The sequence below is a fragment of the Mycobacterium sp. NGS45 genome (assembly GCF_059812645.1).
The window spans coordinates 112,007-195,965 of sequence record NZ_JCALDB010000009.1 but is presented as its reverse complement, the minus strand read 5'-3'; the positions used below and the strand labels follow the sequence as shown (position 1 = coordinate 195,965).

Sequence of the window (83,959 nt, the reverse complement as noted above, 5' to 3'; positions counted from 1 at the left end):
CCGCACGTTCAGTCAGAATCCTGGTAGGCGTCTGGGCCCAGATCGGCTACCTCAGCGCTATCTGAACGCGAGTTGGCTGTGCTCGGCGCAGGACGGAAATCCGCACTGGCGCTGTGCAATTCGTGCTCATGCAGGCAGGCGCCCAACCATCGGTAGATCCATTCCTGGGCCAGTGCCCGGGTTTCGGTGAACACGATGGGCACCGCCGGGAAGCGGGCCTGGGCCTCGGCGAGCGCCTCGGCTACCACCGACGCGTTGACGTGTTCGAGCTTGAACACCCGCGAGTAGCCGGCCTCCACGACCACCGCGGCCCGCGGCAGCGCTGCCAACTCGGCCAACTGGTAGGTGAGTTTGCCGCTCAGCAGTCCGGCGGACAGATCTTCGATGCTCTTGCGCTCGGCCGAGGCGACCAAAACGTCGTCGCTGTAGACCCCGTAGTCGCCGGCCGGCAGCGCGGCCCGCACCGTCGTCGCCTGCTGGTCGCTGAACTTGTAGCCGTAGCGTTCATGGCTGTCCACCACGATCTCCAACGCACGGCCGTGCGCGCGGGCCGTCGGCAGCGTGACGTTGGGTCGGGCCTGTTTGGCGGTGCGCCGCGACTGCCAGAACACCATCTCGCGGCCGCGCGCGCGGGTCAGCACGAACTGCGAACGGTTCTCCCGCCCACGTTCGAGCACCAGATCGATGGCCGCGCCGCGCTTGCTGATCGAGCGGACGGCCAACCGCTCCAGCACCTCGGCGTCGGCCGGCCATTCCTCGACCCGATGGCAGTACACCTTCGCGGTGCGCGGCCAGGTCTCCCGCGTCTTGAGCACGATGCCGTCCGGGCCCAACGGCAACCGGATCAGGTACGGCAGCGACGTACCCTCCTCCGGGTTGCGGGCGATCAGCAGGTCCTCGGGCATCGCGGCGACAGCTCAGCTCGTCATGATCTCGGCCAGCGCCCGGCGGTCCATCCAGCGCTGCTCGATCGGCCGCTGCGCGTGCTCCTCGATCAGCCTGGGATACGACGTCAGATCGGTGAATTGCAGTCGGCCGGACTGGAATCCGACCATCGCGCTGGCCCGCGTACCGGATTCGAGTTGTTCGGCCAGGAATTCGATGCAGCGTGCGGTCAGGCTGGTGGCATGGATCCGGTCGAACGGTGACGGGTCACCGCCCTCTTGCAGGTGGCCCAGGATGGACTGCCGGGCGTCGAACAGCTCCAGCGCACCGCCCTCCTTCTCGAACAGTGAGGTGATGAAACCCGTGGTGTACACCGGATCTGCGCCCTCGCCCCGGATGATCAAACCGAGCCGTTTGCCTGAGCGGAAGCACTCGGTCAGGGTGCGCAGGTCGGTGGTCAGGTCGTCGAGGGTGATGCCCTCCTCGGGCAGATAGATCCGCTCGGCCCCGGACGCCACCCCGCTGACCAGGGGCAGATACCCGCAGTCGTGGCCCATCACCTCCACCACGAACACCCGCCGGGTCGCCACCGCGGACTGCCGGATCTTGTCGACGTCGCCGACGATGCTGTTCAGCGCGGTGTCCGAACCGATGCTGAGTTCACTGCCGGGCAGGTCGTTGTTGATCGTCATCGGCAGGCACACGATCGGAATGTCCAAAGCCGGGTACTGGCCCCGGTGTTCGTGCAGCACATGCGCTGCCTGATACCCGGTCCAGCCGCCGGCCATCAGCACCGCGTCGACGCGGTGCGCGGCCAGTTGTTCGGCGATCTGCTCGATGTCGGAGCCGCGCGGCACATAGCGATTCGTGCCGATCTCGGCGCCGCCGTCGGCCACCCAGCCGCTGACGTCCATCCAGCCCATCTCGGTGATCTCACCCTTGCGCAAACCGCGGAAACCATTGCGCACCGCCAACACCGAGTAGCCGCGATCCAATCCCAGTCGGACCGCGGCCCGCACCGCCGCGTTCATCCCCGGGGCGGGTCCGCCGCCGTGCAGCACCGCGATCCGGAACCGGCGGCCCTGGCTGCTGGGTTTGGCCGCGGCCTGCTGGATGGTCCGCAGAATCCGGTGCGACTCCCGGAAGCTGCCGCCGCGCAACGCCATTGCGCCCTCGTAGTCCCCGGCGGCGATCCGTTCGGCCACCGCCTGGGTGCGGCTGACGCATTCCATCAGCGGCGCCGCCGCCACCCGGTTGCCGCGCAGCCCGATCAACTGCGGTTCGGCGTCGGGTCCCTCGGCCAGCAGCTGCTCGACGGCGGCGTGGCCGAGTTGGGTGGCCAGATAGCGATCGAAGGCACTGGGCGCACCGCCACGCTGGACGTGCCCCAGGATGGTGATCCGGGCATCCACGTCCAACTCGGTCTCGAGCAGGCTGCGGATGTCCTCGACGGTGATCGGGTTGCCGTCCTGATCGTGCGCGCCTTCGGCGACGATCACCACGCTCTGCCGGCGGCCGATGTCCCTGCCTGCCTTGAGGTCTCGGCATATCCGCGAGCGCCAGTCGGCGTCCGGCGGCTGCTCGGGCAGGAACACCCAGTTGGCCGCGGTGGCCAGGCCGGACATCAACGCCAGATAGCCGCAGTGCCGGCCCATCACCTCGACGATGAAGGTGCGCTGGTGGCTGGCCGCCGTACTGCGCAGCGCGTCGACCGCCTCGATGATGCGGTGCAGTGCAGTGTCGGCGCCGATCGTCATGTCGGTGCCGGACATGTCGTTGTCGATCGAACCGACCAAACCGACCAGCCGCAGATACGGGTGCGCGGCCGCGGCGTGCTCGGAAACCTCACCGGCGCTCACCAGTTCGGCCAGCAGGTCCGGCCATTCGCTGCGGAAGACGTTGGCGCCGGTGAGTGTCCCGTCGCCGCCGATCGCGACCAGCGCGTCGATGTCGTGTTCGATCAGATTGCGCACCGCGGCACGCCGGCCCTCGCGGGTCCGGAACTCCGCCGAGCGCGCGGTACCGATCACGGTGCCGCCCCGATGCAGGATGCCGCCGGTGTCCACCGGGGTCATCCGCCGGATCAGATCACCGCCGAGCACCAGGCCCTGCAGACCTTCGTGCACGGCGTAGCCGTCGATGCCGTGATGGGCCGCGGTGCGGATCACCGCACGCACTGCGGCGTTCATGCCCGGCGCGTCACCGCCACTGGTCAGAACCGCGATGCTGGACGGTCGGGTGGGATCGTCGGCCATGGGGACATTCCACCAGAACTCCCGGTGATCGGCACGGACGCGGTGTCTTCCTAGAACACGTTCTAGTAACCTCGGGCGGGCAGGACACCCGGTTCGGCGAAAGGACGCAGCGAATGGGATCCCTGGACGGCCGGGTGGCCTTCATCACCGGAGCCGCACGCGGCCAGGGCCGCGCGCATGCTGTGCGGCTGGCCGGCGAGGGCGCCGACATCATCGCGATCGACGTGTGCGCGCCGGTCTCGGAAACCATCACCTACCCGATGCCCACCGCCGACGACCTGGCCGAGACCGCGGCCCTGGTCGAGCAGGCCGGCCGCAAGGTGCTGGCCCGCCAGGTCGACATCCGCGACCTGAGCGGCCAGCAGCAGGTGGTGGCCGACGGCGTCGCGCAGTTCGGCCGGCTCGACGTCGTGGTCGCCAACGCCGGCGTGCTGAGCTGGGGCCGGATCTTCGAGATGTCCGCCGAGCAGTGGGACACCGTCGTCGACGTCAACCTCAACGGCACCTGGCGCACCGTGCGCGCCGCGGTGCCGGCCATGATCGAGGCCGGCAACGGTGGCTCGATCGTGATCGTCAGCTCGTCGGCGGGCCTGAAGGCCACCCCGGGCAACGCGCACTATTCGGCGTCCAAGTTCGGTCTGGTCGCACTCACCAACGCACTGGCCCTGGAGGTGGGGGAGTACGGCATCCGGGTCAACTCGATCCACCCGTATTCGATCCAGACCCCGATGATCGAACCCGAGGCGATGGCCGAGGTGTTCGCCAAGTACCCGACCTACCTGCACAGTTTCGCTCCGATGCCGCTCAAACCCGTTGCCCGCGAGGGCAAGCCGGGTCTGCAGGAGTTCATGTCACCCGATGAGGTGGCCGACGTGGTGGCCTGGTTGGCCGGCGACGCCTCGATGACCATCTCCGGTTCGCAGATCGCCGTCGACCGCGGCGTAATGAAGTACTGATCAGCCGGGCAGCACCAGCACCGGCACCGGACTGTGCCGGATGATCTTGGCGCCGTGCGAACCCAGGAACACGCTCTTGAGGCTGCGCCGCGCATTGCTGCCCACCGCCAACAGGTCACCATCTTCCCAGTCGGTGGCATCCAGCGCCTGATCCCAGCCGCCGCCGGCGACCACCTCGCACTCGACGTCGGCGCCGATCACACCGTCGTCGCGCAACTGCTGTTGCAGTCCCCGCAGCTGGGTCACCCAGGTGGCCAGCAGCGAATCCTCGGCGTGCAGACCGGTTTCCGGCGGGAACATGGTGCGCCCGCGGATAGCGAAGCTGACGATGCGCAGTCGCACCTGCAAGTCCCGGGTCAGCGCCACCACGCGCGCCACCGCCCGGGCCGACTCCGGGGTTCCGGCGTAGGCACAGGTGATCCGGGTCAGCCCGGTCTTGGACCGGCGATGACCACGCGGCGGGATCGCCACCGGGATCGGCGAGGCGTGCAGCAGCCAGTCGGTGGTGGAACCCAGCACCACCCGACCCAGCGCCCCGTCCGCCGAGGACCCCACGACCAGCACGTCGGCGCCGGTCTGCTCGACCGCCTCCAGCAGGCCGTCTCCTGCGGTGCGGTGGCTGATCTGCAGGAAGCTGACGTCCATATCCGCGGTCAACGCCGCCAGGTAGCCGCGCGCCTCGCGTTCCGAGTCGGCTCCGAGTTTTCGTGCGTAGGCGGCGAATTCGTCGTCCACCCGGGCCGGGGACGGGACCATCCACGGGCGCGGTACCACCGCGACGACCACCAGCGACGTGTTCAGCACCCGGGCCGCCTCGACCGCGAGGTTCAGCGGTGCGTGCCCACACTTGCCGGCCAGATAGCCGACCAGGACCGTCATTTCGACTCCTCGGTCAGGCCCGGTGCGGACACCACGCCGCCGCTCGCACCGGGGTTGAGCGCGCTGTTGTGTCGACCCCAGAGCAGGTAGTAGCCGATCACCACCGACACCCAGACCCCGAAGGCCAGCCAGGTGGTCCAGTGCAGGCTGGCCAGGATGTAGCCGCACGCCAGGATCGAGAGGATCGGTGTTACCGGGTAGCCGGGCACCCGGAATCCGCGCGGCAGGTCGGGTTCGCGCCGGCGCAGGATGATGACGCCGACCGACACCACGATGAACGCGGTCAGGGTGCCGATCGAGACCATGTCGGCCAGCGCATCCAGTGGGATGAAGCCGGCCAGCAGTGCCACGATCACGGCGACGACGACGGTGTTGAACACCGGGGTCATCGACCGCGGGTTGACCTTGGCGAACCGGGCCGGCAGCAGGCCGTCGCGGCCCATCGCGAACAGGATGCGGGTCTGGCCGTACATGGTCACCAACGTGACCGAGAAGATCGAGATCACCGCACCGGCGGCCAGAACCAGTCCGGGCCAGGTGGATCCGGTGACCTGGTCCAGGATGGTGGCTAGCCCGGCCTGCTCCTGCTCCTCGAACTCGGTCCACGGTTGGGTGCCCAGCGCCGAGACGGCCACCAACAGGTACACCGCGGTGACGATCAGCAGCGCGGCGATGATCGCCTTGGGCATGGTGCGCTGCGGGTCCTTGACCTCGTCGCCCGCGGTCGAGACGGCATCCAGGCCGATGTAGGAGAAGAAGATGGTGCCGGCCGCCGCGCCGATGCCGGCCGCGCCGAACGGGGCGAAGTCGCTGAACTGGCTGGCGTCGAAGGCGGTGAACGCCACCGCCGCGAACAGCACCAGCACGCCGAGCTTGATGAGCACCATGACGCTGTTGACCAGGGCCGACTCGCTGGCACCGCGGATCAATAGGAATGCGCACATCAGCACCAGGAGCACGGCCGGCAGGTTGATCACCGCCCACGGTGCACCGTCGGTGTGCGGCCACGGCGCCATCGAGATGGCGTCCGGGAGCCGGAAGCCGACCACATAGTCGAGCAGTTGATTGAGGTAGCCACTCCAGCCGACCGCGACCGCGGCCGTCGCGATCCCGTATTCCAAGAGCAGGCAGGCTGCCACGCCCATCGCGACCAGCTCGCCCAGCGTGGTGTACGCATAGGAATAGGTGGAGCCGGAAACCGGCACGGCCGAGGCAAGTTCGGCGTAGCAGATGGCCGCCAGGCCCGCGGCGAACCCGGCCACCAGGAAGGCGATCACCACCGAGGGGCCGGCCTCGGGCACCGCGAGTGCCAGCACGAAGAAGATCCCGGTGCCCACCGTGGCACCGACCCCGAACATGGTCAGCTGGAACACCCCGATGGAGCGTTTCAGCCCTTCGTCCGCACCGTGCGCGACGGGCGCACCGAGCACCGGCCGGCGCCGCACCATCTGTTGGGTCAGGCTCACCGGTGAGCTCATCACACCCCCTGCACTCGGCAACGACGTCAATAGTGCGCACTGGCGCGTCCCGGCGGGCAGTTTTCGGCGCGAAATCCCCACCCGCCGGACCGGGGTGCTCAAGGGTGGTAGACCGTCGGCGAGACGCATCGTGTAAGAAATGGGCTCGTGGGTGAAAAAAAGGTAGTGATCGTCGGAGGCGGTCTGGCTGCGGCCAGGACCGCCGAGCAGCTGCGCCGCTCGGAGTTCACCGGAGAGGTGATCATCGTCAGCGACGAGGTGCACCTGCCCTATGACCGGCCGCCGCTGTCCAAGGACGTCCTGCACAAGGACGACCACGACTTCACCCAGGTGACGCTCAAACCGCGCGAGTTCTACGACGAGAACAACATCACGCTCGAGCTCGACTCGGCGGTCACCGGCCTGGACACCGACGCCGCGACCATCACGCTGGCCGACGGCCGCACCATCGGCTACGACGAGTTGGTGATCGCCACCGGTCTGGTGCCCAGGCGGATCCCGTCCTTCCCGGATCTCGACGGCATCCACGTGCTGCGCAACTACGACGAGAGCCAGGCGCTGCGCGCCCAGGCCGGTTCGGCGCGCCGCGCCGTGGTGGTCGGTGCCGGGTTCATCGGCTGCGAGGTGGCCGCCAGCCTGCGCGCGCTGGACGTCGAGGTGGTCCTGGTCGAGCCGCAACCGCAGCCGCTGGCTTCGGTGCTGGGCGAGCAGATCGGCGCCCTGGTCTCCCGGCTGCACCAGGCTCAGGGCGTGGACGTGCGGACCGGGATCGGGGTGTCCGAGGTGTCCGGCGACGACGCCGGCCGGGTCGCCAAGGTGGTGCTCTCCGACGGCACCGAGGTGCAAGCCGACCTGGTGATCGTCGGCATCGGTTCCCGGCCGGCCACCGACTGGCTGGACGGCAGCGGCATCGCGGTGGACAACGGCGTGGTCTGCGATCGGGTCGGCCGCACCAGCGCGCCGCACGTCTGGGCGCTCGGCGATGTGGCGTCCTGGCAGGACGCCACCGGACACCAGGCCCGGGTGGAGCACTGGAGCAACGTCGCCGAGCAAGCCCGGGTGCTGGTGCCCTCGCTGCTCGGGCAGGAGCCGCCGGAAGCGGTCGTGGTGCCGTACTTCTGGAGCGACCAGTACGACGTCAAGATCCAGTGCCTCGGCGAGCCCGAAGCCGACGACATCGTGCACGTGGTCGAGGACGACGGCCGCAAGTTCCTGGCCTACTACGAGCGCGACGGCGTCCTGGTCGGCGTGGTCGGCGGCGGCATGCCCGGCAAGGTGATGAAGGCCCGCACCAAGATCGCCTCCGGCGCACCGATTTCCGAGGTGATCGGCTGACCCCGAGTCAGGATCCCGGCAGGTAGCGGTCGTCGGCCAGCCGGTTGGGCCGTTGCGGTCCGCTCATCCAGTGCTGGTCGATCTGCTGCACGAAATCCGACCGGACCAGTTTGGCGCGGTCCAGTGCGCCGGAGGAATCCTGGATCCGCGCCACCAGGCCCTCCATCGGCTGATGGCTGACGCGGCTTCGCTGGTGGGTCAGCGCGTCGAGTTCGGCGAGCTCGAAGGTGCCCTCGGTCAGGAACGGCACCACGAACAATCCGAGGTCCCGGGCCAGCTCGTCGCGCAGCGCGGTCTCCCAGAACCGGCCCGTCGAGCGCTGGTAGACGTCGAACACCAGGAACCAGTCCGGCAGCGCGTCGTAGTACACGCTGTGCGTGACCGCGCACCATTCACCGAACAGGATCAGGTCGGTGCCCAGTGCCTCGGCGATCCGGGTCGCGCGCGGCCGCACCCAGGTCTGAAGCCCGCGGAAATGCCGGCCGCCGAAACTGACCTCGCTGCCGCGCGCCTGGAAGCGCAACTCCGCACCGTCGGAGGCGATACCCAGATTCTGGCCGTCGATCTTCTCCTCGAGGTGCAGGTGATGGGACAAGAACTCGGCGCGCTCCTCGTCGTCGAACACCTTGTCGGCGCGCACATCGACGCCGCGCGGCCGCACCAGGTACGCGGTCGAAGGAAACCGGAAGAAGTCTTCGGTCATGGCGCCTCCCGGCCGAATTTCGCGCGGTAGGCAGCGCGCAACGACTTTTCGTGAGCATAGACCACCCGCACTCCGTGCCGGCCCAGAACCTGGCCCCAGTCAAGCCATTTGGTATCGGTTGCCTGCACGATCGGTACCTCGGCCACCTTGGCGGCCGCGACGAACTTGCGGTCGGAAGGGTCGATGCCGGCGTCGTCGCCGTCGAGCACCGCGTAGCTGTTCTCCTGGTCGGGATCCGGCCCGATGTCCGGAAGCGCCGATTCGCCCCAGGCATAACGGAAGTCGTGCACGTAGCGGGCGAACGCATCGCCCAGGCTGGGCTGACCGCTGTGGCTGAGCTGGTGCATGTACTCGGCGACGATCTCACCGGCCGCGTCGGTCACCACCACCGATTGCCCGCTCAGGATGTCTTCGATCAGCTCTTCGCAGGCGTCGACCAGTTCCTGCGGATGCCCGTCGGGAAACTTGACCACCAGCGGGACATTGGTGTCGATCACCCGGCTCACGTCTGCGGACCCGCCGAGCGCCGCCGGGCCCGCGCGCTGCGACTCTGAGCGACCAGGTCCGCGGCCGGGTCACCGAAGAAGTTGGCCGGCCAGTTGAGCACATTGCCGAATTCGTCGACCTGCAGCGGTGCGATGGTCGAGCCGGATGCCCCGGCATCCACCACGTAGCACCGCACCAGGCCCGGATCGAGGTTCTGCTCGGCGATCCGGCGCAGCAGTCGGCGCAGCAGGTGCTCGGAGTGCGATTCGACGATCAGCTGCAGGTTTCGGTTCTGCTGCTGCTCGCGCATCGAGATCGCCTCGATGAACAAGTCGGCCAAACCGGACTGCACCGAGGGATGCAGGTGAATCTCGGGTTGTTCCATGATCACGGTGGACCCCGGCGCCGCATAGAAACACTCGACGACCACCGGCAGCACCTGGGACACGCCGAAACCCACGTCGGTCAGCAGCACTTCGCGTTCGGTCCCAGGCGATTTCACCCGCACCTCGTACTCGTCACGGCCCGGTGCGATGGGCTGCACCGAGAACCCGTCGATGACGCCGAGTTGTTCGAGCCAGCGCGCCACCACGACCTGCAGCGGTTCCGAGTCGGCTCGGGAGCGCTGCTCGAAGCGGCGGTCGCGTCCGGCCAGCAGCGCCTCGACGGTGCGCTCGCCGCGCCAGCCGACGTCGCCGACCTCCTCGCCCGACCAGCGGTACAGCCGGCCGGGCTTCTCGCGCAAGGGTCCCAGATAGTTCAGCGCGCGCAGTTGCTGTTCGAGGGCCAGCGTGAAGTCGGGTGCGAAGTCCAGGTGCTGATAGCGGACCGTCAGATCGTCGGGGAAGGCGTGGAAGTGCGACGGTGCCGAGACGTGCCCCTCGCGCCCGGGAGTGCGCACCAACTCGACGCCCGCGGCGACCATCCGGTACATCTGGGCCTCGTCGCGGGTACTGCCCAGCGTCAGCCGCTCGCCCGCGGCGGTATGCAGTGTGTAGGAGTACGTATCGACGTGCACCCGCGGCGGCGTGCTGTTCGAGGCGGCGATCTGTGCGGCGAAGTCCAGGTCGGTGCCGCCAAAGGTCTTGCCGCTGTTGGGATCATGAATGTCGACCGGTTCCGGCGGGCGCCAGGACAGCTCGAAGCGCAGCGGCGCGGTCAGGTCACGGTTGCGGATCAGTTGCGCGTAGCTGCCCAAATCCACCGGCGTGCCGGCGTCGCCGGTGTGCAACACCCGCCTGCGGTCCGGGGATTGCACGGTCTGACGCAGCATCAGCAGGAACTGGTGCAGGCTGGACTTGCCCGACGAGTTGGTGCCGAACAGGATGGTCAGCGGCGCGAACTCGATCTGGCCGGTGTCCTGCCAGGCCTTGAAGTTCTCGATCCGCAGCCGGGTCAGCACGTCGCGACCTTCCCGCCGCGGTGCGCGGGCAACCCTACGGCCAGGCCCGGCACCGCCACGTCGAATGCCGCGTTGAGCGCGTCCAGCAGCGACACCGAGGCGTCGGCCAGCCAATGCCCGTAGGCCGCCAGCGCGACCCCGAGCATGGTCCAGGCGATGGTCTGCGGCACCAGATCGGAGGTCTTCAGTCCGGCCCGGGCGGCCACGAACTCGGCGATCACCTCGCGCCAACCCGCATACATCGTCATCGCGTAGGCCTGCAGTTCGTCGGTCTGCAGGATCACCTGCATGCGTTGCCGGTGCTTGCTGGTCTCGGCGTCGCCAAAGGTGTTGAACGCCAGCAGCGCTGAGCGCAGTGCGTCGGGCAGCGGTACCTCCGGGTCGACGTCGTCGAGCAGACCCGCCAGATGCTGCAGGTGGGCTTCGAAGTCGCCCCACGGGATGGCGTTCTTGGAGGCGTAGTACCGAAACAGCGTGCGCCGGGAGATCCCGGCCGCTGCGGCGACGTCGTCGACGCTGACCGTCGCGAAGCCGTGCGCGCCGAACAACTCGATGGCCACGTCGGCAATGTGGTCGCGCGTCGTGGAGCGACGACGCCCCACCCGAGGACTGCGCACCCCGCCCTCCTCTTGTCGTTTCGGCACCCGATGCCATATTCTGTCCCGGCGAGGCCCGATGTGTCGAGTCTCACACGTTGAAAGGTGGATCATCAATGGAGCAGAACCAGCAGGTCACCGACACCGAACTGGTCTCCGAGTCGCTGGTGGAAGAGGTGTCCATCGACGGCATGTGCGGGGTCTACTGACCATGGCGGAGGCGCCGGTCGCGGCCGGGGTGGAACGCGCTCTCGCGTTCGACCCGGATCGCGGCTGGCGTCTGCACCCGCAGGTGGCGGTGCGGCCGGAACCATTCGGCGCGCTGCTCTACCACTTCGGCACCCGCAAGTTGTCCTTCCTGAAGAACCGCACCATCTTGGAATTGGTCTCCGCACTCGATGACCACCAGGACGTCCGATCCGCCTGTCGCGCAGCGGGTATCGACGACGATGCGCAAGAACCGTACTTACGGGCCCTGCAAGTGCTGGCCGGCTCGAACATGCTGATCCCCCGCTCGACATCTGGTGAAGACGAGGAGCAACCATGACCTCCGTGGCCCCCGTGCCCAGGCTGGTCGACCAGTTCGAACGTGGACTGGACGCCCCGATCTGCCTGACCTGGGAACTGACCTACGCGTGCAATCTGTCCTGCGTGCACTGCCTGTCCTCGTCGGGTAAGCGTGACCCGCGCGAGCTGAGCACCGAGCAGTGCAAGGCCATCATCGACGAACTGGAACGCATGCAGGTGTTCTACGTCAACATCGGTGGCGGCGAACCCACTGTGCGCTCGGACTTCTGGGAGCTGGTGGACTACGCCACCGAACACCACGTCGGGGTCAAGTTCTCCACCAACGGGGTTCGGATCACCGAGGAGGTGGCCGCCAAGCTGGCCGCCAGCGACTACGTCGACGTGCAGATCTCGCTGGACGGCGCCACCGCGGAGGTCAACGACGCGGTGCGCGGCCCCGGTTCGTTCGCGATGGCGGTGCGGGCCCTGGAGAATCTGCGCGCCGCGGGCTTCGCCGACGCCAAGATCTCGGTGGTGGTCACCCGGCACAACATCGACCAGCTCGACGACTTCAAGGCGCTGGCCGACCACTACGGTGCCACGCTGCGGATCACCCGGCTGCGTCCGTCCGGCCGCGGCGCCGACGTCTGGGATGACCTGCACCCCACCCCGGCGCAGCAGGTTCAGCTCTACGACTGGCTGGTGGCGCACGGTGAACGGGTGCTGACCGGCGACTCGTTCTTCCACCTGTCCGGGCTGGGCGAGCCCGGCGCGCTGGCCGGCCTGAACCTGTGCGGCGCCGGCCGGGTGGTCTGCCTGATCGACCCGGTGGGCGACGTGTACGCCTGCCCGTTCGCCATCCACGAGAACTTCCTGGCCGGAAACATCCTGACTGACAACGGATTTGCCAACATCTGGCAGAACTCGCAGCTGTTCGCCGACCTGCGCGCACCGCAGTCGCCGGGTGCCTGCGGCAGTTGCGGGCACTACGACGCCTGCCGCGGTGGCTGCATGGCGGCCAAGTTCTTCACCGGTCTGCCGATGGACGGCCCGGATCCCGAATGCGTGCAGGGCTATGGCGAACCCGCGTTGGCACTCGACCGGGACAAGCCCAAGTCCAGCGTCGACCACTCCCGCAGCGGCGGCCGCAAGGGGCCGATCCCGCTCAAGCTCCTGACCGTCCCGCCCAAGAAGTTCTGCAACGAAAGTCCAATCTGATCTCATGGCTCGTGATACCTGGTTCGAGACCGTCGCCATCGCCCAGCAGCGGGCCAAGAAGCGACTGCCCAAATCCGCCTACTCGTCGCTGATCTCGGCCAGCGAAAAGGGCGTGACGGTCTCCGACAACGTCGAGGCCTTCGCCGAACTCGGCTTCGCCCCGCATGTGGTGGGTGCCACCGAGAAGCGGGACCAGGCGACAACCGTGCTGGGACAGGAGATTTCGCTGCCCGTCATCATCTCGCCGACCGGTGTGCAGGCGGTCGACCCGGACGGTGAGGTGGCGGTGGCCAGGGCCGCGGCCGCGCGCGGCACCGCGATGGGGTTGTCCTCGTTCGCCTCCAAGCCGATGGAGGAGGTCACCGCGGTCAACGACAAGATCCTCTTCCAGATCTACTGGCTGGGCAGCCGCGACGAGATCGCCGAACGGGTGCAGCGCGCCAAGGATGCCGGCGCGAAGGGACTGATCGTCACCACCGACTGGAGTTTCAGCCACGGGCGGGACTGGGGCAGCCCGAAGATCCCCGAGCAGATGGATCTGCGCACCATGCTCAAGATGGCGCCCGAGGCGATCACCAAGCCACGCTGGTTCTTCAGCTTCGCCAAGACGCTGCGGCCACCGGACCTGCGGGTGCCCAACCAGGGCCGACGCGGTGAACGGGGACCCACCTTCTTCGAGGCCTACGGCCAGTGGATGGGCACCCCGCCGCCGACCTGGGAGGACATCGCCTGGCTGCGCGAGCAGTGGCCGGACGCGCCGTTCCTGCTCAAGGGCACCGTCCGCGTCGACGACGCCAAACGTGCTGTGGACGCCGGGGTTTCGGCAATCACGGTGTCCAACCACGGCGGCAACAACCTGGACGGCACGCCGGCGGCGATCCGCTGCCTGCCGGCCATCGCCGACGCCGTCGGCGACCAGATCGAGGTTTTGCTGGACGGCGGCGTCCGGCGAGGCAGCGACGTGGTCAAGGCCGTTGCTCTGGGTGCGCGTGCGGTGATGATCGGCCGGGCCTACCTGTGGGGCCTGGCGGCCAACGGGCAGGCCGGCGTGGAGAACGTGCTGGACATCTTGTCCGGCGGGATCGACTCGGCACTGCGCGGCCTGGGCAAGTCCTCGATCCACGACCTGACGCCCGAGGACATCCTGGCGCCGGACGGTTTCTTCCGTACGCTCGGGGTGCCGCGCGAGCAGAACTGAGTTTGGTTGATCGAGTCCAGATCGGCTGGTACGCGCGGGGCAGACGGGACGAACGTGAACGCCGCGTCGGCACCGGTCGGCAGCTCGGTGAAAGAAAATCATCTTGGGAACCAACAAGCGGTACACGCCAGGTGAATTCGGCTTACCATCGCGGGGTGGCATTGGCGGCTGAACTTGCGAATTCGACCTCGCAGCAGCTCAATGGCGCAGCACCTGTCGTGATCGTCCCGGTCGGATCCACCGAGCAGCACGGCCCTCACCTACCGCTGGACACCGACACCCGGATCGCATCCGCGGTGGCCCGCGGGGCCGTCGAGCGGCTGGGCACCGAGCCCGGCTGCCTGGTGGCACCTGCGCTGGCCTACGGCGCCAGCGGCGAGCATCAGGACTTTCCGGGCACCATCTCGATCGGCGTCGAAGTGTTGACCGAGCTGTTGGTGGAGTACGGCCGCTCGGCGTGTTGCTGGGCTGACCGGCTGGTATTCGTCAACGGTCACGGCGGCAACCTGGCTGCGCTGCGCGCCGCGGTCGGCACGTTGCGCGCCGAAGGCCGGGACGCCGCGTGGTGTCCGTGCCTGGTGCCCGGTGGTGATGCGCACGCCGGGCACACCGAAACCTCGCTATTGCTGCATCTTTCACCTGCCGACGTGCGGGTCGCCGAAGCCCGTCCGGGAAATGTGGCTCCGCTGGCCGAACTGCTGCCGACCGTGATCCGAGGGGGGATTGCCGCGGTGAGCGAACTGGGGGTACTGGGGGATCCGACCACGGCCACCGCGACGGCCGGTCAGCGGATCTTCGAGCAGATGGTGGCTGACTGCGCGGCTCGGATCCGACGCTGGACGCCGCAGGCCGACGGGTTGCTGACATGAGTCAACAGCGACTCCCCAACGGGTTTGCCGTGCAGGTGGATCGGCGGGTCCGGGTGCTGGGCCATGGTGCCGCGTTGCTCGGCGGTTCGCCGACCCGGCTGCTGCGCTTGGCGCCGGCCGCGCAAACTTTGCTCAGCGGCGGCCGGCTCGAGGTGCACGACGCGGTCAGCGCGCAACTGGCGCGCACCCTGCTGGACGCCACGGTGGCGCACCCGCGGCCAGCCGGTGGGCCGTCGTATCGCGCGGTGACGGTGGTAATCCCGGTGCGCGACAACCCATCTGGTGTGCACCGTTTGGTTTCGGTGCTGCGTGGGTTGCGGGTTCTGGTGGTCGACGACGGTTCGGTGACCCCGCTGACCTCGGCCGACTTTCATGAAACCTACTGCGAGGTCGAGGTGCTGCGGCTGCCGGTCAGCCGCGGTCCGGCCGCGGCCCGCAACGCCGGCCTGCGTGCGGCGCACACCGAGTACGTGGCCTTCCTGGACTCCGACGTGGTGCCGCGGCGCGGCTGGCTGGAGGCGCTGCTGGGGCACTTCTGCGATCCCGCGGTCGCGCTGGTGGCGCCGCGGATCGTCGGACTGACCCAGAACGAAAGCCTGGTCGCCCGCTACGAGGCGGTGCGCTCCTCATTGGACCTGGGCCAACGCGAAGCCCCGGTGGTGCCCTACGGCACGGTGTCCTATGTGCCCAGCGCGGCCATCATCTGCCGTCGCTCGGCGCTGCTGGACGTCGGCGGCTTCGACGAGGCGCTGCACTCCGGCGAAGACGTCGACCTGTGCTGGCGGCTGATCGAGTCCGGTGCCCGGCTGCGCTATGAACCGATTGCGCTGGTCGCCCACGAACATCGCACTGATCCACGGGAATGGCTGGCGCGCAAGGCGTTTTACGGCAGTTCGGCCGCACCGCTGGCCAGTCGGCACCCGGACAAGACCGCCCCGGTGCTGATCTCCGGAGCCACCATGCTGCTCTGGATCCTGCTGGCGCTCGGCTCCCGGCTGGGTTATCTGGGATCGCTGCTGGCTGCCGCGATCAGCGGGAGCCGGATCGCCCGGTCGATGCGGGCCCCGGAAACCCAGTTCGGTGACGTCGCGACGGTCGCGGCCCGCGGTGTCGGCGCGGCGGCGCTGCAGTTGGCGACCGCGGTGTGCCGGCACTACTGGCCGGTGGCGGTGACGGCCGCACTGTTCTCCCGACGCGTGCGCCGTGCGGTGCTGCTGGCCGCGATCCTGGACGGCCTGATCGATTGGCTCAAGCGCCGGCATGCCATCGAGGACGACGTCAAACCGATCGGGGTGCTGCCCTATCTGCTGCTCAAGCGGCTCGACGACCTGGCCTACGGTGCAGGTCTGTGGGCCGGAGTGGTACTGGAACGCAACCTCGGGCCGCTCAAGCCGCAGATCAAGGCCTGATCGGGGTTGACCGAAGCACCCCGCGCCGACGTCCTGATCGTCGGCACCGGTAGCGCCGGATCAGTGCTGGCCGAACGGCTTTCGCAGAATCCCGACTGCACGGTGCGGGCACTGGAAACCGGGCCGGGTCCGGCCGACCCCGGGGTCCGGGCACTCACCCGGGACGCCACCCGGCTGCCGGTCGGCACCGCGAGCCCGCTGGTGAACCGCTACACCAGCACCCTGACCGAGCAGCCGGCCCGCCAGGTGCAGCTGGTGCGCGGCAAGACGGTCGGCGGTTCCGGCGCGGTCAACGGCGGCTACTTCTGCCGTGCGGTACCGGCCGACTTCGCCGACTGGGATCTGCCGGGCTGGGGCTGGGACGAGGTGCTCGGGCACTTCTGTGTCATCGAAACCGACCTGGATCAGCGTGGCGCGGGGCACGGTAGCTGCGGTCCGGTGCAGGTCCAGCGCACCGCCGAAATCAACAGCAGCACAGCGCAGTTCGTGCAATCCGCGGCAGGCATGGGTTTCCCCTGGCTGACGGACCTGAACTCGGCCGATCAGTTCGGTCTGCCTGACGGCGTCGGTGCGGTACCGCTGAACATCGTCGACGGGGTCCGGATGGGTCCGGGCGCGGCGTTCCTGGAACCCGTGCTGGATCGGCCCAACCTGCACGTGCACAGCGGCACCCGAGTGGTCCGACTCCTGTTCAGCGGCACCAGGGTCAGCGGGGCGCTGGCGGTGCGCCCGGACGGGCAGGCCGTGACCTACCCGGCCGATCGAATCGTGCTGAGTGCCGGCGCGATCGGTTCGGCACACCTGCTGATGCTCTCCGGTATCGGGGAACCGGACATGCTGCGTGCGGCCGGGGTTGGAGTCCGAGTGGCCGCGCCGGTGGGGATGGCCAGCGTGGACCACCCGGAGTGGGTACTGCCCACCACCTGGGGCGTGCAGGCCGGCCGACCAGTGCTGGAAGTGGTGCTCAGTACCTCCGATGGCCTCGAAATCCGACCCTACACCGGTGGATTCGTCGCGATGGTGGGTGACGGGCCGGCCGGACATCCGGACTGGCCGCACGTCGGGGTGGCGCTGATGAAGCCGAACTCGCGCGGTCGGCTCACCCTGACCTCGCCGGATCCGGCCGTCCCGCCGCGCATCGAGCACCGCTACGACAGTGACCCGGCCGATCTGGCCGCACTGCGGTCCGGTGCTCAGCTGGTCAAGGAAATGCTGTCGGCCACAACGAATGTCGGCGAGCCAATCTGGTCCACCTCGCAGCATCTGTGCCGCACCGCGCCGATGGGCGCCGAGGGCGATCCGCACGCGGTGCTCGATGCGCGCTGCCGGGTGCGCGGGGTGGACGGACTGTGGGTGATCGACGGCTCGATCATGCCGTCGATTCCGAGTCGGGGTCCGCATGCGACGACGGTGATGCTGGCTCATCGGGCTGCCGAGTTCGTCGCCGGCGAGCTGACCTGAGCGCCCGGATCGGCGCCAGCTGCCGGCCGTCGCGGCCCGGGGCCCACAGCGCGATCAGGGTGGCCGCCACCGCCAGCACGATCGCCAGCGCGGTACCGGTGGCGCCCACCGCTTCCAGGAACGCCACCTTGCTCAGCTCGGCCAACTGCGCACCGGACGGTCCCATCCGCTCGGCCACTCCGAGCGCCTCACCGAGTGAGCGCAGCGCAGCTGCGCGCACCTCGGGTGGGAACGGGTTCAGGTGTGGCGCCAGCGAATCGGTGTACACCGAGGCCAACAGCGATCCGGTGAACGCGATACCCAGCGCCGCGCCGATCTCCCGGGTGGTGTCGTTGACCGCCGAGGCCACACCCTGCTTGCCGTCCGGTACCGAGGTCATGATCGCCGTGGTGGTGGGCGCGGTGCAGAAGCCGACGCCGGTGCTCAGGATGATCAGTGGCCAGGCGAGATCCCAGTACGGCGAGTCCAATTCGGTGAAGGTCATGCAGTAGAAGCCGGCCGCCACCAGCAGCAGGCCGACGAAGACCACCAGCCGCAGCCCCAGTTTGGGCAGATACCAGAACGACAATGCCGAGAGGACCAGCATCGGGCCGCACAGCGGGGCCAGCGCCACTGCGGTCTGGATCGGGTTGTAGCCCAGCACCAACTGGATGAACTGCATGGCCATGAAGAAGTAGCCGAACATCGCCAGGAAGAAGACGGTGATCCCGGCGGCTCCGGTGGCGAACCTCGGATCGCCGAACAGCCGGACATCCAACAGCGGATACCGTTGTCGCAGTTCGACATAGCCGAAAACGCCGGCGAGCAGCAGGCCGGCCGCCAGGCAGCCCCACACCATCGGATGGCTCCAGCCGCGCGCCGGGGCCTCCAGCATGCCGTACACGAAAAGTGCCACCGCGCAGGCGATCAGCACGGCGCCCCGCCAGTCCAGTGGCTTGCGTTCGGCATCGCGTGAGGTGCCCACGGTCAACGTCAACACGATCAGCAGCGCCGAGGACAGCGTGAACGCCCAGAAGATCGACGGCCACGGCCAGAAGTGCAGCAGGCCGCCGGTGCCGAGCATGCCGACCACCGCGCCGCTGCCGGCCACCCCGGCCCAGATCCCGACCGCTTTGGTGCGTTGCTCGGCCGGATAGGCCGACGTCAACAGCGACAGGGTGGACGGAAAGATGAACGCCGAGCCCACGCCGGCCGCTGCGCGCGCCAGGATCAGCGCAGTGGGGGAGGCCCACAGGATCGGCGCCGCCGAGGCCAGGCAGAACACCACCAGGCCGAACACCATCGCGCCCCGTCGTCCGAACCGGTCACCGATCGCGCCGGCCGGCAGCAGCAGACAGGCCATCGCCAGCGTGTAGCTGTCCACGATCCAGGTCAGCTGGGTCTGGGTGGCCGAGGTGTCCAACGCCAGTTCGCCCAGCGCGGTGTTCAAGGCGATCATCGACGAGATCACCAGCAGCACGCCGAGGCACGCCACGATCAGGGTCCAGACCCGCCGACGCGATGTACCCAGGCTGGACCCACCGTCCGGATCGGTAATCTGAGGTCGCTGAACGGAAGTATCGACCATGCGGTGCGCCCTTCAGCCGAGACCAACAGTCTTAGTGCGAGACTAACAGTCTTGTAGAGATCGGGGATGGCATTCGCAAGAGGGGCGCGAGGAATGAGCAGCGAGCGTACTGACCCGCGGCCGGCGCGCTCCCGGGCCCGGCTGCTGGAGGCCGCCAGCGCGCTGCTGCAGTCCGGCGGTCCCAGCGCGGTGACCGTCGACGCCGTACTGCGCGGCGCCAACGTCGCCCGCGCCACGCTGTACCGGCACTTCCCGTCCGGCAACGACCTGTTGGCCGCGGCCTTCCACAGCATGATCCCGCCGGCGCCGATGCCGCCCGAAGAGGGCACGCTGGCCGAGCGGCTCACCGCGTTGCTGCTGGCCTGGGCCGACCACATCGCCGAGGCGCCGGCGCTGCTGACCGCGATGAACTGGCTGGCGCTGGGCCGCGACCTGGATCAGATGCCCGAGGTCAACTCCGACAGCTCCGAGATCCGCACCCTGCGGGAACGCATCGCCCAGCAGTACGCCGCACCGTTCGACGCGGTCTTCGACAGCCCGCAGGCCCAGGCCGAACTCGTCGAGTTCGACCGGGCCACCGCAATCACGCTGCTGCTCGGCCCGTTGGTCACCGCCAAGCTGAGCACCCTGGCCACTCCGGACTACCGCGAGACGGTGCGGGTGGCCGTCACCGGTTTCCTACACGTCTACGGCAGACCCGCTCAGCGCAGCGAGTAGCGGATCGGCAGGCTCTTGAGGCCGCCGACGAACGTGGTCGCCGACCGTTTCGGCTCGCCGGCCAGCTCGATCGACTCCAGCCGCGGGATCAGCTCGGTGAACAGGCTGTTCATCTCCATCCGGGCCAGCGCCGCGCCCAGACAGAAGTGCACGCCGTAGCCGAACGACACATGCTTGTTCGGGTCGCGGCCGACGTCGAACTGGAACGGATTGTCGAAGACGTCCTCGTCGCGGTTGCCGGACACATACGCCAGGTACACCGACTCGCCCTTGGCGATCGGCACGCCGCGCACCTCGGTGTCGGCGGTCGCGGTGCGCATGAACTCCTTGACCGGTGTGCTCCACCGGATCATCTCCTCGACCGCCAGCGGCATCAGGCTCATGTCGTTGCGCAACCGCTGCAGCTGATCGGGGTTCTCGATCAGGGCGAGCAGCCCACCGGAGATGGCGTCCTTGGTGGTGTCGTGCCCGGCGCTGGCCACGATCACGTAGTAGGACACGGTCTCCATGTCCGACATCGGCGCACCGTTGATGGTGCCGTTGGCGATCGCCGAGGCCAGGTCGTCGGTCGGGTTCTCCCGGCGCGACGCGGTCAGCGCGTTGAAATAGCTGAAGAAGTCCAGCAGCACCGCGATCATGTCCTCGGGGGTGCCGCCGCGCTGATGTTCGTCGTCGTCGCCGCCGAACATCTCCTGGGTCAGCTTCAGCATCCGCGGGAAGTCGTCCTCCGGCAGCCCGAGCAGCGACAGGATCACGTATAGCGGGTAGTTGATCGCGATCTCGGTGACGAAGTCACACTCCGGGCCGATGTCGCGCATCCGGTCGACGTAGCGTTTGGCCAGCTCGTCGACGCGCACCTTGAGCGCGCGCATGGCCTTCGGCCGGAACCAGTCGGCGCCGATCTTGCGCACGTCGCGGTGCTGCGGATCGTCCATGTGGATCAGCGTCTCCAGCCCGATGCCGGCCTCCCGGTCGGCCATCAGCCGGTCGTCCAGCGCGGCCGGCGCCAGCAGCGGCCGCGGTGCGCTGATCCACAGTTCGTTGTCGCGCTCGATGTCCATGATGTCGGCGTGCTTGGTGATCGCCCAGAACGGGCGGTACCGGGGCGGGTTGTCCACCCAGGCCACCGGCGCGTTGGCGCGCAACCAGGTCAGCGCGGTGTGCAACCGGTCGTCGTCGGCGTAGGCGGCCGGGTCGGCGAGCACCAGGCCCTGCTCGGGCTGCGGGCGGGTGGCGGTCGGGGTGGACATTGCGGCTCCTCGCGGACTGGGGGAGTTGACGGGTGTCAAGAGAATTAGAGTTATTCAACCCGGCTTTGGCAACAACATCCAGGAAACGGATGACTTTGGTCCCGAAACCCGCGCTGCCGCTGCCGTACGCTCGGTGCTCGTGGGGCGCGGCCCGCTACGACGGATCCTGGTCATCGCTGCGGCGATGGGTCTGATCAGTTGCGCGGCCCCCTCGGCGCCGGCGCCGGCGCCGGCCGACCCGGCCGTCGTGCACACCGCGGCCGGAGCGGTACGCGGAGTGGTCGAACCCGGCTACCGACTCTTCCAAGGCGTTCCGTACGCAGCAGCCCCGGTCGGTGCGCTGCGCTGGGCCGCGCCGCAACCGGCGCCGGCCTGGTCCGGCATCCGCAACGCGACCAGCCCGGGCGCGCGTTGCATCCAGGACACCGCGGCCGATCCCGGCTTCGGGCTGCGCACCGACGAAGACTGCCTGTCGCTCAACGTCTGGACCCCGACCGGCGCCGAGGCCCGTCCGGTGCTGGTGTGGATCCACGGCGGGGCCTTCCTCAACGGCAGCGCCGACATCTATCACGCGGCCTGGCTGGCCACCCGCGGTGATCTCGTCGTGGTCACCGTCAACTACCGGCTCGGTGCACTCGGTTTCCTGGCCCACCCCGCGTTCGGCGCCGACGCTGCCGTCGGCAACTACGGTCTGGCCGATCAGCAGGCCGCCCTGCGCTGGGTGCGCGACAACATCGCCGCATTCGGCGGCGACCCGGATCGGGTCACGGTGGCCGGCCAGTCCGCCGGCGCGGTCTCGGTGTGCGACCACCTGGTCTCGCCGGAATCCGCCGGCCTGTTCGGCGCCGCGATCCTGCACAGCGGGCCGTGTGCGGACCCGATCGAACTGCCCGCGGCGCAGCAGCTCAGCGCCGAGTACGCCGAAAGCCTGGGTTGTCCCGACGACGAGCACGCCGCGGCCTGCCTGCGGGCGTTGCCGGCGCGGGCGCTGATCGCGCCGCTGCGCTACACCCCGCTGGGCGGGGAGCGGCTCAGCGGACCGGTGGCGGACACCCCGCTGCTGCCCGAGGATCCGATGGCCGCGATGGCAGCCGGGCGGGCCGCGCCGGTGCCGGTGCTGATCGGCACCACCCGCGACGAGTTCACCCTGTTCGTCGCGCTGCGGTATCTGCGCGAGCACCGGCTGCCGACCGTCGCGCAGTATCCGGCGCTGCTGGCCGAAGCGTTCCCGGGCCGGGACGCCGCGGCCATCGCCGCGCAATACCCACCCGCCGGCTACGACGGCGGTGTGCCGTTGGCGTACGCCGCCGCGGTCACCGACGGGTTGTTCGCGTGCGTCGCCGATCGGATCGCCGCGGACCTGTCGGCGGCCGCGCCGGTCTACACCTACCAGTTCGACGACCGCACCGTGCCGGCGCCGGATCCGCTGCGCGCCGTGCCGTTCGACGTCGGCGCCACCCACTCGCTGGAGTTGCGCTATCTGTTCGACGTCGGCGGGGCGCCCGCGCTGAACCCGGCGCAGCAGAAGTTGTCCGAGCAGATGATCGACTACTGGAGCCGGTTTGTGGCCACCGGAAGTCCCGACGGCCAAGCCTGGCCGGCCCGCACCGGCGCCGACGCTCCGGTGCTGTCCTTGCAACTCGGCGGCAACCAACTGCGCACCGATTTCGGCGTGCAGCATCACTGCGATTTCTGGGCCCACTGAAGCGCCCGCAGGGATTTGGAGCATGGCCCGATCTAGGGCATACTGTTCGGGTTGCCTTGCGGCGGGTTCGCCTGCTCGGGGCGCGACCGGCGCCCGCACGGGCGCGTCCGGTCCCCAACATCAATTTCGGGCGACACGCCCGATTGCGGGGGTCGGTGAACCACAGACAGGTAAACAGCGGCGGCATCCGAGCGCGTACGCGCCGGAGACGACTGGGTAGACCAGCGGCCCTTCTTGGGGCCAGAGAGTAGTGAGGTAGGAGAAGCGTGGCGGGACAAAAGATCCGCATCAGGCTCAAGGCCTACGACCACGAGGCGATCGACGCCTCGGCGCGCAAGATCGTGGAGACGGTCACCCGTACCGGCGCCAGCGTGGTTGGTCCGGTGCCGCTGCCGACCGAGAAGAACGTGTACTGCGTCATCCGGTCTCCGCACAAGTACAAGGACTCGCGCGAGCACTTCGAGATGCGTACGCACAAGCGCCTGATCGACATCCTCGACCCGACGCCGAAGACCGTTGACGCCTTGATGCGCATCGATCTGCCGGCCAGCGTCGACGTGAACATCCAGTAGGAGACCCAAGAAATGGCACGTAAAGGCATCCTGGGCACCAAGCTGGGCATGACGCAGGTGTTCGATGAGAACAACAAGGTCGTTCCCGTGACGGTCGTCAAGGCCGGGCCCAACGTTGTGACGCGCATCCGCACGCCGGAGCGCGACGGTTACAGCGCAGTGCAACTCGCCTACGGCGAGATCAGCCCGCGCAAGGTGAACAAGCCGCTCACCGGTCAGTACACCGCCGCCGGGGTCAACCCGCGTCGGCACCTCGCCGAGCTGCGGCTCGACGACGAGACCGCGGCCGGTGAGTACGAGGTGGGTCAGGAACTGACCGCCGAGATCTTCGCCGACGGCAGCTACGTCGACGTCACCGGCACCTCTAAGGGCAAGGGCTTCGCCGGCACCATGAAGCGGCACGGCTTTTCCGGCCAGGGTGCCAGCCACGGTGCCCAGGCGGTGCACCGCCGGCCCGGTTCGATCGGTGGCTGTGCCACCCCGGGCCGCGTCTTCAAGGGCACCCGGATGTCGGGCCGGATGGGCAACGACAAGGTGACCACCCAGAACCTGAAGGTGCACAAGGTCGACGCCGAGAACGGCGTGCTGCTGATCAAGGGCGCCATCCCCGGACGCAACGGCGGACTGGTCATGGTTCGCAGTGCGATCAAACGAGGTGAGAAGTAGTCATGGCACTCGCAATCGACGTTCGTACCCCGGACGGCAAGAAGGAAGGCACGGTCGAACTGCCGGCCGCCCTCTTCGACGTCGAACCCAACATCGCGCTGATGCACCAGGTGGTCACCGCGCAGCTGGCCGCCAAGCGGCAGGGCACGCACTCCACCAAGACCCGCGGCGAGGTCCGCGGCGGTGGCAAGAAGCCCTACCGGCAGAAGGGCACCGGTCGCGCCCGCCAGGGTTCGACCCGCGCTCCGCAGTTCACCGGTGGTGGCATCGTGCACGGCCCCAAGCCGCGCGACTACAGCCAGCGCACGCCCAAGAAGATGATCGCCGCCGCGGTGCGCGGTGCGCTCTCCGACCGGGCCCGCAACGACCGGATCCACGCGATCACCGAACTGGTCAGCGGTCAGACCCCGTCGACCAAGAGCGCCAAGGCGTTCCTGGCCGATCTGACCGGTAACAAGAAGGTGCTGCTGGTGATCGGCCGCACCGACGAGGTCGGCCAGCTCAGCGCCCGCAACCTGCCCGGTGTGCACATCATCTCGCCGGACCAGCTCAACACCTACGACGTGCTCAACGCCGACGACGTGGTGTTCAGCGTCGAAGCGCTGCACGCCTACATCGAGGCCAACGCCGCGAACCAGACTGAGGAGGTGTCGGCCTGATGGCAAGCCTGTCCAGCCCCCACGACGTGATCCTCGCCCCGGTGATCTCGGAGAAGTCCTACGGGCTGATCGAGAACAATGTGTACACCTTCGTGGTGCACCCGGATTCGAACAAGACGCAGATCAAGATCGCGATCGAGAAGATCTTCGACGTCAAGGTCGATTCGGTGAACACCGCCAACCGGCAGGGCAAGCGCAAGCGCACCCGGGCCGGCTTCGGAAAGCGCAAGAGCACCAAGCGCGCGATCGTGACCCTGGCCGCCGGCAGCAAGCCGATCGACGTGTTCGAAACGCCGGCCTGAGGCCCAGGAATCAGAGGACTGAACTGACATGGGAATTCGCAAGTACAAGCCGACGACCCCGGGTCGCCGCGGTGCCAGCGTCTCCGACTTCGCCGAGATCACCCGTGATCACCCGGAGAAGTCGTTGGTGCGCCCGCTGCACGGCAAGGGCGGTCGTAACGCGCACGGTCGGATCACCACCCGGCACAAGGGTGGCGGTCACAAGCGCGCCTACCGGGTGATCGACTTCCGTCGGCACGACAAGGACGGCGTCAACGCCAAGGTCGCGCACATCGAGTACGACCCGAACCGCACCGCCAACATCGCCCTGCTGCACTACCTGGACGGTGAGAAGCGCTACATCATTGCCCCGGAAGGCATTTCGCAGGGCGATGTGATCGAGTCGGGCGCCAACGCCGACATCAAGCCGGGCAACAACCTGCCGCTGCGCAACATCCCGGCCGGCACCGTGATCCACGCCGTGGAGCTGCGGCCCGGCGGCGGCGCCAAGCTGGCCCGCAGCGCCGGTGTCAGCATCCAGCTGCTCGGTAAGGAAGGCGCCTACGCCTCGCTGCGGATGCCCTCGGGTGAGATCCGTCGCGTCGACGTGCGCTGCCGCGCCACCGTCGGTGAGGTGGGCAACGCCGAGCAGGCCAACATCAACTGGGGCAAGGCCGGCCGGATGCGCTGGAAGGGCAAGCGTCCCAGCGTCCGCGGTGTCGTGATGAACCCGGTCGACCACCCGCACGGTGGTGGTGAAGGCAAGACCTCCGGTGGTCGCCACCCGGTCAGCCCGTGGGGTAAGCCCGAGGGCCGCACCCGCAAGCCCAACAAGCCGAGCGACAAGCTCATCGTCCGACGCCGGCGCACCGGCAAGAAGCGCTAAGGCCGGAAAGGAATAGACGATGCCTCGTAGCCTCAAGAAGGGTCCGTTCGTCGACGACCATCTGCTCAAGAAGGTCGACGTCCAGAACGAGAAGAACACCAAGCAGGTCATCAAGACCTGGTCGCGTCGGTCCACCATCATCCCGGACTTCATCGGGCACACCTTCGCCGTCCACGACGGTCGCAAGCATGTCCCGGTGTTCGTCACCGAGGCGATGGTCGGTCACAAGCTGGGCGAGTTCGCCCCGACGCGGACCTTCAAGGGTCACATCAAGGACGACCGGAAGAGTAAGCGGCGCTAATGACTACGACTACTGAGTATCCGTCCGCAACCGCGCAGGCCCGTTTCGTGCGGGTCTCGGCGACCAAGGCGCGCCGGGTCATCGATCTGGTCCGCGGCAAGTCCGTCGCCGAGGCGCTGGACATCCTGCGCTGGGCGCCGCAGTCCGCCAGCGAGCCGGTCGCCAAGGTGATCGCCAGCGCTGCCGCCAACGCGCAGAACAACGAGGGTCTGGACCCGGCCACCCTGGTGGTCGCCACGGTCTACGCCGACGAGGGCCCCACCGCCAAGCGCATCCGGCCGCGCGCGCAGGGGCGCGCGTTCCGGATCCGTAAGCGCACCAGCCACATCACGGTGATCGTGGAGAGCCGGCCGCCGAAGAACAAGGGTGGCCGCGGCGCAGACTCGGCGGCTTCGGCACGTTCCCGTCGTGCGCAGGCCAGCAAGGCCGCCGCGAAGAAGGCTGCCCCCAAGACCACCGAGGCCTCCGCAGAGGTGAAGGGAGGCTCGCAGTAGTGGGCCAGAAGATCAACCCGCACGGTTTCCGGCTCGGTATCACCACCGACTGGAAGTCCCGCTGGTACGCCGACAAGCAGTACGCGGACTACGTCAAGGAAGACGTCGCGATCCGCAAGCTGCTGGCCACCGGCCTGGAGCGCGCCGGCATCGCCGACGTGCAGATCGAGCGCACCCGTGACCGGGTGCGGGTGGACATCCACACCGCGCGTCCGGGCATCGTGATCGGCCGCCGCGGCACCGAGGCCGACCGGATCCGGGCCGACCTGGAGAAGCTGACCGGCAAGCAGGTCCAGCTCAACATCCTCGAGGTCAAGAACCCCGAGGCGCAGGCCCAGCTGGTCGCTCAGGGTGTCGCCGAGCAGCTGAGCAACCGCGTGGCGTTCCGTCGCGCGATGCGCAAGGCGATCCAGTCGGCGATGCGTCAGCCCAACGTCAAGGGCATCCGGGTGCAGTGCTCGGGTCGACTCGGCGGTGCGGAGATGAGCCGTTCGGAGTTCTACCGCGAGGGGCGGGTGCCGCTGCACACGCTGCGCGCCGACATCGATTACGGCCTGTACGAGGCCAAGACCACCTTCGGCCGGATCGGCGTGAAGGTGTGGATCTACAAGGGCGACGTCGTCGGTGGCAAGCGTGAGCTGGCCGCCGCCGCACCCGCCGCTGACCGGCCGCGCCGGGAGCGCCCGTCGGGCAGCCGGCCGCGTCGCAGCGGTTCGTCGGGCACCACGGCCACCAGCACCGAGGCCGGCCGGGCCGCGACCGAGGACACGGCTGCCACCGCATCCGCCGCACCCGCGGCGGAGGCACCGGCAGCAGAGAGCACGGAGAGCTAGTCATGCTGATTCCCCGCAAGGTCAAGCACCGCAAGCAGCACCACCCGCGGCAGCGTGGGCTAGCCAGTGGCGGCACCACGGTGGCGTTCGGTGAGTACGGCATCCAGGCGCTCGAGCACGCCTACATCACCAACCGGCAGATCGAGTCCGCGCGTATCGCCATCAACCGGCACATCAAGCGTGGCGGCAAGGTGTGGATCAACATCTTCCCGGACCGCCCGCTGACCAAGAAGCCGGCCGAAACCCGGATGGGCTCCGGTAAGGGTTCGCCGGAGTGGTGGGTGGCCAACGTCAAGCCCGGACGCGTGCTGTTCGAGCTGAGTTACCCCAATGAAGAGATCGCCCGGGCCGCACTGACCCGCGCGATGCACAAGTTGCCGATCAAGGCACGCATCGTTACCCGAGAGGAGCAGTTCTGATGGCAGTGGGAGTGTCCGCCGGCGAACTGCGCGAGCTCACCGACGAAGAGCTGACCGAGCGCGTCCGCGAGTCCAAGGAAGAGCTGTTCAAGCTGCGCTTCCAGATGGCGACCGGCCAGCTCGACAACAACCGTCGGCTGCGCACGGTGCGGCAGGAGATTGCGCGCGTCTACACGGTGCTGCGCGAACGTGAACTGGGCCTGGCCAGCGGGCCCGCAGGTGAGGAAGCGTAATGGCAGAGACGAAGACCGAGGGCGCCAAGGGCCCGAAGAACACGCCCCGGACCGAGAAGCCGCGCGGCCGTCGTAAGACTGCCATCGGCTACGTGGTCAGCGACAAGATGCAGAAGACCATCGTCGTCGAGCTGGAGGATCGCAAGATGCACCCGCTCTACGGCAAGATCATCCGCACCACCAAGAAGGTCAAGGCGCACGACGAGAACGAGGACGCCGGCATCGGCGACCGGGTCTCGTTGATGGAGACCCGACCGACCTCGGCGACCAAGCGCTGGCGCCTGGTCGAGGTGCTGGAGAGGGCCAAGTAGGTCTAAAGCCCCACAGATGCCCCCGGAACGAGAAGTTCCCGGGGGCATTTCTGGTTTTCCGGACCGGTGCTGCGGGTTCCGCTCGATAACATCCGCGCGACTTGGTCTGTCGACGACGCCGGACTGCCTACTCTTTCTGCGATGAAGCAGCAAATTTGCGCCCTGATCTGCAGTCTGGTGCTGGCGATCGGGCCGGCCGGCCTGGTGCCGACCGCGTCGGCTGATCCCGCGGCCGAACCCGCGCCGGCCGGCCTGCAGACCGTGGCGCTGACCGACCTGGGCTCGGAGCGCGACGTGCTGTTCTACGGGCAGATCGGCACCGAGACCCTCACCATCCCGGTACCTCGCGGTATGACGCCGGCGACGCTGAACGCCGTCACCCAACTCCCGGTGAACGTCAGCAGCGGAACCCTGACCGTGATCCAGGACGACCGGGTGCTCGCCCGGGTGGAGGTGCCGCCGGTACCCGGCCCGGTGGTGCTGCCGCTGCAGGGCGCCCGGGTGGAGGAGAACGCGGTCTCGGTGCTGCTGCGCAGCTATCTGCTCCCGGTCGACGGCTACTGCCTGGACCCGACCAACCCGCTGCGGCTGACCGAGGCGTCGGTCAGCTTCACCGGCCGGGAGACCGAACCCACCGTGGTCGCCGACTTCCTGCCGCCGGTGCTGCGGCGGGCGGTGATCCACCTGGGCGCGCAGCCCACCAACGCCGAGTCCGACGCCGCGGTCAAGCTGGCGACCGCACTGGCGGCCCGCTACCGCGGGCAGAACCCGGAGATCTTCGTGCGGCGCTGGGACCGCAACCAGCCGCCGGCGGTCAGCACAGCGCCCTTCGAGCGACACCTGGTGATCGCCGAGGGCAGCGGACCCGGGGGTTTCGCTGTACGGCGACCCGGCCGCACCGGCGCTGCTGATCGCGGGCCCGGCGCATGAGCTAATGAACCAGACCCGGCTGCTGACCAGCAACCTGGGCCGGTTCGCGCTGAGCTCCAAGGCCGTCGCCGGTCCGCTCAACGTGACACCGCAGTTGCCGGGCAACGAGACCACGCTGCGCAAACTGGGCCAGCCCGGGGTGAACGCCACTGCGCTGAACCCGCAGGTGGGTATTTCGCTGGACCAGACCCCGGCTGGGCCGCTCCGCGCACGACCTGCGGGTGCACCTGCAGGGCTCCTACACACCGCTGCCCGGCGACATCGGCGGCCAACTGGTCGCCTCGGTCGGCAACGAGACGATCGACCGGTGGCCGGCCACCCCCGACGGCGTGGTGGACCGCTGGGTGGACGTGCCGGACCGGTTGCTGCAGCGGTTCACCACGCTGGCCGTGCAGGTGAACATCTCCGGCAACACCGGACGCTGCGGCGAATTCCAGCCCATCACGCCGACCATCGACGGTGAGACCGTGGTGACCAGCCGGCCGGCCCGACCGCCGGTCCCGGAAGGGTTTCAGTCGCTGCCGCAGGCGCTGATGCCGCGCGTGCTGGTCGGGATCAACGACGACACGTTCGGCGACACCGTGCGCGCGGTGGCGATCATGACCGGACTGCAGCGGCTCAGCGCGCTGCCGATCGACACCGCCGTGGTGCCGGTCGGTGAGGCGCTGGACGCGGCCGGCCCGGCCGTGCTGATCTCGCCCGACGGGTGGGACCATCCCGACATCGAGTTACCGATCCGCGAACCCGACACGGTACCGACCACCATCGACGGTTTCGACGACGCCGGCGAACCGACCACGGTGACCCTGGTGCCCGAGTTGCGCTTCGCGTCGCTGCAGACGGTGTACCAGCGCGACCGGACGCTGTTCATCGCCAGCAGCAACGGCGCCCCCGGACAACTCGACGACCTGCTGAGCTGGCTCGGCTCCGACGAGCGGCGGTGGTCGGTGATCAACGGGGTGGCCCTGATCTCGGTACCGGACCGCGATCCGATCGCGATCGACGTTGCCGACAGCTCCGCGTTGGGGGCGCAGGAAGACGTCGCGGACGCCAGCACCGCGCCCTGGTGGTGGCTCGGTGGCGGGCTGCTGGCCGCGGTCGCGCTGATCACCGGGTGGCGGGTGCTGGCCGAGCGGCGCAAGGAGCGGACCGGCTGAGATGATCGCGCCCAGTCCGGCGGCCCCGGAGGCCGCGCCACCGCGTGCGCCCTGGTATCAGCGCATGCCGCCGGTCTGGCGGCTGGTACTGCGGTGGGCCTACATCGTGTTGCTCACCGGGCTGGCGTTCCACGCTTCGATCGCCAGCGTGGTGCAGACCCTGCTTGGCGGCGGCGTGGGCGGCTATCTGCTGCTGGTCCCGGTCGCCGCGGTGCTGGCCGCGGTCGGCATCGCCCGGCGCAACCGCACCGAACTGCCGATCCACGACCGGCAGACCGACGTCATCGTGGGCACGATGGGCCTGGTGATGGCCGTGCTGCTGCACGCCGTGCTGCTGCCGCGCTACGGGCTCTACTTTCATCTGCTGCGCTTGGACCTGGTCGCGATGTGGCTGTTCGTGGTCAGCGGCAGCGTGGCGCTGTTCGGGCTGCGTCCGGTGATCCGGTACGGCTGGGCCTGGGCGGTGGCGTTCATGGTGTTCCCGCTGCCGTACTACCTGATGGTGATCTTCCTCGGCGGTCACCGGCTGGCCGCCGGGGCGGTCACCCTGATCATCGCCGCCACCGCGACCGCGGTCGCGGTCGGACGCCACGTCACCCGGGCCTGGCTGGGCTCGACGCTGGCCTGGGCGGTCGGACTGCTCATCCTGGTGGTTCTGGCGATCTTCGCACCGGACGCCCCGCTGTGGGTCTACCAGTTCGTGCCGTCGCTGACCGCGATCTGTCTGGTGGGCTCATCGATGTTTCTGGCCGCGCGCCGCGGTGCACCCAAGCGGGTGCTCGACCGCAAGGTCGAACCCCTTGCGGCCAACCAGATCTGGTCGGCGGTGCCGCTGGTGTTGGTGGTCGCCGTCGCGCTGGCGTTGGTGCGGCTACCCGAGGTCGACACGGTGGCGCCGGCGACGCGCACCGAAACCGTCGACTTCGCCGCACCGCTGCCGGCGCCGCCGGGTTGGCAGGTGAGCGACACCCGCACCTACACCTGGGTCAGCCGACTCTACGGCCGGGGCGCCACGCTGGTGCGACAGAAGCTGGTCGCCGAAGTGGGCGACCCGGTGCACGACAAGTACGGCCGGCCGCGGACCTTGATGCTGGATACCGTCACCACCACCCGGCCGTTCTCGCTCAACGTCTATCCGGTCCGGATGCTCTACCGGGTCGGCGGTATTCGGCTCAGCGGCGTGGAAACGGTGGACCTGGGATCCGGGGTCGAGGGTGCGATGTTCTCGGTGGTCGACGACCGCATCCTGGTCACCTGGAACGGCCTGATGTGGACCTGGACCGACGGGGCGGTGACCCGCCGGGTGCTGGCCATCGCGGTGGACGACCACGAGGACGACGCGCCCTTCCCGCAACCCACCGGCGGGGTGGGGCCCACGCTCAACGCGATGTTCACCGTGCTGTTCCGCGGCACCTCGGCCAGCTTCTACGAGTATCCCGAGTACAAGGACGCCGGGTTGCTCACCACGTTCGGTCGCGCCCTGGTGGGCCAGCAATCCCAGCGCGACGGGGGTGCACAATGACCACCAGCCCCGAAATCGGCGCGTCCGAGCAGGCCTACGCGCTGGACCGGGCGATCAACGGACTGCGCGAAGAACATCCGCTGCAGTCGGCCTCGACGGCGGTCTACGGCTGGCAGAAGCCGACGTTGCTCACCTTGCTGGCGATCACCGTGGCCGCGGCCGTGTGGCAGCCGCTGACCACCGCGGTGGTGCTGATCGGCTTGTGCACCCTGGGTTACGTCCTGACCATGGCCGACCGGGTGCTGATCTTCGCGCAGGGTCTGCGCACCCGGCCGATCACGATCAGCGACGAGCGGGCCCTGGCCATCCCGGACGCCGACCTGCCGCGGTACACCATCCTGGTGCCGGCCTACGACGAACCGGAGGTGGTCGGCGACCTGATCGCCGCGATGGACGCGCTGCGCTACCCGCGGGACAAGCTGCAGGTGCTGCTGCTGCTGGAGGCCGATGACGACGTCACGATCCAGGCCGCCGCCAAATGCGGTGAATCCGACGTCATCACAACGGTTCTGGTGCCACCGGCCGAACCCCGCACCAAACCCAAGGCCTGCAACTACGGTCTGCACTTCGCCACCGGTGACATCGTCACCATCTACGACGCCGAGGACCTGCCCGAGCCGCTGCAGCTGCGCCGGGTCGCGGCGGCCTTTCAGGACCTGCCCGCCACGATCGCCTGCGTGCAGGCCAAACTGGCCTATCACAACGGCCACCAGAACCTGCTGACCGGCTGGTTCACCGCCGAGTACGCGCTGTGGTTCGGCTATCTGCTGCCCGGCATGATGAACAGTTCGTCGCCGATCCCGTTGGGCGGCACCTCAAATCATCTGCGCCGCACCGTGCTCGACGAGATCGGTGCCTGGGATCCGTTCAACGTCACCGAGGACGCCGATCTCGGACTGCGTATCGACGCCTCCGGCTATCACACCGCCGTCATCGACTCGGCCACCCTGGAGGAGGCCAACAGCGACCCGATCAACTGGGTGCGGCAGCGATCACGGTGGTACAAGGGCTATCTGCAGACCTGGCTGGTGCACATCCGGCAACCCCGCAAGCTCTACCGGACGCTGGGGCCGCGCAGCTTCCTGCGGTTCAACCTGGTGTTGGCCGGCACCCCGATCGTCGCGGTGCTCAACCTGCTGTTCTGGCTGATCACCATCCTGTGGTTCCTCGGGCAACCGGCCCTGGTGGGTGCGGTGTTCCCGTGGTACATCTACTTTCCCGCGCTGATCGCGCTGGTGTTGGGGAACACCGCCACGCTGTACATGAACCTGATCGCGCTGCGTGAGGACGACCGGTCCGACCTGCTGGTGCCGGCGCTGACGGTGCCGGCCTTCTGGTTGATGATGAGTGTCGCGGCGGCCAAGGGGCTGTACCAGCTGATCCGGAATCCGTCCTACTGGGAGAAGACCTTCCACGGACTGGCGGCCAAGCCCGACCCCGAGCCGGCGGGCGAACCGTGACCGACCGACGCTGCCGGCAGCTGATCTTCGGGGTGGCCGCGATCGGCTACCTGGCGGTCGGTTACTGGCTGCAGGTCCAGCAGGGTTTCATCCTCGGCGACGCGCTGTCGCGGGTGCAGTCCACCGAAAGCGTGCTCTACAGCCGTGATCCACATCTGGCGGCGATCGGTTTCATCTTCACTCCGCTGACCGCGATTGCACAGATCCCGGCGATGCTGTTGGCGCCGCTCTGGCCGGAACTGACCGCCCGGGCATTCACCGGTTCGGTGATGTCGGCGCTGTTCATGGCCGGCACCGTGGTGCAGATCTTCGCATTCGGCAGCGACCGCGGCCTGCCCCGCGGCTACGTCGTCGCGATCACCGCGCTGTTCGCGCTCAACCCGATGATCGTGTTCTACGGCTCCAACGGGATGAGCGAAGCGGCGTTTCTGTTCTTCTTGACCTGGGCGACCCGCCGACTGGTGCTGTGGATGGTCGACGACGACGTGCACCACCTGGTCGCGGCCGGCGGTATCGCAATGGGGATGGCGTACCTGACCCGCTATGACGCGGTCGGCACCATCGCCACCGCCGCCGTTTTGGTCGGCACTACCACGTACCTGCGGGCCACCGGTCCGCCCCGGATCCGGCGCGCACTGCTGGACGTGATCCTGGTCAGCGGGCCCGGTCTGGCGGCCTTCGTGGCCTGGGCGGTGGCCAGTTGGCTGATCACCGGGGACGCCTTCGCGCAGTTCAGTTCGCAGTACGGCAACGCCGCGATCCTGGAACAGTCCGGCGGCGCGGCGGCCCCCGACTTCGGCAGCGGGCTGGTGTTCGCCGCGGTCTGCGTCACGCTGCTGGCGCCCACCCTGTTGCCGATCCTGGCCTGGGCCGGGTGGCTGCGCTGGCGCCGGCCGCACTGGACCGTGCTGCTGGTCCCGGTCCTGACCTACGGTGCGGTGCTGGCGTTCCAGGCCTACACCTTCGCCAGCGGCGCGACGTTCCCGTTCCTGCGGTTCTACATCGCCGCGATCCCGTTCAGTGCCTGCCTGGCGCTGCTGGCCGTGCCGGACGGAACCCAGATCGCCGCCAAGCGGCCGGGCCGCTACGCGGCTGCACCAGTGGATACTCCGACCACCCGCCGGATACCGGCCGGCTATCTGGTGGTGGCGGTGGTGTTCGCGCTCGGTCTGCCGGTCACGGCTTTCGGTATGAGTCTGCCCAAGTACGCGCCGCAGGAGTACGCGCTGGGCGCGGTGCTGGCACCTGACCCGCACGACGTCAGCGCGCACCGGGCGCTGCAGAACCGGATTGCCGCGACGTTCGGCACCGAACGTCAGATAGCGCAGTACCTCGACGATCTGGGTCTGCCGGAGAGTTCGGTCATCACCGACACGGTGTACGGCTTCGCGGTGGTCGCGGCGTCGAACAAGCCCAAGACCTTCGTGGTGCCCTCAGATCCGGACTTCGTCCGGTTGCTCAACGACCCGGTGGCCCACGGCATCCGGTATCTGCTGGCGGTGCCGCCCACCGGACGCGGCGTCTCCGATGCGCTCAACCAGCGCTACCCGACGCTGTACGAAACCGGCGCCGACATCGCGGCACTGGAACTCGAGATCCCCAATGATGGCGACAGTCAACCGGTCTGGCGGCTGTACCGGGTGGACGACCCGGCACCGCCGGAGGCCTGAGGCGCGGCGGCGGCAAACGCCTGTGTGGGGCCGCGGATCGGGGTAACCTCGCCCCAATGACGACCGAGTTCAACGGCAAGATCGCCTTGGACATCCGCGATTCCGAGCCGGACTGGACACCATACGCGGCTCCGGTCGCACCGCCGGACGCACCCAACGTGCTGTACCTGGTGTGGGACGACGTCGGCATCGGCACCTGGGACTGCTTCGGTGGTTTGGTCGACATGCCGAACATGAGCCGGATCGCCGAACGCGGTGTGCGCCTGACCCAGTTCCACACCACCGCGTTGTGTTCCCCGACCCGCGCGGCGCTGCTCACCGGCCGCAACGCGACCACCGTCGGGATGGCCACGATCGAAGAGTTCACCGACGGATTCCCGAACTGCAACGGCCGGATCCCGGCCGAGACCGCGTTGCTGTCCGAGGTGCTGGCCGAGCGCGGCTGGAACACCTACGCCGTCGGCAAATGGCACCTGACGCCGCTGGAGGAATCCAATCTTGCTGCCACCAAACGGCATTGGCCACTGGCCCGCGGCTTCGAGCGGTACTACGGCTTCCTCGGCGGCGAAACCGACCAGTGGTATCCGGAGTTGGTCTACGACAACCATCCGGTGCCGCCGCCGGCCACCCCGGAGCAGGGTTATCACCTGTCCAAGGATCTGGCCGACAAGACCATCGAGTTCATCCGCGACGCCAAGGTGATCGCCCCGGACAAGCCGTGGTTCTCCTATCTGTGCCCGGGCGCCGGACACGCACCGCACCACGTGTTCACCGAATGGGCCGACCGCTACGCCGGCCGCTTCGACATAGGTTACGAGCAGTACCGGGAAATCGTGCTGGCCAACCAGAAGCGGTTGGGCATCGTGCCACCGGACACCGAACTGTCACCGGTCAACCCGTATTCCGATGTGACCGGACCGGACGGACAACCGTGGCCAGAGCAGGACACCGTACGGCCGTGGGACACGCTGTCTGATGACGAGCAGCGACTGTTCGCCCGGATGGCCGAGGTGTTCGCCGGGTTCCTGTCCTACACCGACCACCAAATCGGGCGCATCCTCGACTATCTGGACGAAACCGGCCAGCTCGACAACACCATCGTCGTGGTGATCTCCGACAACGGCGCCAGCGGCGAAGGTGGGCCCAACGGCTCGGTCAACGAGGTCAAGTTCTTCAACGGCTATATCGACACCGTCGAGGAAAGCCTGCGGTTCTACGACACCCTGGGCAGCCCCGAGACCTACGGCCACTATCCGATCGGCTGGGCCATGGCGTTCAACACGCCCTACAAGCTCTACAAGCGCTACGCCTCACATGAAGGCGGGATCGCCGATGCAGCAATCATCTCCTGGCCCAACGGGATCCACGCGCACGGCGAGGTCCGCGACACCTACGTCAACGTCTGCGACATCACCCCGACGATCTACGAACTGCTCGGCATCACCGCGCCGGCCACCGTGCGCGGTGTTCCGCAGAAGCCGCTGGACGGCATGAGCTTTGCTGCCGCACTGAAAGATCCGGACATGCCGACCGGGAAGCACACCCAGTTCTACGGCATGCTGGGGACCCGCGGCATCTGGCACCGGGGCTGGTTCGCCAACACCGTGCACGCTGCGACCCCGTCGGGTTGGGGCAACTTCGAGTCCGACCGCTGGGAACTGTTCCACATCGCGAACGACCGCAGCCAATGCCGCGACCTGGCCGAGCAGCACCCTGACAAACTCGAAGAGCTGCAGGCGCTGTGGTTCGCCGAGGCCGAGAAGTACAACGGGTTGCCGCTGGCCGATCTGAACATCGTGGAGACCATGGGACGCTGGCGGCCCTACCTGGCGGGGGAGCGGCAGAGCTTCACCTACTACCCGGGCACCGCCGATGTCGGCATGGGCGCCGCGGTGGAACTGCGCGGTCAGTCGTTCTCGATCCTGGCCGAAGTCACGGTGGAGACCGCCGAGGCCGAAGGCGTGCTGTTCAAACACGGCGGCGGTCACGGCGGTCACGTGTTGTTTATCGCCGAGGGCCGGCTGGACTACGTCTACAACTTCATGGGCGAGGACGAGCAACGGGTCACCGCCCCGGATGCGGTGCCGCTGGGCAGCCATGTGTTCGGCGTGCGTTATCAGCGCACCGGCACGGTCGAGGGCAGCCACACCCCACTCGGTGAGGTGTCGCTCTACGTCGACGACGTCGTCGTCGCGACCCGGGCCAATGTGCGGGTGCATCCGGGTACCTTCGGACTGGCCGGCAACACCATCGCGGTGGGCCGCAACTCCGGGCAGGCCGTGTTCAGTGCCTACCCTGCGCCGTTCGAGTTCACCGGCGGGACCATCGCCAAGGTCGTCGTCGACATCTCGGCCGCCGACTACGTCGACGTGGCCCGCGAGATCGCCGCGGCCTTCGCCCGGGACTGACCTGGCCGCACCCCCGGACCAGCGCTGATTTGGTGCATCGCGGCATCTCGCCTAGACTCAGGGGGTTGCCGTGGGCAGACCTCGGTCATCTGGCGATGACCCCGCGTGCCTTTCGGTGACGAAGACCGCGCACGACAGGTTATTCGCCTGCCTTCACACCGCAGGCCGGTGTTCTGTCGTGCACACGAAAACCAGGTCTGAGGAGATCGAGTGATTCAGCAGGAATCGCGGCTGAAGGTCGCCGACAACACGGGCGCCAAGGAGATCTTGTGCATCCGCGTGCTCGGCGGCTCGTCGCGGCGTTACGCCGGCATCGGCGACGTCATCGTGGCGACCGTCAAGGACGCCATCCCGGGCGGCAACGTCAAGCGCGGTGACGTCGTGAAGGCCGTCGTGGTCCGCACCGTGAAGGAACGTCGGCGCGCCGACGGCAGCTACATCAAGTTCGACGAGAACGCGGCCGTGATCATCAAGGCTGACAACGATCCGCGCGGTACCCGCATCTTCGGCCCGGTGGGTCGCGAGCTGCGGGAGAAGCGCTTCATGAAGATCGTCTCGCTGGCTCCGGAGGTTTTGTAAATGAAGGTCCACAAGGGCGACACCGTCCTGGTCATCGCCGGCAAGGACAAGGGCGCCAAGGGCAAGGTCATCCAGGCCTACCCGGCCCGTAACCGGGTGCTCGTCGAGGGCGTGAACCGGATCAAGAAGCACACCGCGGTCTCGGCCAACGAGCGGGGTGCGCAGTCCGGCGGCATCGTGACCCAAGAAGCGCCGATCCACGTCTCCAACGTGATGGTCGTCGACTCCGACGGCAAGCCCACCCGGGTCGGCTACCGCGTCGACGAGACCACCGGCAAGCGCGTTCGTATCGCCAAGACCAATGGCAAGGACATCAAGTCATGACCACTGCAGAGAAGGTTCAGCCCCGGCTGAAGCAGCGCTACCGCGACGAGATCAAGGACGCGCTGAACAACGAGTTCAAGTACGACAACGTCATGCAGATCCCGGGCGTGGTCAAGGTCATCGTGAACATGGGCGTCGGCGACGCCGCGCGCGACGCCAAGCTGATCAACGGCGCGGTCAACGACCTGGCGCTGATCACCGGCCAGAAGCCGGAGATCCGCAAGGCCCGCAAGTCCATCGCCCAGTTCAAGCTGCGTGAGGGCATGCCGATCGGCGCCCGCGTCACGCTGCGCGGCGACCGGATGTGGGAGTTCCTGGATCGGCTGATCTCGATCTCGCTGCCCCGTATCCGCGACTTCCGTGGCCTGAGCCCCAAGCAGTTCGACGGCACCGGCAACTACACCTTCGGCCTGACCGAGCAGTCGGTGTTCCACGAGATCGACGTGGACTCAATCGACCGCCCGCGCGGCATGGACATCACCGTCGTCACCTCGGCGACGACCGACGACGAAGGCCGGGCGTTGCTGCGGGCCCTCGGCTTCCCGTTCAAGGAGAACTGAGCAGATGGCAAAGAAGGCTCTGATCAACAAGGCCAACAAGAAGCCGAAGTTCAAGGTGCGCGCGTACACGCGTTGCAACAAGTGTGGTCGTCCGCATTCGGTCTACCGCAAGTTCGGGCTGTGCCGCATCTGCCTGCGCGAGATGGCGCATGCCGGCGAACTGCCGGGCGTGCAGAAGTCCAGCTGGTAACCAACGAGACCATTTACCCCAAAGTAAGGGCGCGGTAGGCCCGCTCCACTGGGAGTGGGAACCGCCGCGAGGAAGGTGACACACCTGTCATGACCATGACGGATCCGATCGCAGACTTCTTGACGCGTCTGCGTAACGCCAATTCGGCGTACCACGACGAGGTGACCCTGCCGCACAGCAAGATCAAGGCGAACATCGCCGAGATCCTCAAGCGCGAGGGTTACATCTCCGACTACCGCACCGAGGATGCTCGGGTCGGCAAGTCGCTGGTCGTCTCACTCAAGTACGGCCCCAGCCGGGAACGCAGCATCGCCGGCCTGCGCCGGGTGTCCAAGCCCGGCCTGCGGGTCTACGCAAAGTCCACCAATCTGCCCAAGGTGCTCGGCGGCCTGGGCGTGGCGATCATCTCCACGTCCTCGGGTCTGCTCACCGACCGCCAGGCATCACGACAGGGCGTGGGCGGCGAAGTCCTCGCGTACGTCTGGTAGCGGATAGGGAGTCAGCAGACTATGTCGCGTATTGGAAAGCAGCCGGTCCCGGTTCCCGCCGGGGTCGACGTCACGATCGACGGGCAGAACGTGTCCGTCAAGGGCCCGAAGGGCACCCTGAACCTCGACGTCGCCGAGCCCATCGTGGTGGCTCGCGATGACGACGGTGCCATCGTGGTCACCCGCCCCAACGACGCGCGGGAGAACCGTTCGTTGCACGGGCTGTCCCGCACCCTGATCGCCAACCTGGTCACCGGGGTCACCGAGGGCTACACCACCAAAATGGAGATCTTCGGTGTCGGTTACCGCGTGGTGGCCAAGGGCTCGAACCTGGAGTTTGCGCTCGGCTACAGCCACCCGGTGGTGATCGAGGCGCCCGAAGGCATCACCTTCGCAGTGGAGACGCCGACGAAGTTCTCGGTGTCGGGTATCGACAAGCAAAAGGTCGGCCAGATCTCGGCGGTCATCCGTCGTCTGCGGCGTCCGGACCCGTACAAGGGCAAGGGCATCCGCTACGAGGGTGAGCAGATCCGCCGCAAGGTCGGAAAGACAGGTAAGTAGCAATGGCTCAGACAGAAACCACGGCCAAGCGCAAGCCGGTCGGCCAGAACATCTCGGCGACCCGCCGGGTGGCCCGGCTGCGTCGGCACGCCCGGCTGCGCAAGAAGGTGGCCGGCACCGCAGAGCGGCCGCGCCTGGTGGTCAACCGCTCGTCGCGGCACATCCACGTCCAGCTCGTCGACGACCTGACCGGCACCACGCTGGCCGCCGCGTCGTCGATCGAGGCCGACGTGCGTGGCGTGGACGGCGACAAGAAGGCGCACAGCGTGCGGGTCGGTCAGCTGATCGCCGAGCGCGCCAAGGCGGCGGGTATCGAAGCCGTGGTGTTCGACCGCGGCGGTTACACCTACGGTGGGCGCATCGCTGCGCTGGCCGACGCCGCCCGCGAGAACGGACTCCAGTTCTGATGACTGACAACGGAAGGACCGCATGATGGCGGAGCAGACTTCGGGTGCGGCAGTTGCCGACACCAGTGCCCCGACCGCGGGCACCCGTACCGACACCCAGCGCGGCGGTCGTGACGACCGCGGTGGCCGGGGTCGCCGCGACGACCGTGGTGGCCGTGGTGGCCGCGACGACCGCGACAAGAACAACTATCTGGAGCGGGTCGTCACGATCAACCGCGTCTCCAAGGTGGTCAAGGGCGGTCGCCGGTTCAGCTTCACCGCGCTGGTGATCGTCGGCGACGGCAAGGGCATGGTCGGCGTGGGCTACGGCAAGGCCAAGGAAGTTCCGGCCGCGATCGCCAAGGGCGTCGAAGAGGCTCGCAAGAACTTCTTCCGGGTGCCGTTGATCGGTGGCACCATCACCCACCCGGTGCAGGGCGAGGCCGCTGCCGGTGTCGTGATGCTGCGCCCGGCCAGCTCCGGTACCGGTGTGATCGCCGGTGGTGCGGCGCGTGCGGTGCTGGAATGCGCCGGCGTGCACGACATCCTGGCCAAGTCGCTGGGCAGCGACAACGCGATCAACGTGGTGCACGCCACGGTGGCCGCGCTGAAGATGCTGCAGCGCCCCGAAGAGGTGGCGGCCCGTCGCGGCCTGCCGATCGAGGACGTCGCGCCGGCCGGCATGCTGCGGGCCCGTCGCGAGAGCGAAGCGCTGGCTGCGGCCGCGGCGCGTGAAGGAAGCCAGTAGACATGAGCTCGGAAAACAAGCAACTGAAGATCACCCAGGTGCGGGGCGTCATCGGCGCCCGCTGGCGGCAGCGTGAGAGCCTGCGCACCCTGGGCCTGCGCAAGATCCGCCAGTCGGTGGTGCGCGAGGACAACCCGCAGACCCGCGGGCTGATCAACGTGGTGCATCACCTCGTCGAGGTCGAGGAGGTCGGCAAGTGAGTGTCATCAAGCTGCACGATCTGAAGCCGGCTCCCGGCTCCAAGAAGGCCAAGACCCGCGTCGGTCGCGGTGAGGGCTCCAAGGGCAAGACCGCCGGGCGCGGCACCAAGGGCACCAAGGCGCGCAAGAACGTGCCGGTGACCTTCGAGGGTGGGCAGATGCCGATCCACATGCGGCTGCCCAAGCTCAAGGGCTTCCGCAACCGGTTCCGCACCGAGTACGCCCCGGTCAACGTCGGCGACATCGCCAAGGCCTTCCCCGAGGGCGGCACCATCGGTGTCGACGAGCTGGTGGCCAAGGGCCTGGTCCGCAAGAACGTGTTGGTCAAGGTGCTCGGCGACGGCAAGCTGTCGGTCAAGGTCGACGTCACCGCCAACAAGTTCAGTGCCAGCGCCCGCGAGGCGATCACCGCCGCCGGCGGTAGCGCGACCGAGCTGTAACGCTGTTCTACCCACGAAACCCCCGCCCACCGGGCGGGGGTTTCGTCGTCTCGGGCGCTCAGAGCGTGAAGTCGAAGCAGCCCACGCCGGGCACGCAGCCGCCGCCACCGTTGGGTCCGCCGTGGCCGCACACCCCGTCGGCGGTGCAGCCGTGGCCGCCGTTGATGTCGCCGCTGCCGCACACACCGTTGACGCAACCGTCACCGCCGGGGGCGGCCGTGGCCACCGGAGCCACCGGAGCAAGCGAGAACGCCAGGGCTGCAGCGCCGGCCGACAACATTCCGAGTAACTTCCGTTTGGTTGACATGTCAAAGAAAATACCCATTCCGGGGCCGCTTCATGCGGCGCCCAACGGGTGTGTTTAGCTCGGCTAACGTAACTACTGTCACATGTGCACCGATGAACCGGCAGGCTAAGATCGAGCCCGTCGCTTTGCAGAGGAGCCAGTCATGACACGTCGGATCGCCCTGCCCGGGTTGCTCGCCGGCCTGTGCGCGGTGGCCCTGTTCGGCGCCGGTTCGGCGCAGGCCAGCAACGACGATCAACGCTTCATCGACGCGGTCACCGCGCTCGAGATCGAGACCCAACCCGACGAGGACGTGCCCGCGATCGGGCGCGGCGTGTGCAGCCTGCTCGACACCGGTCTGAAGAAGAACGTGAACGCCGCGCCCACGGTGCGCGGTGTGCTGACCCAACTCGAGAACGGCGGCCTGACCCGCGGCCAGGCTGTCGGGCTGCTGCGCGCCTCGGTCGGTATCTACTGCCCGGAGTACGCGGCACTGGTGGGTCGCTGACCGCGACGACGTCTGGCTTGTTCGACACCCACTAGGGTCGACGACATGCTTTCCTTCCTGTCCGGACTGCCCGGCTCCGACGACCTGCGCGCACTGGTCACCAAGATCGACACCGCGCGGCACAACGGCGTCCCGGCCGGCTGCATCCTGGAACTCGACCTGCAGGCCCCGCCGCCGGAATCGGCCGGTTTCGAGCCGGTCGTGCTGCTGTCCAGCCTGGCCGGTGCGCGCCGGCCGATGCTGTTGGCCGACGCGGTCGAAGCGCTGCACCGCGCTGCTGAAGATGACCGGGTGGCGGGTCTGATCGCACGGGTTCAGTTGCCGGCCGCAGCCCCCGCGGTGGTGCAGGAGCTGCGCGAGGCGGTGGCCGCGTTCACCGCCCGCAAGCCGTCGGTGGTGTGGGCCGAGACCTACCCCGGCACGCTGTCCTACTACCTGGCCACCGCGTTCGGCGAGATCTGGCTGGCTCCGTCCGGCACCGTCGGGCTGATCGGGTTCGCCTCCAGTGCGCTCTTCCTGCGCGAGGCACTGGACAAGCTCGGTGTCGAAGCCCAGTTCGTGACGCGCGGCGAGTACAAGTCGGCGGCCAACGTGTTCACCCAGGACGGCTACACCGACGCGCACCGGGAAGCCGACGCCCGGCTGCTGGAAAGCCTGCACACCCAGGTCTGGCAGGCGGTCGCCGAGGCACGCAAGATCGACGCCGCCGAACTGGACGCGCTGGCCGACCGGGCCCCCTTGCTGCGCGACGACGCGCTGGCCGCCGGTCTGGTGGACCGGCTCGGCTTCCGCGACCAGGCCTACGCCCGGATCGCCGAGTTGTCCGGCGCGCCGGGCATCACCCCGGACCTCGGTGACCCGGACGGCAAGCACGCCCCGCCGCGGCTGTTTTTGTACCGGTACGCCGCGAGCGCCCGGCCGAGTTTGCCGACGCCGTCGCTGCCGGGCTTCGGTGGCAAACCCACCCTGGCGGTGATCAGCGTCGATGGCCAGATCGTCAGTGGCCGCGGCGCACCGCAGCTACTGCCGGTGGGACGTTCGAGCGCGGGCGCCGACGTGATCGCCGCCGCGCTGCGCGAGGCCGCGCACGACGACGACGTGGCCGCCGTCGTGCTGCGCATCGACAGCCCGGGTGGGTCGGTGAACGGCTCGGAAACCATCTGGCGCGAGGTGGGACGCACCATCGAATCCGGCACCCCGGTGGTGGTGTCGATGGGTGCGGTCGCGGCCTCCGGCGGCTACTACATCGCGACGCCGGCCAGTGCGATCGTGGCCAACCCGGGCACCATCACGGGTTCGATCGGGGTGCTAACCGGCAAGCTGGTAACCCGAGACCTGAAGACCCGATTGGGAATCGGATCCGACGGTGTGCGCACCAACACCAACGCCGACGCCTGGTCGCCGGATGCGCCGTTCACCGCGGCACAGCAGGCCGCCGTGGAGGCCGAGGCCGACCTGTGTTACCGCGATTTCGTGGCCCGGGTCGCCGAGGGGCGCAAACTCGACGTCGACGCCGTCGAACAGGTCGCCCGCGGCCGGATCTGGACCGGCGCCGACGCGCAGGAACGCGGACTGGTCGACGAACTCGGCGGCCTGCGCACCGCGCTGCGCCGGGCCAAGGTGCTGGCCGGCATCGACCCGGACGCGGACGTAACCGTGCACCGCTATCCCAGTTCGTCGCTGCGGGATATGTTGCGGCCCCGGCAATCATCGCAACCGGCCGCGGCATCGCTGCCAGAGTGGTTCGGCAGGTTGGCAATTCGCTCCCTGACCACCGCGATCGAGCAGGCCCAGAGCAGCTACGCCGGCAGTAATGCGCTGTGGTTGGGGCGGCGCGAGTTCTAGCCGAGCGTGTCGGCGGTGGAGTTCTGCGATCTGCTGGGTTAGGTTCGACTGGAACGCCAGTACGGCGGCCAAGCCCCAAACGGGGCGCGGGGGGAGGGTCGTCCGGACCCGAAGGGAACCCGTTCGTGTCAACCGAGGAACAGCCCGCCGCCCCGGCCGAAGATCCTCAGCCGCCACCGGAAGTACTCCGACGGGCCATTGCGGCATCGGCGATCGGCAACGCCACCGAATGGTTCGACTACGGCATCTACGCCTACGGCGTCAGCTACATCTCGGCCGCGATCTTCCCGGGGGACACCGAGAGCGCCACCCTGCTGGCGTTGATGACGTTCGCGGTGTCCTTCCTGGTCCGTCCGCTCGGCGGGCTGGTGTGGGGGCCGCTCGGAGACCGACTCGGCCGCCGGCAGGTGCTCGCGGTGACCATCCTGCTGATGTCCGGTGCCACGCTGTGCGTCGGACTGGTACCCAGCTACGACTCGATCGGGTTCTGGGCGCCGGTACTGATGGTGCTGTTGCGGATGGTCCAGGGCTTCTCCACCGGCGGTGAATACGGCGGCGCGGCCACCTTCATGGCCGAATACTCGCCCGCCCGCCGCCGCGGCATGCTGGGCTCGTTCCTGGAGTTCGGCACGCTGGCCGGCTTCTCGCTGGGCGCGCTGCTGATGCTCGGGGTCTCGATGCTGCTCGACGACGCCGCCATGCACGACTGGGGCTGGCGACTGCCGTTCCTGGTCGCCGCGCCGCTCGGCCTGGTCGGGATCTACCTGCGGACCCGGTTGGACGAAACCCCGATCTTCCAGGAACTCGAGCAGCACGACCAGACCAAACGCAGCTTCGGCGGCGAGTTCCAGAGCCTGCTCAGCCAGTTCTGGCCGCCGATCCTGCGGTTGGGTGGTCTGGTGGTGGCGCTCAACGTGGTCAACTACACGCTGCTCACCTACATGCCCACCTACCTGGGCACCACCATCGGTTTGAGCAGCGACATGTCGCTGCTGGTGCCGATTATCGGGATGCTGTCGATGATGGTGTTCCTGCCGTGGGCCGGTCACCTCTCGGATCGGGTGGGCCGCAAACCGCTGTGGTGGTTCTCGCTGATCGGGCTGTTCGTCGCGGTCATCCCGGCGTTCCTGCTGATGAGTACCGGGGTGTGGGGCGCGCTGCTCGGCTTCGCCATCCTGGGTCTGCTGTACGTGCCGCAGTTGGCCACCATCTCGGCCACCTTCCCGGCGATGTTCCCCACCCAGGTGCGCTACGCCGGGTTCGCGATCGCCTACAACGTGTCGACGTCGCTGTTCGGTGGCACCGCACCGGCGGTGAACGACTGGTTGGTCAACCTCACCGGCGACAATCTGGTACCGGCGTACTACATGATGGGTGCGTGTGTGATCGGCGCACTGGCGTTGTTCGGGCTGCCGGAGACCGCACGCTGCCCGATCGGCGGCACCGAGATCCCCGGTACCGCGGACGCGCCCGACCAGCTGGACTACAAAGAGGCGCTGACGTAGACGATCTCGCCGAGCTGATCGCGTTCCTCGGCGGGCGGCACCGCCAGCCCGGCCTGGGTGAACAGCTGCGCGCGCGGTGATCCGCTGACCTGCCAACCCTTTTCGGCCAAATATTCCATCACGTGGCTGCGCTGGCCGCTGTACACCAGCGACGACATATCCAGGTCCAGACCGTTCTGGCGCAGCTCGTCGGCGAACTCCTTGGCCTTCTCGGCGTCGAAATCGCTGATACCGGGCACATATTCGGTCGCGGCCGCGCTGCCCGGCGCCGACAACGCGGTGATCTGGTCGAACAACCGGTCCTGGGCCTCGCCGGGCAGATAGATCAGCAGTCCCTCGGCCACCCACGCCGTGGGCCGGCTCGGATCGAAGCCGGCTGCGGTCAGCGCGGCCGGCCAGTCCTCGCGCAGGTCGATGGCCACGGTGCGCCGGGTCGCGGTGGGTTCGGCGCCCAGGGCGGCCAACGTCTCGGTCTTGAACTCGATCACGGCGGGCTGGTCGATCTCGTACACCACGGTGTCGGCCGGCCAGTCCAGTCGGTAGGCGCGGGCATCCAGACCCGAGGCCAGGATCACCACCTGCCGGATCCCGCGGCCGGTGGCGGCCAGCAGGTATTCGTCGAAAAACCTGGTGCGCAACGCCATCCCGTCCACCATGGCCTGGGAGCGCTCCGGGGTGTGGTCCGGGAACCGGCTCAGGTCCAGGGTGCCGTCGACCATGTTGACGAAGAACTCCAGCCCTACCGCGCGTACCAATGGTGCGGCGAACACATCGTCGATCAGTCGTTGCGGATCGGCGGTCGCCAATGCGCGGGCGGCCGCGACCATGGTCGCGGTGGCCCCGACACTGGACGCCAGATCCCAGGAATCGTCATCTGTGCGCGCCATCGAAATCCCCTAACCCAGCGTCGCGAACAGATAGCCGGAATCGCCGATCATGGCCGTCAGCTCGTTGTTCGGCGGTTCGAAACCGTTGGCGGCGTAGGCCTCTGCGGTCGGTACGATCCGCACCTGCCAGCCCTGCTGACTCAGGTGCTGGGCAGCCGAGGTGCGCTCCCCGTTGTAGAACAGCGCTTCCAGGTCGACCGACGAGCCGTGCCGGCGGCCCCGCTCGGTCAGCCGGCGGGCCCATTCGCCGGTCAGTGCGCGCGCGTCCATGTGCTCGGTGGCCAGCCGGCTGCCCGGCGCGCTGAGCGCAGTGATGTTGTCCAACAGTCGATCCTGGGCTTCCGGCGGTAGGTAGATCAGTAATCCCTCGGCGATCCAGGCCGTCGGCCGGCTCGGATCGAAGCCCGCGGCGGTCAGCGCGGCCGGCCAGTCCTCGCGCAGGTCGATGCCCACCGTGGCGTGCCCGGCGGCCGGGCGGGCGCCGTGGTCGGCCAGCACCTGGGTCTTGAAGTCGATCACGGCGGGCTGGTCGATTTCGTAGACCGCGGTGTCGGCCGGCCAGTCCAACCGGTAGGCGCGGGTGTCCAGGCCCGAAGCCAGGATCACCGCCTGCCGGATCCCGGAAGCAGCGGCGTCGATGAAGAAGTCGTCGAAGTTGCGGGTGCGCACCGCGATCTGCTCCAACTGCTGCCGGCCGTCGTAGAGCGGATCGTCGTCGAAGTCGATCTCGCCGTTGGCCACCCGGATGAAGTGCGGCAGGCCGACCGCGGCCACCAGCGTCGCCGCGTACGGGTCGTTGATCAGCGGCTCGGCGCCGCGGCTGGCCAACGCGCGGGATGCGGCCACCGACGTCGCGGTGGCCCCGACGCTGGAGGCCAGATCCCAGGTGTCGCCGTCGCTGCGGGTCATCGGTGTGCTCCTGACGTCGTCGCGGTCATTTCGTGGCGGTGTAGTAGAGGATGTCGCCGAACCCGTCGTCGGGTTCCAGCGGCGCCAGGCCGTAGCGGGCCAGCAGGTCGCGGCTGGTGGCCGCCGAGGTGGTCCAGCCGTGACCGAGCAGGTAGTCGGCGATCTCGGCGCGGTCGCCCAGGAAGACCAGTTCGGCGAAGTCGATGTCGTAGCCGTGCCGGCGCCAACGTTCGGCCGATTCGGCCATCTTGGTCCGGACTTCGTCGTCGTCGGCGCTGTGCTGCGCGGGCACGCCTTCGACGGCCAACCGGCTGCCCGGTGCGCTCAACTCGGTGACCTGATCCAGCAGCCGGTCCTGGGCCTGCGGCGGCAGGTAGCCGAACAGGCCTTCGGCGATCCAGGCGGTGCGGGAGTCGGCGACGAATCCGGCCGCGGTCAGCGCGGCCGGCCAGTCCTCTCGCAGGTCGACCGCCACGGTGCGCAACTCGGTGCGCGCGGTCGCGCCCAGCTCGGCCAGGGTGGTGACTTTGAAGTCGATCACCGCCTGCTGGTCGATTTCGTAGACCACCATGTCGGCCGGCCAGTCCAACCGGTAGCCGCGGGCATCCAGCCCCGACGCCAGGATGACGGCCTGCCGGATGCCGGCCGCGGTGGCGTCGGCGAAGAAGTCGTCGAAGAACCGGGTGCGCGCGGCCATCGCGTCGGCGAACCTGCCGATGCCCAGCGGGGCGTCACCGCCGTCGAGTTCGTCGACGCTGAGCTCGCCGGTGGCCAGCCGGCTGAAGAAGTCGACGCCGACCGCAGTCACCAGGGGTGCGGCGTACGGGTCGTCGATCGCGGGGTTCTCGGCCCGGCTCGCCACCGCGCGGGCGGCGGCCACCATGGTCGCGGTGGCGCCCACGCTGGAGGCCAGATCCCAGGTGTCCGAATCGGTACGTGCCATGTCGAGTTTCCCCTGCCTGGATCAACCATGCGAATTGATTAGCCTGTATAAGGAGTGTACGCCCTGCCTGGCGGCCGCCGTGCTGCCGGAGTTCGGGAACGCAACTGTTACTCTCGTAGACTGTTTGACGCGCGCGTCCACTCCACTGAGATCGCCGCGTCGCATAGGACGAAACCGAACGCTGGCCAGACCAGCCGCATTGGCACGCCCCGGCAGACGCCCGGCTGCCCAGGAGGAAGAGTGCTCTCGGCTTTCATCTCGTCGCTGCGGACACCCGACCTACGGCGCAAGATCCTCATCACGCTAGGCCTCGTGGTGCTCTACCGCGTCGGCGCCTCGCTGCCCTCGCCCGGGGTCAACTACCGCAACGTCAACCAGTGCATCGACCAGATCAGTGGTAGCGATTCGGCGCAGATCTACTCGTTGATCAACCTGTTCTCCGGTGGCGCGCTGCTGCAGCTTTCGGTGTTCGCGGTCGGTGTCATGCCGTACATCACCGCGAGCATCATCGTGCAGCTGCTGACCGTGGTGATCCCGCGCTTCGAGCAGCTGCGCAAGGAAGGTCAGGCCGGCCAGGCCAAGATGACGCAGTACACCCGGTACCTGTCGATCGCGCTGGCGATGCTGCAGGCCGGTTCGATCGTCGCGCTGGCCGCCAACGGCGGTCTGCTGGTCGACTGCGACCTGGAGATCCTGCCCGACGCCAGCGTCTTCTCCCTGGTGGTCATCGTGATCGTGATGACCGCGGGTGCCGCCCTGGTGATGTGGATGGGCGAGCTGGTCACCGAGCGCGGCATCGGCAACGGCATGTCGCTGCTGATCTTCGCCGGTATCGCCGCGCGCATCCCGGCCGAGGGCAAGCTGATCCTGGACGACCGCGGTGGCCCGGCCTTCGCCGCGGTCTGCGCGGCCGCGCTGGCCATCCTGATCGGCGTCATCTTCGTCGAGCAGGGTCAGCGCCGGATCCCGGTGCAGTACGCCAAGCGTATGGTCGGCCGGCGGATGTACGGCGGCACCTCGACCTACCTGCCACTGAAGGTCAACCAGGCCGGCGTCATCCCGGTCATCTTCGCCTCGTCGCTGATCTACATCCCGCATCTGGTCACCCAGCTGGTCAGTGGCGGCAATCCGTCCAGCGGCGGCTGGTGGACGACCTTCGTCGCCAACCACCTGACCAACCCGTCCGACCCGATCTACGTCGCGATCTACTTCGGCCTGATCGTGTTCTTCACCTACTTCTATGTGTCGATCACGTTCAACCCCGACGAACGCGCCGACGAGATGAAGAAGTTCGGCGGCTTCATTCCCGGCATCCGGCCCGGCCGACCCACCGCCGACTACCTGCGCTTCGTGCTGAATCGGATCACCCTGCCCGGCTCGATCTACCTGGGTGTGATCGCGGTGCTGCCGAACGTGTTCCTGCAGATGGGTAGCGGAGCCAGCCTGCAGAACCTGCCGTTCGGCGGTGTGGCCGTGCTGATCATGATCGGCGTCGGTCTGGACACCGTGAAGCAGATCGAGAGCCAACTGATGCAGCGCAACTACGAAGGGTTCCTGAAGTGAGAATCGTTTTGCTCGGTCCGCCCGGTGCGGGCAAGGGAACCCAAGCGGTCAAGTTGGCCGAGCAGCTCGGTGTCCCGCAGATCTCCACCGGCGATCTGTTCCGGCACAACATCAGCACCGGCACCGAACTCGGCCTGCAGGCCAAGCAGTACCTCGACGCCGGCGACCTGGTCCCGGCCTCGTTGACCAACGCGCTGGTCGACGATCGGCTCAACGACGCCGACGTGGCCAACGGTTTCATCCTGGACGGCTTCCCGCGCTCGGTGGAGCAGGCCGAGGCGCTGACCGAGATGCTGTCCCGGCGCGGGCAGCGCCTGGATGCGGTGCTCGAGTTCAAGGTTCCCGAGGACGAACTGGTGGAACGGCTCAAGGGCCGGGGCCGCGCCGATGACACCGAGGACGTGATCCGGCACCGGATGAAGGTCTACCGCGCCGAGACCGCGCCGCTGCTGGACTTCTATGCCGACGCCGTCAAGACCGTCGACGCGGTCGGCGGGCTCGATGAGGTCTTCGCCCGCGCCCTGGCCGCGCTCGGCCGCTAGCCGCTCGCCGGTCATGGCTCAGTTTCCCCGTCTCCGCAGCCGCAAGGTGGTGCCGCAGCGCACCGCCGGCGAACTGGACGCCATGGCGGTGGCCGGATCGCTGGTCGCCAAGGCGTTGCGCACGGTGCGCGAGGCCGCGGTCCCCGGGGTCTCCACCCTGGAGTTGGACCGGGTGGCTGAGTCGGTGATCCGCGACGGCGGCGGGGTCCCGTCGTTCCTGGGCTATCACGGGTTCCCGGCCAGCATCTGCGCCTCGGTCAACGACCGCGTCGTGCACGGCATCCCGGCCGCCGACGAGATCCTGGCCGAGGGGGATCTGGTCTCGATCGACTGCGGCGCCATCGTGGCCGGTTGGCACGGCGACTCGGCGATCACCTTCGGGGTCGGCACGCTGATCCCGGCCGACGAACTGCTCTCGGAAGCCACCAAGGCCTCGATGGAGGCGGGGATCGCCGCGATGCTGCCGGGCAACCGGCTCACCGACGTCTCGCACGCCATCGAACGCGGCACCCGGGCCGCCGAGGCCGAACACGCCCGCCGCTACGGCATCGTGGAGGGCTACGGCGGCCACGCGATCGGTCGCGAGATGCACCTGGACCCGTTCCTGCCCAACGAGGGCGCCCCCGGCCGCGGCCCGTGGCTGGAACCCGGTTCGGTGCTGGCCATCGAACCGATGCTGACCCTGGGCACCGTCAAAACCCGGGTGCTCGCCGACGACTGGACCGTGGTGACCTCCGACGGCTCCCGCGCGGCGCACTGGGAGCACACCGTCGCGGCCACCGAGGACGGTCCGCGGATCCTGACCCTGGAACTCGACTAACGGCGCAGCCGCCAACCGTCCCTTGGCCAACCGCGCATGCGGTATGAATGTCCGGATGGTCGATACAGGCGAGGGGCGGGATCCGATCGCGGCGGCCCGCTCCAATTGGGAGGCGGCCGGCTGGGGCGAGGTCGCCGACGGCATGGTGGCGGTGACCTCGGTGATGCGTGCCCACCAGATCCTGCTGGCCCGGGTGGAGACCGCGTTGCGTCCCTACGACCTGAGTTTCTCCCGCTACGAGTTGCTGCGTCTGCTGGCGTTCAGCCGCGCCGGCAGTTTGCCGATCACCAAGGCCTCGGACCGGCTGCAGGTGCACGTGACCAGCGTGACGCACGCCATCCGGCGTCTGGAGGCCAGCGGACTGGTACGCCGGTTGCCGCACCCCACCGACGGCCGCACCACGCTGGTGGAGATCACCGAACTGGGCCGCTCCACCGTCGAGGACGCCACCGCGACGCTGAACGCCAAGGTGTTCGCCGACGTCGGGATGTCCGCGCCGCACTCGCAGGCGCTGGTGGCGGCCATCGATGAACTGCGCCGCACTGCCGGCGACTTCTGAACTCGCTGAACTGCGCTGCCGTCCAGTAGCTCAGCACAGCTGACGTGACAACTGTGACCCGGCCAGCATTCCTTCGCCACGGGTGGACTCTGCTGGGCTATATGTGTAGTTTCATGCCTCGAGAGAGTTTGCTGAACTAGCCGAGTGTCGACCCAAAGTGGCGGATGTGGCTAAGAAACGGAGTTCGCTGGTATGAGTGCGTCCGGCACCGCCTGGTCGCAGGTTCGGGTCTGGTTGGCGCTGCTCGGCGCGGCCGCGGTGATCGGCGCATCGATCGCGCTGGCCATGCCGCTGGCGCTGAGCGTGGTGGACCGCGCGGGCGCGCCGATCCAGTGCGGCACCGGCTACACCGTCAACGCCGAGCAAGCCCGGCAGGTGGATGCGTTCAACGCGCAACTGCAGCTGCGCGGCGGGGCCTCCTACCTCGCCAGCGACTACGTCGGCGACTGTGAGGCCCAGGTCTCCGACCGGCGCGCCGTGGCGCTGACGGTGATGGGCGCAGGTCTGGTGTTGTTGCTGGCTTCGGTACTGGTGCGGCCGACTCGGCGCTCAGGCGTCCCGCAGCGTCTGGATGACCGCACTGAAGTCCAGCCCCGGGTGTTCGGCGGCGAACTTGGCGTAGATCTCCGCGGCATGGCTGCCCAGGGGAGCCGCTGAACCGGTCGAGCGCACGGCGTCCATCGCCAAGCCCAGGTCCTTGTTCATCAGGGCGGTGGCGAAGCCGGGCTTGAAGTCGTTGTTGGCCGGCGACGTCGGGACCGGGCCGGGCACCGGGCAGTTGGTGTGTACCGCCCAGCAGTTGCCGGTTGCGCCGGTGATCACGTCGAACAGCGATTGCGCGGACAGCCCGAGCTTCTCGGCCAACACGAACGCCTCGCCGACCGCGATCTGCTGCACCGCGAGCACCATGTTGTTGCACACCTTGGCGGCCTGGCCGGCACCCGAGGCGCCGCAGTGGATGATCTTGCCCGCCATGGGTTCCAGCACGGCGCGGGCTGCATCGGCTGCTTCATCGGAGCCGCCCACCATGAAGGCCAGGGTGCCGGCCACCGCACCCTTGACCCCGCCGGAGACCGGGGCGTCGAGCTGGGCGAAGCCGTGCTCGAGGGCCAGCTCGTGCACTTCGCGGGCGTCGTCGACCGAGATGGTCGAGCTGTCGATGAACAGTGCCCCCGGGGCCGCCGCGGGCAGCACCTCGGCGTAGCAGCTGCGCACCAGCGCGCCGTTGGGCAGCATGGTGATCACCACGTCGGCGCCCTCGACCGCCTGTGCACCGGTGTCGAACACGGTGACCCCGTTGGCCTTTGCCGCCTCCTGCGCCGCGGGCACCGGGTCGAAGCCGCGCACGGTGTGGCCCGCGCCCACCAGGTTGGCCGCCATCGGCCCGCCCATGTTGCCCAGGCCCAGGAATGCGATCGTGCTCATTGCGGTCCTCTCTAGCCGGCGGCCCGGGCGCGGGCCGCCTCGGCCCGTCCGATGACCACGCGCATGATTTCGTTGGTGCCTTCCAGGATGCGGTGCACCCGCAGATCCCGGACGATCTTCTCGATGCCGTACTCCCGCAGGTAGCCGTAGCCACCGTGCAGTTGCAGCGCGCTGTCGGCCACCTCGAAACAGGAATCGGTGACGTAGCGTTTGGCCATCGCGCACAGCTCGACCTTGTCCGGCGCGCCGGCGTCGAGCGCGCAAGCCGCCCGCCACAACATGATTCGTGAGGTCTCCAGTGCGGTGGCCATGTCGGCGAGGCTGAACCGGATGGTCGGCTCGTCGATCAGTGCGCCGCCGAACGCCTCGCGGTCGCGGACATAGCCCGCGGCCTTGTCGTAGGCCGCCCGGGCACCGCCCAGCGAGCACGCCGCGATGTTGATCCGGCCGCCGTTGAGGCCGTTCATCGCGATGCCGAAACCGGCACCGGCGCCCTCGGGGCCACCCAGGATGGCATCGGCGGGGACCCGCACCTGCTCGAAGATCACCTGCGCGGTGGGTTGGGCATTCCAGCCCATCTTGGCTTCGTTGGTGCCGAAGCTCAGTCCGGGGGCGTCCTTCTCGACGACGAATGCCGAGATGCCGCGTGGCCCTTCGGCTCCGGTGCGCGCCATCACCACGTACACGTCGGAGCTGCCGGCCCCGGAGATGAACTGTTTGACGCCGTCGAGCACCCACTGGTCCCCGTCCCGCACCGCGCGGGTGCGCAGTGCGGCCGCATCCGAGCCGGCGCCCGGCTCGGTCAGGCAGTAGCTGGCGATCTTGTCCATCGACGCCAACTGCGGCACCCAGGCCTTGCGTTGCTCGAGCGTGCCGTAGCTGTCGATCATCCACGCGCACATGTTGTGGATCGAGATGAACGACGCGATGGCCGGATCGGCGTAGGACAACTCCTCGAAGATCCGCACGGCGTCGAGCCTGCGCAGCCCACTGCCGCCGACCTCCTCGGAGCAGTAGATCGCTCCCATGCCCAGCTCGGCCGCCTCGCGCAGCACGTCGGTGGGGAAGTGCTTGGTCTCGTCCCACTCGAGTGCGTGCGGCGCAAGGCGTTTGGCGGCGAACGCGGCCGCCGTCTCGGCGATCACGCGTTCGTCGTCGTCCATCTCGAACATCGCGGGCACGCCTACTTGAAGGTCGGGATGACGAACTCGGCGCCATCCTTGATGCCCGACGGCCAGCGCTCGGTGACGGTCTTGACCTTGGTGTAGAACTGGATCGAGGCCGTACCGTACTGGTTCAGGTCGCCGAATCCGGAGCGCTTCCAGCCGCCGAAGCTGTGGTAGGACACCGGAACCGGGATCGGCACGTTGACGCCCACCATGCCGACCTGCACCCGCGAGACGAAGTCACGCGCGGCGTCGCCGTCGCGGGTGAACACCGCGACACCGTTGCCGTACTCGTGCTCGGACGGCAGCCGCAGCGCTTCCTCGTAGTCCTCGGCGCGCACGATGCACAGCACCGGCCCGAAGATCTCGTCGGTGTAGATCGACATCTCCGAGGTGACGTTGTCGAACAGGGTGGGCCCGATGAAGTAACCCTTCGACAGGTCCTCGTCACCGAAGGTGAGGTCGTCGCTGGCGCGCTCGCGGCCGTCGACCACCAGCTCGGCGCCGGCTTCCACACCCTGGTTGATGTAGTCGCGGACCCGCTCCAGGGCAGCCCCGGTGACCAGCGGCCCGTAGTCGGCTTTGGGGTCCAGGCTGTGCCCGACCCGCAGCTCGTTGATCCGCTCCACCAGGCGGTTGCGCAGCCGGTTCGCGGTCTCTTCACCGACCGGCACCGCGACGCTGATCGCCATGCAGCGCTCGCCGGCGCTGCCGTAGCCGGCGCCGATCAGGGCGTCGACGGCCTGATCCAGGTCGGCGTCGGGCAGCACCACCATGTGGTTCTTGGCGCCGCCGAAGCACTGCGCGCGCTTACCGTGCGCGGCCGATCCGGCGTAGATGTACTGCGCGATGTCCGAGGAACCGACGAAGCCGACGGCCTTGATGTCGGGATGCTCGATGATGGCGTCGACGGCTTCCTTGTCGCCCTGCACCACCTGCAGCACGCCCGGGGGCAGGCCGGCCTCGACGAACAGCTCGGCCAAGCGCAGCGGCACCGATGGGTCGCGCTCGGAAGGCTTGAGGATCAGGGCGTTGCCGCAGGCCAGCGCCGGGCCGGCCTTCCACAGCGGGATCATCGCGGGGAAGTTGAACGGCGTGATGCCGGCGACCACGCCGAGCGGCTGACGGATCGAGTAGACGTCGATGCCGGAGCCGGCGCCCTCGGTGAACTCGCCCTTCATCAGGTGCGGGATGCCGACGGCGAACTCGATCACCTCGATGCCACGCTGGATGTCGCCGTGGCTGTCGGCGACGGTCTTGCCGTGTTCCTTGGACAGCAGCTCGGCCAGTTCGTCGGCGTTGGCGTTGACCAGCTCGATGAACTTCATCAGCACCCGGGCCCGGCGCTGCGGGTTGGTCGCGGCCCAGCCCTTCTGCGCGGCGACTGCCGAGGCCACGGCGGTGTTGACGTCGGAAGCGGAGGCGAGCAGAACCTGAGCTTGGACTTCGCCGGTGCTGGGGTTGAGCACATCGGCGGTACGGGTCGAGGACAGCGCGGAGCGCGTGCCATCGATGAAATGGGGGATCTGAGTAGTCATCTGGCGTCCTGCGAGAGTGGGCGAATGGAGATACTTGGATATCCTAGTAAATTTCGGGAAGCCAGCGCAAGGGGCATTTCGGTGGAGATCACTTCGGTGGGATGACGCAGCGCCGTTAGTGCAGGGCCAGGTCTGGCTCTGTGTGCGGTTCGGCGTACTCGGGCCAGAGATCGTCGAATTCGACGAGTGTGGTTCCCCCGGGATCGTGGAGGGTTTCTTAAGCCGCTTTCGGCTTCTGTCGGTTTTCCCTGATCTCGTAGTTGACGGGTGAGAGCCCGTCGGCGGCGCTGTGTCGTCGTTGGTGGTTGTAGAACGTGTAGCACCAGTCGATCACGACGGCCCGAGCTTGAAGGGTATCACTGAAGGTGTTGCGGGACAGCACTTCCCACTCCAGTGACGAGAAGAACGCTTCGGCGGCGGCATTATCGAAACACGACCCCACCCGCCCCATCGACTGACGAACACCGAGCCTGGCGCACAGCGTGCGGAACTCCCGGGCGGTGTATGTGCTGCCGCGGTCGGTGTGGAAGATGACCCGCTGGGCCTCATCGTCACGCCAGAGCGCCTCCCGCCCGCCACGGGCGGCCACCGCCATCTCCAAAGCCGCACACGCCAGCGTGGCATCCGGATGTCGGGACGTCGCCGCCCCGAGTAGCCGCCGGCTGTACAGATCGATCACGGTCGCCAGATACAACTTGCCCGACGCGGTCGGAATCTCGGTCATATCCCCAACCCACTTGGTGTTCGGCGCGGCCGCGGTGAAGTTCCGTTTGAGCAGGTCAGGGAACTTCGGTGCGGCCTTGTCCTGCCGCGTGAGCCCGCCACGGCGACGGATCTTGCGGGCCACAAGGCCCTGGCGGCGCATCGAGTCAGCGACCGTCTTCTCCGACACCACCCACCCCAGATCCCGCAGATCAGCCACCAGCCGCGGCGACCCGTGCAACCCCTTGGCCTTCCCGAATGCCGTCTGCACCGCCTCGTCGAGCTGGCAGCGGCGCCGATCGGTGTCGGTGTGCACCCCGACCAGGTCACCGGCACGACCTAGCCATTTGTAGAACCAGGACACGCTGATCCCCAGCAGTGCGCAGGTAAACGTATGGGGCACCCGGTATTTGGTCCTCTGGTCGGCGATGAAACGTGCCACACTCACTTCGTCGCCTCCTTCACCCACAAGACCACCGATCGCTTGAGGACATCACGCTCCATCCGCAACTCGGCAACCTCGCTGCCCAACCGCTTGAGCTCGTCCATGTCGTCGCAGGTCAATTCGCCGCGGCCCTCACGGGCCTCCCGCGCCCGGGTTACCCAGTTACCGAGGGTGCCCTCGTGCACTCCGAGGTCGCGGGCGACCGCGGCGATCGGCTTGCCCGTCTCTTCGACGATCCGGACAGCACCCTCACGGAACTCCCGGTCGTACTTCTTCCGTTTCTCTGGCATCTCGACCCCTATTGTCGATGCCTCCACGATCTCGGGGGAACCTCAGGAACCGGATTCAGTCCAGGTTGTCGACGTACCCGCGCGCCTGCTCCCAGGTCGGCAGCAGTCCCGCGGCCCGGACCTCGGCCAGCGTCGGTGCCGCGCGGTCACGGTCGGAGATGACGAATTCGCGCCCGAACACCGTTTCCGGCCAGACAATCCCGATCTCCGGATCGGTCGCGGCGATGGTGTGCTCCCGGTCGGGGGCGTAACCGGCCGAACAGAGATACACCACGGTCGAATCGTCCTGCAGTGCCAGAAAGCCGTGCGCCAAACCTTCGGACAGATACACCGAGTTCCGGGTCTCGGCATCCAGTGTGACGCCGTCCCACTGGCCATAGGTCGACGAGCCGACCCGGATGTCGACCACCACGTCGAACACCGCGCCGTGCACACAGTTGACGTACTTCGCCTGGCTCGGGGGCAGCTGCGCGAAGTGCAGTCCGCGCAGCACCCCGGCCGTGGACACCGAGCAGTTTGCCTGGTGTAGATCGAACCGGTGTCCGGTCATTTCGGTGAATTCGGCGTCGGTGAACCACTCTAGGAAACTGCCCCGCTCGTCGGTGTGCACGCGGGGCACGATCTCCCAAGCGCCGGGAATGGCCAACTCGCGGAATGTCATGTCACTGACCACGTTTCCCATATTCAAGTTCCACCGCATCTTTGAGCGGAAGCCACCAGTCGGTGTTGTTGCGATACCAGTCAACGGTTTCCCGCAGGGCCGTCTCGAAGTCGGTGTGCGCGGGCGACCAGCCCAGTTCGGCGCGCAGGGCGGTGGGGTCGATCGCATACCGCAGGTCGTGGCCGGCCCGATCGGTGACGTGGTCGAAGTCGTCGGGATCGCGATCCATGATCGACAAAATCGATTGCAGCACAGTTAAATTGGATCGCTCTCCGTCGGCGCCAATCAGGTAGGTGCGACCGGGCTCGCCACGGTCGAGAATCCGGCGCACCGCGTCGTTGTGGTCATTCACGTGGATCCAGTCCCGCACGTTGGCTCCGGTGCCGTACAACTTGGGTCGCCGACCGGTGAGGATATTGGTGATCTGACGCGGAATGAACTTCTCCACATGCTGATACGGCCCAAAGTTGTTGGAGCAGTTGGAGATGGTGGCCGGCACGCGGTAGGACCGCACCCAGGCGCGGACCAGCAAATCGGAGGCGGCCTTGGTGGCCGAGTACGGGCTGGACGGGTTGTACGGGGTCGTCTCGGTGAACCGGGTCGAATCGTCCAGGCTCAGATCGCCATACACCTCGTCGGTCGACACGTGGTGCAGCCGAACGCCGTGCCGGCGCACCGCTTCGAGCACCGTGAAAGTGCCGACGACATTGGAATGCAGGAACGGCTGCGGGTCCACCAGTGCGTTGTCGACGTGGGTTTCGGCGGCGAAGTGCACCACCGCGTCGGCCGCGGCGACCAACTTGTCCACCAGGGCGGCGTCGGCAATATCGCCCTCGACAATCTCGACCCGGTCTTCGACCGTGCGCAGCGATTCCCGGCTTCCCGCATAGGTCAGCGCATCCAGCACGGTGACCGAATCCTCGGGATGGTGGCGGATGCTGCTGTGCACAAAGTTGGCGCCGATGAATCCAGCACCCCCGGTGACCAGCAACCGCATGGGGAAACAATAACCCGTGCGGTGTATCAGGCCACCGACGTGCCGGTCAGGCCCAGTGGCCCGGCGAGCTCGGCCAGGGTGGGGATCAACTCCTCGCGATTGCCCAACACCTGGATGGTCACATGATCGGCACCGGCATCGAGGTGCTCGGTCAGCCGGGCCGCGATGTCCTCTGGGGTGCCGTGCGCAACCACCGCATCGATCAGCTTGTCGCTGCCGGGCCTTTCCAGATCGTCGGAACTGAATCCGAGTCGCCGCCAGTTGTTCAGGTAGTTGGACAGGCCCAGATAGAAATCGACGGTCTGCCGGCCGAGTTCTCGAGCTTGGGCGGCATCTCGGGTCAGGGCAACCTTGTGTTCGGGGGCCAGAAATACGGTGTTGCCCACCAAATCACGGGCCTGGCCGGTGTGCTCGGGTGTGGTCAGGTAGGGATGTGCGCCGGCGCTGCGGTCCCGGGCGAGCTGTAGAACCTTCGGCCCGAGCGCAGCCAGCACCCGGCGACTGGTCGGCACGGTCTTGTCGTCGAGAACATCCAGGTAGGACGCCAGGGCGTCATAGGGTTTTGCGTACTGCTCGGTATGTTCGGGATGGCCCGCGCCCAGCCCCAGCAGAAACCTTCCCGGATAGGCGTTCTCGATGCGATGGAAGGACTCGGCGACTTCCTCGGCGGGTGCCGTCCAGATGTTCACGATCCCGGTCGCCACCTGCAGATTCTCCGTCGCGGCCAGGATCGGCTCGACGAAGGCAAGGTCCGCGGCAGGGGATCCGCCCACCCACACCGCGCGGTATCCGAGCTGCTCGATCTGCGCGGCCTCCTCGGGTGTCACCGGACCCGCGGTCCACACGCCGTAGCGGCCCAGTTCGGGTTTGAGCGGCACGCCTCCGTTGACGGCACCGTTGGTCGTCGAATCGGTCATTGGATCCCGTTCCCTAGGAGGTCGCCGCGGTCAGCCCCAGCGGGCCAGCCAACTCGGCGAGTGCAGACACCAGCTTGCCAGGCCCGGTGAGCACCTGCACTGGCACGTGGTCGGCGCCGGCATCCAGGTGCTGGTGCAGACGCGCAGCGATCTGCTCGGGCGTTCCGTAGGCCACCAGTGCGTCGACCAGGGCGTCGCTGCCGGGTTTTGCCAGGTCGGCGTCGCTGAACCCGAGCCGGTGCCAATTGCTCAGGTAATTGGTCAGATTCAGGTAGATGTCGAGGCTTTTCCGTCCGGTGGCCCTGGCCTGCTCTGCGTCGGTGGTGAGCACGGCCTTGTGTTCAGGGGCCAGAAATGCCGAGGGCGTGATCAATTCGCGGGCCGTCCGGGTGTGTTCGGGGGTGGTGAGGTAGGGGTGCGCGCCTTTGCTGCGGCTCGCCGAGAGTTCGAGCACCCGGGGCCCGAGCGCGGCGACCACGCGGCGGTGTGTGGGCACGCCGTACTCGTCGAGCTTGTCCAGGTACTCGCCCAGCACCGCAAGCGGCTTCCGGTATTCGGTGTGGGCCTCGGGGTGGCCGATGCCGATGCCCAGCAGGAATCGGCCGGGATGGGCGGCGTCGATGCGGTGAAAGGACTCGGCGATCGGGCCGGGCGCGGCGGTCCAGACGTTGACGATGCCGGTCGCCACCTTGATCGTGTTGGTGGCCTCGAGCAGGGGTTCGACCCAAGCGAGTTCGGCGGGCGGCGATCCTCCTGCCCAGATCGCGCCGTAGCCCAGCGATTCGATGTCTCGAAGCTGTTCCGGGGCAAGCTGCTGCCACATCGAGTAATGCCCGAATGCGCCGAAGCGGCCGAGGTCGGGTTTGTCGGAAGGTTGCGTCATGTCGGCTGCAACTGTGGGTCTCGGTGTGACTATTCCGAACGAATCACGATGATTCCGGGCTAGGCGCGTGCAACGGCAGCGTGATGATGAATCGGGTATCGCCCGGCGCGGACTCGACGCGCAGGTTGCCGTGATGCTTTTCCACGACGATCCGCCAGGCCAGATCCAGACCCAGCCCGGTGCCCTTGCCGACCGGTTTGGTGGTGAAGAAGGGGGTGAAGATGCGGTCGACGACCTCGGGATCGATGCCCGGTCCGTCGTCGCCGATCTCGACCTTGACCTGGTTGTCGTCGAGCAGCGCGGTGCGCACCGTCAAGGTTCCCTTCCCGTCCATCGCCTGCACCGCGTTGTCGATGATGTTCGTCCACACTTGATTGAGATCGCCTGGGTAGCACTGGATTTCCGGCAGTGACCGATCCATCTCCTTCACCAATTGGATAGATCGGTCCTTGCCGATCCGATCCCCGAAAAGCATGAGCGTGCTCTTCAGTCCGGCGTTGACGTTGGCGCTCTGATACGGCGCGCGGTCCATCTGCGAGTACTGCTTGGCATCGGCGAGCAGGTCCGAGATGCGCTTGCTGGCCTCGGCGATCTCGTTCATCAGCAATTCGGTCTCGATGGTGTACTTCAGCCAGCCGACGGCCCCCTGCAATGACGCTGATGCGTCGACGGCTTCCACCGACCCCGCCACCCGTTCCAGCCAGTCGGTATCGAGCCCGGCCTCGACGAACGTGGAGGCATAGTCCCAGGCGCCGACGATGCCGTGCTCCTCGAGCCAGTCGCCGATGCTGTCCTCGCGGTCGGAACTCTCCAGCGCGGTCAATTCCTGATCCCTGGCCTTGGTGACCTGCTCGGCCACTTCGTCCTGGATCGCCACCAGAGTGCGCAGCGCCTCGGGGGTGAACTTGCCGTCGGCCAGCATCGCCAACTTGTGCCGGGTCTTGCCGACGCGGTCGCGCAGTTCGGCGACCGCGCGCGCGTTCGCCCCGGCCGGATTGTTGAGTTGATGGGTCAAACCGGCGGTGATGGTGCCCAGGGCGAGCAACTTTTCGCGCTGGTCGATAATCTTGCGGGTGCGCAGGCCGCCGATCTTGAGGCCCTCGAGAAGATGCACGGCCATCGGGAATTCGGTCTTCACGAAGTCTCCGAACGCGGCCGAGTCCAGTACGAAAAACCTCGATGGCCGAGTCACCCGCACGGACGATTCGTAGAGGTGCGCGATGCCGTCCACGTAGGCGCTCCAGGCGCCGCAGTACACGCCGCGCTGCGAAGTCCGGCCGGTTTCGATGTCCTGGCCGCCGGACAGCTTGGACATCACCAATTCGCCGTCGATCAGTACGTACAGGCAGGTTGCGGGCTCGCCCTCGACGCAGATCGGGCCGGATTCGTAGTGCGCGATGTGACCGTTGGCGCACAGCTTGGCCAGCTGCTCGTCGGACAGCGCTTCGAACAAGAACAGCGTCCGCAGTTCGTCGGGCAGACACGTCTCGCCCATGGCTGTCTCCTTTCCGTTAGGCCTCGGCCAGGTACCGATGCACCAGCATCACTGCCATCGAACCTTCGCCGACCGCGGCGGCAACTCGTTTCGCCGATTCCGCGCGTACATCACCTGCAACGAAAACTCCCGGCACACTTGTTTCCAAATGGTGCGGGGGACGGTCCAGGGTCCAGCCGCATACGTCGCGCAGATCGGGTCCGGCCAGGATGAATCCGCGGTCGTCGATCGCGACGGTGCCGCGCAGCCACTCGGTCCGGGGTTCGGCGCCGATGAAGCAGCACATCCGGTCGCACGTGACATCTTCGGTGGCCCCGGTGTTGCGGTCGAGCAGGGTGAGCGTCCGCAGATGGTCTTCGCCGCCGGCGGCCTGCACCTCGGTGCAGGTGCGAACCGCGATGTTGGGGGTCTGTTCGATCTGCTGAATGAGGTAGTGCGACATCGACGCTTCCAGCGACGGGCCGCGCACCAGCAGTGTCACCGACTTGGCTGCGCGCGACATGTGCATGGCGGCCTGACCTGCCGAATTCGCGCCGCCGACGATGTAAACGTCCTCGCCGGCGCATTCGCCCGCATCGGATACCGAGGCGCCGTAGTACACTCCGCGACCCACGTAATTGCAGACATCCTCGGACTGGTCCGGGTCATCCCAGCACCCGCTGACCCGCAGTTGGCGGTAATCAACGCCGGTGGCCAGGATGACCGCTCGGGCGCCGATGGTGGTGCCGTCGTCAAAGGCGACCTTGCGGGCCGACCCGCTGACGTCGAGTCCGGTGGCGGCCCGGGTGGTGATGACTTCGGCGCCGAACCGTTCGGCCTGGCGGCGCGCCGACGTGGTCAACTCGGCACCGGAAACGCCGGTGGGGAAGCCCAGGTAGTTCTCGATGCGCGAACTGCGTCCGGCCTGTCCGCCCGTGGCGGCGCCCTCGACGAGCACCGTGTTGAGGCCTTCTGACGCACCATAGACCGCGGCTGCCAGGCCGGCCGGGCCACCGCCGATCACGGCCAGGTCATACATGGGCAGTGCCGGGGTGGTCGACAAGCCCAGCATGGTGGCCAGCGCGGTGTCAGTCGGGTTGACCAAGGTTTCGCCGGATTCGGTGATCACCACCGGCAGTTGCAGACCGTCGAGCCCGGCCGCATCCAGTAGTTGGCGGCCCTTGGTCTCGTCGGCTAGGAATCCGCGGAAGCTGTGCTGGCTGCGGGCCAGGAACTGACGGACTTCCCAGGACCGCGGATTCCACCGATGCCCGATCACCTTGGTGTGCGGGATGGCCCGGTCGCCCACCGCGCGCCAGGCCTCGAGCAGCCCGTCGATCACCGGGTAGAGCTTCTCTTCCGGCGGATCCCACGGCTTGAGCAGGTAGTGGTCCAGATCGACGACGTTGATCGCATCGATGGCGGCGTGGGTGTCGGCGTACGCGGTTAGCAGCACCCGGCGCGCCATCGGGAAGGTATCCATGGCCCGCTCGAGGAATTCGATTCCGCTCATCGCGGGCATTCGGTAGTCGGCGACGAACACCGCGACTACTTCGCCGCGTAACTTCAGTTCGCGCACCGTGTCCAATGCATCCGGCCCGGATTCTGCGCGCACGATCCGGTAGTGCTCGCCGTAGTGCCGACGCAGATCCCGGGCGACCGCGCGGGACACCGCGGGATCGTCGTCAACGGTCAGGATGATGGGTTTTCGCGGCGCTTCGGGCGGTGAAGATGCAGACATCAGGCATCAAGTATGCGCGACCCAACCGCTCAAGGCACTTGGGGTTTTATCTCCTCGATCACCCACTGTGCATATTCGAGGTACTCCTCGACACCACTGACAGGTGGTAACGGCACGGCGCTGACGGTAACGCCCTGTTCGCCGAGCCAACTCAACCGGTCCACCAGCTCGGTTGCACTCATCCCGGGGCGGGCATCCGGGTCGTCGAGGACGGCGTGTCCTTCGCCAACACGTGTCGTGCCCAGACCATGGACGACATCGAAGGTTCGGCCGTCGTAGGTTGGCTGGGACTTGATGAAATCCACCCGCTCGGCGATCTTTTCGGGCGGTGTCAGGAATGACCACCATCCCGACGCATGCTTGGCGGCCCGGCGCAGTGCGGCATCGGCATCACCACCGATCCAGATCGGCAGGTGGGGCTTCTGGATCGGTTTGGGTTCGAATGCAACCTCGTCGAAGGACACGTACTTGCCTTCGAAGCGAGGCGAGTCACTCGTCCATAATTCGATAATTGCCGCCAGGTATTCGTCGGCGATACGACCACGCTCCTGGAAGGGGACTCCCAGCAGCTCGAACTCTCGCTCGAGCCAGCCCACACCGAATGTCACCATCATTCGGCCGCTGCTCATCCAATCGGCGGTGGCCAACGCCTTGGCCAGCACGATCGGGTGTTGCAGAGGCAACACCGTGATACAGGAATTGAGCTGAATGCGCTGGGTTGCTCCGGCGAGATACGCCTGGGCCACTGTCGACTGGAGATAGTGCGGCCCCGAAAGCTCGACATGTTCGTTGGGAATCACGAAATGCTCGGGGACCGCGATCATGTCGTAGCCCCACTCGTCGGCGCACCTGGCCATCCGAGTTTGGTCTGCGCCGGTGACCGAAGCTTCCCACGGTTGCGTCATCGCCTTGAGGCGCAGCATATGTGGGAGGTTGAATACGAGTTTCACTCATGGACTCCCGGTGTGATGGGACCTTGGCAGGGGCAGGCGAGCTCGAAAAGGTAAGTAGACTGCATCCCCACAATGGAATTCGACTCTATGAGAGTAGAGGACGATATGCAACTGACCACCCCCCTGGGAGTCGGGCAGGATGCCGATCCGATCGCTAAGCTCCATGGTCGACATGCGAAGTAGGCCGAACCCGAAACAGCGTCGACGGATCCTGTGTGATGCCGCGATCCGACTGTTGGCCGAAGGCGGGGTGAAGAGCGCAACTCACCTGAGGGTGGATCGCAAGGCTGGATTCCCGGATGGAACCACCTCGTTCTACTTCCGTACCAGCTCGACGCTGTTGCAGGCTGTCGCCGAACGCATAGCCGAGTTGGATCTCAGGGATTTGACCGCAGCCACCGGGGAACCCGGCGATGCGTCGCACCCATCGGGCTTGGCCACCCTCGTGACCAGATCGGTCAGCGGTGTCCGTTTGGTCCGCACCAAGGCGCGCAACGAACTCGCTCTGCAAGCATCTCGCGACCCCGTCCTTGCCGGCGCACTTCGTCGGTATACCGACGAGTTTGCCGCGCTCATCGGGGACGTTGTTCTTCGAAACCAGCCACCGGGTGCCAAAGTCGATCCAGCAGTCATCGATCAACAAATCTATGCGGTCACGATGTTCATCGGTGGCGTGATGTTGGCGGTTGCTACCGGCGATCAAGCTGTCCGTGCCGCGCAGGAACTGGATCTGCTCATTGCCGGCATAGTTCGGGGAATCGGTGCTGAAGCTGCTCAGTAATGTCGGGGCCAATTGGCGCATCGCAGCGTTGTTCTAGACGAAGGCGCGCCTGAGAAGTCTGGAGAATCTTCGCGGATTGATCCCAACTGCTCTCTATAACAGTAGAGTCGCCAACGATGGTGCTGTCTTGGAGTTGGTGGGCGGCAACAATTTTCGTAGAGCCGCAAAATTGAAGGGGAGAATTGTGATTGCTGTGCAGCCTGAGCAGGGTGTGTTGGCCGGCGAGCCGCGGATGCTGATCGATGGCGAATTGGTCGGCACGGGCACCGGGGCGACCTTCGATGTGGTGCATCCGGCCAGCGAACAGGTCGCCGGGCAGGCCGCTGACGGCACTGTCGATGATATGGCGCGGGCGGTGGGCGCGGCCAGGGAAGCGTTCGATCGGACCGACTGGTCGGGTGATCTGGATTTGCGGGTGCACTGCCTGAGGCAGTTGCACGCTGCTTTGGACAAGAACAAGGAACGGCTGCGCCGGATTCTGATTACCGAGGTGGGTTGTCCGACTTCGGTCAGTGGCAGCCAGATCGAGAGTCCGATTGCCGAGGTCGAACACTGGGTTGAGCACGGTCGGGACTTCGAGTATCTGGTCGACACCGGGCTGCACGAGACTGCGCTGGGACCGGCGCGCCGCAAGTTGCACTATGAGCCGCTGGGGGTGGTGGGTGCCATCACGCCGTGGAACGTGCCGTTCTACCTCAACATTGCCGAAACCGTGCCCGCGTTGATGGCCGGCAACACCGTGGTGCTCAAGCCGGCTCAGCTGACCCCGTGGTCGGGCAGCGAGCTGGGTCGCGTCGTCGCCGAGGAAACCGATATCCCGGCCGGGGTGTTCAATGTGGTGACCTCCAACGCCAATGAGGTCGGGGCGGCGTTGTCGGCCGACCCGCGGGTGGACATGATCACCTTTACCGGGTCGACGGCCACCGGGCGGGCCATCCTGGCAGCCGGGGCGCCCACGGTCAAGAAGACGTTGCTCGAGTTGGGCGGCAAGTCCGCGCACGTCGTGCTCGACGATGCCGATTTCAACTCGGCGTTGCCGTTGGCGGCCATGATGGCCTGCGTGATGTCCGGGCAGAGCTGCATTCTGCCCTCGCGCATCCTGCTGCCCCGTTCACGCTATGAGGAAGGGCTGGCGGTGCTCAAGGCCAGCATGGAGGGTTTTCCGGTCGGCGATCCGTGGGTTCCGGGCATCATGCAGGGCCCGCAGATCAGCGAGATTCAGCGGCAGAAGGTGCTCGGGTTGATCCGTTCGGGTATCGATTCGGGTGCGCGGTTGATCACCGGTGGCGGGGTGCCGGAGAACCTGCCGGTCGGTTACTACACCCAGCCCACCCTGCTGGCCGATGTCGACCCGGATTCGCCAGTGGCTCAGGAAGAAATCTTCGGTCCGGTCCTCACGGTCACGCCGTATGACAGCGACGACGAGGCGGTGGCGATCGCGAACAACACCATCTACGGGCTCTCCGGTGAGGTCAGCGGCGCCGACGTGGATCGGGCCTTTGCGGTGGCCACCCGGCTGCGTACCGGCAACGTCACCATCAACGGCAAGAGCCACTTCGGCATCACCAGCCCGTTCGGTGGCACCAAGCAGAGCGGCCTGGGCTACCGCAACGGCAATGCCGGATACACCGAATACCTGGCGATCAAGACCATCGGAATGCCCGAATGACCGCCAGCGCCGAGATCACACTCAGCGACCGATTGGACATCGAGGTATCTCGACGGCAGGGGTGCAGACGATGACGGTGGTTTCGTTCCCGCACCTCTTGTCGCCCAGTCGAATAGGCAGTTTGGAACTACCCAATCGCATTTTCCAGACTGCGATGGGTACCAACCTCGCCAACTCCGACGGCTCGATCGACGATGACATCGTGGCCTTCTACGCCGCCCGCGCCGCAGGCGGTGCCGCGCTGCTCACCATGGGTGCAGTCGGGGTGAGCTATCCGCGCGGCCAAGTGCAGCCGAATCAGGTCGCGATCTCCGACAACCGTTATCTTCCCGGGCTCACGCGGATCACCGATGCCGTACACCGCAACGGTGGCCGACTCTCGGCGCAACTGCACCACGGTGGATTGACGTCAATCTGGGATACCTTCGCGGGCCGTCCGCTGATCTGCCCGTCGAAGCCACTGCCGTCCACATCGCTGGGCATCTTCGAAGCGCTGTTTCCCTCCGAGATTCGGATGCCGGATATCGACGGGCCCATTCACGAGCCCTCGTTCGAGGAGCTGGATGGGGCTGGAATCGCCGGACTGATAGCAGATTTCGCCGATGCGGCCGAGCGGGCGGTGGAGGCCGGGTTCGATGCCATCGAGCTGCACGCCGGTCATAGCTACATCTTGTCGTCGTTTCTGTCACCGGCCGAGAACCGGCGATCCGATGGTTATGGCGGATCGGCTGAGAATCGTGCCCGCCTGGTGAAAGAGGTACTCGAGGCTATCCGTCATCGCATCGGGACGGACTTCCCGGTGTTATGCAAGATCAACGCCGCCGAGTTCTTCGTGGAAGACGGCCTGACCCTCGACGATGTGCGCACCACTGCCCGGATCGTGGAGTCCGCCGGTGCGGATGCCATCACCGTGACCACCACGCACAACTACAGCGTGACCAAGGCGCTGTTCAGCTCCTACCTGCCCGACGAGCCGGGCCGGCTGATTCCCTATGCCGCCGCAGTCCGGGAAGCTGTCTCGATTCCGGTGGTCACGGTCGGGCGCATCGAACCGAGTGTCGCCGAACAGGCCATCGCTGAACGCAAGTTCGACTTCCTGGCCATGGGACGCAAGCAACTTGCGGACCCCGAGTTCGCCCGGCACCTCGCCGAGGGCGGCCCCCGGGCGGTCCGGCCGTGCATCTACGATTATCGTTGTCTGTCGCAGTCGATGATGCTTCAATCGGTGCGTTGCGCGGCCAATCCCGACACCGGCCGTGAACGGGACGACCTGCTGACACCTGCGCAATCGGCACGTCGGGTCGTCGTCGTGGGAGGCGGCCCCAGCGGGATGGAAGCCGCCCGGCGGTCGAGCCTGCGTGGCCACTCGGTGACCCTCCTGGAAGCTGCAGCACAACTGGGTGGTACCGCGTTGCTGGCGGCCAAGGTCCATCCCCCCAACGGACTGCTCGTCGATTGGCTCTCCCACCAACTCACCGACCACCGCGTCGAGGTAAGGCTCAACACCCACGCGACGGTTCCGACTATCGAGGCCCTCGATCCGGATGTTGTCCTTCTCGCTGTCGGGGCGAGGCACACGACCCCGACAATCGAGGGGCACGATCTACCCCACGTCATCGACGGCGCTGCTCTGTCAGATCTGCTGCTGAACGACAAGGATATCGACGCCGAGCACATCGTGATACTCGGCAATGACCTGATTGCTCTCCAACTGGCCCGGTTCCTCGACGGCGATCACACGGTGTCGGTGATCGACGAGGCCGCCCAATTCGGTTTGGGGATCGCTCCGGCTCGTCGTGCGGTCATGCTCGCCGAGATTGCAGAATCCGGTATCAGCCTGCTCCGCAACACCACTGCGCTGCGGATCGAGTCCGATGCGGTGGTGGTCGATGACCGCCGAGGTGGGGAGGAGCGAGTTCCAGCAGACGCGGTGATCATCACCAACGGTATTGAATCGAACCGGTCCCTGTACGACGAACTGTGCGCATCGGGGATAGCTGCTCATCTGGTCGGCGACAGCGCCGAACGCGGCTATATCTACGGCGCGCTGACTACCGCAGCGGATATCTGTGCACAGATCTGACACCTGCCCGCAGTGTCAGCCGGAATGAGCGCCAGTCCCGTTGTCCGGCAGTAGTTGTCGCGACGACGGTCGGGCGGGGGGAGAATAACGGAGTGCCCGCGTGCCCGATCTGTCGGACACGCGGGCACTCCATTCCAGTACCGGTCGTTACTTGAGCATGCTCCCGGCGTCGACGGTGACGGGCAGTCCGGTGACGAAGCGCGATTCATCGGAGGCCAGGAACAGCACCGCGTTGCTGATATCGATCGGCTCCACCCAGCCGACGGGAAGCACATGCATGAACTGCGCGGCGAGGGCGAGGTCGTCCACACCGGGGTTCTCCAGATCCGGTCGGAACAACTTCATCGTCCCCTCGTTCATGAACAGCGGTGTGTTCACGTTGGTGGGGCAGACGGCGTTGACCCGGATGGAGTGCTGGCCCAGTTCCACGGCGAAGGTCCGCATCAGACCGATCACGCCGTGCTTGGCCGCGATGTAATGCCCGGTATGTGCGTAGGGCTTGAGGCCGCCTACCGAGCTGGTCAAGATGATCGAACCGCCGCGTCCACCCGAAAGAATATGCGGGACAGCCGCTTTGACGGATTTCCAGACGCCCGACAGGTTGACGTCGATCATGTCCTGCCAGTCGACCTCGCTGGTCTGGTCCAGCGTTTGCCCGCCGTTGCCGATTCCTGCGTTGGCGACGATGATGTCGAGTCGGCCAAGCTGCTCCACGCCGCTGTCCACTGCGGCCTTGAGCGCGTCGTAGTCGCGCACGTCGGCCTCGATCGCCACGATTCGGCGGTTCAGTCCCTTGACCAGATCGGCGGTCTGTGCCAGGTCATCGGGTGTCGACGGTTCGATCTGGCTATCTGTGGCCACGGGCCCGCAGATGTCGACGGCAATGATGTCAGCGCCCTCTTCGGCGAGTCGTACCGCGTGACTGCGACCCTGGCCGCGTGCGGCTCCCGTTACGAATGCGACTTTCCCGTCGACACGTCCGCCCATGTGACTACCTCGATTTCTCAGACCGCCCGAAAGCATCGCTCGACCGGCTCGTTGGCTGGTTACTCGAAACTTATCAATCGATCAGGAAGGTTGGCACTGATTTGTGCCGCTGTCAACTGCCTGGACGGCGGGCGTGAGCGTACCCGGCGTATTCGGTGAGGGGTGTCGCGGCTATTGGTGGCCCGGCGTCGGCGGCTGCGTCACGCCAGGGACCGCCGCAAGGGCGAACTGGCGTTCCATGAATGCGCGGAGTTCAGCGTGGCCCAGGGTGACTCCGACGGCACTCTCGTTGCAGAGGCTGCGTGCCGTTTGGGCGATGAGCATCGAGATGGCGACTGCGGGGTAGTCGTTCATGGCGATACCCCTGGCCCGCAGGGCCACCGAGACTGCCGCCGTTTCGATGTCGCGCACCCGTTCCGCGTAGGCCTTCAGCTCGGCGCGAATAGCCTTGCGGTGGTTGGCCAACGCCATGAACTCGGTGTTGAGAGCGGTCAATCGCAGATCGCTGTTCATCGACCACAGCACCTGCAGGGGATCCTCGTCGGCGAGTGCGGTGCGAATCGCTTGCAGCGAAGCCTCCGCCCCTTCGCGCAGCACTTCGACGAATAATTGGTCCATCGTCGGGAAGTAGTAGTAAACCAGCGCTTGCTTGACGCCGGCCTCGGCGGCGACTCGTCGCGATGTCGCGGCGGCATACCCTTCGTCGCGCATGATCTTTGCGGTCGCCGTGATCAGCCGCTGGCGGGCGCCGGTGTCGGGGGACTTGCCGTTGCGTGGGGTCGTCATTCATCCGGCCGATACTGGATTTCTTGACCGTTTGACGCGGCACGTGATAGGCATGGCACACTCTAACAGTTTGGTCGAGCGATCAAATCCGGGAGAGGTCGAGAGTTGACCCCGAAGATTGGGAGGCGTGGCCGGATGCCGCAAGTTGGGTCATGCACAACGGTCCTTGCCGCACTGTGCGGGGTGCGGCGATGACCGGCCGAAAAAGAGTTTGGGTGGACCCCCAGCTGTGTGAGGGTCACGCGCTGTGTATCGAGACCGCGCCGGAGGTCTTCGACATCGGGGACGATGACATGGCCACCTGCGTCGAGCACCCCACCGAAGAGTTGTGGGACAAGGTCCAGGCCGCGGTAGACGCCTGCCCCCGCGGCGCGATCAGCGTCGTCGACGACTAGCACCGACCGAATCCGCCATCGAGATTCCGACCCGAAAGGACAGCCCGTCCGTGACCGACCTAGCCACCCTGGACTTTTTTTCCGACCAATCATTGAGTCAGCATCCCTACGACTACTGGGACCGGCTGCGCGAAGAGAACCCCGTCTACCGGGAGCCGCACTACGGTGTTTACGCGGTGACCGGATACCAAGAGGTCATGGCGGCGTTCAAGGATCATGAGCACTTCTCCGCGGTCAACGCGATCGGCGGCCCGTTCCCTCCGCTGCCGTTCGAACCCGTCGGTGACGACATCACCGAACAGATCGAGGAGTTCCGGCACACCTTCCCCATCCACGAGCACATGGTGGTGATGGACCCGCCCGCCCACGAGCGGGCGCGGTCGCTGCTGAGCAGGCTGCTGACCCCGCGGCGGCTGAAGGAAAACGAAGACTTCATGTGGCAACTCGTCGACCGCCAGATCGACGAGTTCATTGGCAACGGCCGCTGCGAATTCCTCTCCGAATACGCCAAGCCGTTCGCCACCTCGGCCATCATCGACCTGCTCGGCGTCCCCGATGAGGACCGCCCCGAATTCTTGGCGGCGTTGGGGGCCACCGAGCATCCGTCGGGCAACCGGGTGGGCGCGCTCGACGGCGAGCCGGTCGGGTTGGACCCGCTGCAGTACCTGGACGATAAGTTCCTCGGTTACCTCACCGAGCGGCGCCGCAATCCGCAGGACGACGTGCTGTCCGGGATGGCCACTGCCACCTACCCCGACGGGTCGACACCGGAACTGATCGAGGTCGTCAAGCCGGCCACTTTCCTGTTCGCCGCCGGGCAGGAGACGGTGACCAAGCTGCTGGCCGCGTCGGTGCAAACGCTCGCGGATTATCCCGAGTTCCAGCAACAGCTACGGGAACACCCGGACCGGATTCCGACCTTCATCGAAGAGGCGCTGCGCATGCACGCACCCACCAAGGTGGACTTCCGATTGGTCCGCAAGACGACCGAACTCGGCGGCGTGCATATGCCCGCCGGCACCATCGTGATGCTGTGCCTCGGTGCGGCCAACCGCGATCCGCGCAAGTTCGAGAATCCGCACCAGTTCGACCCGAACCGCAAGAACGTGCGCGAGCACATTGCCTTCGGCCGCGGAATCCACACCTGCGCGGGTGCACCGCTGGCCCGCGTCGAGGGTCAGGTGACCGTCCGCAGGCTGCTCGATCGGATGCGGGACATCAGGCTCGACGAATCGGTGCACGGCCGGATCGGCGATCGGAAGTACACCTACGAGGCTACTTTCCTGTTGCGTGGTCTGACTGGCCTGCACATCGAATTCGACCCGGCCTCGTAGCGGCCGTCCCCACGACTAGGAGACCCACCATGACAGTGCAGGCAGTGCTCGAGGAGCTCCGGCAGCGGCCGGGTACCGGCGAGCAGATTCCCTTGATCAACCCGGCGACCGAGGAGCAGGTCGGGGAGTTCACCGACGGGGGAGTCGAAGCCGTCAACGACGCGGTGGCCCGCGCCAAGGCCAGTTTCGAGTCCGGTGTCTGGCACAACACTCCCGGCAATGAACGCGCCAAGGTGTTGTGGCGAGCGGCGGATCTGATCGACGAGAACGCCGACCTGCTGGCCGAACTCGACTCGTTCGACACCGGCATGCCCTATTCGCAGGCCCGGATGATCATGGGCACCAGTGCGGAGTCGTTTCGGTACTTCGCCGGCTGGGCCACCAAGCTCAACGGCATTGCTCACGATGTGCAGCAAACCGGCGGAATCGCGGGCGCCTTCTCGAATATGCACGGCTACACCCTCAAAGAGCCCTACGGCGTGGTGGGTCTGATCTTCCCGTGGAACGGCCCGGTCTTCAACGCGTGTACCAAGTTGGCACCCGCGCTCGCCGCAGGCTGCAGCACCGTGGTCAAACCCGCCGAGGACACCCCACTTTCGGCGGTACTGCTGAACAACATCCTGACGCAGGCCGGCGTGCCGGACGGTGTCGTGAACCTCGTTACCGGCTACGGCCACACCGTAGGTGCGGCAATCACCGAGCACCCCGACGTCGAGAAGGTGGCGTTCACCGGATCGACCGAGGTGGGCAAGCGCATCGTGCAGGCCGCCGCCGGCAACCTCAAGCGGGTTTCGCTGGAGCTCGGTGGAAAATCACCGGTGCTGATCTACGACGACGCCGACCTGGACACGGCGATCATGATGGCCGCCATGGGCATCTTCATCCACTCCGGGCAGGGCTGCATCTGCGGGTCGCGAATCTTCGTGCACCGCAATGTCTACGAGCGGGTGCTCGAGGGCATCGCCACGATTGCCAATTCGGTCAAGTTGGGCGGTCCGGGCGAGGACGACGTGTTGATCGGGCCGCTGATCAACCAGAAGCAGCTCAACCGGGTGGTCGGTTTCATCGACGAGGGCAAGAAGGACGGTGTCGAGGTGGTCGCGGGTGGTCACCGGCTGGATCGGCCCGGGTACTTCGTCCATCCGACCGTGCTGACCGATGTCGGCGCCGAGATGCGACTGTTCCAGCAGGAGATCTTCGGCCCGGTGGTTCCGGTGATCCCGTTCGACGACGACGACGAAGTCGTCGCGCTGGCCAACAACTCCGATTATGGTCTGGCCGCCACGGTATGGACCAAGGACATCAGCCGGGCACACCGGCTCGCCAAGCGGTTGGAGTCGGGCACCGTCACGCTGAACTGCCAGATGGTGTTCGACCACTCGATGCCGTTCGGAGGGTACAAGCAATCCGGTTGGGGCTACGAGTGGGGCCGGGCCGGCATCGAATCGTATCTTCAGACCAAGACGGTCTACGCGCAGCTGTAGTTCTCCGGGTGTTGCATTCGAGCTCGCCGGGAGGCACGGTGGACCACGAGTTGTACGCCAAGGGGCGAGATATCCGGGCCGCCGTACTCGGCGAATTCCCATGTTGCGCAGGCAACTGGCGCGGACGAGTTCACCGCGCCCCTGCAGGATTTGGTGACGCAGTACTGCTGGGGCGCGGTGTGGGGCCGCGAAGGGTTACCGCTGAGAACCCGCAGCATGCTCAACCTGGCAATGATTCCCATCCTCAACCGCCCCAACGAGTTACGCACCCACATTCGCGGCGCGCTGACCAATGGTGTGACCCGCGAGGAGATCTGCGAGATCTTCCTGCAGGTCGCTGTTTACGCGGGAGTTCCAGCGGCGGTGGACAGTTTCCGAATTGCCAAGCAGCTCTTCGACGAACTCGATCGGGAGTGAGGCCGTGACCATCGGGTTCGTCGGGCTTGGCAACATGGGCCTGCCGATGGCGCGGCGGCTCCTCGGGGCCGGACATCGGCTGCTGGTATTCGACACCGACGACGCCGCGGTCGAGCGTGCCACGGCCCACGGGGCCCGAGCCGCCAGTTCGGCGGTCGAGGTTGCCAACACCGCCGAGACCGTTCTGAGCAGCTTGCCCACCCCGGCTGTCTCGGTGCAGGTGGCCAAGTCGCTGGCCGGTGGGGCCTCGATTCGGCGATTGGTGGAGCTTTCCACGATCGGGAGTCAAGCCGCTCGGCGCAACCACGCCGAATTGGCACGTCGCGGTGTCGCCGCGCTCGACAGCCCGGTCAGCGGTGGGGTACACGGGGCGGCGAATGGCTCGCTGGCACTGATGGTTTCGGGGGAGCTGGCCGAATTCAACACTGTCGCACCGATTCTCGAGACACTGGGCCGGTCGTTCTATCTCGGAGACGAGCCGGGGTCCGCCCAGACCATGAAGTTGGTCAACAACCTCATGGCGGCAGCCAGTTTGGCGGCCACGGCAGAGGTGATGGTGATGGGCGTCAAGGCCGGGCTGGATCCATCGGTGATGATCGACGTGCTCAACGCGGGTTCGGGAGCAACGCATGCCAGCCGGGACAAGTTTCCCCGGGCGGTGCTGCCACGGACCTTCGACTATGGATTTGCCACCGGTCTCATGGTGAAAGATCTCCGGCTCTACCTGAGTGAAGCGCAGAGCCTGGGATTGCCCACGAAGTTGGCCTCGTCCGTCGTCGAGGTGTGGGAGAACGTGCTGAGCGACCAGGGCCCCGAGTCCGATTTCACCTGTGTGGTCAAACCATTGGAGGCCGCAGCGGGTGTCATCGTGGACGGCCGGTCCTAACTCGTTTGGACTGCCAAGGTGGTCCGGAGCATCTGGTATTGGCTGGCGAGAAACTGCTGGGCGACCGCTGTTTTCGGGGCCACCGCATCGAACCCGTGGAATGCCCCGGTAACCACCTCCAGGTGGCAGGGCACGCCGCTGGATTCGAGCCGGCTGGCATAGGCGATCGACTCGTCGCGCAAGATGTCCAGCGACCCGACTCCGAGCCAAGTCGGCGGCAGTCCGGCGAGGTCGCTTCGGCGGGCGGGCACGGCGACATCCGCGTCGGCATTCCCCAGGTAGGCCGACCAGCCGAGATCGTTGCTGGAGTTGTTCCACATCCGGCGGTGGCGGGCATTCGGATCGTGCCGCGATCCGGTCCGGTCATCGAGCATCGGATACACCAGAACCTGTGCCGCCAGGTTGATTTCGCTTCGATCGCGGGCGAGCAGAGCCAGGGCCGCGGCGAGACCGCCACCGGCGCTGGCGCCGGCAACCGCCAGCCGGGCCGGATCGACCCCGGCTTGGCCGGCCAGCCATACCAGCGCGTCGTAGCAGTCGTTCAGGGGTTTCGGGTACGGGTGATCCGGTGCCAACCGGTAGTCGACGGCAGCAACGGTGGCACCGACTTCGTCGACCAGTCGCCGGCATACCGCGTCGTCGAGGGCCGCCTCGCCGAGCAGGTACCCGCCGCCGTGTATCCACAACAGGCCGGGCCCGGAAAGCGATCCCGCCGGTCGTTGAACACGCAGCCGGACACCCGTGTTCAGCGTGACGGTTTCCACGCCGGGCGGACTGCGGCGCCGCTTCGGCCTCGGGACGGAGCGAAATATCCGGACCGTCCAGGGCGTCACCATCGTGCGCGGGAGAAACCGCGCATACCAGCGGAGTTCGGGATGGAAGAGCGCTGCTCGGCAGCGTTCGATCATCTTCGGTGCCTCAGCTTGTCGCGATTCGGATGTTCTTGATCTGCTGGAACTCGTGCAATCCGTCGAGGCCGCCGGTCCGGCCCGACCCGCTCTGCTTGTAGCCGCCGTACGGGCCCTGCGGCGAGATCTGGCTGAACTGGTTGATCCATACCGATCCGGCTTCGAGTTGCCTCGAGACGCGGTGTGCGCGGGACAGGTCCCGGGTATGGATGAACGCGTTCAGGCCGTAGCGGGTGTCGTTGGCCGTACGCACCGCGTCGGCCTCCTCGGTGAACCTGATCAGCGAGACCACCGGGCCGAACGTCTCGATTTGCGCCAGTGGCGAGGCGTTGTCGACCTCACCGAAGACGGTCGGGGCGATGAAGTAGCCCTCGGCGAGCTCGCCGCCGATGCGTACGCCGGGAATACGCTCACCGCCGGTGAGCAGTGTGCCGGCACCGGTGCTGGCCGCCTCGTCGATCGTGTTGAGGATTCGGTTGGCGGCGGCATCGCTGATCACCGGGCCGACGTAGACCGTGGGATCGAACGGATCGCCCACCGGTGCCGCACCGATCACGGCGAGAAACTTCTCGGCGAACGCGTCGTACACCGAGTCGTGCACCAGGATTCGGCTGGCACACGCGCAGCTCTGCCCGGCCTGCATCAGCGGGCCCTGGTGCGCCGACAGTTTGGCCGCGGTGTCCAGGTCGGCATCGGCGAAGATGAGGTTGGCCGACTTGCCGCCCAGTTCGGTGACCACCGGAGTGAGGTTCTCCGCGGCGGCTTTCAGCACCGTTCGGGCGGTGGCGCCGCCACCGGTGAAGTGGATCTTGCGGATACCGGGGTGCCGCACCAGCAGGTCGCCGCCTGCGGCGCCGGCCGGCACGATGTTCACCAATCCCGGCGGCAGTCCGGCTTCCAAGCAGAGCTCACCGAAACGCAGCGCGGCAAGCGGAGCCAGCTCCGACGGCTTGAACACCACGGCGTTGCCTGCGGCCAGTGCCGGTGCGATGCATGACGCCGCCACCACCAGCGAGCCGTTCCACGGGGCGATGATGCCGACCACGCCGTAGGGTTCGCGCTCGATGAGGTTGATGTCGTGCGAATTGCTGACCGGTGAACTCACCCCGTGCGGTTTGTCGGCATACCCGGCGAAATGGCGCAGAAACCGTTCGAGCAGATGGGCGGTGCCGGCGAAGGACACCGGCACCGCGTAGTCGTGCACGTTGAGTTCGGTGAGGGCGTCGAGATTCTCGTGGACGAGGTCGGCCAGGTCGATCAAGATATCGCGGCGCCGATCGACGGTCAGCGCGATCCATTCACGCTGGGCCGCCCGGGCGGCAGTGACCGCGCGGTCTATCTCGGGGGCCCCGGCCAGCGCAACGGTCGCGTTGGGTCGGCCGGTGGCCGGGTAGATATGCGCGTGGAGTGTCTCGGTGTTGTCGACCCGCTCATCCCCGATCAGCAGTCCGACCGTTTCGTCGGCGGCCGGTAGCTCGGTGCCGGTGGCCATCACGAGGCCTGGCCGTCTTCTGCGGCCCATTCCGCGGTGACACGTTGCTTCTGCTCGGCGACTACCTGGCTGAGGTGCGCGGCCTTGGGCCAGCCGTAGTAAGCGGCGAAATGCAGTGTCAATTCGTCCATTTCGTCGAATGACACATTGCGGCTCTTCAGCGCCGCATACACGTGGCTGATGATCGGATAGGGGGCGTCCTGAAATGCCACGCAGGGCACCGTGACCAGTCGGCGTTCCTTGGTGCCCAGCCCCGGACGCAGCCACATCTCACCGAAGACGAAATTCAGGATGCCGGCACCCTGGAAAGGATTGTCCCGGTTGGGTGCGTATGGCAGGCAGTTGATGTCCTTGAAGGCTTCGGCTCCCACGGCCAGACGTTCCTCGGGGTCGCTGGGGGTGGTCAGCGGCAGCAGCTTCTCGGCCGCGGGGACGGGTAACCCACGCTCCTTATGGATCCGCTCCCACTCCTGGTCGACCACCATGTTGAAGCGGGAGGCCTTCGGCCACCCGGCGTACACGGCGAAATGCAGCACGGTTTCCTGCATTTCCACGATCGAGACGTCGCCACTGTTCAACGCCGCATACACGTGATCGCGCAGCGGTCCTTCGGCGTCGGCGTCGGCAACGCAGGGCAGGGTGATGAATCGGCGTTCCCGCCGAGTCAGCCCGGGGCGCTGCCACACGTCGGCGAATACGAAGTCCAGCAGGTGGTCATCGGCGGGGGTGGAGTCTTGCGGTGCCGGGATGGTCATGATGTCGGCGAAGGCGCGCCTGCCGCGCTCGACCGCCGCGGAATCCAGTGTGGTCATTTCGTTTCCTTTCCTGTTCACCGAATGGTGACGCCGGCGTCGACTTTGAACTCCAGCCCGGTGACGTAGCGGGATTCGTCGGACACCAAGAACAGCACCGCGTTGCTGATGTCGATGGCCTCGGCCATCACGATCGGCAAGGCATTGGCGAAGATCGGTGCCAGATCGGGCCGCTTCTCCCGCAACAGGCTGTGCAGTGAAGCGGGCTGCATCCCGGTCTCCACTCCGGTCGGATGTACGGTGTTGGCTCGAACTCCCACCGCGGCAAGCTCATTGGCCAGCGAACGGGTCAGCCCCACGACTCCGTGTTTGGCGGCGGTGTAGGGCAGGTGCAGCGGCGAACCCTTGATTCCGGCCGCCGAGCTGATGTTGATCAGGCTGCCGCCCCGGTCCACCAGGTGTGGCAGCGCGGCCGCGCAGGTGTTCCACGTCCCGATCAAGTTCACGTCGACAACGGTGCGCCACTGCTCGGAAGTGGTGGTATCCCACGTCCCGGCAGTCAGGACGCCCGCATTGGCGACCGAGGCATCCAGTCCGCCCAATTGGGCGACACCGTCGTCGACCGCGGCGGTCAGCGCCTCGGCATCCCGGACGTCGACGATGTGGACCACCGCGCGCCGCCCGTGCTGCTCGACGAGCCGCGCGGTCTCCCGAAGCTCCTCGGGGGTGGCGAGCGGATATTCGAGCTCGGGCAGCGACTGGCAGATATCGACCAGGATGAGATCGGCGCCCTCTTCGGCGAGGCGGGTGGCGTGGCTGCGGCCCATACCCCGCGCGGCGCCGGTGATCAGCACCTTCTTTCCGGCGGCGCGCCCGGTTACGGTGCTCACAGCTTGTTGCAGAAGCCGGCGTCGACCGGGAGAGCCACCCCGGTGACGTACTTGGCTTCGTCGGAGACCAGGTAGGCAATCGTGGCGCTGATGTCCTCGGGCTCGAGCAATCCGACCGGCATCGGGTTCTGCAGATGCGGTCCCCCGTCGGGGTAGTTCTCCAGGAAGGCGGTCATTGCCGGGTTGACCGCCATCATGGTGTTCACCGCGGTCGGGTGCACGGTGTTGACTCGAATACTGTGTGGCGCAAGCGCATTGGCCAGGGTCCGCATCAGGCCGACGATGCCGTGCTTGGATGCCGCGTAGCCGAGGCCGCCGGCCTGCTGGCCACCGAAGCCCTTCAGCCCGGCGGTCGAGCTGGTCAACACGATGGACCCGCCGCGCTGTCCGGCGATCAAGTGCGGGATCGTCGCTTTGGCGGTGTGCAAGGACCCGGTCAGATTGATGCCGATGACGTCGTTCCACATCGCAAGTTCTTCGTCGATGGTCAACTCGCGGAATGCCATGGTGGCAATGCCGGCGTTCGCCAAGACGATGTCGAGGCGGCCGAACTGCTCGACTCCGGCGTCCACCGCGGCCTGCAGGGCGTGGAAATCCCGGACGTCGGCCACCGAGGCCACGATCTTGCCGCCTTGGGCTTCGACCAGAGAGACGGTCTCGTCCAGTTCCGCCCGACTGGCCATCGGGTAGCCGTTGGACTCGATATCGGCGCAGATGTCCACCCCGATGATGTGTGCGCCGTCGGCGGACAGGCGCAACGCATGGCTGCGCCCCTGTCCGCGGGCCACGCCCGTGATAAATGCCACCTTGCCGTCCAAAGAACCCATCGTTCCTCGCTTCGTTGTGTGGGCCACATCGACCGCGGCCGGGTGATCAGAGTAACTGCGTTACGCGGGTTAGAGTAACTGAGTTACCCGATTGGCGACAAGGGGCGGTACGTGACCAGTGACAGGGCAGACGCGGCACGCCGAGATTCCGATCCGAGCGGCGATCCGCTACTGGGCGTCGTCGTAGAGATTCTCGAAACCGAGGGATACGACGCGGTTCAACTGCGCGGAGTGGCTCGCCGCGCCCGCACCTCGCTGTCGACGATCTATAAGCGCTATCCCACCAGGGATGACCTGATCTTCGCGGCACTGCAAATGTGGGTGGAACGACACCGGTACGCCAGTGTCGTCGCGCATCCTCGCCAGCCCGGGACGTCCCTCTACACCGCGCTCACGGAATTGTTCCGGACGATCTTCGAGCCGTGGGAGCAGCACCCCGCAATGCTGACCGCCTTTTTTCGGGTGCGGTCAGCGCCCAACGGGCAGAAGCTTTTTCGCCATGGTCTGGACATCGTGGCGCCCGCGGGCCTGGAACTGCTCAACGATGTCGACGATGAATTCATCGCCAACCTCGATGCCATCATCTCCAGCGTCGTCTACGGGCTGCTGGGCCGGTTCGCCGCAGGAGAAATCGCCGTCACCGACATCCTCCCGACCCTCGATCGGGCCGTGTACTGGCTCACCACGGGCTATGAGGCGACTCGGACGCAGCCGAGCGCTCACGCCGCCGTGTCCAGCGGTCGGCGCCGGTTCCGTGATCCGACTGGCGAGTCAGTCCCCTGACGGCGGCTCCGGTGTGCGGTTGAGCAGTTCGGCGAGGTCGATGCCCGACGACTTGAGCGCCTCGACGATCTGCGCGACGGCCAGCGGGCTGACCCCGAGCAGACCACCGACGGCATTCTGGGTATCGGAGGATCCGCCGATGATGGACAGCCGGTCGATCGAGGAAAGCGGTGCCGCCGCCGCCTGGGTGGCCTGCACCACCGAGGCCAGTACGTCGGGCAGCATCAGCAGCCTGGCCGCATCGGCGGTGTAACTGTTGAGGGCGGCGGCGATCTCCTTCTTGCCGTTGGCCTCGGCCAGCAGCTTGGCTTCGATACCCGCCGCCTCGGCCTGCTGCTCGACGCGCAGCGCTTCGGCGAGTTCCTTCTTTCCGGCGGCTTCGGCGACCAGTTTGGCCTGCAGCGCGTCGGCCTCGGCCTGTTTCTCGACCCGCAGCGCGTCGGCGGCGGCCTTGCGGGCATCGGCCCTCGCCTGGCCCTCGCGCCGCTCGGTCTCGGCCGTCGCCTCGGCGGCCAGGATCGAGGACTGACGCTGCCCTTCGGCGCGGGCGATATCGGCCTGGCGCTGCGCTTCGGCCGGTGCGATCACGTCGGCTTGCAGCGCGGCCTGGGCCTGCTCGCTGCGCCGCTGTTCCACCTCGATGCGGGCCTGCACCCGGGCCGCCTCGGCCTGCTCGGTAGCGATGCCGACGTCCTTCTGCGCGCGGGCGTTGGCCAGCGGGCCGGCCTGGTCGGCCTGGGCGTTCTCGGCCTCGGTCTGCGCCCGCAGGCGGGCCAGCTCGACATCGCGCTTCTGGTTGGCCGAGGCAATGGCGGTGTCGGCCTCGGCCTGGGCCACCGAACCTTCCTGGCGAGCCTTGGCGGACTGGATCTGGGCGTCCCGCTCGGCCTCGGCGGTGCCGACCGCGGCGTCCCGCTTGACCTCGGCGATCCGCCGCTGACCCAGCGACTCCAGGTAGCCGTTGCGGTCGGAGATCCCGGCGATCTTGAGCACGTCGACCTCCATGCCGATCCGGGCCAGGTCGGCGCCGGCCTCCTCGACCACGCTGCGGGCCAGGGTGTCGCGGTTGGAGTTGAGGTCCTCGACGGTCATGGTCGCGGTGATACCGCGCAGGCTGCCGGCCAGGATCTCGTTGATCTGCCGCTGCAGTTCATTGAGGTCGGAGGTCAAGAAGCGCTGCACCGCGGTTTGCACGGCCTCGTCGGCCGAACCGATCCGGACCAACCCGACCGCCTCGACGTTGACCGGCACGCCGTTGTTGCTCAGCGCATTCTGCAGGTTGATGCTGACGTTGAACGGTTCCAGGCTCATGATGTCGACCCGTTCGATGCCCGGCATCCGGAACCGGGCGCCGCCGCGCACCACCTTGGGCGTGCCGCGCCCGGTGAACACCGCGACCTCGTTGGGCGGCACCTTGATGTAGTTCTTCACGTAGATCATCGGCAGCGCGACGAACAGCAGCAGCGCCGCGACGACCGCGATCACCAGGATGGACAGCAGTGACATCGGTTTCAGTGCCTTTCTTCGGTGGCGCCGGGAACAGCGACGACGTGCACGTACTCGTCGTCGACATCGGCGATGTAGATCGGGGTCGATTTGGTCAACGTGGTGGTTTCGGCGGTGACCGCCTTGGCCCGGACCCGGTTGCCCTCGCCGTCGACGAAGGCGACTTCGCCCCAGCCGTCGGCCGGGACCTCGAGGGTCACGCTGCCCAGCAAGCCGATGTAGGAGGTGCGGCCGCGCTGCGAGTTGGCCTGCTGCCGGCGCAGGTA

General features: G+C 67.2%; 88 protein-coding genes and 2 pseudogenes (1 of these 90 only partly in view). 55 read left to right on the top strand and 35 right to left on the bottom strand.

Annotation, left to right across the window (positions count from 1 at the left end):
• Positions 1-8: 8 nt before the first annotated feature.
• Positions 9-905, bottom strand: coding sequence for an ERCC4 domain-containing protein (locus AC5Y3P_RS10930; protein ID WP_500045907.1), 897 nt, complete (start codon positions 903-905; stop codon positions 9-11).
• A 12-nt stretch (positions 906-917) separates the two neighbouring features.
• The gene (locus AC5Y3P_RS10925) at positions 918-3,140 is read right to left on the bottom strand and encodes a 6-phosphofructokinase (RefSeq protein WP_500045906.1); all 2,223 of its coding nucleotides are present in this window, start codon (positions 3,138-3,140) and stop codon (positions 918-920) included.
• 113 nt (positions 3,141-3,253) lie between these two features.
• Here AC5Y3P_RS10925 and AC5Y3P_RS10920 point away from each other — a divergent pair, with 113 nt between their 5' ends.
• Complete coding sequence (locus AC5Y3P_RS10920) at positions 3,254-4,096, top strand: mycofactocin-coupled SDR family oxidoreductase (RefSeq protein WP_500045905.1); 843 nt, start codon at positions 3,254-3,256, stop codon at positions 4,094-4,096.
• Here AC5Y3P_RS10920 and AC5Y3P_RS10915 read toward each other — a convergent pair whose 3' ends face one another.
• A complete protein-coding gene (locus tag AC5Y3P_RS10915) occupies positions 4,097-4,975 on the bottom strand; it encodes a universal stress protein (RefSeq protein WP_500045904.1) in 879 nt (292 codons plus the stop codon).
• The gene (locus AC5Y3P_RS10910) at positions 4,972-6,423 is read right to left on the bottom strand and encodes an amino acid permease (protein ID WP_500045920.1); all 1,452 of its coding nucleotides are present in this window, start codon (positions 6,421-6,423) and stop codon (positions 4,972-4,974) included. The genes AC5Y3P_RS10915 and AC5Y3P_RS10910 overlap by 4 nt, the downstream gene beginning before the upstream one ends.
• A 177-nt stretch (positions 6,424-6,600) precedes the next feature.
• Between AC5Y3P_RS10910 and AC5Y3P_RS10905 the strand changes: the two genes are divergently transcribed.
• Positions 6,601-7,788, top strand: coding sequence for an NAD(P)/FAD-dependent oxidoreductase (locus AC5Y3P_RS10905; protein ID WP_500045903.1), 1,188 nt, complete (start codon positions 6,601-6,603; stop codon positions 7,786-7,788).
• Between the two features lie 7 nt (positions 7,789-7,795).
• On the opposite strand, the gene AC5Y3P_RS10900 is transcribed toward AC5Y3P_RS10905, so the two are convergent.
• From AC5Y3P_RS10900 to mftR, 4 genes are read right to left on the bottom strand one after another with little or no spacing between them, the layout of a single operon-like run.
• Positions 7,796-8,491, bottom strand: coding sequence for an RNA ligase family protein (locus tag AC5Y3P_RS10900; protein WP_500045902.1), 696 nt, complete (start codon positions 8,489-8,491; stop codon positions 7,796-7,798).
• Complete coding sequence (locus AC5Y3P_RS10895) at positions 8,488-8,997, bottom strand: hypothetical protein (protein ID WP_500045901.1); 510 nt, start codon at positions 8,995-8,997, stop codon at positions 8,488-8,490. The genes AC5Y3P_RS10900 and AC5Y3P_RS10895 overlap by 4 nt, the downstream gene beginning before the upstream one ends.
• The gene (locus tag AC5Y3P_RS10890; RefSeq protein ID WP_500045900.1) at positions 8,994-10,379 is read right to left on the bottom strand and encodes an AAA family ATPase; all 1,386 of its coding nucleotides are present in this window, start codon (positions 10,377-10,379) and stop codon (positions 8,994-8,996) included. The genes AC5Y3P_RS10895 and AC5Y3P_RS10890 overlap by 4 nt, the downstream gene beginning before the upstream one ends.
• Positions 10,373-10,996 (bottom strand): mycofactocin system transcriptional regulator MftR, encoded by a 624-nt coding sequence (mftR, locus tag AC5Y3P_RS10885; RefSeq protein WP_500045919.1) that lies wholly within the window; start codon positions 10,994-10,996, stop codon positions 10,373-10,375. The genes AC5Y3P_RS10890 and mftR overlap by 7 nt, the downstream gene beginning before the upstream one ends.
• A 95-nt stretch (positions 10,997-11,091) precedes the next feature.
• Here mftR and mftA point away from each other — a divergent pair, with 95 nt between their 5' ends.
• From mftA to mftG, 7 genes are all read left to right on the top strand, one after another.
• A complete protein-coding gene (gene mftA / locus AC5Y3P_RS10880; RefSeq protein ID WP_500045899.1) occupies positions 11,092-11,184 on the top strand; it encodes a mycofactocin precursor MftA in 93 nt (30 codons plus the stop codon).
• Between the two features lie 2 nt (positions 11,185-11,186).
• Positions 11,187-11,522 carry a mycofactocin biosynthesis chaperone MftB gene (gene mftB / locus AC5Y3P_RS10875; protein WP_500045898.1) on the top strand — a complete coding sequence of 112 codons (336 nt, stop codon included), beginning with the start codon at positions 11,187-11,189 and terminating at the stop codon, positions 11,520-11,522.
• Positions 11,519-12,700: a mycofactocin radical SAM maturase gene (mftC, locus tag AC5Y3P_RS10870; RefSeq protein WP_500045897.1), complete on the top strand. Its 1,182-nt coding sequence runs from the start codon at positions 11,519-11,521 to the stop codon at positions 12,698-12,700. Before mftB ends, mftC begins: the two co-directional genes overlap by 4 nt.
• Before the next feature lie 4 nt (positions 12,701-12,704).
• A complete protein-coding gene (mftD, locus tag AC5Y3P_RS10865; RefSeq protein WP_500045896.1) occupies positions 12,705-13,898 on the top strand; it encodes a pre-mycofactocin synthase MftD in 1,194 nt (397 codons plus the stop codon).
• Between the two features lie 131 nt (positions 13,899-14,029).
• Entirely contained in the window at positions 14,030-14,767 is a 738-nt protein-coding gene (gene mftE / locus AC5Y3P_RS10860) for a mycofactocin biosynthesis peptidyl-dipeptidase MftE (RefSeq protein WP_500045895.1), read from the top strand.
• Positions 14,764-16,176, top strand: a complete 1,413-nt coding sequence (gene mftF / locus AC5Y3P_RS10855) for a mycofactocin biosynthesis glycosyltransferase MftF (protein ID WP_500045894.1) — start codon at positions 14,764-14,766, stop codon at positions 16,174-16,176. Before mftE ends, mftF begins: the two co-directional genes overlap by 4 nt.
• Positions 16,177-16,182: 6 nt before the next feature.
• Positions 16,183-17,637, top strand: a complete 1,455-nt coding sequence (mftG, locus tag AC5Y3P_RS10850; RefSeq protein ID WP_500045893.1) for a mycofactocin dehydrogenase MftG — start codon at positions 16,183-16,185, stop codon at positions 17,635-17,637.
• On the opposite strand, the gene AC5Y3P_RS10845 is transcribed toward mftG, so the two are convergent.
• Positions 17,546-19,204 (bottom strand): MFS transporter, encoded by a 1,659-nt coding sequence (locus AC5Y3P_RS10845; protein ID WP_500045892.1) that lies wholly within the window; start codon positions 19,202-19,204, stop codon positions 17,546-17,548. The two genes, mftG and AC5Y3P_RS10845, sit on opposite strands and share 92 nt — an antisense overlap.
• A gap of 93 nt (positions 19,205-19,297) precedes the next feature.
• On the opposite strand from AC5Y3P_RS10845, the gene AC5Y3P_RS10840 reads away from it, so the two are divergent.
• Positions 19,298-19,921 (top strand): TetR/AcrR family transcriptional regulator, encoded by a 624-nt coding sequence (locus AC5Y3P_RS10840; RefSeq protein WP_500045891.1) that lies wholly within the window; start codon positions 19,298-19,300, stop codon positions 19,919-19,921.
• On the opposite strand, the gene AC5Y3P_RS10835 is transcribed toward AC5Y3P_RS10840, so the two are convergent.
• The gene (locus AC5Y3P_RS10835; protein ID WP_500045890.1) at positions 19,906-21,171 is read right to left on the bottom strand and encodes a cytochrome P450; all 1,266 of its coding nucleotides are present in this window, start codon (positions 21,169-21,171) and stop codon (positions 19,906-19,908) included. The two genes, AC5Y3P_RS10840 and AC5Y3P_RS10835, sit on opposite strands and share 16 nt — an antisense overlap.
• Positions 21,172-21,355: 184 nt before the next feature.
• On the opposite strand from AC5Y3P_RS10835, the gene AC5Y3P_RS10830 reads away from it, so the two are divergent.
• The 28 genes from AC5Y3P_RS10830 to rplO all read left to right on the top strand — a co-directional run bounded on the left by AC5Y3P_RS10830 (position 21,356) and on the right by rplO (position 42,154).
• Positions 21,356-22,876: a carboxylesterase/lipase family protein gene (locus AC5Y3P_RS10830; RefSeq protein ID WP_500045918.1), complete on the top strand. Its 1,521-nt coding sequence runs from the start codon at positions 21,356-21,358 to the stop codon at positions 22,874-22,876.
• 266 nt (positions 22,877-23,142) lie between these two features.
• A complete protein-coding gene (gene rpsJ, locus AC5Y3P_RS10825; protein WP_003883485.1) occupies positions 23,143-23,448 on the top strand; it encodes a 30S ribosomal protein S10 in 306 nt (101 codons plus the stop codon).
• 12 nt (positions 23,449-23,460) lie between these two features.
• On the top strand, positions 23,461-24,114 hold the full coding sequence (gene rplC, locus AC5Y3P_RS10820; protein WP_500045889.1) for a 50S ribosomal protein L3: 654 nt from the start codon (positions 23,461-23,463) through the stop codon (positions 24,112-24,114).
• A 2-nt stretch (positions 24,115-24,116) separates the two neighbouring features.
• Positions 24,117-24,773: a 50S ribosomal protein L4 gene (rplD, locus tag AC5Y3P_RS10815; RefSeq protein ID WP_500045888.1), complete on the top strand. Its 657-nt coding sequence runs from the start codon at positions 24,117-24,119 to the stop codon at positions 24,771-24,773.
• Positions 24,773-25,075 (top strand): 50S ribosomal protein L23, encoded by a 303-nt coding sequence (rplW, locus tag AC5Y3P_RS10810; protein ID WP_500045887.1) that lies wholly within the window; start codon positions 24,773-24,775, stop codon positions 25,073-25,075. Before rplD ends, rplW begins: the two co-directional genes overlap by 1 nt.
• 28 nt (positions 25,076-25,103) lie before the next feature.
• The gene (gene rplB, locus AC5Y3P_RS10805; RefSeq protein ID WP_500045886.1) at positions 25,104-25,940 is read left to right on the top strand and encodes a 50S ribosomal protein L2; all 837 of its coding nucleotides are present in this window, start codon (positions 25,104-25,106) and stop codon (positions 25,938-25,940) included.
• Between the two features lie 19 nt (positions 25,941-25,959).
• The gene (rpsS, locus tag AC5Y3P_RS10800; protein ID WP_003892827.1) at positions 25,960-26,241 is read left to right on the top strand and encodes a 30S ribosomal protein S19; all 282 of its coding nucleotides are present in this window, start codon (positions 25,960-25,962) and stop codon (positions 26,239-26,241) included.
• Complete coding sequence (gene rplV, locus AC5Y3P_RS10795; RefSeq protein WP_500045885.1) at positions 26,241-26,735, top strand: 50S ribosomal protein L22; 495 nt, start codon at positions 26,241-26,243, stop codon at positions 26,733-26,735. Before rpsS ends, rplV begins: the two co-directional genes overlap by 1 nt.
• The gene (gene rpsC / locus AC5Y3P_RS10790) at positions 26,735-27,568 is read left to right on the top strand and encodes a 30S ribosomal protein S3 (protein WP_500045884.1); all 834 of its coding nucleotides are present in this window, start codon (positions 26,735-26,737) and stop codon (positions 27,566-27,568) included. Before rplV ends, rpsC begins: the two co-directional genes overlap by 1 nt.
• 2 nt (positions 27,569-27,570) lie before the next feature.
• Positions 27,571-27,987, top strand: a complete 417-nt coding sequence (rplP, locus tag AC5Y3P_RS10785) for a 50S ribosomal protein L16 (protein ID WP_500045883.1) — start codon at positions 27,571-27,573, stop codon at positions 27,985-27,987.
• Positions 27,987-28,220, top strand: coding sequence for a 50S ribosomal protein L29 (gene rpmC, locus AC5Y3P_RS10780; RefSeq protein WP_500045882.1), 234 nt, complete (start codon positions 27,987-27,989; stop codon positions 28,218-28,220). Before rplP ends, rpmC begins: the two co-directional genes overlap by 1 nt.
• Positions 28,220-28,531, top strand: a complete 312-nt coding sequence (gene rpsQ, locus AC5Y3P_RS10775; protein ID WP_500045881.1) for a 30S ribosomal protein S17 — start codon at positions 28,220-28,222, stop codon at positions 28,529-28,531. The genes rpmC and rpsQ overlap by 1 nt, the downstream gene beginning before the upstream one ends.
• Before the next feature lie 141 nt (positions 28,532-28,672).
• Complete coding sequence (locus AC5Y3P_RS10770; protein ID WP_500045880.1) at positions 28,673-29,461, top strand: hypothetical protein; 789 nt, start codon at positions 28,673-28,675, stop codon at positions 29,459-29,461.
• Between the two features lie 221 nt (positions 29,462-29,682).
• Positions 29,683-30,618 carry a hypothetical protein gene (locus tag AC5Y3P_RS10765; protein WP_500045879.1) on the top strand — a complete coding sequence of 312 codons (936 nt, stop codon included), beginning with the start codon at positions 29,683-29,685 and terminating at the stop codon, positions 30,616-30,618.
• 1 nt (position 30,619) lies between these two features.
• A complete protein-coding gene (locus AC5Y3P_RS10760) occupies positions 30,620-32,140 on the top strand; it encodes a hypothetical protein (RefSeq protein ID WP_500045878.1) in 1,521 nt (506 codons plus the stop codon).
• Positions 32,137-33,600 (top strand): glycosyltransferase, encoded by a 1,464-nt coding sequence (locus AC5Y3P_RS10755; RefSeq protein ID WP_500045877.1) that lies wholly within the window; start codon positions 32,137-32,139, stop codon positions 33,598-33,600. The genes AC5Y3P_RS10760 and AC5Y3P_RS10755 overlap by 4 nt, the downstream gene beginning before the upstream one ends.
• Entirely contained in the window at positions 33,597-35,270 is a 1,674-nt protein-coding gene (locus AC5Y3P_RS10750; protein ID WP_500045876.1) for an ArnT family glycosyltransferase, read from the top strand. The genes AC5Y3P_RS10755 and AC5Y3P_RS10750 overlap by 4 nt, the downstream gene beginning before the upstream one ends.
• 56 nt (positions 35,271-35,326) lie before the next feature.
• Positions 35,327-37,678, top strand: coding sequence for an arylsulfatase (locus tag AC5Y3P_RS10745; protein WP_500045875.1), 2,352 nt, complete (start codon positions 35,327-35,329; stop codon positions 37,676-37,678).
• A gap of 210 nt (positions 37,679-37,888) precedes the next feature.
• Positions 37,889-38,257: a 50S ribosomal protein L14 gene (gene rplN / locus AC5Y3P_RS10740; RefSeq protein ID WP_003883432.1), complete on the top strand. Its 369-nt coding sequence runs from the start codon at positions 37,889-37,891 to the stop codon at positions 38,255-38,257.
• Positions 38,258-38,581 (top strand): 50S ribosomal protein L24, encoded by a 324-nt coding sequence (gene rplX / locus AC5Y3P_RS10735; RefSeq protein WP_500045874.1) that lies wholly within the window; start codon positions 38,258-38,260, stop codon positions 38,579-38,581.
• On the top strand, positions 38,578-39,141 hold the full coding sequence (gene rplE, locus AC5Y3P_RS10730) for a 50S ribosomal protein L5 (protein WP_500045873.1): 564 nt from the start codon (positions 38,578-38,580) through the stop codon (positions 39,139-39,141). The genes rplX and rplE overlap by 4 nt, the downstream gene beginning before the upstream one ends.
• 4 nt (positions 39,142-39,145) lie before the next feature.
• On the top strand, positions 39,146-39,331 hold the full coding sequence (locus AC5Y3P_RS10725) for a type Z 30S ribosomal protein S14 (RefSeq protein ID WP_500045872.1): 186 nt from the start codon (positions 39,146-39,148) through the stop codon (positions 39,329-39,331).
• 89 nt (positions 39,332-39,420) lie between these two features.
• Entirely contained in the window at positions 39,421-39,819 is a 399-nt protein-coding gene (gene rpsH, locus AC5Y3P_RS10720; protein ID WP_500045871.1) for a 30S ribosomal protein S8, read from the top strand.
• Between the two features lie 21 nt (positions 39,820-39,840).
• Positions 39,841-40,380: a 50S ribosomal protein L6 gene (rplF, locus tag AC5Y3P_RS10715; protein WP_500045870.1), complete on the top strand. Its 540-nt coding sequence runs from the start codon at positions 39,841-39,843 to the stop codon at positions 40,378-40,380.
• Between the two features lie 2 nt (positions 40,381-40,382).
• Positions 40,383-40,787 carry a 50S ribosomal protein L18 gene (gene rplR / locus AC5Y3P_RS10710; protein WP_500045869.1) on the top strand — a complete coding sequence of 135 codons (405 nt, stop codon included), beginning with the start codon at positions 40,383-40,385 and terminating at the stop codon, positions 40,785-40,787.
• Positions 40,788-40,809: 22 nt separating this feature from the next.
• Positions 40,810-41,514, top strand: a complete 705-nt coding sequence (gene rpsE / locus AC5Y3P_RS10705) for a 30S ribosomal protein S5 (RefSeq protein WP_500045868.1) — start codon at positions 40,810-40,812, stop codon at positions 41,512-41,514.
• A 2-nt stretch (positions 41,515-41,516) separates the two neighbouring features.
• Positions 41,517-41,714 (top strand): 50S ribosomal protein L30, encoded by a 198-nt coding sequence (gene rpmD, locus AC5Y3P_RS10700; RefSeq protein WP_500045867.1) that lies wholly within the window; start codon positions 41,517-41,519, stop codon positions 41,712-41,714.
• Positions 41,711-42,154 (top strand): 50S ribosomal protein L15, encoded by a 444-nt coding sequence (gene rplO, locus AC5Y3P_RS10695; protein ID WP_500045866.1) that lies wholly within the window; start codon positions 41,711-41,713, stop codon positions 42,152-42,154. Before rpmD ends, rplO begins: the two co-directional genes overlap by 4 nt.
• Before the next feature lie 58 nt (positions 42,155-42,212).
• Here rplO and AC5Y3P_RS10690 read toward each other — a convergent pair whose 3' ends face one another.
• Positions 42,213-42,461, bottom strand: a complete 249-nt coding sequence (locus AC5Y3P_RS10690; protein WP_500045865.1) for a hypothetical protein — start codon at positions 42,459-42,461, stop codon at positions 42,213-42,215.
• Between the two features lie 142 nt (positions 42,462-42,603).
• On the opposite strand from AC5Y3P_RS10690, the gene AC5Y3P_RS10685 reads away from it, so the two are divergent.
• The 3 genes from AC5Y3P_RS10685 (at position 42,604) to AC5Y3P_RS10675 (ending at position 46,298) form a co-directional block, all read left to right on the top strand.
• Entirely contained in the window at positions 42,604-42,948 is a 345-nt protein-coding gene (locus AC5Y3P_RS10685) for a DUF732 domain-containing protein (RefSeq protein WP_500045864.1), read from the top strand.
• Positions 42,949-42,993: 45 nt separating this feature from the next.
• Positions 42,994-44,793: a signal peptide peptidase SppA gene (gene sppA, locus AC5Y3P_RS10680; protein WP_500045863.1), complete on the top strand. Its 1,800-nt coding sequence runs from the start codon at positions 42,994-42,996 to the stop codon at positions 44,791-44,793.
• 125 nt (positions 44,794-44,918) lie between these two features.
• Positions 44,919-46,298, top strand: a complete 1,380-nt coding sequence (locus AC5Y3P_RS10675; protein WP_500045862.1) for an MFS transporter — start codon at positions 44,919-44,921, stop codon at positions 46,296-46,298.
• Here the strand turns inward: AC5Y3P_RS10675 and AC5Y3P_RS10670 are convergent.
• Genes AC5Y3P_RS10670 through AC5Y3P_RS10660 form a run of 3 tightly spaced genes read right to left on the bottom strand, consistent with a single transcriptional unit; the run spans position 46,277 to position 49,037 of the window.
• Positions 46,277-47,185, bottom strand: a complete 909-nt coding sequence (locus tag AC5Y3P_RS10670) for a class I SAM-dependent methyltransferase (protein WP_500045861.1) — start codon at positions 47,183-47,185, stop codon at positions 46,277-46,279. The genes AC5Y3P_RS10675 and AC5Y3P_RS10670 overlap by 22 nt on opposite strands.
• Positions 47,186-47,194: 9 nt before the next feature.
• The gene (locus AC5Y3P_RS10665; protein ID WP_500045860.1) at positions 47,195-48,094 is read right to left on the bottom strand and encodes a class I SAM-dependent methyltransferase; all 900 of its coding nucleotides are present in this window, start codon (positions 48,092-48,094) and stop codon (positions 47,195-47,197) included.
• A gap of 25 nt (positions 48,095-48,119) precedes the next feature.
• On the bottom strand, positions 48,120-49,037 hold the full coding sequence (locus AC5Y3P_RS10660) for an SAM-dependent methyltransferase (protein ID WP_500045859.1): 918 nt from the start codon (positions 49,035-49,037) through the stop codon (positions 48,120-48,122).
• A gap of 240 nt (positions 49,038-49,277) precedes the next feature.
• Here AC5Y3P_RS10660 and secY point away from each other — a divergent pair, with 240 nt between their 5' ends.
• The 5 genes from secY to AC5Y3P_RS10635 all read left to right on the top strand — a co-directional run bounded on the left by secY (position 49,278) and on the right by AC5Y3P_RS10635 (position 53,178).
• Positions 49,278-50,600: a preprotein translocase subunit SecY gene (gene secY / locus AC5Y3P_RS10655; RefSeq protein WP_500045858.1), complete on the top strand. Its 1,323-nt coding sequence runs from the start codon at positions 49,278-49,280 to the stop codon at positions 50,598-50,600.
• Positions 50,597-51,142, top strand: coding sequence for an adenylate kinase (locus AC5Y3P_RS10650; RefSeq protein WP_500045857.1), 546 nt, complete (start codon positions 50,597-50,599; stop codon positions 51,140-51,142). The genes secY and AC5Y3P_RS10650 overlap by 4 nt, the downstream gene beginning before the upstream one ends.
• Positions 51,143-51,155: 13 nt before the next feature.
• Entirely contained in the window at positions 51,156-51,962 is an 807-nt protein-coding gene (gene map, locus AC5Y3P_RS10645) for a type I methionyl aminopeptidase (protein WP_500045856.1), read from the top strand.
• 55 nt (positions 51,963-52,017) lie between these two features.
• A complete protein-coding gene (locus AC5Y3P_RS10640) occupies positions 52,018-52,521 on the top strand; it encodes a MarR family transcriptional regulator (protein WP_500045855.1) in 504 nt (167 codons plus the stop codon).
• Between the two features lie 192 nt (positions 52,522-52,713).
• Positions 52,714-53,178: a hypothetical protein gene (locus AC5Y3P_RS10635; RefSeq protein ID WP_500045854.1), complete on the top strand. Its 465-nt coding sequence runs from the start codon at positions 52,714-52,716 to the stop codon at positions 53,176-53,178.
• On the opposite strand, the pseudogene mmsB reads toward AC5Y3P_RS10635, so the two are convergent.
• From mmsB to AC5Y3P_RS10575, 12 genes and pseudogenes are all read right to left on the bottom strand, one after another.
• Positions 53,071-53,952: pseudogene (gene mmsB / locus AC5Y3P_RS10630) on the bottom strand (3-hydroxyisobutyrate dehydrogenase); the annotation flags it as partial. The gene AC5Y3P_RS10635 and the pseudogene mmsB overlap by 108 nt on opposite strands.
• Before the next feature lie 5 nt (positions 53,953-53,957).
• A complete protein-coding gene (locus tag AC5Y3P_RS10625) occupies positions 53,958-55,118 on the bottom strand; it encodes an acyl-CoA dehydrogenase family protein (protein WP_500045853.1) in 1,161 nt (386 codons plus the stop codon).
• An 11-nt stretch (positions 55,119-55,129) separates the two neighbouring features.
• Positions 55,130-56,650 (bottom strand): CoA-acylating methylmalonate-semialdehyde dehydrogenase, encoded by a 1,521-nt coding sequence (locus tag AC5Y3P_RS10620; RefSeq protein ID WP_500045852.1) that lies wholly within the window; start codon positions 56,648-56,650, stop codon positions 55,130-55,132.
• A 217-nt stretch (positions 56,651-56,867) separates the two neighbouring features.
• Complete coding sequence (locus AC5Y3P_RS10615) at positions 56,868-57,800, bottom strand: IS3 family transposase (protein WP_500045851.1); 933 nt, start codon at positions 57,798-57,800, stop codon at positions 56,868-56,870.
• Positions 57,797-58,087: a transposase gene (locus tag AC5Y3P_RS10610; protein ID WP_500045850.1), complete on the bottom strand. Its 291-nt coding sequence runs from the start codon at positions 58,085-58,087 to the stop codon at positions 57,797-57,799. Before AC5Y3P_RS10610 ends, AC5Y3P_RS10615 begins: the two co-directional genes overlap by 4 nt.
• 55 nt (positions 58,088-58,142) lie before the next feature.
• Positions 58,143-58,748, bottom strand: coding sequence for a dTDP-4-dehydrorhamnose 3,5-epimerase (rfbC, locus tag AC5Y3P_RS10605; protein WP_500045849.1), 606 nt, complete (start codon positions 58,746-58,748; stop codon positions 58,143-58,145).
• Position 58,749: 1 nt separating this feature from the next.
• Entirely contained in the window at positions 58,750-59,745 is a 996-nt protein-coding gene (gene rfbB / locus AC5Y3P_RS10600) for a dTDP-glucose 4,6-dehydratase (RefSeq protein ID WP_500045848.1), read from the bottom strand.
• A 26-nt stretch (positions 59,746-59,771) separates the two neighbouring features.
• On the bottom strand, positions 59,772-60,662 hold the full coding sequence (locus AC5Y3P_RS10595; protein ID WP_500045847.1) for an LLM class F420-dependent oxidoreductase: 891 nt from the start codon (positions 60,660-60,662) through the stop codon (positions 59,772-59,774).
• A 13-nt stretch (positions 60,663-60,675) separates the two neighbouring features.
• Entirely contained in the window at positions 60,676-61,545 is an 870-nt protein-coding gene (locus tag AC5Y3P_RS10590; RefSeq protein ID WP_500045846.1) for an LLM class F420-dependent oxidoreductase, read from the bottom strand.
• Positions 61,546-61,588: 43 nt separating this feature from the next.
• A complete protein-coding gene (locus tag AC5Y3P_RS10585; RefSeq protein WP_500045845.1) occupies positions 61,589-63,040 on the bottom strand; it encodes an ATP-binding protein in 1,452 nt (483 codons plus the stop codon).
• 16 nt (positions 63,041-63,056) lie between these two features.
• The gene (locus AC5Y3P_RS10580; RefSeq protein WP_500045844.1) at positions 63,057-64,760 is read right to left on the bottom strand and encodes an NAD(P)/FAD-dependent oxidoreductase; all 1,704 of its coding nucleotides are present in this window, start codon (positions 64,758-64,760) and stop codon (positions 63,057-63,059) included.
• A 29-nt stretch (positions 64,761-64,789) separates the two neighbouring features.
• A complete protein-coding gene (locus AC5Y3P_RS10575) occupies positions 64,790-65,710 on the bottom strand; it encodes a TIGR03619 family F420-dependent LLM class oxidoreductase (RefSeq protein WP_500045843.1) in 921 nt (306 codons plus the stop codon).
• Positions 65,711-65,876: 166 nt separating this feature from the next.
• Between AC5Y3P_RS10575 and AC5Y3P_RS10570 the strand changes: the two genes are divergently transcribed.
• The 3 genes from AC5Y3P_RS10570 (at position 65,877) to AC5Y3P_RS10560 (ending at position 70,246) form a co-directional block, all read left to right on the top strand.
• Entirely contained in the window at positions 65,877-66,494 is a 618-nt protein-coding gene (locus AC5Y3P_RS10570) for a TetR/AcrR family transcriptional regulator (RefSeq protein WP_500045842.1), read from the top strand.
• A 184-nt stretch (positions 66,495-66,678) separates the two neighbouring features.
• Positions 66,679-68,163 (top strand): aldehyde dehydrogenase family protein, encoded by a 1,485-nt coding sequence (locus tag AC5Y3P_RS10565; protein WP_500045841.1) that lies wholly within the window; start codon positions 66,679-66,681, stop codon positions 68,161-68,163.
• Positions 68,111-70,246: an FAD-dependent oxidoreductase gene (locus tag AC5Y3P_RS10560; RefSeq protein ID WP_500045840.1), complete on the top strand. Its 2,136-nt coding sequence runs from the start codon at positions 68,111-68,113 to the stop codon at positions 70,244-70,246. Before AC5Y3P_RS10565 ends, AC5Y3P_RS10560 begins: the two co-directional genes overlap by 53 nt.
• 147 nt (positions 70,247-70,393) lie before the next feature.
• On the opposite strand, the gene AC5Y3P_RS10555 is transcribed toward AC5Y3P_RS10560, so the two are convergent.
• The gene (locus AC5Y3P_RS10555) at positions 70,394-71,233 is read right to left on the bottom strand and encodes a mycofactocin-coupled SDR family oxidoreductase (protein WP_500045917.1); all 840 of its coding nucleotides are present in this window, start codon (positions 71,231-71,233) and stop codon (positions 70,394-70,396) included.
• 171 nt (positions 71,234-71,404) lie between these two features.
• Positions 71,405-72,019 carry a TetR/AcrR family transcriptional regulator gene (locus AC5Y3P_RS10550; protein WP_500045839.1) on the bottom strand — a complete coding sequence of 205 codons (615 nt, stop codon included), beginning with the start codon at positions 72,017-72,019 and terminating at the stop codon, positions 71,405-71,407.
• A gap of 191 nt (positions 72,020-72,210) precedes the next feature.
• Here AC5Y3P_RS10550 and AC5Y3P_RS10545 point away from each other — a divergent pair, with 191 nt between their 5' ends.
• From AC5Y3P_RS10545 to AC5Y3P_RS10525, 5 genes and pseudogenes are all read left to right on the top strand, one after another.
• On the top strand, positions 72,211-72,414 hold the full coding sequence (locus AC5Y3P_RS10545; protein ID WP_500045838.1) for a ferredoxin: 204 nt from the start codon (positions 72,211-72,213) through the stop codon (positions 72,412-72,414).
• Positions 72,415-72,464: 50 nt separating this feature from the next.
• A complete protein-coding gene (locus AC5Y3P_RS10540; protein WP_500045837.1) occupies positions 72,465-73,748 on the top strand; it encodes a cytochrome P450 in 1,284 nt (427 codons plus the stop codon).
• Positions 73,749-73,777: 29 nt separating this feature from the next.
• Positions 73,778-75,232, top strand: coding sequence for an aldehyde dehydrogenase family protein (locus AC5Y3P_RS10535; protein WP_500045836.1), 1,455 nt, complete (start codon positions 73,778-73,780; stop codon positions 75,230-75,232).
• Between the two features lie 38 nt (positions 75,233-75,270).
• Positions 75,271-75,649, top strand: a pseudogene (locus tag AC5Y3P_RS10530) (carboxymuconolactone decarboxylase family protein).
• A 4-nt stretch (positions 75,650-75,653) separates the two neighbouring features.
• Positions 75,654-76,535: an NAD(P)-dependent oxidoreductase gene (locus tag AC5Y3P_RS10525; protein ID WP_500045835.1), complete on the top strand. Its 882-nt coding sequence runs from the start codon at positions 75,654-75,656 to the stop codon at positions 76,533-76,535.
• Here AC5Y3P_RS10525 and AC5Y3P_RS10520 read toward each other — a convergent pair.
• The 5 genes from AC5Y3P_RS10520 to AC5Y3P_RS10500 are packed head-to-tail and all read right to left on the bottom strand — an operon-like array spanning position 76,532 to position 81,404.
• Positions 76,532-77,443, bottom strand: coding sequence for an alpha/beta hydrolase (locus AC5Y3P_RS10520; protein ID WP_500045834.1), 912 nt, complete (start codon positions 77,441-77,443; stop codon positions 76,532-76,534). The two genes, AC5Y3P_RS10525 and AC5Y3P_RS10520, sit on opposite strands and share 4 nt — an antisense overlap.
• 10 nt (positions 77,444-77,453) lie before the next feature.
• Positions 77,454-78,935, bottom strand: a complete 1,482-nt coding sequence (locus AC5Y3P_RS10515) for an aldehyde dehydrogenase family protein (RefSeq protein ID WP_500045833.1) — start codon at positions 78,933-78,935, stop codon at positions 77,454-77,456.
• Positions 78,935-79,747, bottom strand: coding sequence for a carboxymuconolactone decarboxylase family protein (locus tag AC5Y3P_RS10510; protein WP_500045832.1), 813 nt, complete (start codon positions 79,745-79,747; stop codon positions 78,935-78,937). Before AC5Y3P_RS10510 ends, AC5Y3P_RS10515 begins: the two co-directional genes overlap by 1 nt.
• A gap of 17 nt (positions 79,748-79,764) precedes the next feature.
• A complete protein-coding gene (locus AC5Y3P_RS10505) occupies positions 79,765-80,577 on the bottom strand; it encodes a mycofactocin-coupled SDR family oxidoreductase (protein ID WP_500045831.1) in 813 nt (270 codons plus the stop codon).
• Positions 80,574-81,404, bottom strand: a complete 831-nt coding sequence (locus AC5Y3P_RS10500; RefSeq protein ID WP_500045830.1) for a mycofactocin-coupled SDR family oxidoreductase — start codon at positions 81,402-81,404, stop codon at positions 80,574-80,576. Before AC5Y3P_RS10500 ends, AC5Y3P_RS10505 begins: the two co-directional genes overlap by 4 nt.
• A 111-nt stretch (positions 81,405-81,515) precedes the next feature.
• Here AC5Y3P_RS10500 and AC5Y3P_RS10495 point away from each other — a divergent pair, with 111 nt between their 5' ends.
• Entirely contained in the window at positions 81,516-82,187 is a 672-nt protein-coding gene (locus AC5Y3P_RS10495; protein WP_500045829.1) for a TetR/AcrR family transcriptional regulator, read from the top strand.
• Here the strand turns inward: AC5Y3P_RS10495 and AC5Y3P_RS10490 are convergent.
• Positions 82,176-83,693 (bottom strand): flotillin family protein, encoded by a 1,518-nt coding sequence (locus tag AC5Y3P_RS10490; protein WP_500045828.1) that lies wholly within the window; start codon positions 83,691-83,693, stop codon positions 82,176-82,178. The genes AC5Y3P_RS10495 and AC5Y3P_RS10490 overlap by 12 nt on opposite strands.
• A gap of 5 nt (positions 83,694-83,698) precedes the next feature.
• Positions 83,699-83,959, bottom strand: the 3' portion of a protein-coding gene (locus AC5Y3P_RS10485; RefSeq protein ID WP_500045827.1) for a hypothetical protein. It continues 261 nt past the right edge of the window; the window shows 261 of its 522 coding nt (coding positions 262-522); its start codon lies off the right edge, out of view; it ends in the stop codon at positions 83,699-83,701.

Excerpts from the sequence above, each read along its gene's own strand:
- AC5Y3P_RS10535 (WP_500045836.1), top strand. The coding sequence starts at position 73,778 with ATGACAGTGCAGGCAGTGCTCGAGGAGCTCCGGCAGCGGCCGGGTACC.
- AC5Y3P_RS10770 (WP_500045880.1), top strand. The coding sequence starts at position 28,673 with ATGAAGCAGCAAATTTGCGCCCTGATCTGCAGTCTGGTGCTGGCGATC.
- rpmC (WP_500045882.1), top strand. The coding sequence starts at position 27,987 with ATGGCAGTGGGAGTGTCCGCCGGCGAACTGCGCGAGCTCACCGACGAA.
- rpsS (WP_003892827.1), top strand. The coding sequence starts at position 25,960 with ATGCCTCGTAGCCTCAAGAAGGGTCCGTTCGTCGACGACCATCTGCTC.
- mftF (WP_500045894.1), top strand. The coding sequence starts at position 14,764 with ATGAGTCAACAGCGACTCCCCAACGGGTTTGCCGTGCAGGTGGATCGG.
- AC5Y3P_RS10490 (WP_500045828.1), bottom strand. The coding sequence starts at position 83,693 with ATGTCACTGCTGTCCATCCTGGTGATCGCGGTCGTCGCGGCGCTGCTG.
- AC5Y3P_RS10640 (WP_500045855.1), top strand. The coding sequence starts at position 52,018 with ATGGTCGATACAGGCGAGGGGCGGGATCCGATCGCGGCGGCCCGCTCC.
- AC5Y3P_RS10550 (WP_500045839.1), bottom strand. The coding sequence starts at position 72,019 with ATGACGACCCCACGCAACGGCAAGTCCCCCGACACCGGCGCCCGCCAG.
- AC5Y3P_RS10760 (WP_500045878.1), top strand. The coding sequence starts at position 30,620 with ATGATCGCGCCCAGTCCGGCGGCCCCGGAGGCCGCGCCACCGCGTGCG.
- AC5Y3P_RS10755 (WP_500045877.1), top strand. The coding sequence starts at position 32,137 with ATGACCACCAGCCCCGAAATCGGCGCGTCCGAGCAGGCCTACGCGCTG.
- AC5Y3P_RS10845 (WP_500045892.1), bottom strand. The coding sequence starts at position 19,204 with ATGGTCGATACTTCCGTTCAGCGACCTCAGATTACCGATCCGGACGGT.
- AC5Y3P_RS10665 (WP_500045860.1), bottom strand. The coding sequence starts at position 48,094 with ATGACCCGCAGCGACGGCGACACCTGGGATCTGGCCTCCAGCGTCGGG.
- map (WP_500045856.1), top strand. The coding sequence starts at position 51,156 with ATGGCTCAGTTTCCCCGTCTCCGCAGCCGCAAGGTGGTGCCGCAGCGC.
- AC5Y3P_RS10840 (WP_500045891.1), top strand. The coding sequence starts at position 19,298 with ATGAGCAGCGAGCGTACTGACCCGCGGCCGGCGCGCTCCCGGGCCCGG.
- AC5Y3P_RS10835 (WP_500045890.1), bottom strand. The coding sequence starts at position 21,171 with ATGTCCACCCCGACCGCCACCCGCCCGCAGCCCGAGCAGGGCCTGGTG.
- rfbC (WP_500045849.1), bottom strand. The coding sequence starts at position 58,748 with ATGACATTCCGCGAGTTGGCCATTCCCGGCGCTTGGGAGATCGTGCCC.
- AC5Y3P_RS10570 (WP_500045842.1), top strand. The coding sequence starts at position 65,877 with ATGGTCGACATGCGAAGTAGGCCGAACCCGAAACAGCGTCGACGGATC.
- rfbB (WP_500045848.1), bottom strand. The coding sequence starts at position 59,745 with ATGCGGTTGCTGGTCACCGGGGGTGCTGGATTCATCGGCGCCAACTTT.
- rplP (WP_500045883.1), top strand. The coding sequence starts at position 27,571 with ATGCTGATTCCCCGCAAGGTCAAGCACCGCAAGCAGCACCACCCGCGG.
- rpmD (WP_500045867.1), top strand. The coding sequence starts at position 41,517 with ATGAGCTCGGAAAACAAGCAACTGAAGATCACCCAGGTGCGGGGCGTC.
- AC5Y3P_RS10685 (WP_500045864.1), top strand. The coding sequence starts at position 42,604 with ATGACACGTCGGATCGCCCTGCCCGGGTTGCTCGCCGGCCTGTGCGCG.
- AC5Y3P_RS10745 (WP_500045875.1), top strand. The coding sequence starts at position 35,327 with ATGACGACCGAGTTCAACGGCAAGATCGCCTTGGACATCCGCGATTCC.
- AC5Y3P_RS10545 (WP_500045838.1), top strand. The coding sequence starts at position 72,211 with ATGACCGGCCGAAAAAGAGTTTGGGTGGACCCCCAGCTGTGTGAGGGT.
- rplD (WP_500045888.1), top strand. The coding sequence starts at position 24,117 with ATGGCACTCGCAATCGACGTTCGTACCCCGGACGGCAAGAAGGAAGGC.
- rplR (WP_500045869.1), top strand. The coding sequence starts at position 40,383 with ATGGCTCAGACAGAAACCACGGCCAAGCGCAAGCCGGTCGGCCAGAAC.
- rplC (WP_500045889.1), top strand. The coding sequence starts at position 23,461 with ATGGCACGTAAAGGCATCCTGGGCACCAAGCTGGGCATGACGCAGGTG.
- AC5Y3P_RS10900 (WP_500045902.1), bottom strand. The coding sequence starts at position 8,491 with ATGACCGAAGACTTCTTCCGGTTTCCTTCGACCGCGTACCTGGTGCGG.
- rplX (WP_500045874.1), top strand. The coding sequence starts at position 38,258 with ATGAAGGTCCACAAGGGCGACACCGTCCTGGTCATCGCCGGCAAGGAC.
- AC5Y3P_RS10635 (WP_500045854.1), top strand. The coding sequence starts at position 52,714 with ATGAGTGCGTCCGGCACCGCCTGGTCGCAGGTTCGGGTCTGGTTGGCG.
- AC5Y3P_RS10610 (WP_500045850.1), bottom strand. The coding sequence starts at position 58,087 with ATGCCAGAGAAACGGAAGAAGTACGACCGGGAGTTCCGTGAGGGTGCT.
- AC5Y3P_RS10930 (WP_500045907.1), bottom strand. The coding sequence starts at position 905 with ATGCCCGAGGACCTGCTGATCGCCCGCAACCCGGAGGAGGGTACGTCG.
- mftD (WP_500045896.1), top strand. The coding sequence starts at position 12,705 with ATGGCTCGTGATACCTGGTTCGAGACCGTCGCCATCGCCCAGCAGCGG.
- AC5Y3P_RS10620 (WP_500045852.1), bottom strand. The coding sequence starts at position 56,650 with ATGACTACTCAGATCCCCCATTTCATCGATGGCACGCGCTCCGCGCTG.
- AC5Y3P_RS10915 (WP_500045904.1), bottom strand. The coding sequence starts at position 4,975 with ATGACGGTCCTGGTCGGCTATCTGGCCGGCAAGTGTGGGCACGCACCG.
- AC5Y3P_RS10515 (WP_500045833.1), bottom strand. The coding sequence starts at position 78,935 with ATGGCCACCGGCACCGAGCTACCGGCCGCCGACGAAACGGTCGGACTG.
- mftB (WP_500045898.1), top strand. The coding sequence starts at position 11,187 with ATGGCGGAGGCGCCGGTCGCGGCCGGGGTGGAACGCGCTCTCGCGTTC.
- rplW (WP_500045887.1), top strand. The coding sequence starts at position 24,773 with ATGGCAAGCCTGTCCAGCCCCCACGACGTGATCCTCGCCCCGGTGATC.
- AC5Y3P_RS10520 (WP_500045834.1), bottom strand. The coding sequence starts at position 77,443 with ATGATCGAACGCTGCCGAGCAGCGCTCTTCCATCCCGAACTCCGCTGG.
- rplB (WP_500045886.1), top strand. The coding sequence starts at position 25,104 with ATGGGAATTCGCAAGTACAAGCCGACGACCCCGGGTCGCCGCGGTGCC.
- AC5Y3P_RS10925 (WP_500045906.1), bottom strand. The coding sequence starts at position 3,140 with ATGGCCGACGATCCCACCCGACCGTCCAGCATCGCGGTTCTGACCAGT.
- AC5Y3P_RS10625 (WP_500045853.1), bottom strand. The coding sequence starts at position 55,118 with ATGTTCGAGATGGACGACGACGAACGCGTGATCGCCGAGACGGCGGCC.
- AC5Y3P_RS10830 (WP_500045918.1), top strand. The coding sequence starts at position 21,356 with ATGGGTCTGATCAGTTGCGCGGCCCCCTCGGCGCCGGCGCCGGCGCCG.
- AC5Y3P_RS10595 (WP_500045847.1), bottom strand. The coding sequence starts at position 60,662 with ATGACCGATTCGACGACCAACGGTGCCGTCAACGGAGGCGTGCCGCTC.
- AC5Y3P_RS10560 (WP_500045840.1), top strand. The coding sequence starts at position 68,111 with ATGCCGGATACACCGAATACCTGGCGATCAAGACCATCGGAATGCCCG.
- AC5Y3P_RS10910 (WP_500045920.1), bottom strand. The coding sequence starts at position 6,423 with ATGGTGCGGCGCCGGCCGGTGCTCGGTGCGCCCGTCGCGCACGGTGCG.
- AC5Y3P_RS10585 (WP_500045845.1), bottom strand. The coding sequence starts at position 63,040 with ATGGGCGAGACGTGTCTGCCCGACGAACTGCGGACGCTGTTCTTGTTC.
- AC5Y3P_RS10510 (WP_500045832.1), bottom strand. The coding sequence starts at position 79,747 with ATGACCACACTGGATTCCGCGGCGGTCGAGCGCGGCAGGCGCGCCTTC.
- rpsE (WP_500045868.1), top strand. The coding sequence starts at position 40,810 with ATGATGGCGGAGCAGACTTCGGGTGCGGCAGTTGCCGACACCAGTGCC.
- sppA (WP_500045863.1), top strand. The coding sequence starts at position 42,994 with ATGCTTTCCTTCCTGTCCGGACTGCCCGGCTCCGACGACCTGCGCGCA.
- AC5Y3P_RS10690 (WP_500045865.1), bottom strand. The coding sequence starts at position 42,461 with ATGTCAACCAAACGGAAGTTACTCGGAATGTTGTCGGCCGGCGCTGCA.
- rplE (WP_500045873.1), top strand. The coding sequence starts at position 38,578 with ATGACCACTGCAGAGAAGGTTCAGCCCCGGCTGAAGCAGCGCTACCGC.
- AC5Y3P_RS10660 (WP_500045859.1), bottom strand. The coding sequence starts at position 49,037 with ATGGCACGTACCGATTCGGACACCTGGGATCTGGCCTCCAGCGTGGGC.
- rplV (WP_500045885.1), top strand. The coding sequence starts at position 26,241 with ATGACTACGACTACTGAGTATCCGTCCGCAACCGCGCAGGCCCGTTTC.
- rpsQ (WP_500045881.1), top strand. The coding sequence starts at position 28,220 with ATGGCAGAGACGAAGACCGAGGGCGCCAAGGGCCCGAAGAACACGCCC.
- mftA (WP_500045899.1), top strand. The coding sequence starts at position 11,092 with ATGGAGCAGAACCAGCAGGTCACCGACACCGAACTGGTCTCCGAGTCG.
- AC5Y3P_RS10590 (WP_500045846.1), bottom strand. The coding sequence starts at position 61,545 with ATGACGCAACCTTCCGACAAACCCGACCTCGGCCGCTTCGGCGCATTC.
- AC5Y3P_RS10555 (WP_500045917.1), bottom strand. The coding sequence starts at position 71,233 with ATGGGCGGACGTGTCGACGGGAAAGTCGCATTCGTAACGGGAGCCGCA.
- rpsH (WP_500045871.1), top strand. The coding sequence starts at position 39,421 with ATGACCATGACGGATCCGATCGCAGACTTCTTGACGCGTCTGCGTAAC.
- AC5Y3P_RS10500 (WP_500045830.1), bottom strand. The coding sequence starts at position 81,404 with ATGGGTTCTTTGGACGGCAAGGTGGCATTTATCACGGGCGTGGCCCGC.
- rplF (WP_500045870.1), top strand. The coding sequence starts at position 39,841 with ATGTCGCGTATTGGAAAGCAGCCGGTCCCGGTTCCCGCCGGGGTCGAC.
- AC5Y3P_RS10670 (WP_500045861.1), bottom strand. The coding sequence starts at position 47,185 with ATGGCGCGCACAGATGACGATTCCTGGGATCTGGCGTCCAGTGTCGGG.
- AC5Y3P_RS10920 (WP_500045905.1), top strand. The coding sequence starts at position 3,254 with ATGGGATCCCTGGACGGCCGGGTGGCCTTCATCACCGGAGCCGCACGC.
- AC5Y3P_RS10725 (WP_500045872.1), top strand. The coding sequence starts at position 39,146 with ATGGCAAAGAAGGCTCTGATCAACAAGGCCAACAAGAAGCCGAAGTTC.
- mftC (WP_500045897.1), top strand. The coding sequence starts at position 11,519 with ATGACCTCCGTGGCCCCCGTGCCCAGGCTGGTCGACCAGTTCGAACGT.
- AC5Y3P_RS10580 (WP_500045844.1), bottom strand. The coding sequence starts at position 64,760 with ATGTCTGCATCTTCACCGCCCGAAGCGCCGCGAAAACCCATCATCCTG.